The sequence below is a fragment of the Chryseomicrobium palamuruense genome, assembly GCF_042649045.1.
Classification (GTDB): Bacteria; Bacillota; Bacilli; order Bacillales_A; family Planococcaceae; genus Chryseomicrobium; species Chryseomicrobium palamuruense.
Window position 1 is genome coordinate 1 of the sequence record NZ_JBHSEF010000009.1, and the last position, 111471, is coordinate 111471.

Below are 111471 nucleotides of genomic sequence, written 5' to 3' on the forward strand. Positions count from 1 at the left end.
AGTGGACCTTCGTCTCTTGGATTTGGATTGTACATATCGGCTTGACCGGTGGTCGCTGGTTCCTAGACGAACCTTCTTTTGTTTCCAATTGGACGGGGACGATTGTTAGTGAGTCAGTTGGCAATTAAAATGCACCTCCCATTCGTGATACCACGATCATACCGGGAAGTGCATTCGAAAAATATGCGTTATTTGAATTCGGGCTTACGTTTGTTCAAAAGCATCGCAGACTTATAAGACCGGTGGTCTTGAAAGAGATCAAAAAATTTCAAGGGTGCGGAAAGGTTGTCAATGGATTCAAATTGTTTGTGTGTGAGGGATGCCATCATACTAAAAAGGTGGCCTACCGCTGCAAAGGTAGATTCTGTACGACATGTTCAGTAGGTGAGAGTGAAGAGTGGAGTCGCATCTTGGCGAACGAGGTGATACAGGTGAACCATCGCCATGTCATCTTTACAATCGACGAGGGGTTGCGGGATGTATTCCTTCAACATCGATATCTACTGAAAGACATGATGGATGAGGCCGCACGGATCATCAAAGAGTTCTTCTGGAAAAAGGCCAAGGTCGAACCAGGGATCATCTCAGGTCTCCATACATTTGGGTCGCAGGTGAACTTCAATCCTCATGTACACATGCTCGTCACGATGGGTGGGATCAATCAGAAGGGTGAATATGTGGACCATGACTTCATTCCATTTGCGATGTTGAGAAAGCAGTGGCAGACAGTCGTGTTAAAACTGATCCGTAAGAACCTGAATGCCGAAGAGAAGAGAAAGGTCCAACCGAGACTCCAGGCTGCCTTCAACAACAACAAGGACGGCTTCTATGTGCATGCCCCAAAACAGAAGGGGAAGATTCAGGAACAGTTGCGCTACATAGGCCGTTACATGCGACGACCTGCGATCGGTCTCAATCGGATCGTGGCATATGATGGCGAGATGGTGACATTCACCTACAAGGACAAGACCGACGGTCTCGAGAAAACGGAGACTGTGACGGTAGAAGAGTTCATCGCAAGATTGATCCGTCACATCCCTGACGAACAGTTCAAGACGATCCGCCATTACGGGATGTATGCAAGAAACAGAAAGGCAAAGGTGAAAGCACTGCTTACGAAATGGCAGAAAGAGGTCAAGAAATGGTTCGTAAAAGCAGGGGCAAAGCTCCGCAAGCGCAACTGGCGTGAAAAGTTCTTGATGAACAACCAGCCAGATCCATTGGTGTGCCCAAAATGCGAGAACCATCTCGTGTTCAAGGGAGAGGTCTGTCTAGATGATGGTGTGCTGACGATTCGCGTGGCCGTATGCAATAATACAAAGAAATACTTAGAGAGGGTGATCGACTATCTCACCAGTCAGCAAGACTCGAAAGAAAAAGAAAAAGGCCAGTTCGCCTAAGGCGAGACCAGCTAAGGTGAAGTACATCTGCCTACTCTGTGAGACGACGGAACTGATACCTTATGACGTCGTACGTGACATGGATCGGATGGACCAAGACGGGGACCAGAGCGTCCCGCCGATGTTTGAGTGCGACCAATGTGGTGCGGGGATGTATCCTGAATCGTACAAAGGTATATCCGGAGCCCACTATCAAATATCAGATGTGAAATAGTTCAAAAAGGTCCGGCCAGGGTTTTTGGCCGGATTTTCTTATGCGTTCTTTTGAGACAAGGACTGAACCACTGAAGTGGGGAAGGTCTTTTCTAGCAAGGGCTTGGGACATCCGATTTTGAGGGAAGATGGGTGCTCGCAAACAGGATTATAGAAGAGAAATAGTTTCCAATAAATCAGTCTGTCACGACAAATCGAATCTCTGTTAGGACAAATCCTCATTTGGTAACGAGAAAGTGGCATCTTGTAACGACAAATCCTTCGGCTGTACGGTGAACGTACGCTCAGCCCACGAAAATCCCTAAAGTGTTGAAGCCCTTCCTAGCAAGGGCTTAAGGCATCCGCTCTAAATCCTTATTTATAGATGAAATCATGATTAGTGATGATAAAAGATGAAAACCGCAAATGTATTCTCCAGTAACGTCGATGAAATCGCAATCAGAGTCGATGAACGACTACTCACCTCATCAAAATATCCCGATTACCTAAAAAAGCCCTGAAATCATTTGATTTCAGGGCTTTCGTTTCAATTAGCGACGATCTTTCGTGATATCTTCAAAGTTTTGTTGTACTTGGCCTGCTTTTTCTTGAACATTTCCTTTGAATTGTTCTTTTTTTCCTTCGTTCTCTAAGGATTTGTTATCTGTTGCATCCCCAATCGTCTCTTTTACTTTTCCAGAAACTTTTTCAAGCTTGCCTTCTACTTTGTTTGAGAATCCATCGTTCGCCATAATGCAATTCCTCCTCATAGTAACGAAATTTCTTACTTCCATCTAAATACCCTTTGCTCTTCATTTAAAACAATCTGCTTTCTTCTCAAATAATCTGTCTTCTGTGAAACGCTATTCCTGTCCAAACGTACTGTATAGTATACTAGCGCAAAAGGGGGAAAGTGTATGATGGAAGCATTTAACGAAATACCATGGGGACTCATAGCTCCGCTACTTGGTTTGCAGGCGATTTTAATTATTGTGGCAATTATTGATCTTATCCGTATCCCTGCAACTAATGGGCCGAAATGGGTATGGGTTCTCATTATTATTCTTGGGAATCTAATAGGGCCCATTCTTTACTTTATTTTGGGGAGGAAGAGTGAATGAGCGGGCATTTGCATGTAGAGAATTTAACGAAACACTATGGAAAAGAAGCTGCTGTTCAGAACGTCACATTTACGCTGGAGCCGAATACGGCAACAGCCCTTATTGGACCTAACGGAGCTGGAAAGACCACCACATTGTCGATGCTAACAGGACTCCTGAATCCGACAAGTGGCACGATTGTGGTCGATGGAAAGACAGGCGATGATTATCGTCATAAAATGGGATTCCTTTCTCAGTATCCACAATTTTACGGATGGATGTCTTCTCGCGAGTACATGGAGATGGCTGCTAGACTCAGTGGGGTTTCCGCACGTGATGCACGTGTCGAATCAGAAAAAGCGCTCGACTTCGTGGGACTGGGTGATGTCAAAGGGAAAAAGATTTCAGGCTTCTCTGGTGGGATGCGCCAACGGTTGGGTCTTGCTCAAGCCATTGTACATAAACCAGCATTTTTGTTCTTGGATGAGCCAGTGTCGGCACTTGATCCGATTGGGCGTCGCGAAATTTTAAACCTAGTAAAAGAGTTGCAGCAATCGACGACCATCTTGTATTCGACTCATATTTTAAATGATGCGCAAGAAATGACGGATCAGCTATTGTTTATGCGAAAAGGAAACCTGATTGAACAAGGATCGCTCACCAATATTCAGAAAAAGTATGAAGATGCGCACTATCAAATTCATTTCACCACGAGTGAAGAGGCGGCCTCTTTCATTGATGGCTCAACGTATGCGGCTTACCAAGAAAATCATATTGCCTTTATTCCAATCAAAGAGGAACGACCGAGGATGCAAGAAGTGTTAGCATCCCTTGTCGCATCACCTCATTTAACCGTAACAAAAGCAGAGCGTTCCACAGCGAGCCTCGAAGAGATCTTCTTAAAGGTGGTGAATGGGAAATGAATCAGTTCGGTGTGCTTTTTCAAAAAGAATGGCGAGAACATGCACGAAACTTTAAGTTGATTTGGATTCCTATCGTATTTATCTTACTCGGAATTACAGAACCCATTATCAATCATTTCCTACCACAAATCATTCAGTCTGCTGGAAATGTACCGGAAGGATCGGTCATTCAGTTTCCAGAGATGACACCGGAACAAATTCTTCTGTCGGCTCTCAATCAATATCAGTTCATCGGTATGCTTATCATCGCTTTTGCATTTGCAGGTCTTGTTGCGCGTGAAAGAAAAAATGGAACGGCAGCGTTCCTATATGTACGACCTCTCTCGTTTCCGTCGTACATTTTGAGTAAATGGACCATCAGCAATTTGATTTTGCTTGGGAGCCTTGTGCTTGGCATGATCGGCGCTGCGTATTACACTGATTATCTCTTTGGCAATTTCTCGATTCAACGATTTATTGCCATGCTTGGCGTCTATAGTGTCTGGATGATCTTTGCACTGAGTGTAACGCTTCTGTTCAGTACGCTTTTGCGTCCCGGAATTGCTGCAGCGCTCTCCGTCTTTTTCATCGCGTTCTTCCCGATGATCGATGGACTTGTCTTACGATACTGGCCTTATACACCATTTAAGTTATTTTCCTATGCAGGAATGGTGATGATGGGAGAGGTGGACATGAAAGACCTGTGGATCACTGTGGCTATCGCTGTACTTTTAATTCTTATTTGCGTTACAGTAAGCATACTTATGGCGAAGAAAAAAGCCGCTGACGTTAAAATTTGAGGTGAAGTCTAGATGACAGAAAATCAGCAGACAGAAGAGCGGAACTCCGATCGGTTTATATCGGCGTACAACCGAATTGATCAGGAAATGAAACATATTATTGGATCGACAGATCATCATTCCTTTTTCCGGCTGATTGATCTGACCAAAAAGAAGAGTGCGGTTATTCGCAGATATGAAGCCGATCTTCGCGAATTTGGAGATTTACGGAATGCGATTGTGCATCACCGCACATCTGTGGAGTACGTCATTGCAGAACCACATGATGATGTGGTCACGAAAATGGAAGAAATCGAACAAGCGCTGATGCATCCCCATTCGGTCGGAGAAACATTTAAGCGAGATGTACTCACTTTCCAGCTTGGGGATTCGTTAAGCTATGCCCTCAAGATAATTCGGGAACGTAAGTTTAATCAGTTTCCTGTCTTTCTAGGTTCTGAATTTAAAGGGCTTGTGACTCCTGTAGGAATCACGGCATTTTTAGCCAGTAATATTCATGAAGACACGATTTCTCTTCGGAAAACGACACTAGAAGATATTTTAATTCATGAAACCAAACGGGCGAATCATCGTTTTATATCAAGAGACACCTCTGCCTATGTGGCAGAAGAGATGTTCAAAACAGAACTTTCCCGCGGACATCGGTTAGAGGCATTGTTAATTACGGAAGATGGAGAGCCGTCTAATGAACTCTTCGGCATTATTACACCGTTTGACATATTAAAACTTAATTAGCTATTTCCCGGGAAATAATTCGACAAGGAAGAGATGATGAAAAAACTATTACTAGTCCTATTCGTGATAATGGCGGGAGCTGGGTGGCTATACTGGGGAAATATCACCCCGGTGGTGACCACTCATAATGTCCAACTAGATGACTTACCAAATGAGTTTTCCGGATTGAAGATTATTCAATTGAGTGATCTACATGATGCGGAATTTGGGGAAGGTCAAGCGAACTTGATTCAAGCAGTCACAGACCGTGCACCTGATCTGATTTTTCTTACAGGTGACATGATCGATAGCAATCGGTATGATTTGGAGCAGAGCCTTGCCCTCGTACGTGGTCTACAACAAGTTGCGCCTATGTATTACGTGACGGGCAACCATGAGATTGCTACGAAAGAGGTTGAATATATCAAGGCTGAGCTGAGCGGACTCGGTGTAACGGTTTTATCCAATGAATCTGCTCAGTTTACAAAAGGCAATGTGTCACTTGAAATCTTCGGGATAGAAGATCCGTTAGACGGTGTACCCGTGCATCATGCGCTTGAGCAACATCCACGCGAAGGTGCCGTACGTCTCACCCTTTCTCACCGTCCGGAAGTGTTTGAAGAATATGTGACGGCAGGAGAACAACTTGTTTTCACAGGGCATGCACACGGGGGACAGATCCGCTTATGGGGAATAGATGGAGTAATCGCGCCAGGGCAAGGGTTTTTCCCAGCCTATACTTCCGGAGTCTATGAAGAAGCGGGGACCCAAATGATTGTCAGCAGAGGCCTTGGAAACAGTGTATTTCCGCTCCGTGTAGGTAATCGTCCAGAGATTGTCGAAGTCATATTAGAATAAAAAGTGGCCGGTTCTATTTGAACCAGCCTTTTTCTTTGGCCTTCGTCAAGGCTTCGATGCGACTGCTTGCCTGAAGCTTCTCAAGGATGACCGAAATGTAGTTGCGCACAGTTCCAGGAGAAAGGAACAATTCCGCGGCAATCTCTTTGGAATTCTTGCCTTCTGCCATTTGTTCCATGACCTGCATTTCACGTTCAGTTAACGGGTTGGGCGCATCAAATGCCAGTTCCATCAGTTCAGGAGAATACATTTTGCGTCCTTTCATGATGGAGCGAATGGCATAGGCCAGTTCTTCGCTTGGACTGTCTTTGACTAAATAGCCATCTACTCCGGCCTGACGTGCTTTTTCAAAATACCCAGAACGGGCAAACGTCGTTAAAATCAATACTTTACATGGATGGTCTTGTAGCGCCCCTGCAAGCTCTATACCGGTCATTATCGGCATCTCGATATCAGTGATACAGATGTCTGGAGAAAGCTTCTGAACGAGATCCAGTGCTTCTTGGCCATTATTTGCTTGCCCGACGACTTCCATATCGTCTTCAAGCTCTAAAAGAGATCCAAGCGCTCCAAGTAACAAGCGCTGATCTTCTGCTAATACGATGCGAATCATTTAATTCGCCTCCTTTTGCTGTGGTGTCACATGAGGGACTGCAATAATCAGCTTGGTTCCTTGCGACTGTTCAACGGTCAGAGACCCATTGATAAATTCAATCCGCTCTCTCATACCCGAGAGTCCATTACCTTCGATGTAATTCCCGACACTTCCACCAATACCGTCATCGTCAATCTGCAGAACGGTCAACTGCTTCGAACTATTCAAATTGACCCGGCAGTAAGAAGCTTTGCTGTGTTTCACGACATTCGTAATAGCTTCTTTAAGTGACATGCTCAGAATCGATTCAACGAGAAGTGGCATCTCTCCATGTATTTTTCCGCCTTCTCGAATGAATTGTATATCTGCTGCCTGAAGCAATTGGGTAGCCGATTCAATTTCATCCTCAAAATGGACCGTTCGGATCGTGGACACGAGTTCCCGCACCTCTTTTAACGCAAGTCGTGCGGTCTGATGAACTTCTTTCAATTCCTGTTTGGCCCGTTCCGGATCTTTATCGATCAACTTGGATGCGAGTTCACTTTTCAGTCCAATCAAGGAAAGCTTTTGCCCCAACGTGTCATGAAGGTCTCGTGCAATCCGTTGACGCTCTTCGACAACGCTCATATGTGCAATCCGTTCATTCGCATATTCAAGCTCTCCTGTCAGATAATCTTGCCGTGCTTTACTGAACGTGGCAAACGGAAGAAGGACAATACCGATGAGAGCGACAATCAAGAAAGGCAAATGGGAAATGAATAGCTCAAATTGTGTAAAGAATCCAAAGACTACACTGAGTGTCACAGTTAGGACGTGCAGTCCGTACAGGACAAAGAAGCGTACTTTGTTTTCGGTAAATCCAATAAAGAAGGATAAAAAGATACTCAGATAGACATAGCCAAATAGGAGCGTCATGACGGACGTGACCGCCATCTCGAGAATTACTGCCATGTAAAAGAGTGTTCCGTTTAAAAAGAATGAAAAACGATACAACAAGAAAAATAGTCCAAGTAAACTAAGTCCGAGGACAATTTCCTGCCAGCCCGTCGAGCGGAATAAGAAAAAGAAAGGCAAAATACAAAAGACAATCCAGGCATAGAGACTCAGCCAGGGCGAACGTGGGAACAACTGATACCATTTCGGCATCGGTTCACCTCCTAAAAAAATAACCCGACCAAAGTGGCCGGGCGAGCAAACTTCTATTTCTAGTATACGCGAAACAAGGGAACGTCTGAAAGGGTCATCCATTCATTTGAGAAGGAGATGTGCGCATTTGGCGACGTTTCCAGTCTTTGAAGGAGATAAACGTTTTCGCGGTTTCGTCATAGAGACGGAACTTCAAGGACGTTAAACTTGTCTTTAAAGTGATCGTTGTTGCCTGGTGAAGCGGCGGTGTCTTTTCATGGGCTTCTTCTAGCAAGTAGTTCGGAACACGTGGGCTTAAGTGATGCACATGATGATAGCCGATATTTCCTGTTAACCATTGTAAAACTTTCGGCAGTTGGTAGTACGAGCTTCCATCAACAGCCGCTTTCACGTAATCCCACTCTGTTTCTTCCTCAAAATAGGAATCCTCAAACTGATGCTGTACATAGAACAACCAGATCCCGAGTACGCCTGCTACATAGACGGTCGTACCTTGGATAATGGCAAACTCTGTCCATCCAAGAAGGAAGCCAGCTAGTGTATAAAGGACAATCACGCTGATTGTAATCAAGTGTGTATTCCAACGCTCTTTCGGACGTGCGTCTTTGCGATTGATGCGGCTTGAAATTAAGAACAGATAAATAGGACCTAGACCAAACATCACCAGTGGATTACGGTAAAGACGATAAGCTAATTTTTGACCTGGAGATGCTTCTGTGTATTCTTCCACAGTCATTACCCACATGTCACCCGTGCCTCGCTTGTCGAGATTACTGCTCGTCGCATGGTGAATCGAGTGTTCACGTTTCCATTTTTCATAAGCAAAAAGAGTCAAGATTCCAGTGATGGTCCCCATGATATTGTTTGCTTTTTTATTTTTGAAGAAAGATCCGTGTGTGCAATCGTGGAAAATGATGAACGTACGTACCATAAACCCTGCCGCAATGACAGCAAAGCCGATGCTCAACAGAACGGAAATATCAAATGTTAGATAGGCAAGGGCCCATACCAAGAATAGAGGGACAATCGTATTGATAACTTGGATAATGCTTTTGTTTAATTGAGATTTTTCAAAGGGAGCCACTTGTTTACGTAGCTCTCGAATGCGTTGTTTATCCATGTGATGCCTCCTGGTCGTAATTGATTACTTTAAGCTTAATCAAGTTTACGACCAGATAGTAATAGCAGATGTAAGCAATGTCATATGACAAGTGTCATATAAAAAGGCCCTCACCGAAGTGAGAGCCAGACATCTTATTTATTTTCCTCGATTAAACGGTTCGTTTCATCAAATTCATGATCGATTTCCAGATTTGGTTTGTATGTCATCAAGCTGACAACGACAGTGACAATCAAGCTCAGGATGAAACCAGGAACGATTTCGTACATAGCGCTTTTAAGCACCTCAGTGTTCGCCCATATGACAACGACAACGGCTCCGACGATCATACCTGCTAGAGCCCCTTGAGAAGTCAGCTTTCTCCAGTAAAGAGAGAGAAGGATGACCGGACCGAAAGAAGCACCAAACCCTGCCCAAGCGAACTCAACCAAACCTAAAATCGTTTCATTTTGTTCCCAAGCAAGGAAACCAGCAAAGATGGATACCGCTAATACAGCAATACGTCCGTACAATACATATGTTTTATCTTCCGCATCCGATTTGATAACTTTTTTGTACAAATCTTCCACGAGTGCAGAAGAGGTGACAATCAATTGAGAAGAAATCGTACTCATGATTGCCGCTAAGATCGCAGCAAGCATTAAACCAGCGATGAACGGGTGGAACACAGCTTGGCCTAATACAATAAAGACCGTTTCTGCAGTTGTTTCATCCAGTGGTGTTTGGCCTGCCTGGTTGAAGTAAGCTACCCCAACTAAAGCTGTTGTAATGGCACCAAGTAAGCTGAAAATCATCCAGCTAATTCCGATGCGGCGAGCAGATTTTGCTTCACGGGCAGATTTGATCGCCATGAAACGAACAATGATGTGCGGTTGACCGAAATAGCCAAGTCCCCAAGCAGCAGTAGAGATAATGCCAAGAACTGTAGTTCCAGCAAACAAGCTGAAGTGATTTGGTTCCACTGCTTGAATCGCATTCACTGTTTCACCGAATCCACCAAGTGCCACGATTCCAATAGCAGGAACAAGAATAAGTGCAATCACCATCATTAACCCTTGTAAAAAGTCAGTATAACTTACTGCCAAGAAGCCTCCGAATAGTGTATAAGCTACAACGACAGCTGAAACAATGAGAAGTCCAGCGTGATAATTTAATCCGAATGAACTCTCAAAGAATTTTCCACCTGCTACCATTCCAGACGATACATAGAATGTAAAGAATAGTAAAATGATGATACCTGAAGCAATTCGAATTAAAGAAGATTTCCCTTTTAACCGGTTATCTAAATAACTTGGGATCGTAATGGAGTTGCTGGACACCTCTGTGTAGACGCGTAAGCGTGGTGCAACGAATACCCAGTTCAAGTAAGCCCCAATCGTAAGACCGATGGCAATCCAAGCACTTCCTAACCCAGAAAGGTAGATAGCACCAGGTAGACCCATGAGTAACCATGCTGACATATCGGCTGCTCCGGCACTCAAAGCGGTTACAGCGGGACCTAAATCGCGTCCTCCAAGCATATAGTCGTTCAGATTGGTTGTCTTGCGGTAAGCATAATATCCGATAACGAGCATCGTAACCATATAGATAATAATGGCAATAATCTGATAAATTTCTGCTGACATCATAATGACCTCCTTTTCAAATTCATAGTAACAAGTATATTGTATTCTGTATAGAGTCTTTTAAGTTTTATACTTCATATAGGAAAGAACACGGGAACCAATACCTGGCAGAAGGAGAAATCATATGAAAATTTTACATACCGCCGATTGGCACCTAGGAAAATGGTTGCAAGGAATTTCACTTCTTGATGACCAACGATATATGCTGGAACAACTACTCCTTGTTATTGACGAGCAACAACCGGATGTCATTGTGATGGCTGGCGATATTTATGACCGCGCCATTCCTCCTGTAGAAGCTATTCAATTGTTTGGAGAGTTCTTACATAAAATTGTGGACGTGCGAAGGATTCCTTTCCTGGCTGTGACGGGGAACCATGATAGTCCGGGACGCATGCAATTTGGTTCTACGTTTATGAAGCAAGCCGGTCTTCATCTGCACGGAGACTGGCAACCGGGGAACCACAAAGTCCGTCTGGAAGATATCCATGGCCCTGTCGACTTTCATCTGATCCCGTATATGGATCCGGCCCAGGTACGCTTCCGGCTGAACAAAGAAGAGAGCATGAATCACCAGGAAGCGATGGAGCAGGTTCTCGAGAGTTGCCTTCCGCTTGAAGAAGGGGTGCGTCACGTCTTTGTAGGTCATGCGTTTGTCACACCTTACGGGGAACCGGAAGAGAATACGAGTGAAGCCGAACGCCCACTTGCGATAGGCGGAGCGGAATACGTATCTGCACAACTCTTTCAACATTTTCACTACACAGCACTTGGCCATTTGCACAGAGCTCATCACTGCGGTATGGAACACGTGCGTTTTTCCGGAAGTCCGATGACGTATGCAATCTCGGAAGCCGGTACGGAAAAAGGGGTCTTGCTTGTCGAATTGGATGCGGCAGGAAAGACACATATTACCTTGCATCCATTACCACCACGCCGCGCCATGCGCCGTATCGAAGGTAAGCTACAGGATGTATTAAAGCACCCGCTGAGCGAAGACTATGTCATCGTCAAACTACTGGATGAAGGACCGATTCTGTCACCGATGGAACAGCTCCGTACCGTCTACCCGAATACACTTCACGTAGAGCGTCAGCTTGTCGTCTTAGGCTCAGAGGCACATGTGCCTTTAAAGGAACGCCAACAACTTAATGAACGCGCTTTATTTACAGCATTTTTAGAGGAAATCACCAATGAACAACCGAATGAAGAGATGACCGCGCTCTTTCTAGAAGCCTGGCATCACGCGCAACAAGAGGAGGAGAACTGATGCGACCCCTTTACTTGAAAATGACCGCATTTGGTCCATACCGTGAACAGGAAACCATTGATTTCTCTGAGCTTCATCCGCACACTCTGTTTGTCATTGCTGGACCGACTGGAGCAGGGAAGACGAGTATCTTTGACGCGTTGTCCTTTGCCCTTTTTGGCACCGGAAGTGGAGAGGATCGTCAAGATACCCGAATGCTACGCAGTGATTTTGCACCGGATGAGTTACATACAGCAGTTGAGCTGACATTTTCTGTGCGCGGACGGACGATTCGTATCTTCCGACAGATGGCGCACATCAAAACGGGAAACAAAACAGCAACAGGTGAAAAATATGAGCTTGTGGAAGTGACACCAGAAGGAGAGGTTCCTCTTGTCGAGCGGTACACTGTGCGGGAAATCAATGCGAAACTAATGGAACTAGTGGGCATGACAGCTGAACAGTTTCACCAGATTGTGATGTTGCCGCAAGGGGAGTTCCGGAAATTTTTGACGTCCTCTACCGATCAAAAAGAACTGATTTTGCGTAAACTATTCCGGACTGAACGTTTTCAGCGGATGAATGAATTTTTACGAGAGAAACGTCAACAACTTCTGAATTCCTCTCAGCAACACCGTGCCGTCCTCATGACGCTCGTGAGTCAAGCAGCAGGTCTCTATCCGGAAGTAGAGACATTCAAGCAGCATCAAATCAATCTCTATCAAATTGATGATGCATTCACACGTGGCATGGATGAATTGAAGAAACAACAACTGCAAGCGACAGAAATAGAACAACATGCGTGGACCCATTTCCAAGTCGAGCAGAAAAGACTGCAGCAAATGGAATGGATGCAAGCAAAGCGTGTGCGACTTGAAGAACTGGTGACGAAACATCAGACATTGATCAATCAACAACCTTTGATGGAGAAGGGGAAGGCGCGTCTAGAAGCGGCAGAACGCGCTCAATCTATTGCCCCGGTCTATCTGGTCTACAAACAGATGATGCAAAAAGCACAACTAAAACAAGAAGCCGTGCAGAATCTGAAACAAGAGGCTGAGCAGGTCACGATACAATTTACCGAAATCGAGAAGAAGTGGAAGACGCTTCAGGCGGAAGAAGAAAAGCGTCAAGACTTACGACGAGCAGTGGAGAAGCTAGAAGATCGCGTCAAGCAACTGGAACAACGAGATGTCCTTTTGACAAAAGAGCGGAGTCTTGCGAAAGAAAAAGAACTGCACGACACAGCTGTGCAACAGATGAAAGGCGAACTTCAACAAATGGACGACCGCCTTCAATTCTTGGTAGAGCAGTATCAAGCACTAACTGCAGAAGCGGACGGACTGACCGAACTGGAGAAAGCACGAAGCACACTCTCAGAACAGCTCAAGCAACTCACTCATTATGAACAAGTTCAAAGGCAGATTGACGAGTTCTCTCAAGAACTTCTTCAAACTGCACAAGCTGAGCAACAAGCAAAAGAGGAGTGGCAGCAGTTCCAAAAACGTCAGGCCAATCAGCTGGCCGTCCAACTTGTTGAACATCTACACGACGGGGCACCTTGTCCGGTTTGTGGTGCGACAGAACATCCCTCTCCTGCCGTTCGGGAAGAAGAAGTATCTGAACATCGTCAGGCGGAACTGCAACAAAAATTACAGCAAGTGACGACACGTCACATGCGTCTGACACTTGAATTCGAGCGACTCCAAAAAGAAGCCAAAGCGTTGGAAGAAACGTATCCGAATGCGCTTGAGCAGAAAGAGAACTATGAACAACAACTTACAGAGGTGACAGCAGGCATTAAAGGGTTAAATGAAAAAAAACAACAAGCATCGGCCTATATGTCAGAAGGAAAACCTCTTCGTCAGCAATCTCATCAATTGAAAGACCAGATGAGTGTACGCGAACAACAGCTCGCCCGAGTGACAGAGGAGTGGCAACGTCTTCAGGGGCAGCTTCAATCAATGGAAACCGCTGAAGAAGAGTCACTAGAGGATGTAAAGCAAGAGGCGCGTAAAATGGCTGCTTCATATAAACAAGCCGTCGATGAATGGCAACAGACCGACAAGACATATCATGGTGTCAAAGAACGTTTTCAGTCGGTAAGAGAGCGCCTGGAATGGGAACAAAATCAGCTGAAGCAGCTGCAAGAAGAAAAAGAGCAAGCCGTCGCAAGTTGGGAAGATGCGCTGCAGGCTCGAGGCTTTGAGAACGACAGTGCCTATACCCAGGCGTCTTTACCGGAAGCAGAGACAACTCGTTACAAAGAAGAGCTTCAGTCCTATGAGACGATGATTCAACAGGTGATGACAGAGAAAGGGCTTCTTGAAAAAGAACTGGAAGGGCATGAGGAGCGGGTGCCTGTTGCAGATCAGCGAGCATTCGTACAAGAAGCGAAAGCGACATGGGATACAGAAAAAGAAAAAGCACAAAAACTACAAGGGATTTACGAGGCGAGCGAACGACTCATGAATCAATTCGCAGGTCTTAAGAATAAAATGGGAGACACTGAGACGCAGCTGGCTACAACGACGTCCCTTTACGACGCACTGCGCGGGCAAAACAACAAGAAACTATCATTTGAACGCTATATGCTAATTGCCTATCTCGAACAGATTACAGAAGCAGCGAATCAGCGCCTTCAATCGTTGTCTGGTGGTCAGTTCCGCTTAGTCCGCAGTGACCGTCAGGAAAGTCACGGCAAACAAAGTGGTTTGCAACTAGATGTCTACGATGGATATACAGGACAGTTCCGAGATGTGAAGAGCTTGTCCGGTGGCGAAAAGTTCCATGCGTCGCTGAGCCTTGCGCTAGGGATGGCGGATGTCATGCAGGAGATGAACGGGGGCATTCAAATCGAGACGATGTTTATCGATGAGGGCTTTGGATCACTGGACGAGGAGTCACTACAAAAAGCAATAGACGCACTTGTGCAGCTTCAACGGACAGGACGACTCATTGGAGTCATCTCCCATGTGAAAGAATTACAGGCGGCCATTCCGGCACAGCTGCGGGTTCAGAAATCCGCTTCAGGAACGAGTAGTACCTCATTTCAAATCGGATAGGGGGAAGATGAGATGCAAATTATCGTAGATGCTGACGGGTGTCCGGTGGTAGCGGAAGTGATTACAGCGGCGAAACTTTTTGGTATCCCTGTGACATTGATCTGTGATACCGCCCATGTCATGGAGCGGGAAGGGGCAGAGACCATCACCGTTTCAAAAGGCGCGGATGCTGTCGATTTCGTCCTCGTCAACCGGATGAGAAAAGAGGACGTCATCGTGACTCAGGATTACGGCTTAGCTGCTATGGTACTCGCCCGTGGTGGGTACGTGATAGATCAGAATGGCCACGAATACACCAATGATAATATATTGGGGATGCTAGAACGCCGTCATACAGCAAAGAAAATCCGTCAGGCGGGTGGCCGATTAAAAGGTCCAAAAAAACGATCCAAAGAAGCCAATGCCGAATTTCAACAAAAGTTTGAACAGTTGCTGAGTCGCCTAAAAAATTGAACATTCATCTAGAATATTTGATGAATCTTTGCTATACTATTTTGATGAATAAAATTAAAGGTGGAACAAGCAATCATGAAAGAATATCGTGTATTACTTTACTATAAATATGTAGCGATTGAAGACCCGGAAACCTTCGCAGCCGAGCACTTGGCGGCATGCAAAGAAATTGGATTAAAAGGCCGTATCCTCGTTTCTCACGAAGGAATCAATGGTACATGTTCAGGTACCATCGAACAAACAGATGCGTACATGGACATGATGAACAACGACGAGCGCTTCAAGGACATCATGTGGAAAATGGACGATGCAGACGAGCATGCCTTCAAGAAAATGCATGTTCGTGCGAAAAATGAAATCGTTCACTTGGGTCTTGAAGACGATATCAACCCGAATGAGATAACAGGTACGTACTTGTCACCAAAAGAATTCTTTGAGCAGATGCAAGAAGAGGATACGGTTGTTCTCGATGCACGGAACGACTATGAATACGACCTCGGACACTTCCGCGGTTCAGTTCGTCCGGACATCCGCAATTTCCGTGAACTGCCACAATGGATCAAAGATAACAAAGAGAAATTAGAAGGCAAAAAGATCTTAACGTACTGCACAGGCGGGATTCGCTGTGAGAAATTCTCTGGTTGGTTGAAACGTGAAGGATTTGAAGACGTCGGTCAATTGCACGGTGGAATTCATACGTACGGAACAGACCCTGAAGTGCAAGGGCAACTTTGGGATGGTCAAATGTATGTGTTTGATAACCGTATTGCCGTACCTATCAACCGCGTCGAGCACGTGATTGTTGGGAAAGATCACTTTGACGGGACGCCATGTGAGCGCTACGTGAACTGTGCGAATCCTGAATGTAATGACAAAATCCTCTGCTCAGAAGAAAACGAGCATAAATACATGCGTTCTTGTTCAGATGAGTGTCGCACACATCCACGTAACCGATACGTGGTGGAGTACAACATGACACCAGAGCAAGTAGAAGAGCGTCTGGCTGTTCTTGAAACAGCGGAAGTGAAGTAAGAAGAAGAGCAGCGTCTCATGACATTTTTTCGTTATGAGGTGCTGCTTTTTCTTTGCGCCTCTCAACACACCACGCCGGTTCGTACAAATTTGTTTCCAATAATCCATTTGTGGCCAATGGATTGATGTGGATGGCGACTAACGCTGCATTCATGGCGAATAAATCAAGTTTCATGGTGAATACCTCCTCTTACATGGCTAATGTAACGGCTGCTCACTCCAAACCCTCTAAAGTGGGGTAGGTCTTTCTAAAAAGGGCTTGGGTAAACCGGCTTTTGAGGGAAGATGCGTGTTCAACGGATGGAGAGTGGGGTGGGGGCGAGGTGAAAGCACAAAATGGTTTCCATAAAACGAGTTTGTCACGACAAATCGATTCTCTGGTAGATGAAATTGGCGTTTTGTCACAACAAATTAAGGTTTTGTCACGAGAAACCTCTCGGCTGTACGATGAACGCTCGCTCGGGAGTCTGGGCACGCCCGATTTCCTCGGCATTTCTGAACGAGCCTGCTCCACTTTTCTGGAAAATTATCAGAAAAGTGGATTATTATACACAAGTGTTTAATAAATTGCAAATGCGGATATATATAATATAGAACCGGTTGAGGTCCACCGGAAAACAAATGGGCCGAATAGGAGTGGGAGCAATGGAAAAAGTAGCATTTTTTATTCAAAACTTCATTGAAGTGCTCATGGATCAAGCGGCGATTGTTGCACCAGATGGCACGATTCTTTATACAAATCCGCAGTGGGACCTATACCACTTGAATCAGGCGGAAATGGCCCCTCTTTTCACTGGAGAAAATGTATTTCAACTGAAGACCTCACCCACCACAGAACATTTATCACATGGCCTTACCGCATTACAACAGCGTCAGATAGACGAAGTGAAAATTCATTTGGATGCAGCACATCATTTGATTGCCCGTCGCTGCCTATTAGATACCGATCAAGAAGGTTTTGTCTTATTCAACCGCGAAGTATCTGCGATTTCATAAAGAATATGAGCATTTGTCCCCTAGGAGTGGACCAATGCTTTTTTGTTGGATTTTAAATCCACAGTGCCTTTCTTTAAGGTGTATAATGAAGACCAAAGGAGAGGAAGGTATGAGCCAGACACTCATTGACTCGTTGCAGGAAAATATCGCACTCATTACATCAGATGGCACGATTTATGCGACCAATCGTGCATGGCGGCAATTTGCCTGTGAAAATGGATCGGATCAAGGGTATTCCGATATAGGTCGGAATTATTTAGAAACTTTAAAGAATGCTGGTTCTATGGAGGACGTAGAAGGTATTAAAGCCGTTCTTTTCGAGAGAGCGCCATTCTATGAGTCTAAATATGCCTGTCCCAGCCCCCAAAATGAACGTTGGTATTTAATGCGTGCGACACCTCTCCAGCAAGACGGGAAGGTTTACGGTGCGTTGATTGCTCATCGCAACATTACTGAAGAGGAACTGCAGCGTAGAGAAGTGTATGATGTCCTTGAAAGTATGACAGATGCTTTTTATGCAATCGATTATGACTGGCGGATAATGTATTTAAATTACCAAGCGGCATGATTGTTACGACGAGAAAGACAGGACGTTTTAGGAAAAATAGTGTGGGAAGAATTTCCTGAAAGTGTGGATACCATGATCTATTCGACGTATAGAGCAGTGGTAGAAACGCAAAAATCACAAGTTATCGAAGAATACTACCCTCCACTTGAAACTTGGTTCGAGATTCATGTCTACCCTCGTTCAGGGGGTGGTGTTTCTGTTTATTTTAAAGATATAACGGATCAAAAACAGAAGGAAGCTAAGCTTTGGCAAACCGCACACTACGATCATCTGACGGGACTGCCTAATCGGTTGTACCTTTACGAAGAGGTAAAGCCTAAAATCAAAGAGGGTCAATCGACTGCACTCTTTTTTATCGATTTGAATGATTTCAAAATGATCAATGATGTATGTGGTCATGATACAGGAGATGAGTTGTTAAAAGATGTAGCGAACAGGTTACAATCTTTACTGCCGTCCACATTTTTTGTTAGTCGATTTGGCGGAGATGAATTCGTCATCCTCGTTCCTTATCTAGATGATGAACAATTAGAAATGGATGCAGAACGAATAGCTCATGTGTTTCACGATCCATTCTGGATTCAGGAGATTAACCGATTTACAGTAAACGTTGCCATAGGAATCAGTGTTTTTTCAAAAGATGGCCATGATGCAGATGAGCTGATTACAAAAAGTGATATGGCCATGTATGCGGCGAAGAAAATGAAGAATACCAACTGGGTCTATTATCAGGAAGCTATGTCCACTGAATGGAATCGACGATTGCGTCTTGAAAAAGATTTGCTGCAAGCGATGCAAAGAGACGAGTTGATGCCGTACTTTCAACCGGAAATAGACACCGTTATACAAGGCGTACTAAGCATGGAACTTTTAGCAAGGTGGGAGCACCCGGAACTCGGATTCATCTCGCCCCTAGAATTCATACCGATTGCGGAAGATTCAGGTCAATTAAAGGAACTGATGCAAGGACTGATTCGAAAAGCCGTTCAAGAGTTGGTTAGTTGGCAGGAGAAGGTCCAATATCAAGGGATGCTCTCTGTAAATGTAACGTCTCAATTGATTTCGGAAGATTCATTTTGTGAAAATCTCCTTCGTCTCAAAGAAGAATTCCATCTGGCGGATGGAATCTTAGAACTCGAATTAACGGAAAACATGCAATTGTTTGAGACGCCTCTCATTCAACAGAAACTACGTATCCTACAAGAGAATGGCATACGAATTGCGATTGACGATTTCGGCAGTGGCTACTCCAACTTTTCCTATATCAGTGATTTTCCGATTGATAAAATTAAAATTGATAAATCATTCACTGATTATATTGAAGTCTCTAAAAGAGGAGAGGCCGTACTGGACTCATTGATCTTATTAAGTTTACGTTTAGGAATTGATTTAGTAGCGGAAGGCGTAGAGACGGAAGCGCAAGTTTCCTATCTTCAAAAACGGGAATGTATGTTCATGCAAGGTTATTATTTCGCCCGTCCGATGCCCGCTCGAGAAGCAGGGGACTATTTAGAAAGTTTATTTAAGAACTAAATATACATAGAAAAACAGCACAAAGGCTTTCTTTGTGCTGTTTGTTTGTGTGGTTATTTTGTTACGAACGCTAGAAACCCCTTCACTAAGCTGTGACCTCCAGAAATGCAAAGGGCGCCTCCCTGTCCACGCTGTCATTTGACAGAATTTCAGGGCGAGCCTGCTACACATCTTGAAATAATCGAGTTGCGCCACCTAGAAACACACTCCAAAATCATTCGCATCCATTGAGGCAAAGAGCGCCTCATTGGCTCCGCCTGATTTTCTCGGAGTTTCTGGAGCAGGTGGCTTCACATCTAATTGTTAATTCTTACTTCTTTCATTTTGTCTCCGTTGGACATATTGCGAGCTACATCTAAGCCAGATGTTAATTTACCGAACACTGTGTGAACACCGTCTAAGTGTGGTTGAGAATCGTGAACGATGAAGAATTGGCTTGATCCTGTGTCACGGCCAGCATGTGCCATAGAAAGGCTGCCTGGCTCATGTTTGTGTGGGTTGCCATCAGTTTCACATTTGATAGTTTTGCCGCTTCCGCCCATACCTGTTCCTGTTGGGTCGCCACCTTGAGATACGAAACCTGGGATGACACGGTGGAAAATGACACCATCGTAAAATCCTGAGTTTGCAAGTTCTTCAAAGTTTGCTACCGTGTTGGGTGCTTCATTTGGATAAAGTTCGAATTCTAGCTTGTCGCCAGATTCCATTAAAAAGTAACCTGTTTTTGCCATTTAAAAGTCCTCCATTTCAAAATAACATCGGTACTAGTATATCACGGATGGAGAGGGTTACAAAAATACAGAGTTTGCTCGGTGTAATGAGAGGGTGAGAAATTATTCTGACTCCAACAAGTAATCCGGTAGCTGGAACGTATAGACGGTGCGCGGACGACCTTGTTGATACGTCATTTCCTCACCGGATCGTACGATTAACTGATGATCCACAAGCTTTTTAATCATGCGCTCCGTCGACCGGCGAGTCAAACCTAGGAACGTTTCTAAGTCACTTGCAGTGAATTGATTCGAAGGATGTAACCCATGAAAACGTATGACTTTGGACAAATTGGCCGGACTCATCGCCATCTTCTTTGCCAGTTCCACTTGGCGAGGCTGCGTCAATTGCAACACGAGTTTTTCTGAAGTGAAAGGCGTCGTTAAATTCTTCTGTGCATCCATGACAAAAATGGTTCCGCTATCTCCATACCCCAGAGCATCTTCCGCATGTCGAGTGGCTGTTAATGTATCGAGTCCGTACCCGACCCCGACTTGCACGTGATGACGTTCAATTAATTCCCGGAATTCGAAAAGGTGAAGGACATATTCAATATGCTTCCGGGTGGTCACAAACTGTAGCGTTGTTTTATCGTGAGAGAACCATGGGCTCTTGAGAAATTGTCGAAGTGCATCATTCAAGTCCTTGGATTCGGAAGGGTTCCGTACCAGAACGACGGCTGGTTCTGCTTTTTGACTTTTCACGAGTTTCGCTAGATGGGCCGTTTGAGAGATGGCACGTTGTAATGTTTCGGTCAACTCCCGCATATAAAGAGACTTGTATCCAGCTTCTTCTAGTGCTTGATGAACCGAATGAATACTGGTGATGGCTAGTTTCGTTTTCAGCGCATCTTGAGCGCGCATATGAAATTGCAGAACTGAATCCAGAGAGATTTCTGGATAAATCTGAAGGACAGGTCCGCTTTCTACTGTAGAGGACAACTCATTTAGAACTTCTGAAAACAAGGCAGGCACGGTAAGGTCAATAGAGATCTCGGTGGCAGATACTTGATACATCCAGCTGGCATGTAACAAGGTGGCAGTGATGATGGCTTCGTCTTGACGCATCACATAGCTAGGGATTTGTCGGCGCTCCACCACATCCTTTGCATAATGATAGGGAAACGTACCGGCGAAGAACAACGCATCGACTACGGGGAGTTGTTGAACAATCTCTCTTGCTTCTTTCGAATCACTATACGTATAATAATAAAAACGCAATTCGGGAAACTTGGTCTCTAGTTCTTGAATACGGGGAGTGAACAGTTCTGAACCGATTACAGCAATGGTGAGTGTCATCCTAACACACCTCTCTCACTTAAATAACGACTATTTAACGACAACTATAAACAAACATCATATTTTTGTAAAGGATGAACTAAAAATGAAAATTAAAAAGTTGGATATTTATGCAATTCGCCTTCCATTGACTACGCCATTTATCGTTAGCTACCACTCCTATGACGACATGCCTTCCATTATTGTGAAACTAACAACGGATGAGGGAATCGTCGGTTACGGGGAAGCCGTGGCGGATGATCATGTGACTGGTGAATCGTGGGAAAGTACCTATGCTCTCTTGAAGCACTCCCTCGCACCAGCTGTCCTTGGCATGAATCCGATGCATATGGAACGTCTACATGACAAAATGGATGCGACAGTCTATCAAGCCCCTGCAGCGAAAGCGGCAATTGATATTGCTTGTTACGATGCGGTAGGAAAAAAACTAGGAGTTCCTGTGTACAACTTACTAGGCGGTCGTTTTCATGAACGGTTCCCTATCACACACGTTCTGAGTATCGGCGAACCGGAAGGGATGGCTCAAGAAGCTATAGAGCGAATGGAACAAGGTTATACCTCTTTTAAAATGAAAGTAGGACGTGATGTTACGAGCGACGTTGCTCGTATTCGTGCAGTACGACAGGCAGTAGGAAAAGATGTGGCGATTCGAGTCGACGTCAATCAAGGGTGGATCAATGCAGCCTCCACCTTGCAAGCTCTGGAGCAAATGAAAGACCTCGGTATCGATTGGTTGGAACAACCCGTAAAAGCAGATGATATCGACGGAATGGTAGAAATTAAAGCAAAATCGTCGACGCCTCTGATGATCGATGAAGGATTGAAGTACAAGCGGGAAATGCGCGAAATCATCCAACGTTCTGCGGCACACAAAGCGAATATTAAATTGATGAAGTGTGGCGGAATTTATCCAGCAATGAAACTTGCCCATATGGCAGAAATGGCGGGCATCGATTGTCAGGTAGGTTCAATGGTTGAATCTTCCGTAGGTTCAGCAGCTGGATTCCATGTTGCGTTTGCTAAAAAGATTATTAGCAGTGTGGAGTTGACAGGACCGTTAAAGTTCTCCAAAGACATTGGAAATCTGCGCTATGATGTCCCATTCATCTCTTTAAATGACCAGGCAGGGCTTGGTGTAGATGTGGATGAAACGATTTTACAGGAATTGACGGTAGAACAGACGACAGTGGAAGGAGAGTAACAGATGCGTACCATTCAAGTCGGTCCCTATCCTCTCCAGGTCCGATTATTGAGTCACGATGATTTTCAGGGTATTCTCCAACTTCAAGAGAAAGTCTATAGGTCCCTTGCACAGCCGGAGCACTTGCAGCAGCTGACAGAAGAAGAAATCGATGTGATTCTTACTCAGCAGTTATTTGCCGGAGCTTTTAACGAGGAAAAGCTTGTTGCAGCTCGTGCTTTTTTACGGCCGGTGAATGACCCGGAACATCTTGCGAAAGATGTAGGGATTCCCGAAGACGAGTGGGAACACGTGATCTACTCAGAAATCACAGTAGTTGATCCAGATTTTCAAGGGTATGGTCTTCAAAAGAAGCTCGGGGAATGGTGGCTCGAGAGACTTGTAGAAAGTGATGTAAGTTACATCTGTACAACGGTAGCGCCTTTCAATATTGCGAGCATGAAGGACAAATTTCATCTCGGTATGAAAATCGCTGCACTAAAACATAAATACAATGGAAAGCTAAGATATGTATTTGTAAAAAACCTTCATCGGTCGTCGCAATGCCTTGAGGAAACACGCAAAGTTCCTATGATAGAAACCGCCAAGCAACAGCAGTTGCTCGCTGAAGGATTCCTCGGTACAGCCATCAAGGAAGAACAAGGGGTCTGGTGGGTCCACTACACACTAGTAGAATAATAATTCAATCTATTTATTTTTAGCTAAATCCGGTACACTGTAGCTAAAAGCAAAAGGCGGTGAACGACATATGAAAGATAGCCTCTCCATCCTCGGGATGGCGCTTCTTGTGTCGGTTACTGCCTTTTTTGTCGGTTTTCTTTTGCATGAGACCATTAGTTTGAACGTTTTCCTTTGGGGAGTAGGTGGGGCGCTCCTCGGAGGTGCTATCGGCTGGCTTCTTACGACACGTAAACATTTAAAAGAAGTAATCCATCATTACAAAGTAGAAATGAATAATGTTAAGCGGCAAATCAACTCTGCGAACCAGGAATTAACGGCTCTTTACAATAACACCAATGCGTGGATGTGGAGCATAGATATAGAAGCTGAAAGACTACACGTGTCAAAAGGGATTCTAGCCCTCTTTCAATATACACAAGAAGAAGTTGATGCAGATTATCAGATCTTCTATACACGTGCAGTCGAAAGTGACAAACATCTCGTCAAGAAGCATTATGAAAAATTGCTGAGCGGAGAAGCAACAAAAAAAGAGTGGCGTGTGTATAAAAAAGATGGGACGATTGTTCATTTGAGCTCCGCAGGGGAACCTATTTTTGGGGAAAATGGGCAAGTCATTCGTATCGTTGGGGTAGTCGTTGATTTATCAAAAGAAGTGGAACTTGCAGAAGCGGTGAATCGGATTGCTATGACGGATACATTGACGCAATTACCGAACCAAGTCCACTTTAATAAGAGATTAGAAGAAATGGTAGAAATGGGGATGGAGGAGAACCCACTAGCTATCTTCTATTTCAATGTCGATCGATTAAAATTTATTAACGATATGATGGGATTTGAAGTTGGAGATGAATTACTAATATTGATTGCTGAACGTCTGCCTATGTATTTTGGTCATGAAACGCTCATGGCACGGTACGGGGGAGATGAATTCCTTGTGGCCTACCCCTACCAAGATCAGGAGGCCATGCAACTTAAAGTGGATCAGTTTCTGCAGTCTTTCAGGTCGCCATTTTTAGTTGATGACGAAGAGCTGTTTCTCACGATTAGTGCAGGAGCGGCACTTTATCCGAAAGACGCCAAAACGATGAACAGCCTGCTATCAAAGGCGAATGCCTCATTGAAACGAGCAAAACTTAAAGGAAAGAACAATATTCAGTATTATATAAGGGAAAATGAAGAGCTTCAGAGACGACGTCTTCGTTTAGAGCATGATTTAAAACGGGCGTTAGAATACCAAGAATTTGAGCTTTACTATCAGCCGAAAGTTTCTTTGGTTACTCGAAAAGTGCAGGGTGTCGAAGCATTGATTCGATGGCAACATCCTATCCTAGGAGAGGTTTCCCCAGGAGAATTTATTCCCATTGCAGAAGATTCTGGACAGATTGTATCGATTGGAAACTGGGTGCTAACTGAAGCGGTACAGCAGATTCACAGGTGGCAAGTAGCGAACACACCTATGCGTATCGCTATCAATGTCTCGAGCGCGCAATTAGAATCTCCCGTATTTATGGAGAATCTGGAGCGCCTTATGGAAGAATACAAAATTTCTTCGAATCTGCTAGGTGTAGAGCTGACAGAAGGCATGGTTCAGAATCTTGATTCGGCGATTCCGGTTTTATTCAAATTGAGACAATTAGGGGTGACCATCTATATTGATGATTTTGGTACAGGCTACTCATCGCTTGCCATCTTGAACCAGTTGCCGATTGATTTCATAAAAATAGACAAATCCTTTGTGCGTGAAGTGCCTCATAACGCGGGACAGGCAACCCTTGTAAAAACCATCATAGAAATGGGACGCAATCTCGGGTTTCAATTGGTTGCGGAAGGCGTAGAACGTGAAGAGCAAGCAGAATTCTTACTGCAGAACGGCTGTACCAAAGCGCAAGGCTTCTATTTCTCACATCCATTGCCCATCCATGAATTCGAAAAACGTTACCTCGCCTGATTTCTCCAGATGGCGGGGTTTTTTGGTACAATGAAGTGAGATGAACAATCCAGAATGGAGGATTTCTGTGAAAGCCAATCCAGCAACTAAAGGTGCGATGCGTGTCCTGAAAGAAACGAGTCGCACGTTCTATATACCAATTACTTTTTTACAACGTGATTTAAAGAAAGCCGTAGCTTCTGCTTACCTATGTATGCGTGCTATTGATGAGATTGAAGACCACGAAGACATTCCAAAAGAGCAGAAAGCGAAAGTATTGCAAAAAACCGCGGCACTTCTCGAAGCGAAATTTGATGATGTAGCGTACCAACAAATGCTCCAACCGATTCGTCATTTGCTTCCTGAAGTGACACTGAGGTTAGCTGAATGGGTGGAATTTTGCCCAGAAGGTGCCAGACGGCGTATGCAACTGGCGACAGCTGAGATGGCAGAAGGGATGGCGAAGTGGGCCTTGAAAGACTGGGTCGTTACCACTAAAGAAGATTTGGATGATTATACGTACTACGTAGCAGGTTTAGTAGGCGTCATGTTGTCCGATTTATGGGAGTGGGACGCGGGCATTCGCACAGATCGTAATCTGGCCATTGGCTATGGTCGCGGACTACAAGCCGTCAATATATTGCGGAACCAAGAAGAAGACTCAGAGCGTGGGGTCGGTTATTTTCCGGACGATTGGTCGCGGGCTGATATGTTCGCTTATGCGGAAGAGAATTTAGCAAAGGCCGATGCCTATATGGAAGACATCAACAAACGCAGCATTCGTTTGTTTTGTCAGTTACCTTTGACGTTTGCCCATAAGACACTCGATGCGATGAAACAAGGGAAAGAAAAAATGACGCGCGCGGAAGTAGAACGAACTGTACAAGAAGTGGCAGGGGACGATTGGGAGGAACGCACATGAAAAAAATAAAATGGCTCGTTCCGATTATGGTCGTATCCGCCGTCTTATCGGTGCTGGTCTTACGTGATCATCCCGATGTCACCTTTCAAAATAAAGTGCTGATCACCATTGGTGCATCTCTCTTATCTGCGCTCATTGGCTTCATTTTACTGAAAGAAGACATTGATAAAGTCGACCCAAAGCCTAAAGAGGAGCGTAACTCATGACAAAAAAATTATGGTTCCAAGTGGGCGTTGCCATTTTGCTCGCCCTTGTGATTATTCGAATGATAGTCGAGGTTCAGGCTATCTTTAACCCGTTTTTTGTAATCTTACGCACGATTTTCATCCCACTGCTACTAGGTGGGGTATTATTCTATCTGGCTCGCCCTCTTGTGAAATGGATCGAGAAGAAAGGAATGCCAAGATGGGGATCGATTAGTCTTGTTTTGCTCTTATTACTTGCCTTATTAAGTGGATTCTCTTCTCTTGTAGGTCCGATGTTAACGAAGCAAATCAATGACCTGGTGGATAATGGTCCAGAGCTAGTAGAAGACATAGAGAATATGACGGATTACCTTTTGCAACAGCGTGATCGCCTACCTGACTCTATGCAACAATCAATCCAAGATGCAATTGGTCGTGCCAATGAATTTGCAGTTTCTGGAGGTACCATATTAATCACTTTCTTCCAAGGCTTGTTCCAAGGGATATTCATGTTGGTCTTAGTACCATTTTTCTTGATCTATCTGTTAAAAGACCATGAAAAGTTTGCCCCATTTGTCGCAAAGTTCTTTAAAGGCGATAAGAAAACATGGATCCGAAAAACACTTGCCGATATTGATGAAACGTTACGTACGTATATTCAAGGACAACTCCTTGTCAGTTTCTTAGTCGGAATCATGCTGTTAATTGGCTATTTAATTATCGGTTTAAGATATTCTTTACTTCTTGCGTTATTTGGTATGTTAACGAATGTTATTCCGTTTCTTGGACCTTATTTAGCTGTCATACCAGCGATGATTATCGCGTTTACCCAAGAGCCCATTATGGCACTTTGGGTAGCCATCATTATGTTGGTTGCCCAACAGATTGAGAGTAACTTAATCACACCGAATGTGATGGGGAAATCACTCGACATCCATCCGTTAACCGTCATTACGATTATTTTATCTGCCGGAAGTTTAGCAGGTCTCTGGGGAATAATCCTTGCGATTCCTGTATATGCCGTGATCAAAACTATTTTAAGTAACATTTACGCACATCGAGGGGAAATCAAAGACACAGCAAATAAAGATGTCTAATTCAAAGAAGTCACCTCTTTAAGGGGTGACTTTTTTCAATGTATGGGAACCTTTTCCAACGATTTGTGGTTAACTAAAGGAAGAGAAAGTAAAGGGGATGTGGGAATGAAAACGGCATTGAATATGTTTTACTATTTGCTTGTGGTAGGATCATTAGGGTTTATTGGACTCGTCAGTGCATTTGTGTTGACGTTGTCGGGTGAGGGGGAGTGGCTCATTCCACTGGTGATTGGACTCGTATTTCTATTTGTATTATTTGTTCACGCATATCACAGAGATTCTCGGCAAAAAACAGTACGCACGGTAAAGATTTTTGCGGTGTTGATGACGGCAGGGTTGATCCACCCCCTGTATGAACTTTATCAAGATTCGATTCCAACGGTTTCCGCCGAAGTGAATGTGTTTGAGTATCAGCCTTTTACAGACAATAAATTAAAGCCGTTAGATGAAACGCCTGACATCACATTCACTAAAGATATTCCGCGTCTAGACGGGGCAACGGCCCTTTATCCGCTCTATGCCGCTGCCGCCGAGATGATGTATCCAGCAGATGAATATGATCCGTACGCAAGCAAAGTCTTAGTCAGTCAAACGCCGGAAGCCTATACCAATCTGATTGAAGGACGCGTCGATGCCATCTTTGTAGCAGGACCTTCCCAGGGACAGCTTCAGACAGCCGAACAAAAAGGTGTAGAGCTTCAAATGACACCAATTGGTCGGGAAGCGTTTGTATTTTTTACACATGCGAACAATCCAGTAGAAGATGTGACATTAGAGGAGATTCAAGGCATTTATAGTGGCCAAATCACAAACTGGTCAGAGCTTGGTGGGAAAGATGATAAGATTCGCGCCTTCCAAAGACCGGTCGATAGCGGAAGCCAAACAACTCTATTAAAAATCATGGGGGACGTGCCCGTTATGGAGGCACCCGCTGAAGACATCCAAACAGGGATGGGAGGGATTATCCATGAAGTGTCAGAGTACAAGAATCATAAAAATGCAATTGGGTACACTTTCCGCTTTTACGGTCAAGAAATGGTGGGGAACGATCAAATCAAATACTTGGCAATCAACGGGGTGAAGCCGACGAAAGAAACGATTGGGGACGGAAGTTACCCATTTGGCGCAGAGTTCTATATCATTACGACGCAAAACAGTCACCCGGAAGCACGCAAGTTAGTAGATTGGTTCACATCTAAACAAGGGCAACGCCTTCTGGAGCATGCTGGGTATGTGCCACTCGCAAAAAATTAATTCAATCAAAAGCCGCTACATGGAAATCAATTCAAGTAGCGGCTTCGTTTAATTCGTTAGCGGGCAAAATCCACATGTGACTTGCCCGGGAATATCTTTCGCTAGGCAGCAAGTCGTGCGGACAACCCCGTTTAGCATCTCGCCTGGTGAACGTCCCTTTGTAAAGGCAGCGAAAAGGTTTTCTCCTTGGAAAGCTTCGGGACTTTGCATGACTTCCCAGTCCGCCAAAGCTTTTGCTTGTATATCCGGCTGTTGCAGGAACACATGGTAATGCCAAATCAAATAGCCAAAGACATTTTCCCAGTGAATCCGCTGGATAGCGGGGGATGCGCTTAAGGATTCAATCGTATCAGTGACCAGTTGCCAGATGCTTTGAATGACACGCAGACGCTCATCCGGAGAAACTATAAACTGAGATTCATCAATATATGCGCTGACATTCAACCGTCCAAATTCCTGAACTGCAATCCAATGAATTTCAGATGCTGTTCCACTCCAGTATTCATCGTACAACGTATAATTCCAAAACTGTGTTGATGTAAAAAGACCAAGACGTCTTGTGAAATATGCAGCAGTGGCCGTTTTATGTGGCGCCTGCGTGATTTCTTGAAGAACTCCAAGATGCTCTCTCACTTCTCCTGTATGAAAGAGAACAGGACCTGCGGGCTGCAGATAGACACTGTATTGAAGAAGGTGTTGGCGTTGGTAAGAAGTAATCATGCTTACAGTATAAAAGATTTTTTCAGAACTCGCTTGACTATTTAATTGAAAATGATTATCATTACCATAAGGTCAATAGCTATCGTGGCTTTTCTCCAAAAGGACACGGATCTCTCACCCCCCTCAATTGTGAGAGAATAGAAAAAGCGTCAACCACACGGGTTGGCGCTTTTGTTATACTTTTTTCGTTTCTCTACGCACATCGCGGAAGAAAAATTCATAAATCACTGGCACTATAATCAGAACCAACTCTACGTAATCTTCGCATCAAACAACTTATCCTTGCCAAATGTCTCAAGGGCTCTCTAAATGTCCCCCCTTTGAAAAATGCCAAATTTAAAAAGCACACCTCAGGACGAAATGTGCTTTTGTTGAAGACGTATACTTTTTTTCTGTTCCCAAATCGTGTGTAAACTATGAGCAAGCATGCCTAAGACGATGACAGCCATTCCGAAAAGAGCCACAGGAGTGGGGAGTGGGAGTCCAAGAAGCAGCATCTCACCAGCTACGACAAATAAAATTTCTGTCGACTGGGTCGCTTCCACACTTGCCAAGCGACTTTGGTTGTGACGAGCTAGATCTGTTGCCATAAAGAACAGGACGGTAGCGACCACTCCGGAACTTACACCGACTAAGAACGATTGAAACACTTGCCCGGATGAGGGAAGCCCAACCGTCATGGTTGCATAGATGGCAAGTAGGAGCCAGATAGGCAAGGAGGCGAGTGTCATGCCTAGTACCCTCTGATACGGGTCAAGTCGACCATTCGTGTGGGCCATCATCTTCCGGTTTCCGAGTGGATAGGCAAAAGCTGCTACCATGACCGGAAGAGCGCCTATCATAAGAGTAGAAAGAGAAACGGTTTCTGCTTGCGGCAAATGAAGCAAAACAATGCCTATTAAAATGATGGCGGAGATGACAAGGGCCGCTCGTGGAATTTTTTCTCGCCCACCGGATACGTTAAGAAATAGGGGGGCCAGAAAAATACCTGCGATAATCGTGAATTGCCACATGCCTGCGACAAGCCAACCAGGTCCGAACGCAGCTGCATAGGTAAGCGGTGCATAAAACAATACAAATCCTACAAAGCTCCAAATAAGCCAAGTTTTTGGCGATTTTCGCATATCTTCCCTAAGAGCAGGCAATCCTTTTCTCCACAGCACAATGACAAGTAAAAAAGGGACCATGAAAAAGTACCGCAACGAGGCGCTCCACATCCAGTTTCCACCGGACAATTCCATTGCATGATTCAAAATGAATGTCACTGCAAAAAAGAGAGAAGCTACTATACCGAGCCCAAGTGCTTTCATGGCCATTCCCCCAATCTTACTTCCCTACGCGTTTGATGATCTCTTTCACGACTTCCGTTGCTTTTTCCATATTGTTGATTGAAATGTACTCGAATTTCCCATGGTAGTTCTCGCCACCCGTAAAGATGTTTGGAGTCGGCATGCCCATATAAGAAAGCTGAGAACCGTCTGTACCCCCACGGATTGGGATAATGAGGGGCTCAATAGATAGATCTTCCATGATTGTTTTCACCTGATTCACAATTTCCATCACCGGTGTGATTTTCTCACCCATGTTGTAATATTGATCATTTAACTTAACCTCAATGGCGTGATCGCCATAAGCCGAGCGAATCGCTTGTGCTGCGTCATGGAACCGTTGTTTCTTTTCTTCAAATTTTGATTTATCAAAGTCACGAATGATATAGTCCATCACCGTTTTTTCCACTTTTCCATGGATGTCCATCAGATGTACAAAACCTTCATAGCCTTCTGTTTTTTCAGGTACTTCATTCACTGGCATATGAGACTGGAATTTCATTGCCATCGTAATCGCATTGACCATTTTATCTTTTGCAGAACCTGGATGTACACTGACGCCGTGTGTCGTTACGCGCGCACCTGCTGCATTAAAGCTTTCATACTGTAGCTCTCCAAGTGGTCCGCCGTCCATTGTATACGCATAATCTGCTCCAAATGCTTGGACATCAAATTTGTGTGGTCCACGACCGATCTCCTCATCCGGTGTAAATCCGATGCGAATCTTGCCGTGAGGAACTTCCGGATTGGCTAAGAAATAATCCATCGCTGTTAAGATAATGGCAATACCGGCTTTATTGTCAGCGCCAAGCAGGGTCGTACCATCCGTTGTCATCAGGGTATGTCCTGTGTATTTTGAAAGCTCTGGGAAGTCCGAAACATGCATCGTCACGGACTCGCTCAGCTGTATATCCTTCCCGTCATAGGATTCAATCACTTGAGGGTTTACATCTTTACCTGTGTAGTCCGTTGCTGTATCGACGTGAGCAAGGAAGCCGATGGTAGGAACATCTGCATCTGTTGTTGCCGGGAGTGTTGCAAATAAATAGCCATTTTCATCTAACGAAATTTCGGTCAAACCCATTGTATGAAGTTCTTTTTCTAATAGGTGCAATAGGTCCCATTGCCCTTCTGTCGAAGGGCAGCTTGGGCTCTCTGCATTTGATTGTGTATCTATTTTGGCATAAGTAGTTAAACGGTCAATTAGCGTTTGTTTCATGGAAAGTATTTCTCCTCTCGAATTAAAAATCACTTCTTCAGTGTAGCAGATATCTGACGATTCCGAAACTTGTTCAGACACAAATAAATGCTCCTCCGAAGAGAAGCAAATGGGTTTTATTTTTCTGTGAAAATACGCTCAAAAGCGCGTTCAATCGTCGAAATGGTATGGATGTCATTGAAGTTGATGCCGAGTTGAACAGCGGTTTGCGCAATCTCAGGTCGAATGCCTGATAAGATAAATTTCACGCCAAGGAGTCGCAGCGCTTCTATCAATTGAAAGATCTGTTGAGCGACCATTGTGTCAATGATAGCAACCCCGGAAATGTCGACGAGAAGCGTATCGATACGCTTTTGTGTGCACTGAGTTAAGGCATTTTCAAAGATGTATTTTGCTCGGTTCGTATCAATATCACCGACTAGCGGTAAGATAGCGATCCCTTTACTTAAGGAAATGACAGGGGAGCTGAGCTCGTTAATCATTTCTTGTTGTGCCCTTAATTTAGTTACAGAGTAGTTGTGATGTTCCTCTGTAAACCACGTGACAATCTTTGAGAATGTATGTGTGATATCCATGATCCATTGCTGCACTACTTCATGTGAAAGGTCCTCTTGCTCTCGCTCGTATTGACAAATAAGCTCCACATATTGTTGTTGCGTATTAAAGAATTCCTGCAATATATGGTGCAGTGGTGTGTTCAAGTGTTCTGGGTCGCGTGCAATTTCAATGACCCATTCTTCAAAGTCTTTTAAAAACGTTTCTTCATCTTCAATAAATAATTTACAGAACCGTTCGTGAAAACCGTGATTCTGTTTTTTTACAGTTTCTATAACGGTCGGGTCTTGTGAAGCGTAGACACCGCCTGTATGACTCTTGTCTAAGTTGGCATACCACTGTTCTGTGAGATCCCATGTCTTGTTCAACAGATATGAATACAGCTCCTTTGATTCCTTCATTATCCGATCTCTCCTTAGTTCAACACTTAGTTTCTAGTGTAGAACAGTCGACGGAAAAAATACAGTGAAAAAGAGACGGCCGCAGTGGCCGCCCCTTTCTTCCAGATTAAAGTTCTTCGTCGTTGACGCTATCAAGATACGCTTCAATTTCTTTGACAACCGCTTCAATTCCGCCTTCTTCAAATGGGGATTTGAGACCTGCTGCAGAAACGAGTTTCGTGAATGGTAGAGAACCACCCAGCGTACAAAGGTACAGATAATCCTTCCATGCGCCGTCGAAATCTTCACGTGAACGTTTCCAGAACTGGAACGCACAGATTTGCGCAAGCGTGTAATCAATGTAGTAGAACGGGGACCCATAAATATGTCCTTGACGTTGCCAGAACGCGCCTTCTTCTAAGTACGGGTTGCCATCATAATCACGGTGAGGCAAGTACGTCTGTTCAATCTTTTTCCATGCCGCTTTGCGCTCTGCAGGCGTCATTTCCGGATTCTCATAAATGACGTGTTGGAACTCATCGACCGCGACGCCATATGGCAAGAACAGCAGTCCACTCATTAAGTGAGAGTATTTGTATTTCTCGGTCTGATCTTTGAAGAAGTTTTCCATCCAAGGCCATGTGAAGAATTCCATACTCATCGAATGGATCTCTGCGGACTCAAATGTTGGCCAGATGTACTCAGGTATTCCGATATTGCGGCTTGAATACACTTGGAATGCGTGACCTGCTTCGTGCGTTAACACGTCGATGTCACCAGACGTGCCGTTAAAGTTTGAGAAGATGAACGGCGCATCGTAGTTTTCGATAAACGTACAGTAGCCACCCGCTTCTTTCCCTTTTTTTGCAACCAGGTCCATCAGGTTGCGATCAAGCATGAACTGGAAGAACTCGTTTGTTTCAGGTGACAGTTCCTCATACATTTTCTTTCCGCCTTCAATAATCCATTCAGGAGATCCTTGTGGCGTAGCGTTTCCTGTTAAGAACGTTAGCGGCTCATCGTAATGCTTCAACTTGTCAACACCGATGCGCTTTGCTTGTTTCTCATAAAGCTTTGTTGCGACAGGTACGATGTAGTCACGGACTTGGTCGCGGAACGTTTTCACCATTTCCGCCGAATAGTCGATACGGTTCATACGGATATAGCCAAGCTCAACGAAGTTATTGTATCCGAGTGTTTTAGCGATTTCTGTACGTACTTTTACCAGTTGATCGTAAATCTCGTCAAATTTGTCAGCATGCTCTGCGAAGAAGCCAAATGATGCCTCTTTCGCTTTTTTACGTGTCTCACGATCTGTGGACTCTGCATAAGGACCGAGTTGAGCAAGCGTTAGCGTTTCTCCGTTGAATTCAACTTGTGCAGATGCGACAAGCTTCGAGTAGTCCGATGCCAATTTGTTTTCTTTTTGGAGAAGTGGCATGATTTCAGGTGAGAATGATTTGATTTGGAATTCGGCAAGGTCAAACAATTGTTGCCCCCAACGTGCTTCTAAATCACTACGGAATGGTGATTCGATCAACGCTTTGTAGTAGTCTGTCACGATTTCTTCCATCTCTGGAGAGATCTCATCGAAGTAATCGCGCTCCGATTGGTAGAAGTCATCATTCGTATCAATCGATGCACGAATATATACAAGGTTAGCCATCGTTGAGAAATCAGCACGCAGCTTATTTAACGTCTTAATTGCTTCATTTTGTTCATCAAACGACTTCGCGCCTTTAAAGGCTTCTAGTGCGGTTTTTGCTTGTTCTTTTAGAGAAGACATATCTGGACGTTCATATGTATACTCTTCAAATTTCGTTGTCATACAGTATTCCTCCTTCATTTCTTCAGTTACCGAAGGTCTCAACGTCTATTGTTTCTTACTTTCCATGCTTTGGCAAGCGTTTTCGGCAGAAAAAACAGAAAATTAAAAATCGTAGTAATCGTTGAAATGACTGGATTGGGCACACTTTCATGTAGTTGAGATGTGCAGTTAGTATGAAATTGGGAGTTGACAAACAAAATAAAGGTATCCTATACTACGATTCAACAGACAGACGTATATTATACTCTTATCCAGAGTGGCGGAGGGACTAGGCCCTGCGAAGCCCGGCAACCAACAAGCATTTGCTTGGAAAGGTGCTAATTCCTACAGATTCAATTGTGATCTGGAAGATAAGAGGAGGACAAGCGTAGGCCCCTCTTCTTAACTGAAGAGGGGCTTTTGCATTGTCACTTCCTCTCTGGATGTCTGATCTGACACATTAAAGGAGGAAGAACAATGACCAATTTACGCCCAGAAACGATTTTACTTCACGGAGGACAACAGCCAGATCCAGTGACCGGTTCACGTGCAGTGCCGATCCACAAGACGACATCCTTTGTGTTCCAAAATACGGAGCATGCCCAAAACCTATTTGGCTTAAAAGAAGCGGGGAACATCTATACGCGCATTGGTAATCCGACAGTAGACGTATTTGAGCAGCGTGTCGCTCAACTAGAAGAAGGAACAGCAGCAGTTGCCTTATCTTCCGGCATGTCGGCGATTGCTTTTTCCATTCTGAACATTGCGGGGGCAGGAGACGAAATTGTAGCGGCTTCTAATCTTTACGGCGGAACGTATAATCTATTCGCTCATACGCTTCCTCGCTACGGGATTACAGTGAAGTTTGTCGATGTGACGAACCCGGAAAACTTCCGTGCAGCAGTGACACCAAATACGAAAGCCTTCTTTGCCGAGACGATTGGAAACCCAAGTCTACATGTCCTCGATATCGAAGCAGTAGCGTCTGTTGCTAATGAAATTGGCGTACCTCTTCTCATAGATAATACGTTCGCAACACCGTACGGAACACAACCGATCAAGCATGGCGCCCACGTCGTGATTCATTCGGCAACGAAATGGATTGGTGGTCACGGGACGACCATTGGTGGTGTGGTTGTAGACGGAGGCAACTTTGACTGGAACAGTGATAAGTTTCCTGGTTTCACAGAACCAGACGTGACCTATAATGGCCTTCGTTACGGCATCGATGTGGCTCAAGTTGCATTTGCTATCAAGTTGCGCGTCCAGCTTCTTCGTGATTTTGGTCCAGCCCTTAGTCCGGAAGCGGCGTTCTCATTTCTACAAGGACTCGAGACGCTACACCTACGTGTACCAAAACATAATGAGAATGCGCAAGCTGTTGCCGAATACCTGAAGCAGCATGAAGATGTGGAATGGGTCAACTACCCAGGACTTGAAGACCACCCGTCGCATGAACTAGCACAAAAGTATTTATCACAGGGAGCAGGATCGATCTTAACGTTTGGAGTCAGAGGAGGCAAAGAAGCAGGTCGTCTCTTGATTGACTCGATTCCACTGTTCTCTCACGTGGCGAATGTAGGGGATGCGAAATCATTGATCATCCATCCAGCTTCAACCACACACCAACAGTTAGGAGAGGGAGAAGAACTGTTACGCTCAGGCGTTACTCCGGAACTGGTACGCTTATCGATTGGACTGGAGCATATCGATGATATTACAGAGGCACTCGACGCAGGTTTACAAGCCATTCGAAAAGCAGCACTTCCTGTCTAAATGTGTTTTTAAGAAAAACATTTGTCCTCTATAGAAAGATTTTTCTTGTTTTCTGGGTCACAATCCTCTAGAATAGGAAAAATAACAGACATCGAGATTATCTTGAGTTGGAGGAATGGACATGGCAAAACTACGAGCAGCAATTTTAGGATATGGAACAGTCGGGCAGGGGATTCATCGCATCCTGCAAGATAAGCGGGAAGAACTTCATCAGTCTCTTGGGCTGGATATTGAAGTCGGCGCGATTCTTGTAAGTGATTTGGAGAAGGAACGACCTGCTGCACCAGGCGTCCGCTTCACCGATAACTTTGATGAGGTCTTGTCTATTCCAGGATTGCAAGTCGTGTTTGAAGCCATCGTCGGAGAAGAGCCAGCTTATGGGTACCTGTGCCGCGCTATTGACAAGGGCTGTCACGTCATCACTGCGAACAAAGTGATGTTCTCACGGTATCATATCGATTTACATGAACGTGCAAAAGCAAAAAATGTCTATATTGGTTACGAGGCGACGACTGCTGGCGGCGTCCCGGTCATTAAGACACTGAAAAATCTTTTGCAGGTCAACTCTGTCCACCGGATTCAAGGCATCTTGAACGGAACATCGAACTATATATTGACGTCGATGCGCACGGATAATAGCTCATTTGAAGATGCGCTCCGCGATGCACAGGCACTTGGGTATGCGGAAGCGGACCCGTACAATGACGTATCGGGAATGGATGCGTATCATAAACTGATGATTTTAAGTGCCCTCGCGTTCAGCGAACAACCGGATCGACAGGCAGTGGATGTGAAGGGAATCGATGCAATTACTTTGGAAGACGTGAAACGAGCGCAAGAAGAAGGACTCCGTTACCGTCATGTAGCGGAAATCATCCAGCACTCGAATGGGCGACTGGAAGCCTCCGTCGGTCCACAGCTTGTCGGTCCGGATCATCCACTCTACGCTATCGAAGGCGTCAACAATGCCGTTGCTGTCGACACGAACTACATTGGAACTCTGACACTTGTCGGCCCAGGCGCGGGTATGTATCCAACCGCCAGCGTCATGGTCGAGGATTATGCGGAGATTATAGGGAAACGGGCGGGGTTTATGATTTCTATTTAACATTAGATGTGGAGAACGCTCGTTCAGAAACCGTGAGCTAAGACGGGGGCTCCAAAAATGCGCCCTTTGCATTTCTGGAGGTCACGGATTAGTGAAGGGGTTTCTAGCGTTCGCAACTCGATAATGCCAGATGTGAAGCGACCTGCTCCAGAAACTCCGAGAAAATCAGGCTTCTGAACACCTACAGATGCTATGTATAGAGATGAACAAATAGGGCTGTCCCATGCTAGAAATAATGCATGGGCAGCCCTATTCTTGTGATTCCATCTGTAAAGCTTTACCTTGCGTCTTTTCAAATTTTTTTGGGAAAGAAACACTAGACAATACGAGCGATTTGTCCGCTAATAAATGATGTTTTTCCTACAATACGCGCATCTTTTCCTACAATAAAATAACAACCCCACAAAAAACAAGATTCTTCCGACAATCCAAGAGATTTCCCCTACAATTCTATGGTTTCTTCCGACAATCCTTTAGCTTGCCTCTAACTTTTCTCAAAATCAGAATACCCAAGTTCTTGCTCGCAAGATCTCCCTCATATCGCTCTAGGTGGAATCGTCTATGGACTTTTTCAAAGAAAAGTCCATTGCTAAAAAAGAAAAATCCCCACTTTCTTTAAAGAAAGCAGGGACGTGGTTTAATTCAGGCCTTCAATGATCTGTTCAGCAAAGCGTAATGCCTCATCTATCGTTTGATTTTGAGCCAAGTGATACTTTACAAGATAACCGGCGCCTTCTTTATCAAAGCCGATGTAGGCAGTGTCGCGGGCGTGTCCAGGAATCACTGCAAAGTCCACTTCTTCACCTGCAATTTCACGAACTTCCGCTCGGTCCATTGAACCGTAGGTTTCCGGGAAAATGGTTAATTCCGCTAGTGGAGCATCTTTAAACAAGTCTCCTTGAATCAGTTGCAAATTATTTTGCTCTGCCCAGTTCTCTACAGTAAAGCCTTCCATTGGCTTTGTTGTTGTCTGGTAGATCAATTGAGCTGTTTGAATTTCTTCTGTTTCCGGGTCTTGCTCAAAGTAAGCCAGACCGATTTCGTGGTTTTGTAAAGATGGAATCGCCACGTCAGTACCGAATGCATCTTCTATTTGTTGTTCCACTTCATTCACTGGTTCGTTTGCTTCTTCGTCTTGGCATGCTGCGAGGAAAAGTGTGGCAGCACTGAGTATAAGCCATTTTTTCATGATGTTCGCTTCCCCCTCTATGCGCTACTTTATCACTGATTGAAAAATCTGAAAAGGGGAAGGGAGACCTAAATTGCCGATTTTTCTAGTTTTGTGAGAAATTCGTGCATCAAAAAACCGACTCCCTAGAAAGAGAGTCGGATTGATGATTTATTCAGGCATATAAATTCCAGAACCTGGTCCTAAGTCGATGCCAAATGCCATCCATACGAATAGCATGATCGTCCACACGACGAAGAAGGCTATCGAATATGGAAGCATTGTCGCAATCAACGTCCCAATGCCCACTTTTTTATCATACTTCTGAGCAAACGCAATTACGATTGCGAAGTATGGCATCAGTGGAGAAATGATGTTTGTTGATGAATCGGCAATACGATACACAACCTGTGTTAGTTCTGGTGTGTAGCCAAGTTGCATCATGATAGGAACAAAGACCGGAGCCATGATTGCCCATTTAGCAGAGGCACTCCCGATAAACAGGTTGATGAATCCTGTAATCAATAAGAAAGCGATGATAAGTGGGTAGCCTGTGAAACCAGTATTCTCTAATAATTCTGCACCGTTTACAGCTAACACCAATCCAAGATTTGATGTCGTAAAGTATGCAACGAATTGTGCGGCTACGAACGCAAGCACGATGTAGGATCCCATTGTTTCCATCGTTTCAGATAGTTGGTTTGCTACATCTTTGTCATTGCGAATCGCTTTCGTGATGACACCATACACAAATCCAGGAACAATGAACAGAATCAAGATGACTGGTACAAGCACTTGGAAAAATGGAGCTGTGACAATATCTTCTACGCCAGCGCGAAGAGGTCCCCAAGAAGGAACAACAAGTAATGCTAAGCCGATTGCTACAACAATAATGGAAGCAAGCGCAGCCCACAGTCCTTTTTTCTCAAGAGCAGATAACGTATTTACTGTTTCTTTTACATCTCCTTTATAGGTACCAAGCCGAGGCTCAACGATCTTTTCTGTCACAAGGGTACCTACGATTGTAATCATAAATACAGATGCAAACATAAAGTAGTAGTTCATCGCATAGTTGATGCCTTCAGCATATTCCGGGTTTATAATAGCAGCTGCATCTTGCGTAAGTCCACCAAGAAGTGGGTCAAGTGATGTCAGTAACAAGTTAGCACTGAATCCACCAGATACCCCAGCGAAAGCCGCTGCAAGACCTGCAAGTGGATGGCGTCCTAAACCAGCAAACAGTACTGCACCAAGTGGTGTTAATACAACATATCCTGCATCCGCAGCCATAGAAGACATAACTCCACCAAATACTAATGCAGCTGTTAATAGTTGTTTTGGAACAGATGTCACTAGTCCGCGAAGAGCCGCACTGATAAGACCGGAACGCTCAGCAAGACCAATTCCTAGCATCGTCACAAGTACGGTACCAAGTGGGGCGAATCCAGTGAAGTTTGTTACCATACTTTGAAACAGGTACAGGATTCCTTCAGAGTTTAATAAGTTTTTAACCGTTAACGTTTCTCCCGGGTTCATCGGGTCTTCCACACTCACGCCAAGCGTTGAGAAAATCGCGGAAAGAACGAGGATGATCACAGAGAAAATTGCGAATAAGGTTACGGGATGCGGCAATTTATTCCCTGCGCGCTCGATACCATCAAGGGAGCGAAGGATGAAGCCACGTTTTTTCGCAGTTTCCATTGTAAAACCTCCAAATCATATCACAATTCTGACAATTACCTGTAAAGGCATTTGTTTATTATAAGAAGAATTGCTTGGAATAGATAGTCATCTGCTAATATCCGGAATTGCAAAAGGATTGCGAATAGGGCAACAATAAAAATCCCAGCCATCAATTGGCTGGGTCAGTCTTCGTCTTTGATGTCAGGGTCTTCGGGAATCGGCGTGTTTCGCCATTCTTCAATCCAGGCTTTTACTTGCTCGAGCTGTTCAAAATGACGCGTGAATTGGTCACTGTTGATCAGAAATTGCTCGCCATCATGAATGGCTTTGATTCGCCGTTCGAGGATGTAGCGACGCACTTGTTCTTCAGGCATTTGAAGATGCGCGGCTGTTTCTTCAATCGTTCTATACATTTCGCCGGACCTCCTTGTATACTGAGTAGGATAAATTCAATTTGAGAGTGGCAAGGAGAGATTTCATTGTCTAGTTTACCATATTTACTCGTCTTACTTGGAGCCATTCTCTGGGGAACAACAGGGACGGCACAGACGTTTTTACCGGATGACGCCCATCCATTTGTGGTGGCAGCTGCTCGCTCAGCTGTAGGTGGCTTTACCCTACTCATTCCGCTTCTTATTATGAAGAAAATCAATTTCCGTACATGGACGTGGAGGGAAACGATTCTCGCCGCAGTATGTATTGGTCTTTTCCAGATGCTGTTCTTCAGTAGCGTTAAGCTGACGGGAGTAGCCATTGCGAGTGTTGTAGCCATTGGCAGCGCACCGGTCTTCTCTGGTCTAGTTGAATGGTCGCTATTTAAACAACGTCCTACACGGATCTGGATGATTTCCACTGGGTTTGCATTACTTGGCTGTGTGTTCTTGTTCTTGAATTCCGGCGCGGTAACAGTCAATCCCGTCGGTGTCATGTTATCGCTGGGAGCCGGAATCGTCTTTGCCATCTATACAATGTCGAGTAAGTCTTTGGTGGCCAAACAAGATGCAGTAGCAGCTGTAGCCATGACATTCAGTGTAGCGGCCGTTCTGCTATCGCCATTCTATGTGATTAACGGTGCTGAGTGGACGATCGAACCTATGAATGCACTCGTTTTACTTTATCTCGGTATTGGCACAACAACATTTGCTTACATATTCTACACATCGGGCTTGCGGAAGATTCCATCGAGCTCTGCCCTGACTCTGTCTCTTGCTGAACCCACGACTGCAGCCATTCTTGGCGTTTTTATAGTAGGCGAAGTGTTCACATGGAATTCGTGGGTCGGTATTATCTTGCTTCTAGGAAGTATTGTCGTTCTTACCATCGGCGCGAAGTATACAACTAAACATTAGCTTACACAACACCTCAACTGATTTCATACCGGTTGAGGTGTTCTTTTGTGAGAATCCTGCATGCACTGTAACTCTTTGATGTAAGTTTAATGAAATTCAACATAGACCTGTACAAATCACCTGTCATTTTGAGATGATAGAAAAGTGTGAAAATTAAAATGAGGGGTCATAAAAATGTTTCGCATGTTAAAAACACTATTTATTGTTGAGCGCACAGATAAAAAGACGCTCTTTGCATTGCTCGCCATTGCGATTTTTTCATTGGCAATCAGTATCTATTGCTATCAGACAGAGTTAGGAAATCCGATTGAACAGAAATCGAATGAGTCTTTATCCGTAAAGGTCGCACTGAATAAATTCCAAGTGGTGGATGCGACAGAGAATGGTCCGGGGAGTCCGCTTTATAAAAATGTCGTCCAGCAAGACCATGCTTATACGAGACAAGGGATGTCGCTGAAAGTCAATCGTCCGGAACTGTATTTAGAATCTGCGCTACGTTTAACGCAACTTCGTAAAGATGCGTTCACGATGGACGAATACGACAAAGTAGCAGACATCATGCCACAGATGATCGAGAACGAACTAGATTATTACTACTATAGCTATCTATCGCAGCTTGAAGCACCACCGCCATTTGCGGCGTATACATATACTCAGTTTTTAATGTATCTACTTGGATTTGTCGGAGCCTTTTGGTTTTTAGTCGTCGCCGTCTATTCTTCGAACATTATGATCGAAGATTTCCGCCATACGACACTCATTAAAGGCTACCCAATTGCATTTGATCGCTACGTATTGGCGAAAGTGCTCGTGACGTGGAGCGTTACCTGTCTCTTTCTCTTTACGCTGCTGTTATTTAGCTTACCGTACGGCTTCTTAGGGGAATGGGGAAGTCTCTCGAGCGTGATTGCGGTCTGGAACGGCGAAGTGGAGATCCATACGGTGCTTTCGTATAGTGGTTTCGCCATTGGATATATGCTCGTTTTATCTCTTGTCGCTATCGTCAGCTCAGTGATTTTGAACGTGCTCGTCCGGAATGTCTACATCACCGTCTTTATCCAGCTCGGTTTAGTCGCTCTACCGATTATGTTTCCACGACTGGCGACACTCGTACCTTGGTATCCATATCACTATGTCAATTTTCCGTCTCTGTTGCGCGGAGAAAGTTTGATGGGTGCGTATCCTGCAGAGCTTTCTGCCTGGACGGGACTTGTCGTCTTGACCATCTACTTGGTGCTCTTACTAGCCCTCGTCAAATGGTTCTTATCCAGCGGAAAATTACAACGGGTCTAAGGAGGGGACAGCTATGTGGAATTTTATCAAATGGGAAGCGCTACAATTCATGAACAACAAAAAGAATCAAGCCGTCTATATTATCCTTCTTCTTCTTAGTCTGTATTATGCGTTCGCTGTTGCACCGAACTACGAGCCGATTGAAAAGGTGGACCGGGATGAGATGCAGGCGGCGTACGACACGCGGGAGGCATTTTTAGAAAGTGTTGAGGGGAGAGAAAATCTTCATCCCGAGGTTCTCTTTGCAGCCTCTGTTTTCGTGCCATGGAACGAAGTGGAGAAGAGACGGATTGATGCCCTTGATGAAGGGGACTTCGTCACCTATGCTTCGGCGACTGCAGAATGGTACAATTCGATGAATGATTTAATCATTCAGTACGGAGAAAATTTTTATTACAACCCGCTTTACTATTCATATGGCAACCGATTTGCTAAAGACGATGGCTTTTACGGCTACGGCTACGCAACGAGTCGTTACCAGGAATTTGCAGAAGGAAATCACGCACTTTCTATCGAGTTGTTTGAAGAGCGCACAGCATTACAAACGCTTCAACGGCTGTTAACGGATTTCTTGCCATTTGTAATCCTGATCAGCTGTATTTTGTTGACAGCAGATATTGTCTTAAAAGACCGCCGCAATCCAAGTCTCGTCAAAGGGTTCCCGATTGCGGACTGGAAGCGCATGTTTGGGAAGGGCGTCGTCGCATTTATCGGTAGTCTAGTCGCCATTTTCCCATTAAGTGCAGGACTCTTCATCATTGGCCTGCGGGAAGGGTTTGGCGATTTCACGCTCGGTGTGCCCATTTACAATACAGACGTCACGATATTCAATTTTACACCCAACATCTTTTCTCTGATGCCGATGTGGGAATTCCTGTTGAAGAACCTGGCCTTCTTATCGCTCTGGTTCGTTGCCTTGATTGCTGTGATGATTCTGCTCAGCATCACCGTGCGGCTTGAGTTCATCAACATTGCTGTCGGGCTTGGCATTCTTTTCGTCGAGTTTCTCTATTTTGAACGAGCGGTCAGTCCGTTTACTGATGCCTATTGGTATCCGACCTCGTACGTACAGGTAGGGCAGGTCATTTCCGGCACCCGGGACTTCTTATACGCGTCCGAACTCTTTACTGTGGACCGCGGTGTGATGCTCGTTTCCGGAAGTGCAGCCATTTGTATCTTACTTATTCTACTGATCACGACCAATAAACGCTTTTCCTATACAAAGTAAGGAGGGACCGAAATGCTTGAGTTGAAACAGATAGGCATGCAGTTTCAAGAGAAGCGCGTGCTCGATGACATTTCCATCACATTTGCACCGGGCCAAATCATTGGCCTAGTCGCACCGAATGGCACAGGGAAATCCACACTGATGAACGTCATCATGAACTACCTGTCGCCGAAACAGGGACAAGTGGTTGTAGGCGAGGGCTTGAAGTACACAAGTAAACCAAATGAAGTGAAGATTCACCAAGTGATGTCCATGATGCCGGACCAAAATGATTTGTATAATCACGTATCCGGAAAGAACCATATGAAGATTTACCAAACGATGTGGAACAGTCGCCCGGAATTGATTGAAGACACGATTGAAAAGCTCGGGATGGCGTCTTACGTGAAGAAAAAAACCGGCACCTATTCTCTTGGCATGCGCCAGCGACTGTGCTTTGCGATGCAGATTGTCTCCGATACCCAAATCATGCTGATGGACGAAGTGATGAACGGGCTGGATCCCACACACGTCGAGATGATCTCCCAGATTCTTGTGGAGAAGAAGCAGGAAGGGAAGACCATCATCATTGCTTCGCATTTACTGGAGAACCTGGAGCAATATGCGGATAAGATCTACTTCTTTAAAGAAGGCAAGCTGCATCTAGTAGATGATTTAGCTCCCGGGTTTTCAGCAGATACGGTGACGACGATTCGTCTTCCGAAAGTGACTGCGGAAGAGACGGCACGAATTGGGGCTAAGTTTCCGAACCTTGAGATGCAGAAGTTGCCGAACGAGACGATCTTGATTGATATTCAGGATAAACCAGACGAAGAAATCACGACGCTCGTCACATTCCTCGTCGCGTCACACATTACCGATTTCCATTTCGGAAAAGTCTCGCTTCACGACTTATATTCGATGGAATATCAATAAAACATGCGAAAGCCCTCCGACTTGGAGGGCTTTTTGTGTGGGATTCGGATGGGGAGGGAGATGATTGTGACATTAAATTGTGTGATTAGGACAATAAATGTCTTGATTGTGACATTAATTTGTTTGATTGCGACATTAAAATTTCTCATTAATACATTACTCGTATTATGGAAACTAAACTCCACCAAACAAACGTCCCAACCCCTTTCTAAAAACCCCTCTAAATGCCAAACACGCCCTTCACCTGTGCCATAAAGGACTGGCCCACCGGCAACTCACTGCCATCTTCAAGTACAACCACCAAATTCGACATCATATCCCGTGTGATTCTATCCACAGCAGACAAGTTCACAATATACGACCGGTGGATCCGCAAGAAGTCATCCGATAGTTTTTGCTGCAACTCCTTCAGCGGAAGCGTGACTGAATAGGCTTCTCCGTCCGCGTATACCCACGTCTTTTTATGTAAACTTTCCATATGAGTGATCGCCGTTAACCGAAGCGGCTTCCAGTCGTCTTCTTGCCGTACCGTTAAAAATCGTGGGGCTCTCTGTTGCATCATTTTCGTCTGTTGCATCGTGTTCCTCCTCCAATTTCTGTGTTTGTCATCGAAAAAAGCATGTTCGTCTGAAAAAATTGATGGTTTGTCAAAATGCCGTGTCAAAATTCAATCTCTGTTATATATTAGATTACAAGATAAATAACTGTTATGCAACAGTAAATCACAGAAGGGTGCGATGACACATGATGACACGTCAAGAACAGATTGAACAATTACGTAGAGAATGGAAAGAAAATGAACGTTGGCAAGGAATTGAACGACCATATACACCGGAAGAGGTCGTCAAGTTACGCGGATCGGTTGTAGTAGAACAGACGCTGGCTCGACGTGGGTCAGAACGTCTATGGAATTCTCTTCACACAGAAGATTTTATTAATGCGCTGGGTGCACTCACTGGAAACCAAGCCGTTCAGCAAGTTAAAGCAGGGTTACAGGCGATCTACTTAAGTGGCTGGCAAGTGGCAGCAGACGCCAATCTTTCCGGGCAGATGTATCCGGATCAGAGCTTGTACCCGGCGAACTCGGTTCCAGCAGTGGTGAAGCGGATCAACCAAGCATTACAGCGCGCAGATCAAATTGATCACGCAGAAGGTCGCAACGATGGATTTGACTGGTTTGCACCGATCGTGGCAGACGCAGAAGCTGGATTCGGTGGACCATTGAACGTCTTTGAACTCATCAAAGGCATGATTGAAGCCGGAGCAGCAGGTATCCACTTAGAAGATCAACTTGCTTCTGAGAAGAAATGCGGACATTTAGGAGGAAAAGTTCTTCTTCCAACTCAAAACGCCATTCGCAATCTAGTTGCGGCTCGCCTCGCAGCAGATGTTCTCGACGTCCCGACATTAATCGTTGCTCGTACCGACGCCGACGCGGCAGATATGGTAACGAGTGATATCGATGAGCGCGACCATGCATTTATTACAGGAGAACGGACTCCGGAAGGATTCTTTAAAACAAATCCTGGCATCGAACAAGCGATTGCTCGCGGTCTAGCGTACGCACCGTATGCGGACCTTGTGTGGTGTGAGACATCCCATCCGAGCTTAGAAGAAGCGAAACAGTTTGCGGATGCGATCCATGCACAGTTCCCTGGCAAGATGCTTGCTTACAATTGTTCGCCTTCCTTCAACTGGGAGGCAAACCTCGATCAAGAGACGATTGCAAAATACCAAGTTGAGCTTGGCAAGATGGGGTACAAATTCCAGTTCGTCACACTGGCTGGCTTCCACAGCCTGAACCACGGCATGTTCGAACTTGCGCATGCTTATAAAACAGAAGGCATGGCTGCTTACTCGCGTTTGCAACAAGCCGAATTCGATTCCGAAGCTAAAGGCTACACGGCAACGAAGCACCAACGTGAAGTCGGCACAGGCTATTTTGACGACGTTTCTCAAATCGTCTCAGGTGGCATGTCATCAACGACAGCGATGAAGGGATCAACGGAAGTCGCGCAGTTCGCGTGATATCCGGGAAGGAGTGGAACAGATGACCCAATTGACAACGTCTATTGAAATCAAAGGACCGCAGGACGAGGCCACGAAACGCGTGCTGACTCCTGAAGCTCTGCAGTTCCTGGAAGGACTCCACCGGACATTCGATGCGCGTAGAAAAGAACTGCTTGAGGCACGAGAAGAGCGTCAACGTGAACTCGATGCAGGTGGCAAGCTCGACTTTCTAGAAGAAACGAAATCGATTCGGGAGGGCGACTGGACGGTCGCTGAGCTTCCGAAGGATTTGCAAGATCGTCGTGTGGAAATTACGGGACCTGTCGACCGGAAAATGGTCATCAATGCCTTGAATTCTGGTGCGAAGCTCTTTATGGCATGTTTCGAAGACGCGACGGCACCGACGTGGCATAACATGATCCACGGGCAGATCAATATGTACGACGCGATTCGCAAGTCCATTTCCTATACGCAGACGAATACAGGTAAGACGTATTCACTGAACGACGAGGTGGCGGTGCTGCAAATTCGCCCTCGCGGTTGGCATCTACTAGAGAAGCATGTAGAAGTCGACGGAGAACCTATAGCAGGCGGCTTGTTCGACTTCGGACTGTACTTTTTCCATAATGCCAAGGAGTTGTTATCCCGCAGGAGTGGCCCGTATTTCTACTTACCAAAACTTGAGCATTATTTAGAAGCGCGCCTATGGAATGATGTGTTCCGATATGCACAAGATACACTTGGCATTCCACAAGGGTCAATTCGAGCAACCGTTTTGATTGAAACCATTCCGGCCGCGTTCCAAATGGATGAGATTCTTTACGAACTGCGGGAGCACTCCGCGGGTCTCAACTGCGGTCGCTGGGATTATATTTTCAGTTACATCAAACGCCTGCGGAACCAAGAGGATGTCATTTTGCCGGACCGCAGCCAAGTGACGATGATCTCGCCTTTCATGCGAGCGTACACCTTACTGGCTATTCAGACCTGTCACAAGCGAAATGCACCGGCTATGGGAGGCATGGCAGCCCAAATTCCGATCAAAGGGGACGAAGAGGCAAATGCAGCAGCCTTTGACAAAGTTCGGGAAGACAAGCGCCGTGAAGTGACAGATGGACACGACGGCACTTGGGTCGCGCACCCTGCCCTTGTTACAGTGGCACTTGACGAGTTCAATGAGTATATGCCGGAAGCGAACCAGATCGGGCGAAAACGGGAAGATGTAAAGGTCACAGCGGATGACTTGTTGGAAGTACCAATAGGAACAATTACTGAAAATGGTTTACGTGTGAACTGTTCAGTAGGTGTTCAGTACATTGCCTCCTGGTTACGTGGAAACGGTGCAGCGCCAATCAATCATTTAATGGAAGATGCGGCGACTGCCGAAATATCTCGCACACAAGTGTGGCAATGGATTCGTCATCCGGAAGGAAAGCTTGAGGACGGGCACAAGATCACCGGTGAGTTCGTCAATCAAGTACTCGAGGAAGAATTGACGACATTAAAAGAGCAATTTGGTGAGCAGGTGTATACAGATGGCCGTTTTGAAGAGGCAGCTAGACTCTTTAGGCAATTAGTTTTAAACGATGAATTTATCGAGTTTTTAACACTACCTGGCTACGACCAGCTGGAGGAGGTGACTGACCATGAATCAACCAAATCGTGAAGCAAACCCAAAAGTATGTCGCGAGTGTGGCACCATCATTCGTGAGCAAGTCGAGTCTCAACTATTTGAATGTGAGCGCTGCCTAAACAAGCAGCCGGAATAACTTAAAGTGCCCTATCTGCAAGCAGGCAGATGGGGTTTTCTACGTTTAACGTCTAATCTTCATCTCTCACGTCCATACTACGCGTAAGAGGTGATTTTATGTGGACCGAGGACATTAACGCGCTTGAAATGATCCTGCGCACGATCGTAACATTTACCGTGCTGCTATTATTGACACGCTTTCTTGGAAAAGAGCAGCTGAGTCAACTTACAATGTTCAACTATATTACGGGAATTACTATCGGTTCCATTGCAGCCGATATAGCAGGGCAGGAAGAAACGCCATTTATTGACGGCATGATTTCATTGATTATGTGGACACTCCTGACGCTTCTCGTCAGCTGGATTTCATTAAAATCCATGCGTGCGAAAACGTTGATTGATGATGAGCCATCTGTGGTCATCCGGAAAGGAAAAATCCTGCAACGGGAACTTAAATCAAGTCGGCTACCGGTGGAAGATTTGAAGATGTTGCTTCGCTTACAAGGGATTTTCTCCATTACTGAAGTGGAGCATGCCATTTTAGAGACGAATGGGGAGCTGAGTGTCTATAAAAAAGCAGCCAATCAACCAGCAACAAAAAAAGATATGCAAGTATCCGCAAAGCCACCTCACTATATCCCGACACAAATCATAACCGATGGTGTCATTATCGAACGCAACTTGAAAGAACTGGGGCTCACAAGTGAATGGTTGCAAACCGAACTAAAGAAAGCCGGCTACCGCGACGCTTCCCAAATTTTTTACGCCGAACTACAGGAAAACGGAAAATTATATATTGATAGTGGAAATGACGACTGATCTCTTCGCACTGTGCGAAGGGATTTTTTCGTTCTTAAGAATTTCTTCAGAAATCCCCCCCTTACTTGTTAAGAATTGGAGGGTACAATAGAAACAGATGGAAGGAGGCGGTCGAAGATGACAACACTCACAGTACTCGTCACAGATGATGACCAAGAAATTCGAGATGGTATTGAGATCTATTTAAAAAATGAAGGGTACCGGGTGCTGAAGGCCGCTAACGGAATTGAAGCACTTGCTCTTTTAGGGAAAGAAGAAATTCATTTAATCATTATGGATATCATGATGCCACAAATGGACGGCATCCAAGCAACCTTTAAAGCACGCGAAACGAAAAATATTCCTATCATCATGCTTTCCGCAAAATCCGAAGACACCGATAAAATTCACGGACTCTCCGTGGGAGCAGATGATTATGTAACAAAGCCGTTTCATCCGATGGAACTCGTAGCTCGTGTGAAATCCCAATTACGTCGGTACACCAAACTCGGCACATACGAAGGCATACAATCGGTTCTTGAAAAAGATGGTTTAGTGTTGAACCAAGAATCGAAAGAAGTGACACTTGACGGAGAACCGTTAAAACTCACACCTACCGAATTTAAAATTACAGAACTGTTCATGCGCAACCAAGGGCGTGTGTTCTCTATTCCGGAGATTTATGAACGTGTGTGGCAAGAGCCTGCCTACAATGCCGAAAATATTGTCGCCGTGCACATCCGGAAGATTCGAGAAAAGATGGAAGCAGACCCGAAAAATCCGCGGTACATAAAGGTGGTGTGGGGCGTTGGCTACAAAATGGACAAGTAAATGGGAAGCGACGGTCTCTGTCATTGTCATGGTAATCGGCATTGCGACGATTGGTTACTGCACCTATTGCTTTACACAAGCGGTAGAAACATCGGAATGGCTCGCGCAGTTCAAGCGCTTTGTCGATAGAGGAGGATTAGGATGAACACGAATAAACAATGGGGAAAGTGGATTATACTCGGTGTGTTGACGCTTCTTATATTACTTACCATACATGCATGGGCAGGCTTCTCGAGAGAACTGATCGGTCAAGAATTTAGAGAAACGGACCAATTTGATCATACGGTCTATTATGAAATCATTGAAGCCCTTCCATCCATGCTAGTTGAACCGATAACAAAAGAAGAATTGATGGAAGGATACCAAGTCACAGAAAGCCAGATTGAAGAGTATCGTCATCGATATGGTGATTTACAATCACAACTGGATTCGATTCGTAGCAAATACCAACCAGTTGCAGGGGAAGAGTTGAGTGAAGAACTACAAGCAGAGCGTGACCGGAAGCTCGCTGACATACGTCGCAACTTTGAAGATGATGAATATGTCGAAGAAAAGCTCCGAACAGAATGGGAGAGAAAAGTAGATAGCTACATTGTCAATCTACAGCGGAATCAGAATCGCTTTAGTGTACAATATCCGGGAATCGGATACTCTCTTACCAATAGTGCGACCGGAGAGACCTTCGATAAAAACGAAGGGGCATCAAACACATACGCAGTCACCTATGGCGAAGATGGTCGTTGGTTACAAGCTACTCGTCTAGATGAATACAATGACTTAAACTATGAGATCGCAGACCAAGTAGGTTCGTTCAATGTCAGTTACAGTGGTACTGTCTATATCCCCAACTCGTATATCGGTCCTGCAATTCACGAATACAAAACGCGTCAGTTGGTTTTCTGGATCATCACCGTAGTTGGAATCGCAGCAGCTGTTTTAGGATTCTTCCTATGGAGACGTTGGAAAACCGCATTATTAGAGAGTGACTTATTCGTGCCGATCAACAGACAGGCACACGAAATCCGGCTGGTCGTTGCGGGAGCTTTGCTATTCGTCTCATATTTCTTAACATCCGAAATTGCCCGCGGCATTTTCTATTACTATGGGTTTGATGACTTTACCTTCTTTTCAGCCATTCTGACGATTGGTTTGCTAACAGCGTTTCTTCTCTATTTAGTGAGTATCGTAACTACGATTCATACGTATTCATACAAAACATCTCTTCTGAAAAGAGGTCTAGAAGGGTTGAGAGGTTTATTTCTAAACCGTAGTCTAGCATGGCAAGCTATCATTATACTTGTCATCGTCTTCTTCTGGGGATTCGGAACGTTGTTAACGGGAATGCTCGGGGGACTGATTCTCGTTTGGATTCCATGTACATTGTTCATCGGAATTCCAGCCCTTTACTTCCTATTTAGTCGTATTGCGTACTTGAACCGAACGATGGCACGTACCTCGCTACTGACAGAGGGTGTGACAAGTGAACCATTCGAAATTCGTGGTCGTTCTCGTTTAGCGGATCACGCAAAAGAACTGAACGTCATTCGAGATCAGCTCGTGATGTCCCAATCTTCACAAGTGAAAAGCGAACGTCTGAAATCCGAACTGATCACCAATGTCAGTCACGATTTACGCACGCCGCTCACGTCCATCATTACGTACACGGACCTATTGAAAAATCCAGATTTGACGGAAGAGCAACGTGCGCAGTACGTCGATGTGTTAGAGCGCAAGTCCGCTCGCTTGAAAACATTGATTGAAGACTTGTTTGATGTATCCAAGATGGCATCTGGCAACATCGAGCTTCAAAAAGCTAAAGTAGATATTGCTTCCTTACTTCAACAAGCTATTGCCGAACAACAAGAAGCTCTTGAAAAACAAAACTTAGATGTTCGTGTCGCCATTGGGTCTCAACCGATTCACGCGCTCGTGGACGGACAAAAGATTTGGCGGGTCATGGACAATTTGCTCATCAATATCAGTAAGTACGCGATGCCAGGAACACGCGTCTATGTATCCCTTCAAGATGCGGGGACCGAGGCTGTATTGACCTTTAAAAATGTCTCACAGTATGAATTAGGAGACGACACAGCAGAACTCACAGAACGTTTCAAACGTGGCGATCAGTCACGTCACACGGACGGTTCCGGACTTGGTCTAGCCATTGCCCAGTCCATTGTAGGACTTCACGGAGGTCAGTTTGACGTCAGTTTAGATGGTGACTTGTTCAAAGTCACACTACGATTACCGAAAGGAGCGCTTTAAATGAAGCGACTCGGACTGCTTATCATGACGTTGTTACTTGCGGGATGCACCCCATGGATTGAGCAAGAGAAAGAAGTGCCGCCGAGTTTGTTTGACTACGAAGGATCCTATGTAGGCTCTCCAATGTCGACGAAAAACATTCTGGCGTTGCTTCCGGATTACGGGCTGAAGTGGAAAAACATGCGGCTCGAGACCGATAAAGAACCGTACGGGATCCACCTCTATTACGAGAAAGCGGAACCAGCCATAGCAAGAGAAGCAGCGCGCACGTACAGTCTGTATCTTTTAAGACTCATTACCAATGCGGACATTGTAACGCTCCACTCGGACACCACTCAGTACCGCTACACACGGGAACAGTGGGAGAACTGGTTAGGACTTCCGCTGGAGAAGTATACTACTGAAGAACAGCTCGAACAAGCTATGCAAATGAAGCTAGAAGAAGATCCAGACAGAGAAGGTCTCGCAGAATCCTCGTAATGTGGTACGATGGGAGAAAAGGAGGCGGTTCGGATGAAGAAAGAATTACATGAACTGACACGTCTACCAGCAGATACGCGGTATGAGGTATTTTTAGACATCGTGGCAAATACGAAACAAGTATGGGGTCTGTTTCAAGAGGGCTGGGCGACAGCGGAAGATGCAAAAGGCGCACAACGCATCTTCTTCTGGCCAACAGAAGAATTTGCTAAGCATCAAGCATCGAAAGAATGGCCTGGATTCACACCTAAATCAATTGCGTTAGATGAATTTGTTGAGACATGGCTTCCGGGGCTAGAAAAAGATGAAATTCAAATCTCCGTGTTTTCGACGGCCAAGGACGAAATTTTAGTTGAGGCAGAGACGCTCCTTGAAGACTTAGAAGATCTAGAAGGCGAGGCGTAGCCGATGCTAGGTGATAACGAAGCCCTCCACGCCTTTTTTCTTGCGCTACCTGGAACGACGCATGACTATAAAGAAGAATGGTCTGCTGATCGCTATATGATCGGGGATAAGATGTATGCGATGCTCGGTGGCGATAAAGAAGGCAAAGCCATACTTACTGTGAAAGCAGAACCCTCTTACACGGAAGAGCTTCGCCAGGAGTATGATGCCATTGTTCCAGGGTACTATATGAACAAGACGCACTGGAACTCGATTTACCGCGACGCGGACTTGCCGGACGAGTTGATTTCTAAACTCATTCGACATTCGTATGAACAAGTTTTAGAAAAGTTACCTAAACGCGTGCAGCGCGACATTTTAGGCGACTACTAATGTACATCCTCTTTCTCTTTCTGAGAAAGGGGATTATTTATATGCATAAATTGTTGCATTTGCAACAAAAAGAGTTTAAAGTAAAATCACAGACGAACGAATTAGAGGTGAGCAAGTGACAGAGATTTTAAGAGAAATCGGTATGATTGCACGGGCACTCGATTCCATCAGCAATATCGAATTTAAAGAATTCGATTTGGCAAAAGGACATTACTTATACTTGGTGCGAATCTGTGAGCAACCTGGCATCATTCAAGAAAAAGTAGCAGAACAAATCAAAGTGGATCGAACGACTGCGGCGAGAGCCATTCAAAAGTTGGAACAAAACGGCCTGATTGAAAAACGATTGGAAAAGGACAATCGAAAAAATAAGTATCTGTACCCGACTTCAAAAGGTTTGGAAATATATCCGCACATTCTCAAAGAGCATACGTATTCTGAAGACGTTGCATTGACAGGGCTGAATGTAAAAGAAGCGACTCTATTAGAGGAACTATTAATTAGAGTACGAAAAAACATTGAAAAAGACTGGGAAGCAGTAAAAAAAGGACAGAAAAGAATTTATTGAGAAGGATGGATACAAGATGACATTCACAATCCGGAAATGCACCGTAGAAGATAGCAAATTGATTCAACAACTGGGTCGCCAAACCTATTTCGAAACGTTCGAAGCATACAATACGGAAGCAAATATGAGGGACTATCTTGATGCTGCGTTTGCAGAGGGGAAGATTCAGTCGGAACTTGAACATCCCCAGTCGGAATTTTATGTGGCTGAAAGTGAAGGTGTACCTGCGGCCTATCTGAAAATCAATCAGTATGATGCACAGACCGAACCGATGGAAGATACAGACCTTGAAATCGAACGCATCTATGTATTGCAAGCCTTTCAAAAACACGGGTTAGGGAAACAACTCTATTTAAAAGCACTGGAAAGAGCGGAAGTTCATGAGAAGGGACGCATCTGGCTAGGTGTTTGGGAAAACAACCACAACGCACTCGCATTCTATCAGAAGATGGGATTTAAAAGAATTGGGCAGCATTCTTTCTTTATGGGAGACGACGAGCAAATTGATTATATAATGGTGAAAACGCTGAAAGTGGAGGTGCTCTGATGTATATCCCTAAACGATTTAACGTAGAGGACACACAAGAAATTTGGTCGTTCTTGAAAACGCATAGCTTTGCGACATTAGTGATAACGAAAGATGGCCGTCCTGTCGCGACTCACATTCCGGTTATTGTTAGAAAACAGGGAGAGAATTTATCGGTTAGTGGCCATATTGCTTATGGAAACCCACAGTGGCGAAGCTGGGAGGAGACGGAAGAAGCTCTTGTCATCTTCCAAGGACCGCATGCCTATATTTCTTCTTCTTGGTACGAAGAGGAACAAGTGCCAACGTGGAACTATCAAGCCGTGCATGTGTACGGGGCGATTCGCCAACTGTCGGAAGCCGAGTTACGTGAGGATTTAAAACAGTTGATGTCTACATATGAACAACACAGAAAGCATCCGGTGTTATGGGAGACAGTGACCCCAGCACTTCTCGAGCGTGAAATCAAAGGCATCGTGGGCTTTGTTATAGAAGCCACTGAAGTGCAGGCTGCTTACAAGATGAGCCAGAACCGAAAAGAGCATGACTATGCGAATATTATTGAGCAGTTGAAGAAAGAACCGGATGCAGGAGCCGAGCAAGTGGCTCAAGAGATGAAGCGGTTACGAAAATAAGGTTCCATAAAACGAGTAGGGGCATAAACCTCCTTCTAAACTCGCAATGAAACCTCGAATCCATTAACGGACTCGGGGTTTTCTCACGTCACGCCCTCACACGAAATTGAAACGCATAAAATGTCACACCGTTAATGTCACCTTCGTACGTAGCTTTTACAACATAGACGTATAGCCCTTCTTCTGCAGGCGCTTGTATGGGGATCTCCCAATTTTCCGTATCTTTGATTTCTTCACCAAGAGGTAGGAAAGCATCGTCTTTGTACGAATACATTTGCATAGATGTAGGGAATGGTAAAGGAGAGTTGATGCCGTTAGACGAGTGCATGTTATAGAAAAAACGCTCAGAAGGTTTGACAGAGGCATTTCTAACACCGAAAATAGCAAGAAATTCCTTAGGGTCTTGATTCAATTCTTGTGGACATTCCCCAGAACCTTCGCTCCAACAGTACTTCACAATGGGCGAAAGAATAGTTGTGTTCACTGATTGTAGATGCAGTTCGCGAGGTTTTGCATTCGATACATACAGCGGGCGTGTATTTTCTGAGGATTCCCGAGTTTCCTCTGTTTCTTCAGGTTCATCGACTTCATTCGTCACTTGTGAACTAATGGGTTCATAAGGCTCCAGTTCAAAATCCACAGGTTGGCACCCTGCTAACAGTATGAATAGCACCAGCACAGCAATCCCTTTTCTATACATGGTTCCTCCCCCTTTTGCTCAGTATAACAAAGGTACTTTTTCGTGGAAATAAGAACCTTATAAAACGGAATTTGTAAAATTATATCGGGTGGAATGTATAAGCCTCTGAATACCAAGTAAAGCCAACAGCCAAAAAAACCCTGAATCCACTAAAGGATTCGGGGTCATATACGTAATCAAGCTTAAAAATCAATTTCGTCTGGATCTGGACCAAGTCGTACATCTGTTGCAATGGCATCGATAGAAGCCATATCGTCAGAAGATAGCTCAAAGTCGAATACGTCTAAGTTTTCTTGGATGCGAGCAGGTGTCACCGATTTTGGTAAAGCGATGTGACCATGTTGCAAGTGCCAACGAAGAACCACTTGGGAAGCAGCTTTTCCATGTTTCTCAGCAAGCTCTTCAAACAGTGGGAACTCTAAAAACTTTCCTTGCATCAATGGGCTCCATGCTTCTACATGAATGCCTTCTTGTTGAAGTGACGTCACAAAATCACGTTGTGGGTTTTGTGGGTGCAACTCAATCTGGTTGACCATTGGTTTCATTAGACCCGCTTCTGTTAACTCATCTAAATGGTGTTGTTTATAGTTCGATACACCGATGGCTTTGATTTTACCTTCTTCATACAACTCAACAAGAGCTGTCCATGCCTCTACACTGCCATCTACTGGCCAGTGTAATAAGCAAAGGTCCATATAGTCGGTCTGAAGACGCTCTAAAGACTCCGCGAATGCTTCTTTCGTCCGGCGTGCACGAATATCGTCGTTCCAAATTTTACTCGTTAAGAAGATGTCTTCACGGGCAATGCCAGAAGCAGCGATTCCCTTTGCAACGCCTTCTTCATTTTTATACACAGCGGCTGTATCAATATGGCGGTAACCCGCGCGCAGGGCTGCCTCTACAGCTCCTGGTGCCTCCGTATCGTTATCGACACGCCAGACGCCAAAGCCGATCTGTGGAATCTTCGTTCCATTGTGTAGCGTAACAAAATCCATGAAAATCTCTCCTTTCGATTCGGCTTTCATTTTACCACTTATATTTCGCTAGGCAAACTATTAGAGTGTCAAATCTCGACGCTTAAAGGAGAACAAAGAAAGCAAGACGGTCCAGCGCACTCCTTCGTTCATCTAGCAAATATACCTGAATTTTTATTGAACTTTTTTGAAAGGTGGTGGAGCTCGATCATGGGAATCATTCCTGTTTTAGAATCTCTCTACTCTAGTAGTTCTCTACAAACGAAAAAAATCATCTAGATAGCTCTAGAGGAAGTTTAAAATTGACTGCGTTTAAATCGGCGATATTTCTTCTTGATGGTCGAGCCAAGCGTTGTAAGGATGAGTAGGAAAGACAAACCAATGCCTGTTAGGGCAATAATTAGCGCTACCCATTCGAAAAAGGAGTATCCAGGGGCTTTCCCCCAATCCGTGAACCCTTTCCAGTCTTCAATCACGAGGTTCATACCGTAGATGCCCGATATCACTGTAAACGTCGTTAACATGAAGAGTAAGTAGTTTTGTTGCTTATCCGCTTTGTTTTCTTGCGTACGATACAACTCCTGAAGCGTATCGCGGACTTCTTGAAAGGTATCATCCAGGTGAAAGATATCGACGAAGGTTTTGGCATTTTCTTTTCCAGTTGTCCGAACAGCCACTTCTCCAAAATAATAACGCGCTGAAAATTTGGAAATCATTTCAATCAGTTCCTCGACATAGGCCTCGTCTTTTTTCCAGCTCACATTACTATGTTCAAATGATAGACGCAATAGCATGATGCGGTAAAAATAGTGAAGCAATAGATTGTAATAGTGTGTGCTCATGAATTGTCTTAGTTCTTCTTGCATATCCTCTGGGCTACACACTGTTACCGTAGAATGCGTGTATTCCGAAGTGACCGTATACGTGTAAGGAGCCGCCCGGTCATTAACATGACGCTTCAAGAACCGGTCGACATAGTCTGGCGACGTACTGGAGATGAACGGTTCTCCTTTTAAATTGATTCCATCCAATTGACCTAAACGATAGATTTGATCATTTGTCAGCTCTTGTCCAGGAGACGCAAACAAAAATGCAGATGAATACATTCGTTCGTCTTCAAAATAAGGCAGCGTTCCGAAATACCCTGGGAGTCGGTGCTCACGTAAAATAAAAGGTTGCAAGCATGGAATCATATGCTCGAAGAGGTACTCATTGGTGGAATTGAATGTACGGTCTACTGTACGAATGATGGCACCTTTTTCTTCTTCTAACTTCGCTTCAACCACCCGGAAATGATGAATGAAGTTCAGTATATGATGCAGTTTCGTAGATGTGTCTACTTCTAAACGAATGGTAAGAATCCCTATTCCAAAGGGGCATAAGGTAATATCTAAACTATGTAGGTGAAAAGGAGTAGTGGTTCCATCGACTAAAAGTTCACCATGCTCTTCGAAGGGGCGGGAGAACCGACTAAACACATTGTTATGCGGCTCGGTTGGGAACAGTTTATCTTCAATAAACGGAAAAAAGAATTGTTCAAGTTCAGCGTGGTGCACTTTAATTTCCTGTCCATAAAAAGCATCTTCCATTTCCGTTTTGTCTAAACAGAAAAAGGTATAGCCTTCTCGTTTCAATTCGTCCACAAGGTTCTGCCGGTTCTTTTCATGAAACGCAAAAGGGAAAAGGAAGTTGACATACCCACGATCGACATCAAGAGATGTTAATTCCATTGGCTTCATAGACAGTCACTCCTTTCATTCTATCCTCACTGTTCCACTCTTCTACACTCCGTAAACGTTAGCTGCGTGAAATGAGGTGATGTTCATAGGCATAAATAACAGCTTGTGTCCGGTCATGGACATCCAGCTTGGAAAGAATATTACTGACATGCGTTTTCGCCGTCTTGAGTGTGATGAACGCGTGATCTGCAATTTCTTGATTGCTTAAGCCTTTTGCCATGAGGAGCAGAATCTCCATCTCTCTTTCTGTTAACGTATCGTGCAGGGTCTGCTGCGGAGAACGCATGCGTGCCATCATCTTCGTAGTTACTTCCGGTTCTAGAACAGCTTGTCCACTATACGTTTTACGAATGGCTTCAGCGATATGAGACGCTTTTGATGTCTTGAGCAAATAACTCACGGCTCCAGCTTCAAGGGCTGCGTACACTTTATCATCATCGATGAAACTTGTGACCATCATGATACGTGCATCCGGCCACTGACGGACAATATCTGCTGTCGCTTCCGCTCCCGTTTTAATCGGCATGACCATATCCATCAAGATTACATCCGGTTTATGGGCGAGAGCTAGTTGAACGGCTTCTTCTCCGTTCGAGGCTTCCGCAATAACTTCCATATCGGGTTGTGCTTGCAAATAGGCAGCTACCCCAATACGGACCATTTCATGGTCATCGGCAAGTAAAACGCGTATCATATTTCTTCCTCCTGACGTTTCGGAACTTGGACTTCAACAAATGTCCCTTGGTATGGGACGGATACGACTTTTGCAATCGCTCCCATTTCAACAGCTCGTTCATAGACATTGCCTAGGCCATAGGCACCGGGCTTCAGTTGTGTGGAATCAAATCCCACGCCATTGTCTTGCACCCGGAAAATGACGAGTTGAGGTTGATCCATTAAGCGTACTTCCATCTCGGTTGCCTGCGCATGGCGCAGGGTGTTGGAGAGGGTTTCTTGAGCAATGCGGAAGAGGTGGTCTTCCGAGGCTTTTGACAGGTGTACTGGGTCGAGATGCCACTTCAGTTGCAGCTGTACTTTTTGTTGCAGTTCGTGAAGCAGTTCATCGAGACCTTCTGCAAGAGTTCGGTCATGTAAGCCAGCTGGTCGTAAATGTAGGAGGAGTGCCCGCATCTCGAGCTGTGCCTGGTGAATCGCGCGTTCCAGTTGTTCCATGCTGCGGGAGGTCGTCCCTTGTTGCGCCTCGATTTCCATCATGCTGGATGCAAGCATCGATGCTCCAAAAAGCTGTTGGGATACAGAGTCGTGCAGTTCTCGTGCCAGACGCTGACGTTCCTCGACCACACGTTCTTGAATGAGTTTTGCTTGCGATTCGGCTTTCTCATCAGAAATACGGGTCAATGTTTTACGCTGCGTGTCTAGTAATTGTGATGTCCGTTGAAAGGCGATAGTAAGCTGCTTAGGAAATTGAGTTTTTAATGGAGCCGGTAGTCCATCTCCTTCATATAAAGCTGTGAGTCCGGACTGGACAGAGCGTTCTAAACCACGAATGGATAGTCTGGCTGTGAGATACGAAAGAAAGGTGACAAGGAAGATAGTAAAACTTAGCCAAAATCCGAGTGGCAAGTCGGCAAACGTCACGTCAAAAAGAGGAGACCAGGTGTCAAATCTTGGCCATCCCCATAATACGTAAAATAAACTAAAGAGCAAGCCGTGCCACAAAACTGTAAAGCTTATGAAGAGAAGCGTGAATTGTTTCATTTACGAAGCACCTCCACATCTCCAATCCAGCTGGAAAGGCTGATGATCAGTTCGGGAGTATCCTGGTCTGTTCCTGGCTGGTCAGCGAGTTGATAGGTCTGATTCCATAATCGAACAGGCGGAGCATCAAAAAAGCAAGCTTCTCCTACAAATGTGGAGTAATGAATGCGTACATTCACACCGTAAGGAACCAGAATGACGGTCTTGCCTAGTACTTTACGTATAGAAATAAACGATGTGCCTTTTGGGAGAATCGTATTGGTGAGGTCCAATCCGTACTCTCCGAAAATTGAATGGACATGCACATCTTGCCAAGCATAAGGTTCCGTTGGTGTTGATTGGGAAGAAAACATTCGCTGCTGGATAATGCGTGAACCATTTGAACTCTCTGGAAACTGAATTCGATCCCATGTCGGGAGAGGTTCTTGTTTCCATAATTTATACACAATATATAACACAATGCCAAAGAGCAACAGACGGATGGTCAGCATAGAGAAGACGGAAATAAAGAGGAGAATAAGGCCGATCCAGAAGAGGATGCGGTTATTGCGGCGCATGCCAAAATAGAGAAGGGCGATGCCGGCAAGGACGATAACGATCGAAGCGTTCTCAAATAGCAACGTTTCTACAAATAGGAGCCCTAGAAAAGCGATTAAAATCAGTGCGTAGCGATTGGTCTGGTTGTTTGTGGACATGTGATTTCCCCCTATCGTTGGAAAAAACAGAGGGAAGGCCCTCTGTCTCTTATTCTACACGTGATTCAGGTTTTGTCTCTTCCTTTTTTGACAGTTGCTCAAGTCGTTCTTCTAATGAAGTAGCTAGATCTTCTGAGACGTCCTGTGTCACGCTTGGTTGGTCAAAGTAGCGTTCCATTTCTTCATGGGAAGCGAGTGGGCGAGCATGCAATGACTCATCGATGACTTGATCCATATCACGGTGTGCTTTAACAACATTTTCTTTGCTCATCAATTGAAGCTGACGTACTTTCATATCTTTCACTTTATGCTTCATCTCTTCATGTTTGCGTTCGAGAACAATTAATTCTTCCGCCGCACGTTGAATGCTGGCATCTACTACATGCAGACGATTTTCATACGTATCGATTTCCATCTTGGCATAATCGATTAAATCCTGTTCATTAGTAAGGAGTGCCAGTTCAAATTGTTCTTTTCGCTTCACAAGCATCTTCTGCGCTTCTTGGTGTTCTTTTTCAAGCTTTGCTTTTAGTTCAGCTTGACGGTCTACCCAGCGTTTGGTGTGCTCGGTGCGTTGTTCGGCTTCGCGGATATACTGATTCAATGCTTTGATGGGATGTGATTCCGTCCGATTAGATGATGACGCTTGTGTAGATGGGCGGTTGAATAGTTGACGCACATCGTGTTCGAATGTTTCGGCTAGTCGTTGAAATACGTTTGTCATGAGTGGTTCCTCCTTAGTTTTTGTTCAGTGTGTTCCATTCGCGTTCGAAGTTTTCGAATGGATCGTTTGATGGTGATTTAAGTGTGACTGGTTCGTTGTTCCATTTGCGAATCGCGTACCAGATCAATGCGATGGCCGCGAGTCCGATAAATGCAGGAATGTTGGAGATGGCTGTCAGTAACCCGATGATTCCAACGGTTGCCCAAAAGACTTTACCAAACGTCTTAGTGCTTTGAAGGAAGTAGTGAAGTCCTCCGATAACCAGTAATGCGGAAAAGGCAAGCCCTAGAATCGACCCTAGGTTAGCAAGAACGACGCTGGCGCCGGTAATGCCGAGTAAAACGTACAGAAATTTTTTCATCATGTTTCCCTCCTTGTTTGTATACTTTGAGTATAGAGAGGTTTTTGTTTTCGCCACACGGGCGGAAAGCCGATTTTCAAATCGGTCTTAAGATGTAGAGGTAATACATCTTGCCTTCTGCTATACTATTTCCTGGAACCTTTATATATAAGAAACGTTTCAGATAAAGTGAATTCGGGAAAGTATTCGAATGGCGAATTTAAAAAGTAAGGGCGGCTACCTATGGAGCAATGGATTACCGACTGGCTCAGCGACTTTGGTTACTGGGGCGTTTTTTTATTAATTATGATTGAGAATGTGTTCCCTCCGATTCCTTCCGAGATTATTTTGACGCTGGGTGGTTTTATGACGACGACCACGTCGATGACGATTGTGGGAGTAATCACGGTAGCAACACTTGGTTCTGTCGCAGGGGCAGTGATTTTATACTTCATCGGTCTGCAATTAGATGTGGAACGCTTGGAGAAAATCGTAGAGAAGCATGGTCGTTGGTTACGTGTGACGAAACAGGACATTCGTCGCGCAGATGCGTGGTTTGACCGCATTGGCCCGTGGGCAGTGTTTTTTGGCAGACTGGTGCCTCTGGTACGAAGTCTTATTTCGATTCCCGCAGGGATGTCGAATATGCGATTTAGCCTGTTTTTATTACTGACGACACTTGGTACGGTCATCTGGAATACGATTCTGGTTTCCGCTGGAGCAGCTCTCGGTGAAAATTGGCATAGTCTTGTTGGCTATTTTGATATCTATTCCAATATTATTTATGTGCTGATTGTAGTAGTAGCTGTTGGATGGTTCATCTGGTTTACTAATAAGAAAAAGAAACAGAAACGGGTATAAGGAGAACATATGGAAATTATAGAATTATTAAAAGCACTGTTACTTGGATTTGTGGAAGGGATGACGGAGTTTGCGCCTGTCTCCTCTACAGGACACATGATCATTGTGGATGACTTATGGCTTCAAACGAAAGACTTTTTAGGCCAGGGGTCGGCGAATACATTTAAAGTAGTCATTCAACTGGGCTCGATTCTAGCCGTCGTCTTCATTTTCTGGAAGCGCCTGTTAAGTCTTGTAGGCCTTCATAAGATGGAAGGTACAGCACCTGGACGTCGGTTTAATCTAGCACACGTGTTTATCGGGATTTTACCAGCAGGAGTATTGGGGCTGTTGTTTGAAGATGTAATTGATACGTATCTCTTCACGATTGAATGGGTCATCGTCAGTTTGTTCGTCGGTGCCATCTTCATGATCATCGCGGATAAATTTGGACCGAAAAAACCAAGCGTCACTACGTTGGATGAGATGACGTACGGAAAAGCGCTCAAAGTCGGATTGATTCAGTGTCTTTCTTTATGGCCAGGATTTTCACGCTCCGGTGCTACGATTTCTGGGGGTGTTCTCCTCGGTCTTGACCATAAGACTGCGGCAGACTTTACATTCATCATGGCTGTGCCGATCATGTTCGGTGCCAGTGCTGTGTCATTGATTTCCAACATGGAAGAAATCAATATGAGCCATTTAGGTTTCTACGTCGTCGGATTTGTCAGTGCTTTTGTCTTCGCATTGATTTCGATCAAGTTCTTCTTGAAGCTGATTGCGCGCATAAAGCTGACGCCGTTCGCGATTTACCGTATGGTGCTTGCAGCTGTGCTGGCGTTTATTGTGTTTCTATAAAATCTCGTTCGCCCGCTCCTTTTACAGGGAGCGGGTTTTACTATCAAGATGGAAGAGGGAAGACACATGTCTGTAGTTATCGTATCATTACGCATTCTAGTTCTTATCGTATCGATTTTTATCGTTTGGGGAAATATACGAGTCTATAAAATTTTTGAAAAAGAAGTGCTTACAGAAAAAGAATACAACGGCGTACGGAAGTTACTAAAGGTTTTAATAGTAGCCCTCTGGGTGAATTTAGTAGTAGGCGTCTTCTTGATTTTCATCACTTAGAATCGTTTGGATGACAGTGAGTAGAGAGCAAACGCCGGTGAACAGGAGCTAGTTCCATAATTTTTAACTGGTTATCTGCTAGAACGGTTCTCAATCTTTCTACTTCGTTCCAAGCTAGAGTGTATTGACTTTTTGATATCACACCTGTTGTAAAGGCCTCTTCTAACTCGTCTTCATCTTGTAAGAGAATCTCTCCAGAAGGGAAGACAATTAGGTCGAGGTATAAGTCTTCCCACCATGGACCGTTCTCATCTACGCCGTTTTGGAGGCAAATATCGATATAGGTTTGAATCACATCGTGGTTTTCATTGAACATTGTTGTTACGGCATGGTGACCATCCGCCGGGAAGTGCTGCAACCAAGAGTACCCGTTGTCCACAATCCGGAGGATTTGATTCGGATACGGAATATCTAAAGGATGGATCACTTCCTGCATTTCAATAAGACATACGTGCCCCTTAAAATCCATTGTCTCCATGTTCTGCTCTATATAATTTCTTTTCTTAATTCGTTTCCAGTCCGCACGGTTCCCATATCTTCGAACAACCATTTCCATCCTTCCTCTCGCATTCGTTTCTCTAATGAGTATATCAATCTGAAGATGCACACGGAGAATTTAGTTTCCCATAATCGCTTAGTGGCACAATAACTTACCCGTGAAGTCACACAACCCAAAATCTTTCTAGCTACCTAATCCCTTGCTAGCAAGAACTTCCCCACTCACGCCCTCCATCGTCAAAAGTCAATACTTCCTTTCTCACACGATCTATGGTTTAATAAATTCAAGTACACAACATTTAGTGATTTAGCGAGTTACAGGTACCATATCTATGGTTTAATAGGGAATCCAGTGAAAAGCTGGAGCTGTCCCCGCAACTGTAAGTGCGGACGACTGCCGACAACAAGCCACTGCGTGAGAACGTGGGAAGGCCCGGCAGAAGGAAGATGCACAAGCCAGTAGACCTGCCTGTTCTCGCACGAGCTTCACCTTCTTCGGGGATTGAGAAGGGAACGCGAGAGGGCCCTTGGGTCATACGCGTTTTTTCGTCGTTTCAAGCGGCGGTTTCCCTGAAGAGGGGGAGCCGTCGCTTTTTTGTGTCTCAAAAGGAGGAATCTTGATGGCGACTCACACACTCTTCCGCAGTGAAGAACGATTACACACACAGTTTACACCTGAACAATTAGACGATTTCTGGCGATTGTCGAAGCGATGGAAAGCTCGTCACCCACAAGGCGCGGAGGACGCCTGGCAACACGCAATGATTTTAGAGGCCTTGAGTCTACTCGATGAAGCGAATCCGCATTACACGTTTGTAGCAGCTGCCCTCTATGAGGATCAGTTGTATCAGCAAATAGCTAAACAACGTGGCGTTCCGGTGGAAAGCGTCCATGACGTGTTCGGAAGAGAAGCCAACAAGCTCGCTGCAAAAGGTCTATATCAACCAGATGTGGTGTCGAGCTACAGTCAACAAGAGCTCACCGAAATGAGCGGGTGGCTTGACCGTTCACGGAACCAACTATTCACATACATTGGATTAAAGACATTAGTGGACCGCTACGTGACACGTGATTTTAACCGCGACATCGTGGAACTTCCGCAAGAACGATGGTTGATGATTGCCATGACGCTACACCGACAGGAGAAAGACAATCGCCTTCACAAGGTAAAAGAAGCCTACTGGGCACTCAGTAACCTTTACATGACGGTGGCCACACCAACACTTGCGAACGCTGGAAAACCGAACGGGCAACTCTCTAGTTGTTTTATCGATACGGTAGATGATAGCTTGCAAGGCATCTATGACAGCAACACCGATGTAGCGACACTCTCTAAATACGGTGGAGGTATAGGTGTATACATGGGAAAGGTCCGAAGTCGTGGGTCGAGTATTCGTGGATTTAAAAATGCGTCAAGTGGGGTCGTCCCGTGGATCAAACAACTGAACAACACAGCCGTCAGCGTGGACCAACTCGGACAACGTCAAGGAGCTATCGCCGTTTATCTCGATGCGTGGCATAAAGACATCTTAGCTTTCCTCGACTTGCGTTTGAACAATGGAGACGAGCGACTTCGTGCGCACGATATCTTCACGGGTATTTGCCTTCCGGATCTGTTCATGGAAAAAGTAGAAGCCAGAGAAGATTGGTATCTCTTTGATCCACACGAAGTTCGCACCGTGATGGGGTTCTCCCTAGAAGATAGCTATGATGAGCAAGTAGGGAAAGGGACCTTCCGTGACCGCTACCAGGCGTGTGTCGAACACCCGACGCTTTCTCGCGAGGTCATTCCGGCGATTGAAATCATGAAACGTGTGATGAAGAGTCAATTGGAGACAGGGGTTCCGTTTCATTTCTACCGAGACGAAGTGAACCGTCAAAATCCTAATGCGCATGCGGGAATGATTTACTCCAGCAATCTATGCACGGAAATCATGCAGAATATGTCCGCTACGACGTTTGAATCTACACAGATAGAAGACGATGTCATTATCACCAAGCGCCGTCCGGGAGATTTTGTTGTCTGCAATCTATCTTCCATTCATCTAGCGAGGGCCGTTGCAGATGATGTTCTCGAGCGATTGGTTCCAATCCAAGTCCGTATGCTCGATAACGTGATCGAACTCAATGACCTGCCGATTCCACAAGCGAAACGGACGAATTTCCGTTACCGTGGCATTGGACTTGGCACGTTCGGTTGGCACCACTTGTTGGCGAAGAAAGGTATTCGCTGGGAATCGAAAGAGGCCGTTCAGTTGGCGGACACGCTTTATGAGCAAATTGCATTCCTGACGATTCAGGCTTCTGCTGAGTTAGCTAGTGAACGTGGGAGCTACCCTCTTTTTGAAGGGTCTGACTGGCAGAGTGGAACGTATTTTGAGAAGCGTGGGTATATGGATGAACGCTGGCAGAAGCTACAGAAGCAAGTTGCAGAGACTGGCATTCGCAATGGATACTTGATGGCCGTCGCGCCGAATTCATCGACAGCGATTATTGCGGGTACGACAGCAAGCATCGATCCCATCTTCCAAAAACGCTATTCCGAAGAGAAGAAGGATTACAAGATTCCTGTCACGGCACCGGAATTGAATGAAGAGACGACATGGTACTACAAGTCGGCTTACTACATTGATCAACACTGGACCATCGAACAGAATGCGGCTCGTCAAAAACACATCGACCAGAGTATATCTCTAAACTTTTATGTGCAGAACACCATTCAAGCGAAAGAGCTTCTTGCGCTTCATATAGACGCATGGAAAAACAAAATGAAATCAACCTACTATGTCCGGTCGACATCGATTGAACTGATCGACTGCGATTCGTGTTCAAGTTAAGGAGGAACCTGTATGACCGTAAAGAAGCGTGCGTTACTTGATGAACAAGCTCCGAACCGTTCCACAGGAATCGTGAACGGGGAGTCATCCAACATTTTAAACTGGGATGATGTCCGGTTCCGCTGGGCATACCCGAAATACAAGAAGATGCTCGGCAACTTTTGGACGCCTTTTGAAATCAATATGAGTCAAGACATTCGCCAGTTTCCGGAACTGACAACAGCAGAGCGGGAGTCGTTTTTAAAAATCATTGGACTTCTTGCGCTGCTCGATAGTGTGCAAACCGATTTTGCGGGGAAGGTCGCTGATTACCTGACCGATTCGAGTCTTTCCGCCTTGATGATTATTCTTGCGCAGCAGGAAGTGATTCACAATCACTCGTATTCCTATGTATTGTCGAGCCTGGTTACCGAATCCGAGCAGAAGCGCGTCTTCGACTACTGGAGGACAGAAGAGAGCTTAAAAGCACGGAACCGTTTTGTGGTGGCAGGCTATGACTCGTTTGCAGAGGAACCGACGGTCGAGGGCTTGGCCGATGCCATTGTCTATGACGTGATATTAGAAGGGTTATTCTTCTATTCCGGATTTGCATACTTTTATCACTTGGCACGTCATCAAAAAATGGTCGCCACCAGCACAATGATCAATTACATCAACCGAGATGAGCAATTGCATGTCGACCTGTTCGTGAAAATCTATCAAGCCTTACTGGATGAACACCCACATTTAGATACAGACGACAGACGACAGCAAGTGACGAAAACATTCCGAGAAGCGGCAGAACTTGAAATCGATTGGGCCTATGAAGTGATCGGATCGAAAATCGAAGGCTTAGATGTAGATGATGTAGAAGAGTATATTCGGTTTATGGCAAATGTGCGATGCACTCAACTAGGGGCCGAAAAACCCTATCCACAGGTCCGTCAAAATCCACTTCGATGGATTAAGGCCTATGAAGAGGTCGACCAAGGCAAGACCGATTTCTTCGAACAAAAATCGCGCCAATATGTGAAAGTCAACGTGGCGGATAACGGTTTTGATGATTTGTAATACAAAAAGACACATTCCACTTCATTAGGGAATGTGTCTTTATTTGGTCTCGCGTAAATCAACATTATCGATGTAGAGCACGAATGTATGACCTTCATCCGTTATCCGCTCAAGATCAATCGTTTCTTGTTGACCTTCTAGTTCGATAGCCATTTCTTTTGTCTCAGGGTATTCATCCAAGTCCGGACGTGAAACGACTTCTTGTTCCGTCGCAGGCTTACTTGGATTGATTTCTTCGTCGGAAACGAGTTCGCCTCGCTTCTGTGTCATAAAGTCGGAAGAGAGAAAGTAGATGAGGCCAATCATCAGAGCTGTTAAGAAAAGGACGTAAGCAATGGTTTTTCGCACAGTTGGCAACCACCTTTCTACTTTCTTCCTTCCCGCATTTCCTAGCACTAACACTTACTGAAGAACTTCAAGGGTCTTGAGCATGGCATGGAAGCGAGCTCCGTGACCTTCTTGAGCTTCTAAGAACACGGTTTGTGTAACAACTATAGAGGATTCATTATGTTGTTGATCAAGTACATAGATGGTCGTGACTTCACTCGAAGGGGCGTCACCTTCCCGCACATGCAATTTGTATCCAATAACAGGTTCGGTCACTGGTTCGGATTCAATCGTCGCACCCGGGTACTTTTCTTCAAGCCAAGCCGCTTTTTCTGAAGCAAGTTCTGTCGGTTTTTTTCCTGGAATCGTATCGATTTGAAGGCCGACCTCCGGGTAATCGCCACTCAATTGATTATGAGCTTTCAAAAATACCGTTGATTCATCGGTTACATTTGAATCGAACGAAATATCATAACGTTCATCATCTACATAGAGAAGATAGGCTAAGTTTCCAGGCGTGACGCGAACCATGGGAATCATCTCTTCCGTTCCCTCGATTTGAAGTGGGACTTCTTTTTCATCTGGATAGCGCTCTCTCAATTTGTTCAGCTCTTGCTCGAAATATCCAGGTTCGCCTCTAGTTAGTTCATCATCTCCATCAGTAGACGTTGTGGAGTCTTGATTAGAAGAACTGGGAGATTCAGAAGGCCCTGAATCTGTCGCGACTTCTGGTGCTTGGGCATTCATTGAAAAATAGAAGATGGCCCCAATCACTATAAACATGGCGGCTACTCCGGCAATCCACGTGCGTTGCATCATCAATCGTCTCCTTTCCTTTCGTTTGTCTCGTTGCATCTCTTGATCAATCCGTGACCATACGTCTTCTATGTCGTGTTGTTCCGTCGGTAGTTTCTTCAATTCGTTCTCCCAATTTTCCATTTAGACGCCCTCCCCATAAGCGATGCGCATCAGCTCTCTCGCTTTTGCGAGTCGCGATTTTAGCGTGTTGATATTGAGTGATAAGATATCTGCAATCTCGTGTTCTTTCCATCCATCCATATATTTTAGGAGGAGGGGGACGCGATACGACTCTGGTAGTTTGGATACGGCATCCATCACATCACTGTAGGGTTCACGTGAAGGGGTGGCCTGTTCGAGTTTGGTACTATCGGTTGGATAGCTTCGTGCTTCTTGTTTCTGCAGTCGCCTGCATTCATTGATGAGGATACGATAGAGCCATGGCTTGATTGGTTGGTTCGAATCATACGTATCCGAAAAGCGGTAGACACGTAGAAACGTTTCCTGCAGCGCATCTTTTGCAAGCTCACGGCGTCCCGTGATGGCAATTGCCATACGTAACATATCAGGCGCATGGGTTTGATAAAGTTCATGTAGTTGTGACCGGTCCATTTGGAAGCCCCCTTGCTCTTACACATATAGTACCTTGCAAACAACAAAAAAGTTGATGGGATATCGAAAAAGATTTAGGGAACAAAAAAACCGCCATCCCAGGCGGTTTTGTTACAACTATTTATTGACCACGTAGATGCCAAATGCGACAAACGCAAAGGCAAAGCCGACCATTACTCATTTCTTCGATAGATTCATATGTTCCCGCCTTTTTTTACTGCATTGTAGCCACGTAGGAAAGGGGAATCAATGAGTTGAGCCTAACCACAGGCACCCACCGAAAACAACAAGAAGAAACAGGGTAAGGTAAATATCTAAACGACGAAATGGTACTTGATGAAAATAAGTCCGCTCCCGTGTACCTGTGAATCCACGGGCTTCCATAGCAAAAGCCGTGCGTTCGGCTTTTCGTACCGCGCCGGCGAGAAGAGGAATGGCAACCGTCCGCAAAGAAAGTAAGCGACTAATCGCACTTTGATGGGTGCCCCCTTGACGCATACGTTGCACTTGGCGAATCTGAATAAATTCCTCTTTTAGAACCGGTAAAAACTGATAGCCGACGAGTAAACTATAAGCAAGCTTCGGAGACAGCCTTAGGTGCTGCATCAAACTCATGATAAAGAGCATCGGTGATGTGGTTAAGACAAACAACAGAGATAGGGAAGAGAACGCCAGCACCCGGAAACTTAGAGAAAAGGCTGTCGCTAGACGGTCCTCACTTGTCCCAAAGGCATACGTCGTCCAGAAATAGCCAATAGCCCCGATAGCAAACGGCAGCATGAGCAAGAACCACCGCTTCCAAGAGATGCGTGCGAATAGAAGTTGCAAAATCAGCACAGCAATAAATACATAAAGCGGTGTCCACGGGTCAAAGTAGAAAGCGAGTGCAAAAATGACGACAAATGTGACGAGCATTTTAACGGACGGATTCATACGATGTAGCCAGGTTTGCATCTGTGTCACTTCCTTTCGGAGCCAGTAATCGGTAGGCTTCAAGTATGTCAGGAGATGAAAATACCTTGTCCGGACAAAACGGTCCTTGAACTTCACCGTTCTTCATCAACAACAGATGGTTCGCAATACGACTAGCAAATGCCATATCATGTGTGACGACGAGGAGTGCATTTCCTTCAGCGGCCACCACTTTGAGGGCATATTCCAATTGAGAGAGCGCAAAGGAGTCTTGCCCGGCTGTCGGTTCATCCAGAAGAAGAACCGGGTGACCATCATTGAGCATAGCGGCAACGGCTGTCCGGCGTTTCTGTCCCTGGCTAACGGCGAAAGGGTTCGCATCCGCTACCGACTCAAGTTGCAACAGCGCAAGAAGAGAGTCGGTGTTCTTTCCCCCGCCAAACTGTACTTCTCCACGAACCGAAGGGGTAAGGAATAAGAATTCAGGCGATTGCGGTACATAGCCGATGGCATCCATCGAACGGCTACCGCTAGATCGAATAATTCCGGCGAGTGCTTTTAGCAAGGTCGATTTCCCGCTGCCGTTAGGACCAGCAAGTACAGTGATTTCCCCACCCACTAAGTGAATTTCTGCTTCTTTTACAATCGGGAGAGCCGCTAATCTAGCTGTATATTCAAAACGAGTTGTTATAGGTTTAGGTCTATACGATTCTCTACTCTTTTCTGACGAATGGATACTCGACAGTTCATACACCACATCAAAAAAGTCTCCCCAAACGTCTGCTTGATGATCAATCACAAGAACGGTCCAGCCGTTTCGCTTTTGAAGATCCCCAAACCATTCTACATAGTCTCTCGCCGTGACGGGGTCTAAATGCGCGAGTGGTTCATCAAGCAAGAAAATGGAAGGTTTCATCAGAAGAGCACAGGCTGTCGCGACCCGTTGTTTTTCTCCACCAGATAGAGTTTGAATGACACGGTTCCGAAAGGCAGTAAGTCCTGTTTCTTCTAGTACTCGTGTAATTTCTCCATCCATCTCGTCTCGTGGCACACTTCGGTTCTCGAGTGTGAACGCGAGTTCTTCTTCTACAGTCGGCATACAAAACTGGCTGTCCGGATCTTGAAAAACCGTGGCAATTTGCTGACTGACTTGTCCTGGAAGAAACGATGCGTATGGTTCACCAAACAGCGTGCGTTCTCCGGAAACAATACCATCACAAACATCTGGGTACAGCCCGTTGACTAAATAAAACAACGTCGACTTGCCGCAACCACTTGGCCCTTTAATCAGCCACTTCTCCCCAGCATGGATGGTGAAAGAGATCTGGTCGAGAATTTGTTTCTCTTCCTCTTCCGGATACGCAAAGGTAACGTTCTGAAAAACAATGGCTTCACGCACGCGCATCACGTTTCTGACGCGCAATCGCATAGCCGCGTAATGAACCTGTTGCGTATAGTCCGTTGACAATTAAGTGGCCTCCGTAGCCGGCGATGACAGCTCCGCTTAAGATACGTATGCCAAGCATCAACAGGACGTACCAAGGGGATAAGGCTGCAAATCCACCGAGTAAGTAACCATAAACAAAACTGAAAATCGCAGCAAGGACCCCTGCCAAGATATAAACAGGTAAGTCAAACCGGCGATAGCGTGTGGCAGCAAATGCTGCTTCCGCCCCGAGGCCTTGCACAAGACCTACCAGAATCAAACGAGGACCAAGAGCGTTCCCAATCAATACTTCAATGGTAGCCGCCATTACTTCCGAAATCAACGCAGCACCAGGTTTACGTATGATAGCCATGGCAACAATGGAGACGAGGAACCATACCCCGAAAATCCATTCATACGCAATCGGACCAATGAGACTGGACCAGATATTGCCGATGTGTACGAAAACAAGGTAGATGATTCCGAAAACGACAGCAAGTAAGGACATCAAGACGACTTCTTTCAATTTCCATTTAGCGAGCATGTTCAGCACCTCCGTGAGAAGGGCTGTGAATGCTCATATTGATAGTCATTACAACATGAGGATGCTCCCCAATCTGTGCTTCTGCAAACGTTTCTTCGTAAAAAGAGAATACGTCTTTGAGAGACCCATGGATTCCGGTCGCATAGTGCATCGATTCGTTATAGACACCGCGCTCTTTCGCACGGTTGATCTCGCGATAAATGGTTTCCATGTAGTCGCTCTGGTTCAGGGGATAGAGAGAGAACTGGCTCGAAACGTAAGGTCCTTCTGGAATTTCGTTCTTCACAGCATCTTCAATTCCCATATAGGAATCCCCTGCCGTATCACCCGGACAGCCGACCGAAAACGTCGCATTCATCGCCATGTGTTTGCCGTGGGATGCCGCTTTTTCTGTAAGAGCGGTTAAGGCATTAAAGACATGCGGGCCTTCTCCTCGAATGACGGTCGAGACGTCATCGGTGTGGCGCCAGACTGTGGAAAGATCCACTTCCGCCAGAGCACCTTGAATAATTGAGATAAATTCTGAATCCATCGGATGAAGCGAGAAACGACAACCGATGATTTTACTTGTTCCACATTGCATGGGAACGCCTCCTTTGAGAAAAATGGGAAAAAGAAAAGCTACATCCGCGAAAGATGTAGCCACTGCTTCCCATAAAACAAAGAAAGAGTCACTACACTTCCTCACGCAGGTATTATCCTGATCGAGTCATAAGGGATCGGAGCTCACGCTCGCATCTCAGCCAATTTGGGCACCCCTAGTGCAGGTTTCGGTATGTAGTTCTTTTTCGCCCTCATCATAGCAGACTAAAAAATGTTTCGCAAGTAGGGAAGGAAAAAGAAGGAATGGTTCGTTTGTAAACCGAAGTAGGTAATAGGAAAGTGAGGAATGTGAAATGGAACAATGGATTGATGAAATGTTTACAACTGAACGACTTGAAAAGGCGGCTCATTTATTTGGGGCAGATGCCACGGATGCCATTAAACGAGGCGACTTTGAGAATTACGTATACGAGGTGAAAAAAGACGGAAAACCATACATGTTGCGATTAACGCACACGTCACACCGTTCAAAGGACCAAGTGATTGCAGAACTCGAATGGGTCAATGATTTACATGCACGTGGGCTCCATGTTTCTATGAATCATTTAAGTCTAAACGGGGAGCTTGTAGAAGAGTTAGTACTTGAAGACGGTAGTTTTTTAGCGTGTCTCTTTGATAAAGCACCTGGCGTATCTGCATATGAAATGAAGGACTCGTTTACAAATGAACATATACGTGAGTGGGGACGGGTAACAGCTCAGTTTCATGAAGCGGCAAGTTCGTATCAAGTGAAGAAAGGTTCTCGTCCGCATTGGTATGAAGACGATTTGATTAGTATCGAGGACTGGATCGATTCAGCAAAAGATGCAGAAATCATTCAACTGAATAAGAAAATTGTGGAAGAGATTCGCAACTTACCTACAACCCCCGACGTCTATGGAATCATCCACTCCGATATACATCAGGGCAATTTCTTTATTGACGAGAAGACCCTTCATGTCTTTGATTTTGATGACACGATGTTTTTCCACTACATCCATGATGTGAGTATTCCTTTATACTACACCGTGTGGGCGCGTCACCGTAATGAATCCCTTATGGTACGTTCTGAAAAAGCAATGGAATTTTTCATTCCTTTTGTGGAAGGGTACACGGAAATTCGACCATTAGAGCACGAATGGCTTAAGCAGTTACCACTATACTTAACGTTACGCGACTTGACTTTATATGCCGTGTTTCATAAAAAAGTAGATTTGGAAGCAGAACCGAACTTAAAACCAGTTGTTGAAGAGTTAGGTCGACGTTTACGTATAAACGAACCGATTGCTGAATTAGATCTGACGAAACTGATAAATGATGTATTGAAGTAAAGAAACAAGGGTATAGAAGCAGTGCAGACTAAGAGAAAGAAGGTGACCCATGGAGACAGCGATCATCATCCCTTCCTACAAACCCGACGAAAAATGTCGTGCGATCATCGATGAGCTCATTGCTTCAAAGTTTCCCCATATTATTGTTGTGGACGACGGTGGAGAAGAAGAATTTGCTTCGTTCTTTGAAGACATCAAAGCGTTTCCGGAAGTGACGGTTCTTCATCATGCGAAGAATCAAGGGAAAGGCCGTGCTTTAAAAACTGCATTTCATTACATACTGAACGAAAACGTTCCGGTGGATGGTGTCATCACGATCGATGCAGATGGTCAGCATTTGTTATCGGACATGCTGAAAATTGCAGAGCGTATGAAACAGAAGCCGGATGCTGTGATATTAGGGGCACGTGACTTTTCCCACAAGGCCGTCCCGTTCCGGAGTCGATTTGGAAACAGGTTTACACGCGTATTGTTTCGACTTTCAACGGGGACCGTTTTAACGGATACCCAAACAGGGTTACGAGGGTTTCCTGTACAACATTTGCCGCTTTTCTTATCCATCAAAGGCGAACGTTTTGAATATGAGATGAATGTACTTGGTAGTTTAAAAGCAAACAACATCCCAATCGAAGAAGTCGAAATTGAGACGGTGTATTTAAATGAAAACAAATCTTCTCATTTTCACCCGCTACGTGATTCGTTCCACATTTATAAAATCTTTTTACTTTACGGACTTTCTGGAGGCGCTTCTTTTGCACTCGATATCGGCCTTTATTCTCTTTTCATCTATTTCTGGAAAGAAGATGCTCCCGAAATGTTTATCATCTTCGCCACGATTGCAGCACGGGTATTGTCGAGTCTCTTTAATTATTTTGTGAACCGACATAAAGTATTCGGGCAAGGATCTAGTAAGTCGTTGATCCGGTACTATGTATTAGCTGCTTTTATTATGGCGGTTTCTGCTGGCTCAGTTCATCTGCTTTACAATGAGTGGCTGGGTCGAGGAGAAGTTGTATTGAAGGTGCTGGTTGATACGATTTTGTTTATCTTTGGCTTTGTCGTTCAACGAGCTTGGGTGTTCAGAAAAGAAGAGTAAAGAAGCGCATGAGCCTTGAGCTCATGCGCTTTTATAATGTCAGTATATAGGAATGGGACGGTTGCGAAGTGATGGGTTGTTCAAGTCTATACCAACTAACTCGCTTCATTCGTTCACTGACATTCATCTGAATGTGGCGTTCGCATGTATTGACGATTTCTACAATTGTTGCACCCGGGATATTAAACTTCTGTGCGGCAGCCTCATAAGGTTCACGACTAAGAAGGAGTACTTTAAACTCCTCTTCGGTCGTCGCACGATCTGCGAGGGACTCTTCGTAGTTGACTACGAATGTATAGATTTCCCGTTGTCTCTCAGGAAGCTTACGAATTTCACTTTGAGCAGCAAAGTGAAGGGCAATCTCATTCATGTTATCACCTACCAGCTGGCTTTTTTGATGCCAGGAATTTGACCTTTGTGGGCCAGTCCACGAAAAGCAATGCGCGACAGTTTGAACTTACGTAAAACGCCTCGCGGACGTCCCGTGAGTTCACAGCGATTTTTTAAACGACTAGGAGATGAATCCCGCGGCAATTTGGCTAATGCAGCATAGTCACCTTTTTCCTTTAACTCTCTTCGTTTCTCTGCGTAACGAGCGACGAGCTCCCGCTGTTTTTTGTCTCGAGCGACTTTCGATTTCTTTGCCATTCTTTTTCCTCCTTCAGTATATCAAAGAATCTAGATACATAATTAATAAAACGTAACGATTACGATTTATGTATGTTGATACTTTATCATGAAGAGAATACAGAGTGCAAGCCTAACTTTCAGTGAGAGTATTTGTACGCAAAGCCATTAAAAAAAGCCGCCAATAGACGGCTTTTCTCACGATTCTTTTAATGCTTGGATCACATCGATTTGTGTCGCTTTTCGTGCAGGACGCCAACCGGAGAGGACGGCAACTCCGATACTGATGACTGCTGCAATCAAGACGAGCTGCCAAGGGATATACGATACGATAATACTCATATCCGTTGGTGCATCTTCATCAATGGAACTGAACACAATTATTGGCACGATCCAATTGACGAGAATACTGATGCCATAGGAAACTGTGACGGCAATCACGGTCCCGATGAGGCCGATCATCGTGCTCTCCATCAAAAACAGACGCTGAATCAAGCGTGGTGGGGCACCGATTGCTTTCATGATGCCGATTTCCCGTGTACGCTCCGTAACCGCCATAGTCATGGTGTTGAAAATACCGATGGATGCAATCAATACCGCTACTGTTCCCACGATTACAAGACCAATTTGAATGGCTCTAAACAACATGTTCATTTGACCCAGCTCTTCAGTGACGGAATAGACGTAGAAGCCGTCCTCTTTCAAACTTTCAGTCAAGTCACTCACGTATTGGAAATCGCTTGCATGTACCGTCACATTTTTATCTGGCTGTTCTATATCAAAGGCAGCTAAGACAGGGGGAGCCATGTCGTTAGATGTATAAATATTTTGGTCATACGCCCAGTCTTTCGTAGGCGGTTTCGCGATACCTGTAATGATATAGGTCTGAGAGGCATTCACTTCATTTGTTTCATGATCCAAGATATCGATGGAAATTTCTTTACCAATCAATGTGTCACGAATGGTGCCGGCAAGTTTGGTTTCTTCTTCATAGTAGTTTTCAGCAGATTCCAATTGCTTTTGCTGTTCCTCTGTTAGGTAACTGTTGGCAAATTGATATCCGACGACAACTTCGTTGTTAGTACGTGGCATCGTTCCCGAAGCGAGAGCCAAATTCGCTTGCTGTTCCGCTTCTAAATCAGTATAGACAAGGTTGCCATACCCTTCTTGCCCATCGAGTTTCACGTTTGCATAGCCAGGAACAGAAATACGTTCCACGACCGTCTTGACATTGTCTTTGTTTCGGATGGAGTCAATTTCTTCATCCGTTATCACACCACCGTCTTGTTTTCCGTGAAGTTCAATTTCTGTCACGATACGGTTGGAAAGCACTTCATCTTGAATCGTCTTATGTAATCCAAACCCGACAGATGCAATGATGATTAAAAATGCACATCCCATCGCGGCGGCTAAGATGGTCATAAACACACGTAATTTGTTGCGTTTCATATGTTGAGATATAAACTCTCGTTGATCCTTAGCTAACATAGTGCGCCTCCTCGGTAATCGCACCGTCATGCATGCGGTACTGGCGATGTGCTGTTCGCGCCACTTCTTCGTCATGTGTGATGATAACAAAGGTGATGCCAAATCGTTCATTTAAAAGCTGAATAAGCTGGAGGATTTCTTGTTCCGTCTCCGAATCCAAACTTCCCGTAGGTTCGTCAGCTAAGAGTATAGAGGGTTTCCCTATCAAAGCCCGGCCAATACTGACACGTTGTTGCTGACCGCCTGACAATTCATTCGGATAATGGTCTTCTACTTCGAGCAAGCCGACTTGTGTGAGCATTTCTTTCACACGTGCTTGTCGTTCGACTTTCTTTACACCTTGTAATTTAAGTGGCAGTTCTACATTTTCAAATGCCGTCAATCCGGGCATCAACTGAAAACTTTGAAAGATAAAGCCATAATTCTGCAATCGGAAATTCGATTTTTCCGTCTCATTCTTAGAAGTGATTTCCTGTCGGTTCACTTGAATCGTGCCGGAATCTGGACTCATAAAGCCAGCCACTAGATTAAGTAGTGTGGATTTCCCCGAGCCACTCTTCCCGAGGATAGCCACGATCTCTCCTTCAGCGACATCTAAACTGACGTTCCGAAGCACCGGAACTTTTTTCTCGTTTCCTTTTTTACCAATGGCAAATGTGTGATTCAGTTGGTGAATCGCAATCATTGGAACACTTCCTTTCTTGTATAATCTAAGTATAGAACGTAAATCTTACCAAAAAGGTACCGACATTCTGAAGAAATTCTTAAGAACACAAAAGGGGATATACTCATGTTTGAAATGATTACAAAACCAGGGGAATATACGCTAGCCGATCAAAAGAAAGAGCCAAGTATTTCCGTAGAAGAATATAGAGAAGGACTGAATAAGTTAATAATAGAGTGGCAGCAAGGAGATACACCCTATCTGTCTCTATTAATGGATCCAGTTTTTGAAGAAGAGTTGAAGAATCAAGGATTTCGAGTCGTGTCAACGATTGTAGAACATGAGCGAGGATTAATAGAAGAATTGCCACAGATACTCCAGTCATGGCGAACTCTCTACGCGAGTGAGCGAACCGATAATCAGTTTGCAGATATTTATGAAGCGTGTAAAAGTGGGTCCGTTAATAAGAATCAATTGTTTACCATGGATCAAATCATGGAATCCCTCCGTTTGGAACTCGGGGAAGGATGGAGAGAGCTTGCGATGTTGTTTTATGAGCAAGACGAAGTGATAGGAATGGCCATACCTCATATCGAACCCAACACGACTTCGGAGGGACGACTCTTCTATTTCGGGATGATGCCGAAGTGGCGGGGAAAGGGAAAAGCTACAGTTTGCCACGCAACTGCCCTTCACCGTCTGAAAGAACTGGGGGCTTCTCATTATGTGGGCAGTACGGATACGTCCAACATAGGTATGATTCGTATTATGGTAGCAAATGGTGCAGCAGAAAGAGACCGCAAAGGCATTTATCGTATCGATCGAAACTGACTCTGTTGAAATCTCCAGAGTATTACCCATCGCTTCCTATGCATGTAAAAAAAGAGAATTGATTGCATGAATTCTGAGTATACTGACGATTTGAAGGCGACAGTGTTTCACTTTTCATTCCAGCAAACATATGGTATAAATAATCTTAGTATTCTACTAGGATTAATAATATGAGGGATAGAGGAGCAACGAGAGTGGGAAAAGAATTTTTACACATCTTTGATGAGTGGGCTGAACAATATGATGCGAGTGTCAGTGGGCAAGACCCGCAATATGCGGATGTGTTTGAACGATATGAAGAGATTCTTGATGCGGTGGCGGCACGAGTGCAGGGAACTGTTATTGAATTTGGGCCTGGAACAGGGAATCTTACAAAAAGGGTTTTAGAAAAAGGTGTCGAAGTAGTACCAGTAGAACCTCATGATAAGATGAGGGAGCTGTTTCAAGAACGCTTTACAGATCTACAGGTGCAAGAAGGTGATTTACTCGAGTTTGCCGTTCCAGAGCAACCTATCCACGGGTTCATCAGTAGCTACGTCTTTCATCATTTAACAGATGAAGAAAAAGGCATCGCCTTAAAGAAATATGCGTCGATTTTACCTGTGAATGGAAAAGTCGTATTTGCCGATACTGTCTTCATCACGGAAGAAGCGAAGCAGAATCAGATCGATAAAGAAAAAGAACGCGGATTTGCAGCTGTCGCAGAAGACTTGGAACGTGAATACTATACAACGATTCCAGTGCTTGAGAATCTGTTCCAAGAGGCTGGATTTACCGTCACTTTTACACAAATGAACGACTATGTCTGGCTCATGGACGCCACTTTAGGAGGAGATTCGAAATGAAACAAATGAATGTAGAAAGCTTTAACCTCGATCACACGGAAGTTGCCGCACCGTATGTTCGTCTTGCAGGAACGAAATCAGGTCAAGCAGGTGACATGGTATTAAAGTATGACATCCGTTTCAAACAGCCGAATGAAGAGTTTATGGAAATGAAAGGCCTCCACTCATTGGAGCATTTAATGGCCGAGAACATTCGTAACCACACCGACAAAGTGGTCGACTTAAGTCCGATGGGATGCCAGACAGGTTTCTATCTATCTTTCATCAACCATGACAACTTTGATGAGGTCTTAACGATTCTCGAAAAAACATTAGAAGACGTATTAGAAGCAACAGAAGTACCGGCTTGTAACGTCGTGCAGTGCGGCTGGGCAGCGAACCACTCATTAGAAGGTGCTCAAGAGATTGCACGCGACATGCTTGCGAAAAAAGATGAGTGGCATATCGTCTTCAAGGAAGGCGAAGAGGCATGATCTACACACACGTGCATCAATTGATTGGGCAGACACCGCTCTTTGAAATCTCACAAATGGAGATTCCCAATCAGTGCCGCATCGTGGCAAAACTGGAATATCTAAATCCGGGAGGCAGTGTCAAGGACCGTCTTGGCATTGCCTTATTGCGTGATGCGGAAGAACGTGGCAAGTTACAACCTGGTGGCACCGTCATTGAACCGACAGCAGGCAACACCGGAATCGGACTGGCGCTCGCAGCAGTTGGCCGAGGCTACCGAGTCATTTGTGTCGTACCGGAAAAATTCAGTGTCGAAAAACAGAAATTGATGAAGGCGCTCGGTGCAGAGCTCGTCAATACTCCGACTTCAGAAGGCATGAAAGGCGCGATTGCCAAAGCACATTCCCTTGCGAAAGAAATGCCGGGTAGCTTTGTGCCGGGACAGTTTGAAAACCCGGCAAATCCTGGTGCATATGTAGATACATTAGGTCCGGAAATCTATGAAGCACTTGGTGGTAGACTTGATGTGTTTATAGCCGGAGGGGGCTCCGGTGGCACGTTCCAAGGAGTTGCTACCTACTTGAAACAACAAGACTCGTCCATTCGCACCGTCATTGTCGAGCCTGAAGGTTCCATTCTAAACGGTGGGGAAAGCGGGCCACATGACACTGAAGGCATTGGCATGGAATTCATTCCGACATTTATGAACTCAGACCTGATGGAAGGTATTCATACCATTACAGATCGCGAGGCATTTTACTGGATGCGCGAACTTGCGAAAAAGGAAGGATTACTTGTCGGTTCTTCCGCGGGAGCAGCGTTTGCAGCAGCTCTAAATGAAGCAGAGACGCTTCCGGAAGGCAGTGTCATTGCCACGGTATTTGCAGACTCGAGTGAACGTTATTTAAGTAAAGATGTATACGAATTATGGAAAGAGGAGGATTCACATGCGTGAAAAAACGAAGTTAATCCATGCAGGAATTGTGGGAGACGCAACGACGGGAGCAGTCTCCACACCGATTTATCAAGTGAGCACGTATAAGCAAGAAGCCGTCGGAAAGTTTAACGGCTATGAGTATTCTCGTACAGGCAACCCGACACGCCATGCACTGGAAGAGTTAATCAAAGATTTAGAGAGCGGGCACGCCGGTTTTGCATTTGGTTCCGGAATGGCTGCTATCACATCTGTGATGATGCTGTTCTCATCAGGGGACCACATCGTCGCAACCGATGATGTCTATGGCGGATCATACCGCGTCCTGACAAAAGTCTTGAATCGCTTTGGTTTAGATGTAACCTTTGTAGATACCTCGTCTTTAGAAGCAGTGGAGGCGGCGATCAAGCCGAACACAAAAGCTTTATTTATTGAGACACCAACCAACCCACTATTGAAAGTTTCCGACGTGCGTGCACTGACAGAACTGGCAAAGTCGAAAAATATTGTCACCATCGTCGACAACACATTCATGACCCCATACTTGCAGAAACCACTGGAGCTCGGGGCAGATATCGTGCTTCATAGTGCAACAAAGTACCTTGGCGGGCACAGCGATGTTGTAGCTGGCCTCGTTGTGGTGAATTCTGAACAGTTGGCGACAGATATGCATTTCGTGCAAAACTCTGTAGGAGCTATTTTAGGGCCACAAGATTCATGGTTGTTGATCCGTGGGATTAAGACATTAGGACTTCGCATGGAAGAACACATTACAAGTGCACAAAAGATAGCGGAATACTTAGACGGACACGAGAAAGTCGGCAAGGTCTATTACCCGGGACTCGCTGCTCATCCAGGCCGTGACGTGATGGCAGGGCAATCTCGCGGATTTGGTGGAATGATTTCCTTTGATGTCGGTTCTGCCGAAAAAGCTGACGAGTTACTATCTAAACTTCGTTACTTTACATTAGCGGAAAGCTTAGGTGCCGTCGAGAGCTTAATCTCTGTACCAGCACGTATGACACACGCATCGATTCCGGCTGAGCGCCGTGCAGAACTGGGCATTGTCGATGGACTCGTACGTATCAGCGTAGGTATTGAAGATGTCGAGGACCTGTTAGAGGATTTAGAGCAGGCGTTGTAGTAAAATAAACCCCCTTCATTCACTACTTAAGTGAGTAAGGGGGTTTAAAATTTAAAAAGGAAGTCGGACTCATCCGACTTCCTTAAGTGCAGGCCAAAGCGTTGCACCGCTATTAGTAATATATATCATAACAAACAACTATATACTTGTAAATAAATTGATTTTACAAATAGTGCTCAAGAGTTCTTACTTTATTTCTTGCATCCGTTCCTAGGACGGAAGGATAATCTGAAAATGGTATAGATTCTTTCAAGCTTTCAGAGTATGATTTAAAATCACGAGAATCACACTTTCAGCAGATAACACAGGCTCTTTCGAAGACGACACCACAATGCTACACTTAGGGAAACAAAAAGAATTTTATGATAGGACAACCACTCAACTACAAGGAGCATGCATCTATGACAAACTTACTGAAAATCGGCATCGTCGGAACAGGGGTAATGGCTGAGCGGATGATGAACAGCTTTGCGAACCATCCCCGTTTACAAATAAACGGCATCTGTGACGTAAACGAAGAACGTGTGAAGGAACTTGCAACTAAGTTCGATACAGTGGCCTACACGAATTATCAAGATTTATTAGATAAGCAAGACCTCGATATCGTCTACGTGGCTGTTCCGCCGAAGTGGCACCATGAAGTAGCAAAGGCAGTTCTTACAAAAGACATTCATATCTTATGTGAGAAACCACTCGCAAATTCTGTTGAAGAAGCAGCGGAACTACTCGCATTATCAAAAGAAAAAGGTGTAGTGACAGCGATGAACTTCCCTCTCAATTATGAAGAGGGGACGCGTGCATTTGAGCGATTGATTCAAGACAATTATGTAGGTAAGTTACGCCGCGTAGAGTTGCGCATGGAATTTCCGAAATGGCCACGTCCACGACAACAGAACAGCTGGATCAGCACACGTGAACAAGGCGGCTTTGTATTTGAAGTAGCAGGACACCTCGTTCAACAGATCCTCCGTACCTTTGGCCCGATCGGTGATGTGAAGGCGGACCTTGAACTTGCTGAGGATCCAGCTCTCTCGGAAACGGGTATTATGGCAACGATGCAACTCAAATCAGGTGCTCCCGTATACTTTAACGGCATTGCTGGAACAGCAGGGACGCATAGCCAAGATATCGAACTGACAGCGTATGGCTCAGAAGGAACCGTTAAACTTTCTAATTATGCACACCTCACAGCCGGAAAAATAGGCGAAGAGTTGGTGCACATCCCACTTGAAGACAAAGTGCGCACCGAAGAATTGATAGACGCTTTTGTAGCGGCGGTGGAGGGTCAAGACGCGGAACTATATGACTTCCAAGTCGGATACGATGTCCAAGTGGTACTCGAGAAATTACGTCAGGTAGAGTAATAAACGAATGATGGACACCCGCATGCTGATTTTAAGTGTGCGGGTATTTTTATGGGTGTCCCGTGTACTGTTTCCGTGGATGACCATTTACACGTAAAAAGCCCAGTATGCATGCACGTTTTAAATGCTTGAACCAAATGGGTCCTTGAACCGACCCAAACACAATCTCGAATGATGCCAAACGAGGCCTTCAATGGACCTAAGTTGCTCGCCTCTACCTCACAAGGACCTTCCATGAACCAAGTAAGTGTTCCAACCGAACCAATTACGCTCTTCAATGAACCCAACTCTTCTTAAAACGCATAATCCCCCACCAAATCCACTCAAAGCCACCACCCCATCAAGAAACCATTTTGCAAGAATTCCGGCACTTATCCATGATTTCAAACAATGATTTTCTTCCTATATTTATTTCTGAAATTCAGGGCTTGAAAATATACAGAAATAGGAGCACTATATAGTGGAATCCTAACAAAAATAAATAACAATTGACTTATATAACTAAGAGATTATATAATCACATCGGATGGAGGTCCTTTGTATGCAAACCACTCATCATCAATTATCGATTGACCATATGTCCCACTTATTAAAACTCATCAGTGATCCGACGCGTCTGACCATGCTGAAAGTAATGCAGTCGAATGAGTGCTGTGTCTGTGAATTTGTCGAAATGTTTGAAATTAGCCAGCCAGCAATTAGCCAACATCTTAAGAAACTGAAAGATGGAGGACTTGTTCATGAAAAAAGGAATGGGCACTGGATTTTTTACTCACTTAATCCCGCCTATCCTCATTCAGAGATGCTTGAAACGGTCTTAGATGCTGTGACAAGTCAAGACGGACGCATTGAAGAACTGACTAAAAAAGGATTACGTGTGAGCTGTAACTAGAGAGGAGCACTACTTTGTTTTCAGTCATTGCTGCAGCCGTCATATTTATTGTGACGCTGATTTTTGTCATATGGCAGCCAAAAGGGTTGTCGATTGGATGGTCTGCTACGGCAGGGGCTGTTCTTGCATTACTCGTAGGAGTCGTTGATTTTGGCGATGTCGCCGATGTGACATCGATTGTTTGGAATGCGACACTTACTTTTGTTGCCCTTATTTTAATTTCCCTGATTCTCGATGAAATTGGATTTTTTGAATGGGCTGCTTTACATATGGCACGCATCGCAGGAGGCAATGGGCTCCGGATGTTCATTTATGTGATTTTACTCGGTGCTATTGTTGCGGCGCTCTTTGCAAACGATGGAGCAGCTCTTATCTTGACGCCTATCGTTCTCGCCATGGTCCGAAACTTGAAGTTTGAAGAGAAAATGATCTTCCCGTTTATTATTGCCAGCGGATTTATTGCGGATACGACCTCACTTCCGTTCGTCATCAGTAACTTAGTGAACATCGTTTCTGCCGACTTTTTCGGAATCGGCTTTATCGAGTATGCGAGCCGGATGATTGTGCCGAACTTCTTCTCACTGGGAGCAAGTATTCTTGTCCTCTATCTATTCTTCCGGAAAAGTCTTCCGAAGAACTATGATGTCGCTGACTTAAAGCTTCCTGTTGAAGCAATTAGAGATAACCGTATGTTCCGGATCTCTTGGATTGTCCTTGCCGTTCTCTTAGTCGGCTACTTTGCAAGTGAGCCACTTCATATTCCGGTTTCCTTTATTGCGGGAATCGTGGCGATTGTATTTTTGGCACTGGCTCGTCGCAGCCCAGCCGTCCACACAAGAGCAGTTGTGAAAGGGGCACCGTGGGCCATTGTATTCTTCTCGATTGGCATGTATGTCGTGGTTTACGGTCTCCGGAATGCAGGACTGACATCCGTTCTAACAGATGTGATTCAGTGGACTGCTGATCAGGGCTTGTTCGCAGCGACCATCGGAATGGGCTTTATCGCAGCGATTCTGTCATCTGTTATGAACAATATGCCAACGGTTATGATTGATGCACTTGCCATTGCGGATACGAATACCACAGGAATCGTTCGCGAAGCCCTCATTTACGCTAATGTGATCGGATCCGACCTTGGACCAAAAATTACGCCAATCGGGTCTCTCGCGACGTTGCTATGGCTCCATGTTCTCAGCTTAAAAGGTGTGAAGATATCATGGGGTACGTACTTTAAGACCGGAATCATCTTAACGATTCCTACATTGTTCATTACGCTTGTTGGCCTTTACATTTGGTTGCTTATTATTTATTAAGAGGAGTGCTTAACGATGGAAAAGAAAATCATTTATTTTTTATGTACCGGAAACTCATGTCGTAGCCAGATGGCCGACGGATGGGCAAAAAAACTTCTCGATTCAAGCGAGTGGGAGGTATACAGTGCAGGAATTGAAGCACACGGTGTGAATCCGAAGGCTGTGAAAGCGATGAACGAAGTCAGGATTGATATTTCGGAAAACACATCGGATATCATCGATCCGGATTTATTAAACCGCGCAACGATTGCTGTGACTCTATGTGGGGATGCAGCAGACAAATGTCCGATTACTCCCCCATCTGTACGCCGTGAACATTGGGGATTCCCTGATCCAGCAAAAGCAACAGGTACAGACGAAGAAGTATGGGCAGTCTTTCAAGATGTGCGTGATGCCATCGGGAAACGTATTGAAGAGTTTGCGAAAACTGGAAACTAAATAGATATACAAAAGAGAGGCCTCGGCCTCTCTTTTTTTAATAATCCTCATTCAAATACCGATACAAGGTCGATTTGCTGATATTGGTCATCTCTTTGATTTGCTTTAATGTATAGTCCCCACTCAAATAGAGCGCAATGGCACGGTTCACATTATCGTCTTTCTTCCGAGGACGGCCCGTCGCTACCCCGCGTTCCTTTGCTTCTTCCATAGCGGCTTTCGTCATTAGGCTCGTCGCTTCGGCTTGAAAGGTAGCCAGCACATGAACAAGGTCTGAAAAAGAATGCGTGAGTGCTTCATCCATTCGAATGCCTTCCTCAATAAAATAAACCGCCGCTTTTTTCTTTGTAAACGTTTCGAGAAGGGCCTGTAGCTGATTCAATGACTGGGCAAAACATGTGAGGGACGTAGTATAAACGACGTCGCCTTGTTGCAGGCCATCAATCATCTCGGCCAGCTGATCATTTGAGCGATACTGCTCTTCATGCACAAACTGATCAATAGGATAAGCCGACAAAGCCTCTCTTTGCTTGTTACCCGATTCATCTTGTGTTGAATTTCGTATATATCCATACTTCATTTGATTCTTCCTTCCCAGAAGCACACCTACTGATTGGTTCCAAAAGGGTTCCTTTTTGGAACTTTACGTGATAAACTAATTCAATCAGAAAAACGTAAGAGGTGTACATGTTGATAACTAAACTTAAAAACGAATGGTTTGGAAACATTCGTGCAGATATATTGGCAGGAATCGTTGTGGCGCTTGCCTTGATTCCGGAAGCCATTGCCTTTTCCATTATTGCAGGAGTAGACCCTATGGTAGGGCTCTATGCATCTTTTAGTATAGCAGTGATTATTGCATTTGTCGGTGGGCGTCCGGGAATGATTTCTGCGGCCACAGGAGCGATGGCGCTTCTGATGGTTCCTCTTGTTCGTGATTATGGTCTCGACTATTTACTAGCTGCCACCATCCTAACTGGAATCATTCAGATTATTTTTGGCGTATTGAAGGTCGCAAAACTCATGCGTTTCATACCGCGTGCCGTCATGATTGGCTTCGTTAATGCACTTGCCATCTTGATCTTTATGGCACAAGTGCCTCACTTTTTAGGCATTAGCACAATGACCTATGTCTTTGTTGCGGTGACACTTGCGATCGTTTACATCTTACCGCGGTTTTTTACAGCCATTCCGGCACCATTGATTGCCATCGTCTCGTTGACTGCGCTCGTGCTGTTTTCAGGAATTGAACTGCGATCGGTCGGGGATCTTGGCAACATTTCTCAGACATTGCCAAGCTTCTTTATTCCGGATGTGCCGTTTACATTTGAAACACTACAAATCATTTTCCCGTATGCACTTGCGTTGTCAATTGTTGGACTTCTAGAGTCTCTGTTAACTTCTCAGATTGTCGATGACATGACAGATACCGACAGTGATAAGAACAAAGAGTCACGCGGGCAAGGGATCGCCAACTTTGTAACAGGTTTCTTCGGAGGGATGGCAGGTTGTGCAATGATTGGCCAGTCCGTCATCAATGTAAAGAGTGGCGGACGTGGACGGCTTTCTACATTCGTTGCCGGCGTACTTTTGATGTTCCTGATTATTGTGCTCGGAGACCTCGTCGTGCAGATTCCGATGCCGGTTCTTGTTGGGATTATGATCATGGTGTCGATTGGAACGTTTGATTGGGGTTCATTTACGTATCTTAAGAAAGCACCTCGCACAGATGCCATTGTGATGATTGCTACCGTCAGTATTGTTGTGATTACACATGACCTATCGAAAGGCGTTCTTGCCGGAGTCCTTCTCAGTGCTGTGTTCTTCGTTGCGAAAATTTCTAAACTCAAAGTGGAGAGAGCGATCGATAGCGGAATCACACGGTATACGATTCAAGGTCAATTGTTCTTTGCTTCCGTCGAGGATTTTGTAGCAGGAATTGACCTCACTGAACGCGAAAGTACTATTCATATTGATTTTACAGACTCCCATGTATGGGACGACTCAGCAGTCGGGGCCATTGATAAAGTTGTGATGAAGCTTCGGCAAAATCAAAATGACGTTGTCCTCACAGGGCTCAATGCATCTAGCCGAAAAATCGTCGAGAAGCTCGCAATCTACAATCGCGAAGACGCAAAACTTTCAGCGCATTAAACAAAGGGGGACGGGGAGATGTATCAACACATCGTACTTGCAGCAGATGGTTCAGAAAACGCATTGCGCGCAGCAAAACATGCAGTGGAACTCGCAAAGCTTGGGAACGCAAAGATAGAAATCATTTTAGTGGCAGATTTTAAAAAAGCGAAATACGAAGTATTACACGCGGAGAGTAACGAGGCGCTAGATTATGAACGCCGGCAAAAAGTGCGTCCTGTAGAAGAGCTATTACTTGCCGAACATGTTCCGTATGAAGTGAAAATTCTTCATGGCGAACCTGGACCAACGATTGTCGAATACGTCAATAACCAGAAGGCCGACCTCGTCGTCATCGGAAGTAGAGGTTTAAACTCTCTGCAAGAGATGGTGCTTGGTAGTGTCAGTCACAAAGTTGTGAAGCGTGTGAAAGTACCTGTCCTCGTTGTGAAATAACAAAAGGAGTCCTTAGGGGCTCTTTTTTTGGTTTCCCAAAAAATAGGTTGTTTTATATGTCGTGTCGTGATATAGTCGAGTTACGACATAGTGAAAGTAGGCTCATTTATGGATAAACGGATCAAGCGCTATCTTCCCATGACCGAATCCGCCTTTTACATCTTACTTGCCTTGACGGAACCAAGACACGGGTACGGAATTATCAAGCAAGTGGGTGAGATGACAGAGGGGCGTCTCAAGCTTGGGTCAGGCACGATTTATGGCACGCTGACGAAGATGCAAGAAGACGAGATGATCACCGTCTATGCGGATGAAAAACGAAAGACCATCTATGAAATCACCGATGTAGGTAAACTCATCTTGCGTTTAGAGTTTGAGCGCTTGGATGAACTGCATCGTAACAAAGAGCGGTACAAGGGGGGATTTGAATGAACGTATTTCGACCACTGTGGAGCTACCGAATTGAACAGACAGAGAACTGGTTAACCGAACAGGCGTCGAGTGGAAAACGTCTCGTATCGATAAATCGGTGGACACGTGTGTGTACATTTGAACAACAAAGGGCTTCGCTGCAACGTACCGATTAACGCGAAACAAAAAGACGAATCTAGGTCTCGCGCGTCTGGAGAAAAAAGGATTGGGGGCGGATGGGCACTTCATTCGTGGACTATTGTAAAGAACTATTTCATTCAAAAACAGAACATGTTAGAACAGTAAATACGAGGGGGATTCAAATGATTACGTATCCACAGTTAAAAGAACGTGCAACGATTGGTGTAACGGCACCATCATCCGGAGTTGAAGAAGGACTGCATCACTTACTGACATCTGCACAAAAACGATTCGAGTCGGAAGGGCATACGTTGAAGTTCGGTCAAACCGCCTGGACCCAAGACAAAGCCAAATCTGCGCCAGCACAGGTGAGAGCGCTAGAGTTTTTGGAAATGATGAACGATCCGGAAGTGGATGCGATCATTCCACCGTGGGGTGGCGAGCTTCTTATTGAAATTCTTGAGCACCTAAATTTCGATGAACTGCCAGCAAAGTGGGTGCTCGGGTATTCCGATACAAGCCTTCTATTGTTTGCGATGACACTTAAAACAGGCATCGCGACAGCGCATGGCGTGAACTTGGTCGATTTACGTGGAGAGTATTCGGATGCGGTGACGGCGAAGTGGAGAGAGGTGCTTGCAACAGAAGCGGGCGGGGAAATCGAACAGGTCTCTTCTGAACAGTATCAACTCGAATGGAACCATGCCGAACCCACACCATGTGTTTACAACTTGACTGAACCAACGGATTGGAAGACAGTATCGGGTAAGCCGGTTCTTATGAATGGGCGTTTACTCGGCGGCTGTATCGACATTATTCGCAACGTCGTGGGCACCCCATACGGAGATGTGAAGGCTTTTCAGGAAGAACGAATTTCCGATGAACCACTTATTTGGTATTTTGAGAATTGTGATATGGAAACGACTGATCTTAAGCGCGCTCTCGTCCAGATGAAACTTGCCGGTTGGTTTGCCAACTGTTCAGGTATTCTATTCGGTAGAAGTCCGGCGAATGGACCAGTGGATAATTACACGATTGAAGATGTATACAAAGAAATCGTAGAAGACCTGCAAGTCCCGGTTGCCTATGACATCGACTGCGGGCATGTGCCTCCTCAAGTCACGCTGATTAACGGGGCATACGCAGAAGTAGAAGTGGCAAATGGTAAGGGGAGAATTTTGCAGAGGTTTATTTAGATACAACTAGACCAGAGTTTCAAATACCAAAAAGGACTAAGCCTATTTTAGCGTTGATAGGCTTGGTCCTTTTAGATGATTTGAAAATTCACCCCCCGGCATTTCTTGTAATTCAAATTTTAATGTCAAATTTCATCACTTCCTAAAAGGTATTAAACATATATACAAGGTATCACGCGCGATGCCGTATCAGTTCATATACAAAGTATAATGTATGTAATTAGGCAAACTTACTAACTTTAGCGTAATTAAATACTATATAATTTGGAAGGCTGCCATTTATAGCACTCTATTTTATTACCTTATTTGAAATTTTTAAATGAAATTAGGAAACCTATACAAATAACCTGAAAATAAGGAGCGTATAGATGACAAACATTGTTCAGATATATACCTGTCTTCCGGACGAAAAAGAAATCGTAAAGTTAGTGTCGCTTCATGAGAGCATCTTCGGTAACGGGGAAGAGATGAAACGGAAATTAGATAGTAAGAAAGACATCTTGATTCAAACTATATCCTTTGAAGACCGTGTGATTGCTTATAAAATCGGCTACGAACTAAACGCACAAACCTTTTATAGTTGGCTCGGTGGAGTGGACCCCAAGCACCGCAAACAAGGACTTGCCCAACAATTGATGACTCAACAGCATGAATGGGTCAAACAAAAAGGGTATTCTTCCATTCGGACCAAAACCATGAATCGTTGGCGCGGGATGCTCTTACTGAATATAAAGAATGGATTTGATGTGCAGAGTACATATGTAGATGAACGAGGAAATCATAAAATTGTGTTAGAAAAATGTCTACAGGAAAATCACAATTGATTACTATTAGTACTCTCATTTTACCTCTCCCCAAATATCAGGGTATACTTATACCAAAGACGCATGAGTGGAGGGTGACAGATGGAGAAACACACACCTGAACAACCAAACAATGAGAATCAACCGACAACTTCTGGCACGGTGGGAAGAGTCGCGGGGATAGTCGCGATTGTGATCATCTTTGTGTTATTGAGTCTGGCGATGTTCAATTCCCATTTTAACTAAATAGAGTTATGTTCATCTCTCCGGCCGATTGTGGGTTGGAGAGTTTTTTTAGGAAATCGACCATTCTTTTATTCTAAATGGTAAGCACCTTACGAAAAAATAGTTTCCAATAAAACAGTTTGTCACGACAAATGGCTTCTCTGGTAGATGAAATCGTGAGTTTGTTACGACAAAATCGAATTCTGTTACGACAAATAGCATCTCTGTCACCTGAACGTACGCTCAGCGCCAGAAATCCCGAAAACTACGCCAAACGAATCTACCTTGATCGCGCAAAAATTTGAAACCATTACTCTGTACCTTACGTAAATTAATAAATTGAAGAGAGATGGGGGAAAGAACATGACCAAAAAATCACCCGATACAGAACGTACGCAACTTCAGAATGAAGAGCATGAGAAACATCCGGTCGGAAATGCAAAGGATGCGTTTGATCGAGCTCAAGCAGGTGTCCCGGACACGGCAGGCATGAAAGCGAAAGAGCTAGGCGGCGCGATTTTGTTGATTGTCTTACTTCTCATCGGATTCGGTATCTATCAGTACTTTTTCTAATTCGGCAAAAGCAAAAAAAGAGGAGGGATGCCCGCCAAGCAGAGCGTGCCTCCTCCTATTTTCTAATTTAAATATATTTTTTCAGATTCTTACTCACCTTTAAACGAATATACTTTGTCTCTTATAAGAATGACTTCAGATACTTCTTTACCTTTCACCGAATATATTTTGCTTCCTTTCGATAAGAAAGTAGCTTCTCCATCCTTAAGTTGATAGGTAGAATTATCTTCTTCTTTGCTGCCTAGAACTTGAAAAGTCACTTCGCCAATCTCTTTTCCTACTAAATCTTCATTGTAAGTTTGAGTAGCTTCTTCATCCAAATAATAGTGATTTCCATTCCACTGAATGACGTCTGCCCATTCGATAGCCATCTGAGGGGGAGAAGGTTGTTCTAGCATTGCACATCCGCCGAGCCATAAAAATGTAAGGCTTAACGCTAGCCAGCCTATTTTTTTCATAGTCTTCCCTCGCTCCTTCAACTTATCCAAATCATCTCCACGTCTTTGGCTTTCCATATTCCCTTATCATAAGTAACTATGCCTTCCATACCAATGGCCCCATCGCCTGCGCTGTACTTTGAACCTTTGAAGTACACGTCACCATTACGCTTGAAATCGACTTCTTCCAGTTGAAGTACTACCCCATCTAAAACTTTCGTATTCGGATCAAAACGGCCGGCGTCCTCCAACTCTTCTCGAGTGGCCTCTAAAATCTCTACATCATAAGCAGATTCCAAGTCCATGAAAATCATTTCTTTTTGTTGTGAGGTGAGTTCATCATGTGAACTGAAATCAATTGCAATAAATTCCATACCGGAATTCAATGCGGTGTCTTCCGCCATTAATACATCAAATGCGACTAGGTAAATCTCTTCTAGATGTTCTGGCGATTCGACCTCTGCTTCTGAACAGGCAGTGAGAAATAGAGACAACCAGATGACCCAAAGAATCGATCCATACTTCACGACAAACCACTCCCTTCACACAATAGACTGAAATTAAGAGAAATAAGTTACAGTGAATTGGGTTTTATCTGGAAAAATCAATATCTCTCGGCAGTAAATCACAGTTCACCGGAACTCTGCCGATCTCACGAGCCCACACCGACATCTGTCCGATATGGTGCACTTCATGTGTCGCAATGTGCATCATAACTTTTACATGAGAAAAGCTACGACCGCGTAAATTGAGCACGGCTTCCTGTAATTCGTCTTGTCGTGTGAACCATTCCTCCGTCAACTTCCTCGTAGCTTCTGCAAATGCCTGAACTTCTTCCAGTGTCGTGACTTCCTCCATTGGCTGCACGTGGATCTCTCGACCAAGCAATTGACTGACCCAAATGTGCTCACAGTAGACGACATGATACATGGTATGTAGAAACGATTTCATTCCGCCATACCGCTGCTTCGCCAATTCCTCGTGCGTGAGTTCTGCACACCAGTCAAACCACTCTTTGCGGACCTGTCAATTGTAATCAAAGAGTGGTCGTATCACGCGTAGGTTCCTCACTTTCGTCCGGCGCATATTCTAAAATATCCCCTGGCTGGCAATTAAGTGCTTTGCAGATGGCTTCAAGCGTTGAGAAGCGGACAGCTTTGGCTTTCCCGTTCTTTAAAACGGACAGGTTCGCCATGGTGATGCCGACGCGTTCCGACAACTCGGTCACACTCATCTTACGTTTCGCTAACATGACATCGATATTTATAATGATGGGCATCCTCTCACCTCAAATCGTCAATTCGTTTTCTGTTTTATACGTAATTGCTTCTTGTAATAGAGCCTCGAGCACAGCGGCAAACACACCTACGACAATCGAGGCCCCTACAATCACCATGCCAATCAGGACAAGGCCGGGTGCATCGTCCCACTGGGCAACCATAAAGATAAAGGGTAGGCCTATAGTGAAGAGTAGGCTGACCAAGAAAGCGGACTTCTTAATTTTCTTAAGTGCCAACACGGAAGCGCCTGAAAAAGCCTCTTTCTTTTCTATCAGCTTCAATAAAGTATACGACTGATAAAGTGCGTTGTAGTAAGGGAATGCAGACAAAATTGCTACAGCAACGATTCCGAGCATGATGAACGGCAACACATTTTCCCCGTTCATATGGTCAAAGGCTTCAACTGCTAGCAGGGGCATCGCATAGAGACAGATGATCGCAACCGGAATCGCAATCACGAGTAATGCGAGTTTCAATAACAATGTCGTTCCTTTTTTCATAAACACCTCTCCTAAATGTGGTAAATGACATCTTTTCTTAACGATAGAATACCACCTAATTTATCGTTTATCAATAAATATATATTATTTTTCGGAAACGAAAAGAACCAATCAGATAGATTGGCTCTTGAGTAATTATCTATGTTGATCCACCAAAATCGGGTTGCCGTCCGGGTCCGTAATGACGAAATGCGCTGGTCCGGAAGAGGACTCGTCCGCTTCATTTACAAATTCCATTCTTTTGGTCTTCCATTCCTTTTGAAGGTCACGTATATCTGTAAACGACTCGGTTTCTGTGGCATCTTGATTCCATCCAGGATTAAACGTCAGCATATTTTTCTCGAACATACCTTCAAATAGCCCGATGACCGTATCGCCGTTCTTTAAGATGATTCATTTGTCATCTGCATTGTTCCCAAGAGATTAGAATCCTAGTTTTTCGTAAAACTCTTGTGAAACATGGATATCTTTCACATTTAAACTGATTGAAAATGCCCCTAAATGCATTTCTCACACTCCCTTTCTTAGTATTTATTCGACATGAAGGGGTGGGGAATCCCTTTTTTATACGTTATACTTATAAGTAATGAGCTGACTACCGTAGCCCCACCCCTGTCCCTAAGTATCTTGGATTTGTTCTTCATGACCAATAGATAAAGTACTAGATATACGCTGTAAAGGAGCTTTTCAATGACTGAATCAAAAAACGACCTGTACCAATTTAAAGTCCTTTTTAAGGAACATGAAGATCAAAAGGGCCGTTATAAAATCAATGTCTACTTCCAAGGAGACCACGACTTCTACCACCAAATGATTGCGACTGCTCAAGAGGAGAAGGCCTTGTTAACATGTAAACCGATGTCTTTTGTGATGAAACTTCTCTGGCGCGAAAAGTACCTGTTCTACTTCGAACAAGGCAAGGGAAAACCATCGAAGCATACGCAGTGGGAACTTGAAAAATTGTTACGAAATGAAATCGAGCATGTACGAATTGATCATCCAGAAGATATTCCAGGTATGGAACGGGGCATTACCGATCAATTGAGCTTTTTTGCGAGGGAAGAAGCGAAAAAATAGGAAGGAGAAACTCTCTTTCCAATGGTTTTTACCCGAACTGTTTTTTAACGGCTCGGGTCTTTTTCTGCCCAGATTACTCGACCTGTTTATAAACAAACTCTCGTTGCTTCTTAAAACCACATTTTTCGTAAAAAGCAGCCGCACCTTCATTGTTAACCCAGTAATCGAGTTCAATCACTGGCAAATTTCTCTCTCGTGCACTATCTTCAAGTTGTTTCATTATTCGTTTTCCGTGCCCTTTGCCTTGCTCAGCAGGCTCCAAGCTTAACTGATGAATGTAAAGAGAACGGGATGCCTGTTTGAAAAGAGTTTCCGGTTGACTCTTAAACTCTACCCACACATACCCGACAACCCGTTTTTCTACCATGGCTAGGTAAAAGACATAGTGTTCTTTATCCATTAATTGTTGAAAAAACTGGGCCGTAGCGTGTTCATCATAGGGCTTGAAAATGTCCGGATATAAGTCAACGTGGAGCTGATGAACCGTCCGGTTTAGTCTCGCGACTTGACCAAAGTCATATGTACGTTCAAGTTGCATCAGTCGCTTCCCCCGAAAGTCTGCAAGATTTCATGCACATTGCCAAATGGATCGACAAAGGCAGCGTACTTTTGTGGGGTCGGACGCGAATGTAAAAATTTCACTCCGCGTGCGGATAATTCGTGAAAGGCTTTATCTACATCGTCTACATGGAACACCAACACCGTCCGTGCTTCCTCGGAATAGGCACCCGGAGAGGTCGGGCGTAATGTTTCAAACAACACCAATTCGTGTCCTCCCATATCGTATACCAAACGTTTGTCATCCTCCGATAGTAACACTAGTCCCAGCACTTCCCCATAAAACGTTCGCGCTTTTTCTTTGTCTGTGATGAATACCATGACATGGCTAAACTTCAATTCAATTCCCCATTTCTGCGACTCGTTCTTTCTGTTCAGTATAGCAAATCTGGAAGACGTCGATGGATCACTACGTTAAAATGAAACATAAAGAAAAATGTTTTTCACTAAAGGAGCAGTCATCGATGAGTTCAAAAGTAGACTATAAGTTTTGGACATTATGTCTCATTCAGAAAGAGGATCATGTGTTATTGCTCGACCGTACACATGATGAGTTTAAAGGGTTTATTCCGCCTGGAGGAAAGGTGGACTTTCCGGAGAGCTTTACAGATGCGGCCATCCGAGAAGTGAAAGAAGAGACAGGTTTAGATGTGCATCACGTAACCTATAAAGGACTTTATGAATATGTAAACCCGACTAAAAACGAACGGTACATCATTATGAACTATTCAACAGATCAATTTAGTGGCACACTGTTGACTGATTCGCTCGAGGGCAAGCCCACGTGGATCCACATAGATCAGCTCATGGATATTCCTATGCAACATTCCATTCGAAGACGTTTACCTTATATGCTCGAAGAGGGAACCTTTGAAATTCATGTAGAGTGGGATGACGAAAAGGACGAAGAAAAGCATGTACATATTAAGAAAACTTAATCTGGCAACCAAGGAGCTGTAAATGAAGATGAATCCACTCCCATCAATAGATTACACACCCGTCATTCATCACGTGAAAAGAACAGCGGAGCAACTAGGTGGATCTGGTTCAGCTCTATACATCCTTCACAAGAATGAAGTGGTTGTCGAGCAGTACTGGGGAACCCATTCACAAGAAATAGGAGCAAAGCCAATTGAAGCAAGTTCTCAGTTTCACATCGCATCTGTGCGAAAAAATTACATAGGGTGGGTCGCAGCGTACGCCATCTCGACCGGTCGTATTCGTTCACTCGATGATGAAGTCACTACCTACTATCAACCTACCCATCCGGAATTCTTTAGTGGTGTGACGATTCGACATTTGCTGACTCATACACATGGTCTACGGATGAGCGAAAATGACATCATTCGAGAATTTCCACCAGGATGTGGTTGGGCCTACCGAGGAATTGGTGTGGATACATTAGTGAAGGTGCTAGAAGCTGTCCTGGGTCAGACCATTGCGGAAATTCTAAATGACTATGCGTTTCAACCGCTTGGTTTGAACGAGACGGGTTGGTACGCAGATGAAACCGAGAACTTAGTTACGGTTATTCGAGACGAAGAGGATGCAAACTGGCACCATGGCACAAGTGTGTCAGGAGATGAGAGAAATATGTATGTGTCTGCACGCGATTTAGCAAAATGGGGGAACTTTCATTTACACAGGGGTAAGTTTAAAGGTGAACAAGTTGTCTCATCTGACATCATTGAGCTGGTCACATCGGTGCAGAGTCCGAAAATGCTTGATCCAGATCATCCTCAAAACGGCTTCTTCTGGTTCGTCAAAGACGAAGCGTCGAAACGAACAGAAATTGGTGACCACGTTCCAAAAGGTGCGTACCAGTTGCTTGGCTATACAAGTGTCACATTGCTCGTGATTCCAGAGTATGACGCAGTGGTCGTTCGGGCGTTTAACCGATTTGGCTCACCAGAGGGATATGACTATTTAGAAGATGTGCGGTCTTTTGGAGATACAGTGGCGGGATGTTTTCAAATTCAATGAATCCTCTAAAAATGAGTAAGAAAAAAGACTGTAGTGTTTTAGAGAAAGAGTCGTAGAGGAAAGTTCCTCCACGACTCTGTTTTTTATGTAGTTAAATTAAATGACTGAGTATATAAAAGGCCATTACCCATATAACAACAGCCGAAACCTTATTGATTCGACGTAACCACTGACCGCTTGTGTCCATCTTCCCAAGCTTTCTGCCAGCAAGTGCTAGAGAAAAGAACCAGATCCACGACACGATGATGACGGATAGGGAGAACAGCCATTTCTCGGTCCCCGCATAGATCAATGCACTGGTTCCGATGACCCCGATCGTGTCTAGTATCGCGTGTGGATTCAATAGAGAGACGGACGCAGCAAATGCAATCTGTCGTTTAGCCGTGAAGTGGGAAAGAGGTTGCTGGGCATGCATTGCGGGTTTAGCTTTCCACATGACCCATCCCATATACAGTAAAAACAAAAAGCCAATCAGAAACAAACTCGTCCGCAGCCATTCAAATGTCAGCACGATCACCGATACGCCGGTAATCGCCAATGTAATGAGTAGAGTGTCGCATATAGACGCCGTCACAATCGCCGGAAGCGCAGAAGAGAACTTCTTTTGAGTGGCACCTTGAGTAAAGATAAACACATTCTGAACACCTAGAGGCAAAATCAAGCCGAATGCCAATGCGACACCGTGTAAGATCGGTTCCATGAAAATCTCCTTTAGCTATTGATCCTTAGAACCAATTCTTCGTAAAGTGGAGCATTTCGTCCACTTCCATCCCCAATTCTCTATAAAGGCGTTGTGCGTTGTGATTGTCTTGAGCGGTTTGGAGGCGGATATGCGCAGCATCCTGTGACACGCTGAATGCATAAGCCTCTTCAATCAATGCTCTTCCGACACCTTGTTTTCGAAATGCTTGATGGACAAATAAATCATTCAAAATGTACGCGCGCTTTAATGAAATCGATGAAAATGTAGGATAGAGCTGAACAAATCCGGCAGGCTCGCCGTCCTGGGTTGCCAAGAAAATAATCGACTGATCATTTTGGACACGCTCTTCTAAAAACTGGTGGGCGTCTTCTACGTTACTTGATTGCTTATAGAATTGTCTATAGGCATCAAAGAGAGGGGCGACTTGTGAAATGTGAGAAGTGGTGACGCGTTGAATATTCATATATATTCCTACTTTCGTATAAGTTGGTCTCGCTGTACACTAGTTTACAGAGAGTTCTGTCCTTCCAAAAGATACAATTTTAGAAAAAACGACATGTCAGATAGGGGATGCCTATGAAAGATTTTCTTTTTGCATTTCAAAAGGACGCGCCGAAATATAAGCAAATCTATACACAGGTTCGTACATTGATCCAAACGGGGCGAGTCACCGAGCATGAACCCCTTCCATCCATACGTACGTTGGCTGCTAGCCTCCATGTCAGCAGGAATACAGTCCTTACGGCTTATGAGCAGTTGGTTGCTGAAGGGTACATACGGAGTGAAAACAAGAAGGGTTATTTTGTTAATTCATACGAACCGATGGGGAAGGAAATTAAATCGGACGAGAAAGACATACGCATCTCACGTACGGTGTCTCCACATATCGATTTTCGAGCAGGCGCTGTAGATGCGTCGTCCTTCCCACTTACTACATGGCGAAGATATGCAAATCAGGTGTTGCGATCTCCTCAGATTTATAATTACGGGGAGCGACAAGGGGAACCGCAATTACGGGCTCAACTTGCGAAGTACCTTCTACAAGCAAGAGGGATGAAAGTGTCAGCAGAGCAGATTGTGATAGGAAGCGGCACCCAGCATCTTCTAATCCAACTTTCTCACCTCTTGAAAGAACAATTTGATTCTATTTACTTAGAAGAACCCGGCTACAACGGCGCGCGGGCTGTCTTTACGTTGCAAGGCTTTACCGTGCATACACTTCCGGTTACGCTACAAGGTTTTCAGTTGACGAAGTTGAAGAAGAAGGCACGACTTGCGTATGTCACTCCGTCTCACCACTTTCCTTATGGTGTTTCGATGCCCATCCAGGAAAGAGTCGGTTTATTAAAATGGGCAGGAGAGGATGGCTACATTATCGAGGATGATTATGACGGAGAATTCCGCTATACGCAAAAGCCCTTTCCGGCGCTCGCCTCATTGAACGAGGAGCGGGTGATTTACTTGGGTACGTTCTCAAAGTCATTACTTCCCTCTCTGCGCATCAGTTATATGGTCTTGCCGAGGCACTTGATAGAAGCCTATCAACAGAAATTTTTACTTTTCGAACAGGCCGCCTCCACGGTCCATCAATTAACTTTGTCCCTCTTTATGGAAGAAGGGGAATGGGACAAGCATATCCGGCGGATGCGCCAAGTATACAAACGAAAGATGACCTGTTTGATCACGCAATTACGCCAGCAGTTTGGAGACCGCCTCACGATCATTGGGGAACAATCGGGCCTCTATATCGTCATCCGCCTGGACACGACCTCTACCGAAACGCAGTTGATCGAAGCCGCCAAAATAGCAGGGGTCAACGTCTATCCGACGAGCCCGTATTTTTATACGCCGCCGGATACGGCGCAGCTGCAACTCGGATTTAGCAATGTATCTTTCGAAGAAATCGAGGAAGGTGTCGAAATCTTACGAGAGGTATGGAGGCAGATGGTGTGAGTGGGCCTTTAGGAAAATCGAGGAATTAAAAAATGTAAAAAGTATTTGACATTATGATTCTCCCTGCTATAATCAAAAATGTAAAAGGTATTTGACATTTTACAAAGGGGGAATAAGAAATGGATACAGTCACACTTGTCTATGCAGCAATTGTATTGGTAGCTGGAATCGTCATTTTTGCAGCTTCTTTTTTACAAAAGAAGGATGAGCGAAAGAAATTTATCAATGGAAAGGCGCAGTCCTATGCTTTTATTGTGATAGTCGGGATGCTACTAATCGAAGTAGGGCAGGCAATCTTTTTTACTGTACAGGGAAACTCGACATCGATAGGCGATGGAATTTCGCCACTGATGTTTTTAACAGTCATCTCCATCATCTATCTACTTACCATACTCGTCTACCGGAACAAGTACGGTGGCTAAATGAAAAATAACATTCGTGACCTCCGGAAATCAGCCAAACTGTCCCAAGACGAATTAGCCAAGCGCTGTAAGGTCTCCAGACAGACCATCAATGCTATTGAAAATGATAAGTATGATCCAACCTTGCAACTGGCATTTGATATGGCGAAGGTGCTAGAGACGACTGTGGATAACCTATTTATCAGTGGTGATAATAGTTAAATAGTATATGAACATTCTTTATGGATTAATTGAAAAACCCTACAATTTGTGGTATATTAAACGAAGAAAGAATGGGATGATTGTATATCCATTCGGGACGCAGTTACCGAATTCTCCGCGTCGGAGACACTAAATATGAGACGAAATCAAAACTGCGGTTTAATTTAGATTGAATAATCATAAAATAGTATTAGGACTTTATAGTCGTTCGGGTTGTAGCTCTCGGACTCTCTGCGTCGGAGACACTAAATATGAGACGAAAAATAAAGCTACAAGATAAAGCCGCGATTTTTAAAATCGCGGCTTTTCTTGTACAAAAAATGAGGAATAATCATGGTTTTAACCTGTGCCGAACTGTATAAATGTAATCGTAATCCACGTATAAATGAAATTAGTATAAAACTCTTAAGTGATTATTATGAAGAATACCTTATGCCGTACCAATTTGTTTTCGAAATACAGCAAACCGGAGTTGTTTGAATCCCGCTCTGGAGGCATCATGAAAAAGGAATTCCCCATCTTCTGTCGAATAGAACTAGAGACCCAAACGAAAGGTGGAAGATGTATGAATACACTTACCTCACCCATTGCATGTAAAATAAATAATGTTTTTATTCATGTAAGCAACCTCAAGGAATCCGTTCACTGGTACTGTGACTTGCTCGGAATTGAGGTAAACCAAGACGAGGTCGTCTCACCTGTCTACAATATCCCAGTGACTTCAGAAACTGGCCTGACTCTAGATGATCACACGTTTGATCCTGGGTTTGAATTACGCCCCTCACATCATGTTCTTTTCAACTTCTACGTGAAAGACATTGATGAAGCTTACGAGTTTGTGAAAGCTAAAGGGATTACCATCGTAAAAGAAATTGAACGTATCGGGAGTTTTGCGTATTTTAATTTTCATGATCCGGACGGGAATGTACTGATGATTTGTAATAACTAAGAAGGGAAGCCATGGTTATGGAGCCATGGCTTTTTTGCTACTCTGCCATTCTCACTATCTTTTCAATCACATCATCGACTTCATTCTCATTCGTCACGCGAAATAAAACGTCGGCTTCTTCATTAGTTGGCACCTCGGCGTTACGTTGTTTTTTAGTACATCTGAAAAATCCGACATGCTACCACGCATGATAGATGTGCTCCTATTGGCATGCTAAATTCGCTCGACCAGTACATTTTCAGGATTATCAAAATAAACATGAATACGGGGGATTAACGAACTGTTAGGTTGACACCACATAGGGGTCTGTCTTTACATATAAAAGTCACTTTGTTATAGTAAGCCTGTAAAACAAAATACCGTAATCACTAGGGGAGCCTTTTAGGCTGAGACGGACATTGGTCCGGACCCTTTGAACCTGATCTGGATCATACCAGCGTAGGGAAGTGTGCGAACTGAACCGAATCATATTCTATCTACATTGGTTCTTCGCCGCCCCCTACATTCAGGGGGCGGTTTTTTTGTACTCAAGAAAGGGGAATGTTCATGGGTATTAGTAAAGAGATGCGGAAAGAGAACGAGAAATTATGGGAGAGCAGTTTTCATCACCCGTTCGTCAAGGGACTGGCTGATGGGACGTTGCCAAAAGAGGTTTTCAAGTTTTATGTACTGCAGGACGCGTATTACCTCTCGCACTTTGCGAAGGTACAGGCAATTGCTGCATCTAAAGCGACCGATTTGAAGATGACACAAGCTTTCGCCCATCATGCGGAGCAGACGTGCGTGGCTGAGTTGCAGTTACATCAGACGTTCGTTCAAGAACTTGGGATTACTGAACAGGAAGTAAAGGATTTTAAACCGTCACCTTCAGCTTATGGCTATATCACCCATTTATATTATGCCGCACAGGGAGATATTGCGGATATACTCGCCGCTCTCCTCCCTTGTTATTGGCTGTACTATGAGATCGGCACACGTTTCAGTGAGGCAAAGCCTGAAGACCCGATCTATCAGAAGTGGCTAGAAACCTATAACTCTGAGTGGTTCGCTGCACTCGTCAACGAACAGATTGACCGCATGGATGAACTGGCTGATGGAAAAACCGAAGAACAGAAAAATAGACTGAAGGAACTGTTTCGAATCAGCAGTTACTACGAGTGGACTTTTTGGCAACAGGCATGGGATCAGCAGACGTGGGATGTGGAAGGTGGGGTCTTAGATGCAAGTGTCCCTTCGTGAAAAATCTCCGGTCGTCCATTGTATCACCAATCAGGTTGTGGCTAACTTCCAAGCCAATGGTTTATTAGCAATCGGAGCTTCTCCAATCATGGGAGACGAAGAGGAGGAAGTGTCTGAACTGGTCTCTATCTCAGACGTTCTTTCTTTGAACATCGGCACCTTGAATAATCGAACGCTAGAAAGCATGTTAGTTGCCGGAAAGGCAGCGAACCAAAAAGGAATTCCAGTAGTGCTCGATCCTGTAGGAGTAGGTGCTACTCGTTATCGCCTTGATGCCATTAAAAAGCTATTAGACGTCGTCAAGGTCGACCTGATTCGTTGCAATACAGGAGAACTGGCAACACTTATGCAAAAAGATTGGCACGCTAAGGGCGTAGATGCCGGTGAAGGTGAGATGGACCGAAAAGAAGTAGCCATGGCCCTAGCCAAGCAGAGGAAGACATTGGTGGTAGTGACAGGAGAAGTAGATATTGTAACTGATGGTAATGATCTCAAGACAGTTACGAATGGACACATTTCAATGACCCATGTGACCGGCACGGGGTGCCTGTTGAGTAGCGTCTTAGGAGCACATCTAACTTTGTTGCAAAAGGATCAGGTGCGACTCTTGGCTGAGGCACTTTCTGAATATGGAAGCGCCGGAGAAGAGGCTGCGAAAGTGTCTGAATCAGCCGGTGCATTCGCGAGAGCGTTTCTCGACCAACTGAGTGAAAGAAGGTGGCAGTATGACTTCTAAGGTGTTGCCCTGTGTCTTGACGATCGCTGGTTCTGACTCAGGTGGAGGAGCTGGCATTCAAGCAGACATCAAGTCCTTTCAAGAACGAGATGTGTTTGGCACAAGTGTTATTACAGCTGTGACGGCCCAGAATACTACCGGTGTGCAAGGCGTTTTTCCTTTAGAGACTAAGGCCATCGAGCAACAACTCGATTCAATCGGGGAAGACTTTAAGATTTCCGCATTGAAGACAGGGATGCTCTTTGATGTAAGCACGATCGCTCTTGTCGTAGATGCAATTAAAAAGTTCAGTTGGGAAAATCTAGTGGTGGATCCTGTCATGGTCTCTACGACTGGACACATCTTGTTAGAGCACGAGGCAATCGAAACCATAAAGTCACAACTACTTCCCCTCGCTCGAATTGTGACACCGAACATTCCAGAGGCCGAACACTTGACGGAATTAAAAATCGACAAGGATACAGATATCATACGAGCATCTGAAAAAATATTGTCGATGGGTTCTCATTCGGTGCTCATCAAAGGGGGGCATGGTAGAAGTGAGATAGCAGAAGATATCTATATGGATCAGACAGGCTCCCTCATACGTTTACGTTCACGTCGACTCGAGACGACGAATACACATGGCACAGGCTGTACGTACAGTGCTGTGCTCGCAGCGGAACTAGCTAAAGGAAGAGAAATGGAAGAGGCGTTGATGACTGCCAAACGGTTTATCCAAGCTGCAATTGAACATGCGATTCCCCTTGGTCATGGGCATGGTCCCACTTATCATGCGGCATACAGACATCATGGGATAAAGGAGGATGTCCGTTGTGATCACGAGACCGTCGATTTATTTTATCATGGGAACAAATGATGTAGAGAATGAAGAACCTCTTGATGTTTTAGAAGAGGCGTTGCAATCCGGCATTACCCATTTCCAGTTGCGAGAAAAAGGGAAGCGAGCTTTGCAAGGAAGTGAATTAGTGGCTTTTGCTCAATCTTGCCAGAGACTTTGCAAATGCTATGACGTCCCGTTTTTCATCAATGATGATCTCGACCTAGCTCGAACGGTTCAACCAGATGGCGTTCATCTTGGACAAGAAGATTGGAATGATAGGATGAAAGACGAGATAAGAGAGAGTGGGTTCCTTCTCGGTCGCTCCGTCCAATCTTTGCAAGAAGCCGAAGAGGCTATTCTAAAGGGTGCAGATTATCTCGGGATAGGATCCATCTTTCCGACCCGATCAAAACCTGATGCTGGCCAGGCAATTGGCACATCACTTCTTCAAGAGGTGCATCAACGATTCCCTGACATCCCCATTATAGGAATTGGTGGAATTGATTCAGAAAATGCGCAGTTAGTCTGGCAAGCTGGTGCGGCAGGGGTTGCCGTCATCTCATGTATTAGCAGATCGAGTGACCGTCGAAAAGTAGTCTCTGAACTCAGACCGCGAGAAGTACAAACGGGGTGGATGCGATGAGCACACGCAAACTTGTGGCTATGGCGATGCTCGTCTCTATCGGTGTGATGGGTTCGGCATTCATCTGGTTCCCTGCAGGAGTGGCAAAGGCCTATCCGGTCCAGCACGCTATAAATGTTGTAGCCGCTGTCTATTTTGGACCTGTCGGCGCTGTAGGTGTAGCGTTGATGACAGCAGTCATACGTATTGTCACAGGCACGGGGTCACTATTGGCCATCCCGGGAAGCGTCATCGGTGCGTTACTCGCGGGGCTTCTTTATAAGATGACAAACAAAATAGGAATGGCAGTCGGTGGTGAGGTTATCGGAACAGGTCTGTTGGCATCGTTAGCTGCTGTTCCTTTTGCAAAGGTCTTTATGGGGACAGAGTTTGGTGCGTTGTTCTTTGTGCCAGCCTTTTTCGTATCTAGTCTAAGTGGAGCGCTAATCGCCTGGGTCATTGTCAAAAGGATAGAAAGAAATTCTGTGTGGATAGTAGATCAATCATTAAAATAAAGTGACCGGTAACATCCTCTGGGAATCCTGAAAATGAGTGTTTTATCTGATTCTGGCTTTTACAAAAGGATGATTTGATTCTAAATCTCCCGTTATATTCGATTTCATAAGTTCACAAAAGTCTACTTTTGCGAACGTTTCCATGTCAAAAGTTCGAAGAAGTGACAGAGTGCGGAGGGGCACAATCCAACTAAAAGTATAGGAGTGGTGACATGAAAAGAACCGTTTTGGTGACAGGAAGTAGCAGAGGTCTTGGTGCTACAATAGCAAAAGCTTTAGTTGAAAAAGGGTTTAATGTAGTGATTAACTATTACAAAAGTAAAGAGAAGGCAGAAGGACTTGCTTCGGAGCTCGGTGAACAAAATGCTATAGCTCTATACGCTGATGTGACAAATCGCCAAGAAGTGGATGAGATGGTGAAAGTGGCGACCGACTATTTTGGTCAAATTGATGTGGTAGTCAATAATGCATTGGTAGATTTCAAATTCGATCCGATACAGCAAAAGTCTTTTATAGATCTTTCATGGAAAGATTATCAAAAACAGCTGGACGGAACATTAAAAGGGGCCTTCAATGTGACTCAGAGTGTCTTACCACAATTTATGGAGAGACAAAACGGAAGTATCATCAGTATTGGTACGAATCTCTATCAAAATCCAGTCGTCCCCTACCACGAGTACACAACCGCAAAAGCAGGACTTATAGGTTTTACACGCAATATAGCTTCTGAACTGGGGCAATACGGAATTAAAGCAAATGTCGTATCAGGTGGTTTGTTGAAAGTGACTGATGCCAGTTCAGTAACGACTCAAGAGGTCTTTGAACTGATTGCTAATTCTACCCCTATGAGAAAAGTGACAACTCCGGAACAGGTGGCCCATTTGGTCGTTTTTCTGTCATCAAAAGAGGCAGAAGGTGTCACAGGGCAAAATTTCACCGTAGATGGTGGACTAACGATGAACTAAATGTATTATTGCCTCCATATGTAAAGTAGGAAGGCATAATATATTGGTCTAGTCTTAGGGGGCGAAGAGTAATGAGGGTTATCCAAAAGAACCAACTTAATATAGGGGTTTTGATTTATGGGTGTGGACATCATCAGGCTGCGTGGTTGATGCCGAACTCAAGTGTCAACCGGGTAGGGGAGATAGAATATTATCAATCCTTGGCGCAGTTAGCTGAAAAAGGATGCTTTGACGCTGTCTTCTTCGCAGACAGCCAATCCTTCCTGGCACAAGAACCAAATGAAATACCGGCATTTTGGTTCGACCCATTAATCAATTTGACAGCTATTTCTCAGGTGACAAAATATGTCGGGCTCGTCTCAACCATCTCAAGTACTTTTTCAAATCCTTTTACAGCCTCAAGACAGTTGTTGAGCCTAGAACATATTACAAATGGAAGAGTGGGTTGGAACCTAGTGACGTCCATGAGAGATGAAGAAGCATGGAATCATAGTATGGAGAGTCTTCCATCCCATGAAGAGAGGTATAAGAAGGCAGATGAATTCGCAGAATTGATGCATAAACTCTTCTTGTCTTGGGATAGAGAAGAGATTCTCGCTGACCGAGCGCGACGTCAGGTAATCAACCCTGATAAAATTTGTCCTATCAATCACAAAGGAGAATTTTTTAATGTGAGGGGTCCATCAACTACACCAAAGAGCCCTCAAGGAAAACCGGTGGCCATGCAAGCAGGGGCCTCAAAGCAAGGTATTCAACTAGCAGCCAAACATGCGGAGGCAGTCTATTCAGTATCTTGGAATATAAGTCAGGCTATGAAATATCGTCAAAAGTTAGATGAGGCCATCAAGCAAAATGGAGAGTGCAATCGGCAAATTAAAGTTTTTCCAGGGCTTGTTACATATGTAGGAAAGACCCGTGAAGAAGCCCTGGCTAAAAAGCAAGCATTAGATGAAATGTTGCCTCTAGAGACAGCGTTAAAACAACTGAGTTATTTTCTCCAGATGGATTGTACGGATTGGGAAATCGATTTAAAAGTGCCTCCATTACCACCTTTAGAGCAATTTAATGGTCCTGTAGGTCGGTATGAGACAATACTTGAAATTATTCATGATACTAATCCTACGGTGAAGGAATTATTAGGATTTCTTAGTGCAGGTGGAGGGCACTTCACCTTAATCGGAACACCTGAAGAGATTGTTGATCAGATGGAGATGTGGCTAGACAAAGGCGTGGCAGATGGATTTAATCTCATGCCTCCTACTCTACCTGAAAGCTTAGAGGACTTCATTGAATTAGTTGTTCCCGAAATGCAGAAAAGAGAGATTTTCAGAAAACAGTACGAGGGTAAAACACTAAGGGGACATCTTGGGTTAAAATAGGTAGACTGATTATACATCAACTAAATAGTGAATTAGTTTTATTGCACCCTAGAGCTATATATTCTAGAATTTCTTTGAATAGATAGACCTGGTAGGAGGAGTGAGCAGTCCTTTCATGAATCAATAAATAACTGTTTTTAGGGATCTATTCTATATCATATTGATTTCAGTGAAGGGACGGCAGAGACGGCAAACTAAGAGCGTCACTATTCAGACATGCTCATCAATAGAGACCTACTTCGCTTCTACTATTCAGGAAGAATAGAGGCACATGTATAGTATGTCAAAATAATTAAAATTAAAAGCAATCCATAATGGACTGCTTTTAATTTGATTGGATAAATCCATCTTTCATCGTAATTATGTTATCAACATAATCGAGCATTTCTCTATCATGTGTGACTATCAAGGTCGTTATATTAAATGATGTTGTGAGTTCACGTATAAGTTTCATTACATCTTTAGACTTTAATGAATCTAGGCTGGCGGTCGGTTCATCGGCAAACAAAATTTTGGGACGATGGACGATTGCTCGGGCGATAGCGACTCGTTGTCTTTCTCCTCCGGATAGTGAGGAAGGATACGCATTCTTTCGATGTTCCATACCTACTCTCTGCAGAAGTTCACGAACTTCTTTTTGAAGCTCTACCTTAGATAAATGTTTCCCGGCCACCTCAAGCATAAGATATAATTGCTCTTCGACCGTTAAAAAAGGGACAAGATGAGAGGATTGAAATACGAACCCGAAGTCTTTTGCGCGAATTTTTCTTATTTCTTCAGAATTCATTTGTGTAAGGTCTTGCCCATTAAAAACAATAGATCCTTCAGAAGAGGGCTGGAGTCCCGCAGCAATTGTCAGTAGAGTGCTTTTTCCTGACCCGGATGCCCCAACTAGTGCGGTGATTTCTCTCGGCTGAAGTTCCAGGTTTATACCTTTTAAAATTTCTTCCTCAACCTCACCATTAGTAAATCGTTTCTTTAATTCATTGATTGCAATCACTGACATCTTTATACCTCCCCTTGTTGAATAGCCTGTAAAGGCTGTATTTTTCTAATCTGAAGTCCGGATAAAGTAGCTCCGATGAATCCGATTAACAAGAAAGTGATAGAAAGCTGAATAGTTGACCACAACGGCAAATCGAATGGCATTGTATCAGGAGTGACTAGCCCAAATACTTGACTGAGTGTCATAGATAATACTAGAGCGGTCATCGTGATAAAGAGCATTTGCACCCACATCATCTTGAAGAGGGTGCCAGTCTTTACACCAATTGCTTTCAAAATACCATAGAGACCGATTTTTTGAACATTCATCATGTAGAAGAAAATAGCAAAGAGCATCCCACTAATTACAAGTAAAAACCAAACGATCATATTAAGAGAAAGCTGTTCGGCACTGTAACTTGGAATAGTTTTTAAAAATTCTTCTTTTGTGAAAGACTGAAGGCCATCAATAGTGGGAGCTTTATC

At 44.6% G+C, this 111471-nt stretch carries 127 protein-coding genes, 1 pseudogene and 4 riboswitches (1 of these 132 only partly in view); of the genes and pseudogenes, 78 read left to right on the forward strand and 50 right to left on the reverse strand.

The window, feature by feature from the left end; translation table 11 throughout:
- Positions 1–155: 155 nt before the first annotated feature.
- Positions 156–1400, forward strand: a complete 1245-nt coding sequence (locus ACFO0S_RS01360) for an IS91 family transposase (RefSeq protein WP_465251267.1) — start codon at positions 156–158, stop codon at positions 1398–1400.
- A gap of 743 nt (positions 1401–2143) precedes the next feature.
- Here ACFO0S_RS01360 and ACFO0S_RS01365 read toward each other — a convergent pair.
- Positions 2144–2344 (reverse strand): CsbD family protein, encoded by a 201-nt coding sequence (locus ACFO0S_RS01365; RefSeq protein ID WP_378139381.1) that lies wholly within the window; start codon positions 2342–2344, stop codon positions 2144–2146.
- A gap of 165 nt (positions 2345–2509) precedes the next feature.
- On the opposite strand from ACFO0S_RS01365, the gene ACFO0S_RS01370 reads away from it, so the two are divergent.
- Genes ACFO0S_RS01370 through ACFO0S_RS01390 form a run of 5 tightly spaced genes read left to right on the forward strand, consistent with a single transcriptional unit; the run spans position 2510 to position 5966 of the window.
- On the forward strand, positions 2510–2713 hold the full coding sequence (locus tag ACFO0S_RS01370) for a PLD nuclease N-terminal domain-containing protein (protein ID WP_378139383.1): 204 nt from the start codon (positions 2510–2512) through the stop codon (positions 2711–2713).
- Entirely contained in the window at positions 2710–3615 is a 906-nt protein-coding gene (locus tag ACFO0S_RS01375; protein WP_378139385.1) for an ABC transporter ATP-binding protein, read from the forward strand. Before ACFO0S_RS01370 ends, ACFO0S_RS01375 begins: the two co-directional genes overlap by 4 nt.
- Positions 3612–4394 carry an ABC transporter permease gene (locus ACFO0S_RS01380; RefSeq protein ID WP_378139387.1) on the forward strand — a complete coding sequence of 261 codons (783 nt, stop codon included), beginning with the start codon at positions 3612–3614 and terminating at the stop codon, positions 4392–4394. Before ACFO0S_RS01375 ends, ACFO0S_RS01380 begins: the two co-directional genes overlap by 4 nt.
- A gap of 12 nt (positions 4395–4406) precedes the next feature.
- Positions 4407–5129 carry a CBS domain-containing protein gene (locus tag ACFO0S_RS01385; RefSeq protein ID WP_378139389.1) on the forward strand — a complete coding sequence of 241 codons (723 nt, stop codon included), beginning with the start codon at positions 4407–4409 and terminating at the stop codon, positions 5127–5129.
- A 36-nt stretch (positions 5130–5165) separates the two neighbouring features.
- Positions 5166–5966 carry a metallophosphoesterase gene (locus tag ACFO0S_RS01390; RefSeq protein WP_378139391.1) on the forward strand — a complete coding sequence of 267 codons (801 nt, stop codon included), beginning with the start codon at positions 5166–5168 and terminating at the stop codon, positions 5964–5966.
- A 13-nt stretch (positions 5967–5979) separates the two neighbouring features.
- On the opposite strand, the gene ACFO0S_RS01395 is transcribed toward ACFO0S_RS01390, so the two are convergent.
- The 4 genes from ACFO0S_RS01395 to putP all read right to left on the reverse strand — a co-directional run bounded on the left by ACFO0S_RS01395 (position 5980) and on the right by putP (position 10452).
- Entirely contained in the window at positions 5980–6579 is a 600-nt protein-coding gene (locus ACFO0S_RS01395) for a response regulator (RefSeq protein WP_378139393.1), read from the reverse strand.
- The gene (locus ACFO0S_RS01400) at positions 6580–7707 is read right to left on the reverse strand and encodes a sensor histidine kinase (RefSeq protein WP_378139395.1); all 1128 of its coding nucleotides are present in this window, start codon (positions 7705–7707) and stop codon (positions 6580–6582) included. It lies immediately after the preceding gene.
- Positions 7708–7801: 94 nt separating this feature from the next.
- Positions 7802–8827: a Delta(5) desaturase DesA gene (gene desA / locus ACFO0S_RS01405; protein ID WP_378139398.1), complete on the reverse strand. Its 1026-nt coding sequence runs from the start codon at positions 8825–8827 to the stop codon at positions 7802–7804.
- A 134-nt stretch (positions 8828–8961) separates the two neighbouring features.
- A complete protein-coding gene (putP, locus tag ACFO0S_RS01410) occupies positions 8962–10452 on the reverse strand; it encodes a sodium/proline symporter PutP (RefSeq protein WP_378139400.1) in 1491 nt (496 codons plus the stop codon).
- Between the two features lie 124 nt (positions 10453–10576).
- On the opposite strand from putP, the gene ACFO0S_RS01415 reads away from it, so the two are divergent.
- The 4 genes from ACFO0S_RS01415 (at position 10577) to trhO (ending at position 16251) form a co-directional block, all read left to right on the forward strand.
- Complete coding sequence (locus ACFO0S_RS01415) at positions 10577–11722, forward strand: exonuclease SbcCD subunit D (protein ID WP_378139402.1); 1146 nt, start codon at positions 10577–10579, stop codon at positions 11720–11722.
- Positions 11722–14766, forward strand: coding sequence for an AAA family ATPase (locus ACFO0S_RS01420; protein WP_378139404.1), 3045 nt, complete (start codon positions 11722–11724; stop codon positions 14764–14766). The genes ACFO0S_RS01415 and ACFO0S_RS01420 overlap by 1 nt, the downstream gene beginning before the upstream one ends.
- A 12-nt stretch (positions 14767–14778) precedes the next feature.
- Positions 14779–15219 (forward strand): YaiI/YqxD family protein, encoded by a 441-nt coding sequence (locus ACFO0S_RS01425; protein ID WP_378139406.1) that lies wholly within the window; start codon positions 14779–14781, stop codon positions 15217–15219.
- Between the two features lie 75 nt (positions 15220–15294).
- On the forward strand, positions 15295–16251 hold the full coding sequence (gene trhO, locus ACFO0S_RS01430; protein WP_378139408.1) for an oxygen-dependent tRNA uridine(34) hydroxylase TrhO: 957 nt from the start codon (positions 15295–15297) through the stop codon (positions 16249–16251).
- A gap of 16 nt (positions 16252–16267) precedes the next feature.
- Here the strand turns inward: trhO and ACFO0S_RS01435 are convergent, their stop codons facing one another.
- On the reverse strand, positions 16268–16426 hold the full coding sequence (locus ACFO0S_RS01435) for a hypothetical protein (protein ID WP_378139410.1): 159 nt from the start codon (positions 16424–16426) through the stop codon (positions 16268–16270).
- Between the two features lie 148 nt (positions 16427–16574).
- Here ACFO0S_RS01435 and ACFO0S_RS01440 point away from each other — a divergent pair, with 148 nt between their 5' ends.
- The 4 genes from ACFO0S_RS01440 (at position 16575) to ACFO0S_RS01455 (ending at position 19348) form a co-directional block, all read left to right on the forward strand.
- Positions 16575–16814 carry a hypothetical protein gene (locus ACFO0S_RS01440; RefSeq protein WP_378139412.1) on the forward strand — a complete coding sequence of 80 codons (240 nt, stop codon included), beginning with the start codon at positions 16575–16577 and terminating at the stop codon, positions 16812–16814.
- An 82-nt stretch (positions 16815–16896) separates the two neighbouring features.
- Complete coding sequence (locus ACFO0S_RS01445; protein ID WP_378139414.1) at positions 16897–17247, forward strand: hypothetical protein; 351 nt, start codon at positions 16897–16899, stop codon at positions 17245–17247.
- A gap of 109 nt (positions 17248–17356) precedes the next feature.
- On the forward strand, positions 17357–17815 hold the full coding sequence (locus ACFO0S_RS01450) for a PAS domain-containing protein (protein ID WP_378139416.1): 459 nt from the start codon (positions 17357–17359) through the stop codon (positions 17813–17815).
- A 72-nt stretch (positions 17816–17887) separates the two neighbouring features.
- Positions 17888–19348: a putative bifunctional diguanylate cyclase/phosphodiesterase gene (locus tag ACFO0S_RS01455; RefSeq protein ID WP_378139418.1), complete on the forward strand. Its 1461-nt coding sequence runs from the start codon at positions 17888–17890 to the stop codon at positions 19346–19348.
- A 296-nt stretch (positions 19349–19644) separates the two neighbouring features.
- On the opposite strand, the gene ACFO0S_RS01460 is transcribed toward ACFO0S_RS01455, so the two are convergent.
- Together ACFO0S_RS01460 and ACFO0S_RS01465 are read right to left on the reverse strand one after the other, a co-directional pair.
- On the reverse strand, positions 19645–20079 hold the full coding sequence (locus ACFO0S_RS01460) for a peptidylprolyl isomerase (RefSeq protein WP_378139420.1): 435 nt from the start codon (positions 20077–20079) through the stop codon (positions 19645–19647).
- Positions 20080–20181: 102 nt separating this feature from the next.
- Entirely contained in the window at positions 20182–21417 is a 1236-nt protein-coding gene (locus tag ACFO0S_RS01465) for a hypothetical protein (RefSeq protein ID WP_378139422.1), read from the reverse strand.
- 85 nt (positions 21418–21502) lie between these two features.
- Here ACFO0S_RS01465 and ACFO0S_RS01470 point away from each other — a divergent pair, with 85 nt between their 5' ends.
- The 7 genes from ACFO0S_RS01470 to ACFO0S_RS01500 all read left to right on the forward strand — a co-directional run bounded on the left by ACFO0S_RS01470 (position 21503) and on the right by ACFO0S_RS01500 (position 28684).
- Entirely contained in the window at positions 21503–22618 is a 1116-nt protein-coding gene (locus tag ACFO0S_RS01470; RefSeq protein WP_378139424.1) for a mandelate racemase/muconate lactonizing enzyme family protein, read from the forward strand.
- Between the two features lie 3 nt (positions 22619–22621).
- Complete coding sequence (locus ACFO0S_RS01475) at positions 22622–23296, forward strand: hypothetical protein (protein WP_378139426.1); 675 nt, start codon at positions 22622–22624, stop codon at positions 23294–23296.
- A gap of 70 nt (positions 23297–23366) precedes the next feature.
- Positions 23367–25247, forward strand: a complete 1881-nt coding sequence (locus tag ACFO0S_RS01480) for a bifunctional diguanylate cyclase/phosphodiesterase (protein WP_378139428.1) — start codon at positions 23367–23369, stop codon at positions 25245–25247.
- Positions 25248–25287: 40 nt separating this feature from the next.
- Entirely contained in the window at positions 25288–26148 is an 861-nt protein-coding gene (locus ACFO0S_RS01485) for a squalene/phytoene synthase family protein (protein ID WP_378139430.1), read from the forward strand.
- Positions 26145–26354, forward strand: a complete 210-nt coding sequence (locus ACFO0S_RS01490) for a hypothetical protein (RefSeq protein WP_378139432.1) — start codon at positions 26145–26147, stop codon at positions 26352–26354. The genes ACFO0S_RS01485 and ACFO0S_RS01490 overlap by 4 nt, the downstream gene beginning before the upstream one ends.
- The gene (locus ACFO0S_RS01495; protein WP_378139434.1) at positions 26351–27430 is read left to right on the forward strand and encodes an AI-2E family transporter; all 1080 of its coding nucleotides are present in this window, start codon (positions 26351–26353) and stop codon (positions 27428–27430) included. The genes ACFO0S_RS01490 and ACFO0S_RS01495 overlap by 4 nt, the downstream gene beginning before the upstream one ends.
- 105 nt (positions 27431–27535) lie before the next feature.
- Positions 27536–28684 (forward strand): PstS family phosphate ABC transporter substrate-binding protein, encoded by a 1149-nt coding sequence (locus ACFO0S_RS01500; RefSeq protein WP_378139436.1) that lies wholly within the window; start codon positions 27536–27538, stop codon positions 28682–28684.
- Between the two features lie 48 nt (positions 28685–28732).
- Here ACFO0S_RS01500 and ACFO0S_RS01505 read toward each other — a convergent pair whose 3' ends face one another.
- From ACFO0S_RS01505 to ACFO0S_RS01525, 5 genes are all read right to left on the reverse strand, one after another.
- Complete coding sequence (locus tag ACFO0S_RS01505; protein ID WP_378139438.1) at positions 28733–29317, reverse strand: hypothetical protein; 585 nt, start codon at positions 29315–29317, stop codon at positions 28733–28735.
- Between the two features lie 437 nt (positions 29318–29754).
- On the reverse strand, positions 29755–30714 hold the full coding sequence (locus ACFO0S_RS01510; RefSeq protein ID WP_378139440.1) for a DMT family transporter: 960 nt from the start codon (positions 30712–30714) through the stop codon (positions 29755–29757).
- A 16-nt stretch (positions 30715–30730) separates the two neighbouring features.
- Complete coding sequence (pepT, locus tag ACFO0S_RS01515) at positions 30731–31951, reverse strand: peptidase T (RefSeq protein ID WP_378139442.1); 1221 nt, start codon at positions 31949–31951, stop codon at positions 30731–30733.
- Positions 31952–32067: 116 nt separating this feature from the next.
- Positions 32068–32907 (reverse strand): STAS domain-containing protein, encoded by an 840-nt coding sequence (locus ACFO0S_RS01520; RefSeq protein WP_378139444.1) that lies wholly within the window; start codon positions 32905–32907, stop codon positions 32068–32070.
- Between the two features lie 106 nt (positions 32908–33013).
- The gene (locus ACFO0S_RS01525; RefSeq protein ID WP_378139446.1) at positions 33014–34714 is read right to left on the reverse strand and encodes a M3 family oligoendopeptidase; all 1701 of its coding nucleotides are present in this window, start codon (positions 34712–34714) and stop codon (positions 33014–33016) included.
- A gap of 244 nt (positions 34715–34958) precedes the next feature.
- Positions 34959–35071, forward strand: a riboswitch (SAM riboswitch).
- Positions 35072–35170: 99 nt separating this feature from the next.
- On the opposite strand from ACFO0S_RS01525, the gene ACFO0S_RS01530 reads away from it, so the two are divergent.
- The gene (locus ACFO0S_RS01530; RefSeq protein ID WP_378139448.1) at positions 35171–36469 is read left to right on the forward strand and encodes an O-acetylhomoserine aminocarboxypropyltransferase/cysteine synthase family protein; all 1299 of its coding nucleotides are present in this window, start codon (positions 35171–35173) and stop codon (positions 36467–36469) included.
- 121 nt (positions 36470–36590) lie between these two features.
- Positions 36591–37577, forward strand: coding sequence for a homoserine dehydrogenase (locus ACFO0S_RS01535; protein WP_378139450.1), 987 nt, complete (start codon positions 36591–36593; stop codon positions 37575–37577).
- Positions 37578–38214: 637 nt separating this feature from the next.
- On the opposite strand, the gene ACFO0S_RS01540 is transcribed toward ACFO0S_RS01535, so the two are convergent.
- The 3 genes from ACFO0S_RS01540 to ACFO0S_RS01550 form a co-directional block, all read right to left on the reverse strand.
- Entirely contained in the window at positions 38215–38766 is a 552-nt protein-coding gene (locus ACFO0S_RS01540) for a YajG family lipoprotein (RefSeq protein ID WP_378139452.1), read from the reverse strand.
- Between the two features lie 150 nt (positions 38767–38916).
- Positions 38917–40446, reverse strand: coding sequence for an AbgT family transporter (locus tag ACFO0S_RS01545; RefSeq protein WP_378139454.1), 1530 nt, complete (start codon positions 40444–40446; stop codon positions 38917–38919).
- Between the two features lie 164 nt (positions 40447–40610).
- Complete coding sequence (locus tag ACFO0S_RS01550; protein WP_378139456.1) at positions 40611–40841, reverse strand: MerR family transcriptional regulator; 231 nt, start codon at positions 40839–40841, stop codon at positions 40611–40613.
- Positions 40842–40907: 66 nt separating this feature from the next.
- On the opposite strand from ACFO0S_RS01550, the gene ACFO0S_RS01555 reads away from it, so the two are divergent.
- The 4 genes from ACFO0S_RS01555 to ACFO0S_RS01570 all read left to right on the forward strand — a co-directional run bounded on the left by ACFO0S_RS01555 (position 40908) and on the right by ACFO0S_RS01570 (position 45213).
- On the forward strand, positions 40908–41777 hold the full coding sequence (locus ACFO0S_RS01555; protein WP_378139458.1) for a DMT family transporter: 870 nt from the start codon (positions 40908–40910) through the stop codon (positions 41775–41777).
- Positions 41778–41951: 174 nt separating this feature from the next.
- On the forward strand, positions 41952–43070 hold the full coding sequence (locus tag ACFO0S_RS01560; protein WP_378139460.1) for a hypothetical protein: 1119 nt from the start codon (positions 41952–41954) through the stop codon (positions 43068–43070).
- A gap of 13 nt (positions 43071–43083) precedes the next feature.
- Positions 43084–44298: an ABC transporter permease gene (locus ACFO0S_RS01565; protein ID WP_378139462.1), complete on the forward strand. Its 1215-nt coding sequence runs from the start codon at positions 43084–43086 to the stop codon at positions 44296–44298.
- A gap of 12 nt (positions 44299–44310) precedes the next feature.
- Complete coding sequence (locus ACFO0S_RS01570; RefSeq protein WP_378139464.1) at positions 44311–45213, forward strand: ATP-binding cassette domain-containing protein; 903 nt, start codon at positions 44311–44313, stop codon at positions 45211–45213.
- Between the two features lie 220 nt (positions 45214–45433).
- On the opposite strand, the gene ACFO0S_RS01575 is transcribed toward ACFO0S_RS01570, so the two are convergent.
- Complete coding sequence (locus tag ACFO0S_RS01575; RefSeq protein ID WP_378139466.1) at positions 45434–45790, reverse strand: LytR/AlgR family response regulator transcription factor; 357 nt, start codon at positions 45788–45790, stop codon at positions 45434–45436.
- 167 nt (positions 45791–45957) lie between these two features.
- Between ACFO0S_RS01575 and aceA the strand changes: the two genes are divergently transcribed.
- From aceA to ACFO0S_RS01640, 13 genes are all read left to right on the forward strand, one after another.
- On the forward strand, positions 45958–47241 hold the full coding sequence (aceA, locus tag ACFO0S_RS01580) for an isocitrate lyase (protein ID WP_378139468.1): 1284 nt from the start codon (positions 45958–45960) through the stop codon (positions 47239–47241).
- 22 nt (positions 47242–47263) lie between these two features.
- The gene (gene aceB / locus ACFO0S_RS01585) at positions 47264–48889 is read left to right on the forward strand and encodes a malate synthase A (protein WP_378139470.1); all 1626 of its coding nucleotides are present in this window, start codon (positions 47264–47266) and stop codon (positions 48887–48889) included.
- Positions 48870–48992 (forward strand): protein YhfH, encoded by a 123-nt coding sequence (gene yhfH / locus ACFO0S_RS01590; RefSeq protein WP_378139472.1) that lies wholly within the window; start codon positions 48870–48872, stop codon positions 48990–48992. The genes aceB and yhfH overlap by 20 nt, the downstream gene beginning before the upstream one ends.
- 98 nt (positions 48993–49090) lie before the next feature.
- Positions 49091–49792 (forward strand): YetF domain-containing protein, encoded by a 702-nt coding sequence (locus tag ACFO0S_RS01595; RefSeq protein WP_378139474.1) that lies wholly within the window; start codon positions 49091–49093, stop codon positions 49790–49792.
- A 117-nt stretch (positions 49793–49909) separates the two neighbouring features.
- Complete coding sequence (locus ACFO0S_RS01600; protein ID WP_378139476.1) at positions 49910–50602, forward strand: response regulator transcription factor; 693 nt, start codon at positions 49910–49912, stop codon at positions 50600–50602.
- On the forward strand, positions 50580–50747 hold the full coding sequence (locus ACFO0S_RS01605) for a hypothetical protein (protein WP_378139478.1): 168 nt from the start codon (positions 50580–50582) through the stop codon (positions 50745–50747). Before ACFO0S_RS01600 ends, ACFO0S_RS01605 begins: the two co-directional genes overlap by 23 nt.
- Complete coding sequence (locus ACFO0S_RS01610) at positions 50744–52867, forward strand: histidine kinase dimerization/phospho-acceptor domain-containing protein (protein WP_378139480.1); 2124 nt, start codon at positions 50744–50746, stop codon at positions 52865–52867. The genes ACFO0S_RS01605 and ACFO0S_RS01610 overlap by 4 nt, the downstream gene beginning before the upstream one ends.
- The gene (locus ACFO0S_RS01615; protein ID WP_378139482.1) at positions 52868–53347 is read left to right on the forward strand and encodes a DUF4825 domain-containing protein; all 480 of its coding nucleotides are present in this window, start codon (positions 52868–52870) and stop codon (positions 53345–53347) included.
- Positions 53348–53380: 33 nt separating this feature from the next.
- Positions 53381–53752: a DUF2750 domain-containing protein gene (locus ACFO0S_RS01620; RefSeq protein ID WP_378139484.1), complete on the forward strand. Its 372-nt coding sequence runs from the start codon at positions 53381–53383 to the stop codon at positions 53750–53752.
- Between the two features lie 3 nt (positions 53753–53755).
- On the forward strand, positions 53756–54124 hold the full coding sequence (locus tag ACFO0S_RS01625) for an MmcQ/YjbR family DNA-binding protein (RefSeq protein ID WP_378139486.1): 369 nt from the start codon (positions 53756–53758) through the stop codon (positions 54122–54124).
- A 115-nt stretch (positions 54125–54239) separates the two neighbouring features.
- Complete coding sequence (locus ACFO0S_RS01630; RefSeq protein ID WP_378139488.1) at positions 54240–54692, forward strand: MarR family winged helix-turn-helix transcriptional regulator; 453 nt, start codon at positions 54240–54242, stop codon at positions 54690–54692.
- Between the two features lie 16 nt (positions 54693–54708).
- Entirely contained in the window at positions 54709–55239 is a 531-nt protein-coding gene (locus tag ACFO0S_RS01635) for a GNAT family N-acetyltransferase (protein ID WP_378139490.1), read from the forward strand.
- The gene (locus ACFO0S_RS01640; protein ID WP_378139492.1) at positions 55239–55853 is read left to right on the forward strand and encodes an FMN-binding negative transcriptional regulator; all 615 of its coding nucleotides are present in this window, start codon (positions 55239–55241) and stop codon (positions 55851–55853) included. The genes ACFO0S_RS01635 and ACFO0S_RS01640 overlap by 1 nt, the downstream gene beginning before the upstream one ends.
- 88 nt (positions 55854–55941) lie before the next feature.
- Here ACFO0S_RS01640 and ACFO0S_RS01645 read toward each other — a convergent pair whose 3' ends face one another.
- The 8 genes from ACFO0S_RS01645 to ACFO0S_RS01680 form a co-directional block, all read right to left on the reverse strand.
- The gene (locus tag ACFO0S_RS01645) at positions 55942–56553 is read right to left on the reverse strand and encodes a hypothetical protein (RefSeq protein WP_378139494.1); all 612 of its coding nucleotides are present in this window, start codon (positions 56551–56553) and stop codon (positions 55942–55944) included.
- A gap of 182 nt (positions 56554–56735) precedes the next feature.
- Positions 56736–57548 carry an aldo/keto reductase gene (locus tag ACFO0S_RS01650; protein ID WP_378139496.1) on the reverse strand — a complete coding sequence of 271 codons (813 nt, stop codon included), beginning with the start codon at positions 57546–57548 and terminating at the stop codon, positions 56736–56738.
- A gap of 275 nt (positions 57549–57823) precedes the next feature.
- Positions 57824–59266, reverse strand: a complete 1443-nt coding sequence (locus ACFO0S_RS01655; RefSeq protein ID WP_378139498.1) for a magnesium transporter CorA family protein — start codon at positions 59264–59266, stop codon at positions 57824–57826.
- A 58-nt stretch (positions 59267–59324) separates the two neighbouring features.
- Entirely contained in the window at positions 59325–59960 is a 636-nt protein-coding gene (locus ACFO0S_RS01660; protein WP_378139500.1) for a response regulator, read from the reverse strand.
- On the reverse strand, positions 59957–60985 hold the full coding sequence (locus tag ACFO0S_RS01665; RefSeq protein ID WP_378139502.1) for a sensor histidine kinase: 1029 nt from the start codon (positions 60983–60985) through the stop codon (positions 59957–59959). The genes ACFO0S_RS01660 and ACFO0S_RS01665 overlap by 4 nt, the downstream gene beginning before the upstream one ends.
- Positions 60982–61680 carry a cell wall-active antibiotics response protein LiaF gene (liaF, locus tag ACFO0S_RS01670; RefSeq protein ID WP_378139504.1) on the reverse strand — a complete coding sequence of 233 codons (699 nt, stop codon included), beginning with the start codon at positions 61678–61680 and terminating at the stop codon, positions 60982–60984. Before liaF ends, ACFO0S_RS01665 begins: the two co-directional genes overlap by 4 nt.
- Positions 61681–61729: 49 nt before the next feature.
- Positions 61730–62404 carry a PspA/IM30 family protein gene (locus ACFO0S_RS01675; RefSeq protein ID WP_378139506.1) on the reverse strand — a complete coding sequence of 225 codons (675 nt, stop codon included), beginning with the start codon at positions 62402–62404 and terminating at the stop codon, positions 61730–61732.
- A gap of 13 nt (positions 62405–62417) precedes the next feature.
- Positions 62418–62768 carry a lmo0954 family membrane protein gene (locus ACFO0S_RS01680; RefSeq protein ID WP_378139508.1) on the reverse strand — a complete coding sequence of 117 codons (351 nt, stop codon included), beginning with the start codon at positions 62766–62768 and terminating at the stop codon, positions 62418–62420.
- Positions 62769–62987: 219 nt separating this feature from the next.
- On the opposite strand from ACFO0S_RS01680, the gene ACFO0S_RS01685 reads away from it, so the two are divergent.
- The 3 genes from ACFO0S_RS01685 to ACFO0S_RS01695 all read left to right on the forward strand — a co-directional run bounded on the left by ACFO0S_RS01685 (position 62988) and on the right by ACFO0S_RS01695 (position 64715).
- Positions 62988–63605 (forward strand): DedA family protein, encoded by a 618-nt coding sequence (locus ACFO0S_RS01685; protein WP_378139510.1) that lies wholly within the window; start codon positions 62988–62990, stop codon positions 63603–63605.
- A 9-nt stretch (positions 63606–63614) separates the two neighbouring features.
- Entirely contained in the window at positions 63615–64442 is an 828-nt protein-coding gene (locus ACFO0S_RS01690) for an undecaprenyl-diphosphate phosphatase (protein WP_378139512.1), read from the forward strand.
- 66 nt (positions 64443–64508) lie between these two features.
- Positions 64509–64715, forward strand: a complete 207-nt coding sequence (locus ACFO0S_RS01695) for a hypothetical protein (protein WP_378139514.1) — start codon at positions 64509–64511, stop codon at positions 64713–64715.
- Here the strand turns inward: ACFO0S_RS01695 and ACFO0S_RS01700 are convergent.
- Positions 64708–65265, reverse strand: coding sequence for a ribonuclease FAU-1 family protein (locus ACFO0S_RS01700; RefSeq protein ID WP_378139516.1), 558 nt, complete (start codon positions 65263–65265; stop codon positions 64708–64710). The genes ACFO0S_RS01695 and ACFO0S_RS01700 overlap by 8 nt on opposite strands.
- A gap of 250 nt (positions 65266–65515) precedes the next feature.
- Positions 65516–65699: riboswitch (cobalamin riboswitch) on the forward strand.
- A gap of 134 nt (positions 65700–65833) precedes the next feature.
- Between ACFO0S_RS01700 and ACFO0S_RS01705 the strand changes: the two genes are divergently transcribed.
- Together ACFO0S_RS01705 and ACFO0S_RS01710 are read left to right on the forward strand one after the other, a co-directional pair.
- Positions 65834–68050: a ribonucleoside-diphosphate reductase subunit alpha gene (locus ACFO0S_RS01705; RefSeq protein WP_378139518.1), complete on the forward strand. Its 2217-nt coding sequence runs from the start codon at positions 65834–65836 to the stop codon at positions 68048–68050.
- Between the two features lie 12 nt (positions 68051–68062).
- A complete protein-coding gene (locus ACFO0S_RS01710) occupies positions 68063–69100 on the forward strand; it encodes a ribonucleotide-diphosphate reductase subunit beta (protein WP_378139520.1) in 1038 nt (345 codons plus the stop codon).
- Between the two features lie 39 nt (positions 69101–69139).
- On the opposite strand, the gene ACFO0S_RS01715 is transcribed toward ACFO0S_RS01710, so the two are convergent.
- The 7 genes from ACFO0S_RS01715 to ACFO0S_RS01745 form a co-directional block, all read right to left on the reverse strand.
- Entirely contained in the window at positions 69140–69448 is a 309-nt protein-coding gene (locus ACFO0S_RS01715; protein WP_378139522.1) for a hypothetical protein, read from the reverse strand.
- A gap of 54 nt (positions 69449–69502) precedes the next feature.
- A complete protein-coding gene (locus ACFO0S_RS01720) occupies positions 69503–70366 on the reverse strand; it encodes a hypothetical protein (protein WP_378139524.1) in 864 nt (287 codons plus the stop codon).
- Positions 70367–70837 carry an RNA polymerase sigma factor gene (locus tag ACFO0S_RS01725; RefSeq protein WP_378139526.1) on the reverse strand — a complete coding sequence of 157 codons (471 nt, stop codon included), beginning with the start codon at positions 70835–70837 and terminating at the stop codon, positions 70367–70369.
- Positions 70838–71083: 246 nt separating this feature from the next.
- On the reverse strand, positions 71084–71791 hold the full coding sequence (locus ACFO0S_RS01730) for an energy-coupling factor transporter transmembrane component T family protein (RefSeq protein ID WP_378139528.1): 708 nt from the start codon (positions 71789–71791) through the stop codon (positions 71084–71086).
- Complete coding sequence (locus ACFO0S_RS01735; RefSeq protein ID WP_378139530.1) at positions 71754–73217, reverse strand: ABC transporter ATP-binding protein; 1464 nt, start codon at positions 73215–73217, stop codon at positions 71754–71756. The genes ACFO0S_RS01730 and ACFO0S_RS01735 overlap by 38 nt, the downstream gene beginning before the upstream one ends.
- Positions 73141–73719: an ECF transporter S component gene (locus ACFO0S_RS01740; protein WP_378139532.1), complete on the reverse strand. Its 579-nt coding sequence runs from the start codon at positions 73717–73719 to the stop codon at positions 73141–73143. Before ACFO0S_RS01740 ends, ACFO0S_RS01735 begins: the two co-directional genes overlap by 77 nt.
- Positions 73709–74302 (reverse strand): YkoF family thiamine/hydroxymethylpyrimidine-binding protein, encoded by a 594-nt coding sequence (locus tag ACFO0S_RS01745; RefSeq protein WP_378139534.1) that lies wholly within the window; start codon positions 74300–74302, stop codon positions 73709–73711. Before ACFO0S_RS01745 ends, ACFO0S_RS01740 begins: the two co-directional genes overlap by 11 nt.
- Positions 74303–74383: 81 nt before the next feature.
- Positions 74384–74489: riboswitch (TPP riboswitch) on the reverse strand.
- A gap of 126 nt (positions 74490–74615) precedes the next feature.
- Between ACFO0S_RS01745 and ACFO0S_RS01750 the strand changes: the two genes are divergently transcribed.
- On the forward strand, positions 74616–75632 hold the full coding sequence (locus tag ACFO0S_RS01750; RefSeq protein ID WP_378139536.1) for a phosphotransferase enzyme family protein: 1017 nt from the start codon (positions 74616–74618) through the stop codon (positions 75630–75632).
- A 49-nt stretch (positions 75633–75681) separates the two neighbouring features.
- Positions 75682–76728: a glycosyltransferase gene (locus ACFO0S_RS01755; RefSeq protein WP_378139538.1), complete on the forward strand. Its 1047-nt coding sequence runs from the start codon at positions 75682–75684 to the stop codon at positions 76726–76728.
- A 31-nt stretch (positions 76729–76759) separates the two neighbouring features.
- On the opposite strand, the gene ACFO0S_RS01760 is transcribed toward ACFO0S_RS01755, so the two are convergent.
- The 4 genes from ACFO0S_RS01760 to ACFO0S_RS01775 all read right to left on the reverse strand — a co-directional run bounded on the left by ACFO0S_RS01760 (position 76760) and on the right by ACFO0S_RS01775 (position 79528).
- Positions 76760–77098, reverse strand: coding sequence for a hypothetical protein (locus ACFO0S_RS01760; protein WP_378139540.1), 339 nt, complete (start codon positions 77096–77098; stop codon positions 76760–76762).
- Between the two features lie 8 nt (positions 77099–77106).
- Complete coding sequence (gene rpsN / locus ACFO0S_RS01765) at positions 77107–77376, reverse strand: 30S ribosomal protein S14 (protein WP_378139541.1); 270 nt, start codon at positions 77374–77376, stop codon at positions 77107–77109.
- 177 nt (positions 77377–77553) lie between these two features.
- A complete protein-coding gene (locus ACFO0S_RS01770) occupies positions 77554–78843 on the reverse strand; it encodes an ABC transporter permease (RefSeq protein ID WP_378139544.1) in 1290 nt (429 codons plus the stop codon).
- Entirely contained in the window at positions 78833–79528 is a 696-nt protein-coding gene (locus tag ACFO0S_RS01775; RefSeq protein ID WP_378139546.1) for an ABC transporter ATP-binding protein, read from the reverse strand. Before ACFO0S_RS01775 ends, ACFO0S_RS01770 begins: the two co-directional genes overlap by 11 nt.
- A 105-nt stretch (positions 79529–79633) precedes the next feature.
- Between ACFO0S_RS01775 and ACFO0S_RS01780 the strand changes: the two genes are divergently transcribed.
- The 9 genes from ACFO0S_RS01780 to arsC all read left to right on the forward strand — a co-directional run bounded on the left by ACFO0S_RS01780 (position 79634) and on the right by arsC (position 87721).
- The gene (locus tag ACFO0S_RS01780) at positions 79634–80338 is read left to right on the forward strand and encodes a GNAT family N-acetyltransferase (RefSeq protein ID WP_378139548.1); all 705 of its coding nucleotides are present in this window, start codon (positions 79634–79636) and stop codon (positions 80336–80338) included.
- Between the two features lie 194 nt (positions 80339–80532).
- Entirely contained in the window at positions 80533–81183 is a 651-nt protein-coding gene (locus tag ACFO0S_RS01785; RefSeq protein WP_378139550.1) for a class I SAM-dependent methyltransferase, read from the forward strand.
- Entirely contained in the window at positions 81180–81656 is a 477-nt protein-coding gene (locus tag ACFO0S_RS01790) for an S-ribosylhomocysteine lyase (RefSeq protein WP_378139552.1), read from the forward strand. The genes ACFO0S_RS01785 and ACFO0S_RS01790 overlap by 4 nt, the downstream gene beginning before the upstream one ends.
- Positions 81653–82591 carry a PLP-dependent cysteine synthase family protein gene (locus ACFO0S_RS01795; RefSeq protein ID WP_378139554.1) on the forward strand — a complete coding sequence of 313 codons (939 nt, stop codon included), beginning with the start codon at positions 81653–81655 and terminating at the stop codon, positions 82589–82591. The genes ACFO0S_RS01790 and ACFO0S_RS01795 overlap by 4 nt, the downstream gene beginning before the upstream one ends.
- Positions 82584–83714, forward strand: coding sequence for a bifunctional cystathionine gamma-lyase/homocysteine desulfhydrase (locus tag ACFO0S_RS01800; RefSeq protein ID WP_378139556.1), 1131 nt, complete (start codon positions 82584–82586; stop codon positions 83712–83714). The genes ACFO0S_RS01795 and ACFO0S_RS01800 overlap by 8 nt, the downstream gene beginning before the upstream one ends.
- 401 nt (positions 83715–84115) lie before the next feature.
- The gene (locus ACFO0S_RS01805) at positions 84116–85078 is read left to right on the forward strand and encodes a Gfo/Idh/MocA family protein (protein ID WP_378139558.1); all 963 of its coding nucleotides are present in this window, start codon (positions 84116–84118) and stop codon (positions 85076–85078) included.
- A 541-nt stretch (positions 85079–85619) separates the two neighbouring features.
- Entirely contained in the window at positions 85620–85970 is a 351-nt protein-coding gene (locus ACFO0S_RS01810; RefSeq protein WP_378139560.1) for an ArsR/SmtB family transcription factor, read from the forward strand.
- Between the two features lie 14 nt (positions 85971–85984).
- Positions 85985–87283 carry an arsenic transporter gene (locus ACFO0S_RS01815; protein WP_378139562.1) on the forward strand — a complete coding sequence of 433 codons (1299 nt, stop codon included), beginning with the start codon at positions 85985–85987 and terminating at the stop codon, positions 87281–87283.
- A 15-nt stretch (positions 87284–87298) separates the two neighbouring features.
- Positions 87299–87721, forward strand: coding sequence for an arsenate reductase (thioredoxin) (gene arsC, locus ACFO0S_RS01820; RefSeq protein ID WP_378139564.1), 423 nt, complete (start codon positions 87299–87301; stop codon positions 87719–87721).
- Between the two features lie 37 nt (positions 87722–87758).
- Here arsC and ACFO0S_RS01825 read toward each other — a convergent pair whose 3' ends face one another.
- Positions 87759–88301, reverse strand: coding sequence for a recombinase family protein (locus tag ACFO0S_RS01825; RefSeq protein WP_378139566.1), 543 nt, complete (start codon positions 88299–88301; stop codon positions 87759–87761).
- A gap of 110 nt (positions 88302–88411) precedes the next feature.
- On the opposite strand from ACFO0S_RS01825, the gene ACFO0S_RS01830 reads away from it, so the two are divergent.
- From ACFO0S_RS01830 to ACFO0S_RS01865, 8 genes are all read left to right on the forward strand, one after another.
- On the forward strand, positions 88412–89875 hold the full coding sequence (locus tag ACFO0S_RS01830; RefSeq protein WP_378140389.1) for a SulP family inorganic anion transporter: 1464 nt from the start codon (positions 88412–88414) through the stop codon (positions 89873–89875).
- 18 nt (positions 89876–89893) lie between these two features.
- A complete protein-coding gene (locus ACFO0S_RS01835; protein ID WP_378139568.1) occupies positions 89894–90310 on the forward strand; it encodes a universal stress protein in 417 nt (138 codons plus the stop codon).
- A gap of 108 nt (positions 90311–90418) precedes the next feature.
- Complete coding sequence (locus ACFO0S_RS01840; RefSeq protein WP_378139570.1) at positions 90419–90742, forward strand: PadR family transcriptional regulator; 324 nt, start codon at positions 90419–90421, stop codon at positions 90740–90742.
- Positions 90739–90897, forward strand: coding sequence for a hypothetical protein (locus tag ACFO0S_RS01845; RefSeq protein ID WP_378139572.1), 159 nt, complete (start codon positions 90739–90741; stop codon positions 90895–90897). Before ACFO0S_RS01840 ends, ACFO0S_RS01845 begins: the two co-directional genes overlap by 4 nt.
- Before the next feature lie 147 nt (positions 90898–91044).
- Entirely contained in the window at positions 91045–92058 is a 1014-nt protein-coding gene (locus ACFO0S_RS01850; RefSeq protein ID WP_378139574.1) for a S66 family peptidase, read from the forward strand.
- 368 nt (positions 92059–92426) lie between these two features.
- Entirely contained in the window at positions 92427–92882 is a 456-nt protein-coding gene (locus ACFO0S_RS01855) for a GNAT family N-acetyltransferase (RefSeq protein WP_378139576.1), read from the forward strand.
- An 81-nt stretch (positions 92883–92963) separates the two neighbouring features.
- Positions 92964–93107, forward strand: coding sequence for a hypothetical protein (locus tag ACFO0S_RS01860; RefSeq protein ID WP_378139578.1), 144 nt, complete (start codon positions 92964–92966; stop codon positions 93105–93107).
- A 342-nt stretch (positions 93108–93449) separates the two neighbouring features.
- On the forward strand, positions 93450–93659 hold the full coding sequence (locus tag ACFO0S_RS01865) for a DUF6366 family protein (protein WP_378139580.1): 210 nt from the start codon (positions 93450–93452) through the stop codon (positions 93657–93659).
- Between the two features lie 89 nt (positions 93660–93748).
- Here ACFO0S_RS01865 and ACFO0S_RS01870 read toward each other — a convergent pair whose 3' ends face one another.
- From ACFO0S_RS01870 to ACFO0S_RS01895, 6 genes and pseudogenes are all read right to left on the reverse strand, one after another.
- Positions 93749–94117 (reverse strand): hypothetical protein, encoded by a 369-nt coding sequence (locus ACFO0S_RS01870; RefSeq protein WP_378139582.1) that lies wholly within the window; start codon positions 94115–94117, stop codon positions 93749–93751.
- 17 nt (positions 94118–94134) lie between these two features.
- Positions 94135–94623 carry a peptide ABC transporter substrate-binding protein gene (locus ACFO0S_RS01875; protein ID WP_378139584.1) on the reverse strand — a complete coding sequence of 163 codons (489 nt, stop codon included), beginning with the start codon at positions 94621–94623 and terminating at the stop codon, positions 94135–94137.
- Positions 94624–94687: 64 nt separating this feature from the next.
- Positions 94688–95107, reverse strand: a pseudogene (locus tag ACFO0S_RS01880) (DinB family protein); the annotation flags it as partial.
- Between the two features lie 25 nt (positions 95108–95132).
- Positions 95133–95375 (reverse strand): helix-turn-helix domain-containing protein, encoded by a 243-nt coding sequence (locus tag ACFO0S_RS01885; RefSeq protein WP_378139586.1) that lies wholly within the window; start codon positions 95373–95375, stop codon positions 95133–95135.
- A gap of 9 nt (positions 95376–95384) precedes the next feature.
- Positions 95385–95876, reverse strand: coding sequence for a DUF2975 domain-containing protein (locus ACFO0S_RS01890; RefSeq protein WP_378139588.1), 492 nt, complete (start codon positions 95874–95876; stop codon positions 95385–95387).
- Between the two features lie 135 nt (positions 95877–96011).
- Positions 96012–96224, reverse strand: a complete 213-nt coding sequence (locus ACFO0S_RS01895) for a glyoxalase/bleomycin resistance/dioxygenase family protein (protein ID WP_378139590.1) — start codon at positions 96222–96224, stop codon at positions 96012–96014.
- Positions 96225–96566: 342 nt separating this feature from the next.
- On the opposite strand from ACFO0S_RS01895, the gene ACFO0S_RS01900 reads away from it, so the two are divergent.
- Positions 96567–96953 (forward strand): hypothetical protein, encoded by a 387-nt coding sequence (locus ACFO0S_RS01900; protein ID WP_378139592.1) that lies wholly within the window; start codon positions 96567–96569, stop codon positions 96951–96953.
- A 73-nt stretch (positions 96954–97026) separates the two neighbouring features.
- Here ACFO0S_RS01900 and ACFO0S_RS01905 read toward each other — a convergent pair whose 3' ends face one another.
- On the reverse strand, positions 97027–97491 hold the full coding sequence (locus tag ACFO0S_RS01905) for a GNAT family N-acetyltransferase (protein WP_378139594.1): 465 nt from the start codon (positions 97489–97491) through the stop codon (positions 97027–97029).
- Positions 97491–97850, reverse strand: coding sequence for a VOC family protein (locus ACFO0S_RS01910; RefSeq protein ID WP_378139596.1), 360 nt, complete (start codon positions 97848–97850; stop codon positions 97491–97493). The genes ACFO0S_RS01905 and ACFO0S_RS01910 overlap by 1 nt, the downstream gene beginning before the upstream one ends.
- A 125-nt stretch (positions 97851–97975) precedes the next feature.
- Between ACFO0S_RS01910 and ACFO0S_RS01915 the strand changes: the two genes are divergently transcribed.
- Entirely contained in the window at positions 97976–98449 is a 474-nt protein-coding gene (locus ACFO0S_RS01915) for an 8-oxo-dGTP diphosphatase (RefSeq protein ID WP_378139598.1), read from the forward strand.
- A 22-nt stretch (positions 98450–98471) separates the two neighbouring features.
- On the forward strand, positions 98472–99494 hold the full coding sequence (locus tag ACFO0S_RS01920) for a serine hydrolase domain-containing protein (protein WP_378139600.1): 1023 nt from the start codon (positions 98472–98474) through the stop codon (positions 99492–99494).
- A 91-nt stretch (positions 99495–99585) separates the two neighbouring features.
- Here ACFO0S_RS01920 and ACFO0S_RS01925 read toward each other — a convergent pair whose 3' ends face one another.
- Positions 99586–100194, reverse strand: a complete 609-nt coding sequence (locus ACFO0S_RS01925) for a LysE/ArgO family amino acid transporter (RefSeq protein WP_378139602.1) — start codon at positions 100192–100194, stop codon at positions 99586–99588.
- Positions 100195–100219: 25 nt separating this feature from the next.
- Positions 100220–100660 carry a GNAT family N-acetyltransferase gene (locus ACFO0S_RS01930; protein ID WP_378139604.1) on the reverse strand — a complete coding sequence of 147 codons (441 nt, stop codon included), beginning with the start codon at positions 100658–100660 and terminating at the stop codon, positions 100220–100222.
- Between the two features lie 113 nt (positions 100661–100773).
- Here ACFO0S_RS01930 and pdxR point away from each other — a divergent pair, with 113 nt between their 5' ends.
- The 11 genes from pdxR (at position 100774) to ACFO0S_RS01985 (ending at position 110001) form a co-directional block, all read left to right on the forward strand.
- Positions 100774–102150, forward strand: coding sequence for a MocR-like pyridoxine biosynthesis transcription factor PdxR (pdxR, locus tag ACFO0S_RS01935; protein ID WP_378139606.1), 1377 nt, complete (start codon positions 100774–100776; stop codon positions 102148–102150).
- Positions 102151–102269: 119 nt separating this feature from the next.
- A complete protein-coding gene (locus ACFO0S_RS01940; RefSeq protein ID WP_378139608.1) occupies positions 102270–102572 on the forward strand; it encodes a hypothetical protein in 303 nt (100 codons plus the stop codon).
- Complete coding sequence (locus tag ACFO0S_RS01945; protein ID WP_378139610.1) at positions 102573–102773, forward strand: helix-turn-helix transcriptional regulator; 201 nt, start codon at positions 102573–102575, stop codon at positions 102771–102773.
- 565 nt (positions 102774–103338) lie between these two features.
- On the forward strand, positions 103339–103722 hold the full coding sequence (locus tag ACFO0S_RS01950) for a VOC family protein (RefSeq protein WP_378139612.1): 384 nt from the start codon (positions 103339–103341) through the stop codon (positions 103720–103722).
- A 360-nt stretch (positions 103723–104082) separates the two neighbouring features.
- A riboswitch (TPP riboswitch) is annotated at positions 104083–104184 on the forward strand.
- An 84-nt stretch (positions 104185–104268) separates the two neighbouring features.
- Positions 104269–104961, forward strand: a complete 693-nt coding sequence (gene tenA / locus ACFO0S_RS01955) for a thiaminase II (RefSeq protein ID WP_378139614.1) — start codon at positions 104269–104271, stop codon at positions 104959–104961.
- On the forward strand, positions 104942–105697 hold the full coding sequence (gene thiM / locus ACFO0S_RS01960) for a hydroxyethylthiazole kinase (RefSeq protein ID WP_378139616.1): 756 nt from the start codon (positions 104942–104944) through the stop codon (positions 105695–105697). The genes tenA and thiM overlap by 20 nt, the downstream gene beginning before the upstream one ends.
- Positions 105687–106556 (forward strand): bifunctional hydroxymethylpyrimidine kinase/phosphomethylpyrimidine kinase, encoded by an 870-nt coding sequence (thiD, locus tag ACFO0S_RS01965; protein ID WP_378139618.1) that lies wholly within the window; start codon positions 105687–105689, stop codon positions 106554–106556. Before thiM ends, thiD begins: the two co-directional genes overlap by 11 nt.
- Positions 106513–107163 (forward strand): thiamine phosphate synthase, encoded by a 651-nt coding sequence (gene thiE / locus ACFO0S_RS01970; protein ID WP_378139620.1) that lies wholly within the window; start codon positions 106513–106515, stop codon positions 107161–107163. The genes thiD and thiE overlap by 44 nt, the downstream gene beginning before the upstream one ends.
- Positions 107160–107657 carry an energy coupling factor transporter S component ThiW gene (gene thiW / locus ACFO0S_RS01975; RefSeq protein ID WP_378139622.1) on the forward strand — a complete coding sequence of 166 codons (498 nt, stop codon included), beginning with the start codon at positions 107160–107162 and terminating at the stop codon, positions 107655–107657. Before thiE ends, thiW begins: the two co-directional genes overlap by 4 nt.
- 212 nt (positions 107658–107869) lie before the next feature.
- Positions 107870–108622 (forward strand): 3-oxoacyl-ACP reductase, encoded by a 753-nt coding sequence (locus ACFO0S_RS01980; protein WP_378139624.1) that lies wholly within the window; start codon positions 107870–107872, stop codon positions 108620–108622.
- 71 nt (positions 108623–108693) lie between these two features.
- Entirely contained in the window at positions 108694–110001 is a 1308-nt protein-coding gene (locus ACFO0S_RS01985; protein ID WP_378139626.1) for an LLM class flavin-dependent oxidoreductase, read from the forward strand.
- 325 nt (positions 110002–110326) lie between these two features.
- Here the strand turns inward: ACFO0S_RS01985 and ACFO0S_RS01990 are convergent, their stop codons facing one another.
- A complete protein-coding gene (locus ACFO0S_RS01990; RefSeq protein WP_378139628.1) occupies positions 110327–111007 on the reverse strand; it encodes an ABC transporter ATP-binding protein in 681 nt (226 codons plus the stop codon).
- Between the two features lie 2 nt (positions 111008–111009).
- Positions 111010–111471: the 3' portion of an ABC transporter permease gene (locus ACFO0S_RS01995; RefSeq protein ID WP_378139630.1), read on the reverse strand. It continues 570 nt past the right edge of the window; the window shows 462 of its 1032 coding nt (coding positions 571–1032); its start codon lies off the right edge, out of view; its stop codon occupies positions 111010–111012.

Excerpts from the sequence above, each read along its gene's own strand:
- ACFO0S_RS01395 (WP_378139393.1), bottom strand. The coding sequence starts at position 6,579 with ATGATTCGCATCGTATTAGCAGAAGATCAGCGCTTGTTACTTGGAGCG.
- ACFO0S_RS01495 (WP_378139434.1), top strand. The coding sequence starts at position 26,351 with ATGACAAAAAAATTATGGTTCCAAGTGGGCGTTGCCATTTTGCTCGCC.
- ACFO0S_RS01930 (WP_378139604.1), bottom strand. The coding sequence starts at position 100,660 with ATGAATATTCAACGCGTCACCACTTCTCACATTTCACAAGTCGCCCCT.
- ACFO0S_RS01620 (WP_378139484.1), top strand. The coding sequence starts at position 53,381 with ATGAAGAAAGAATTACATGAACTGACACGTCTACCAGCAGATACGCGG.
- ACFO0S_RS01365 (WP_378139381.1), bottom strand. The coding sequence starts at position 2,344 with ATGGCGAACGATGGATTCTCAAACAAAGTAGAAGGCAAGCTTGAAAAA.
- arsC (WP_378139564.1), top strand. The coding sequence starts at position 87,299 with ATGGAAAAGAAAATCATTTATTTTTTATGTACCGGAAACTCATGTCGT.
- ACFO0S_RS01915 (WP_378139598.1), top strand. The coding sequence starts at position 97,976 with ATGAGTTCAAAAGTAGACTATAAGTTTTGGACATTATGTCTCATTCAG.
- ACFO0S_RS01860 (WP_378139578.1), top strand. The coding sequence starts at position 92,964 with ATGGAGAAACACACACCTGAACAACCAAACAATGAGAATCAACCGACA.
- ACFO0S_RS01740 (WP_378139532.1), bottom strand. The coding sequence starts at position 73,719 with ATGCTCGCTAAATGGAAATTGAAAGAAGTCGTCTTGATGTCCTTACTT.
- ACFO0S_RS01985 (WP_378139626.1), top strand. The coding sequence starts at position 108,694 with ATGAGGGTTATCCAAAAGAACCAACTTAATATAGGGGTTTTGATTTAT.
- ACFO0S_RS01535 (WP_378139450.1), top strand. The coding sequence starts at position 36,591 with ATGGCAAAACTACGAGCAGCAATTTTAGGATATGGAACAGTCGGGCAG.
- thiM (WP_378139616.1), top strand. The coding sequence starts at position 104,942 with ATGCAAGTGTCCCTTCGTGAAAAATCTCCGGTCGTCCATTGTATCACC.
- ACFO0S_RS01675 (WP_378139506.1), bottom strand. The coding sequence starts at position 62,404 with ATGACAAACGTATTTCAACGACTAGCCGAAACATTCGAACACGATGTG.
- ACFO0S_RS01705 (WP_378139518.1), top strand. The coding sequence starts at position 65,834 with ATGGCGACTCACACACTCTTCCGCAGTGAAGAACGATTACACACACAG.
- ACFO0S_RS01900 (WP_378139592.1), top strand. The coding sequence starts at position 96,567 with ATGACTGAATCAAAAAACGACCTGTACCAATTTAAAGTCCTTTTTAAG.
- ACFO0S_RS01470 (WP_378139424.1), top strand. The coding sequence starts at position 21,503 with ATGAAAATTAAAAAGTTGGATATTTATGCAATTCGCCTTCCATTGACT.
- yhfH (WP_378139472.1), top strand. The coding sequence starts at position 48,870 with ATGAATCAACCAAATCGTGAAGCAAACCCAAAAGTATGTCGCGAGTGT.
- ACFO0S_RS01945 (WP_378139610.1), top strand. The coding sequence starts at position 102,573 with ATGAAAAATAACATTCGTGACCTCCGGAAATCAGCCAAACTGTCCCAA.
- ACFO0S_RS01650 (WP_378139496.1), bottom strand. The coding sequence starts at position 57,548 with ATGGATTTTGTTACGCTACACAATGGAACGAAGATTCCACAGATCGGC.
- liaF (WP_378139504.1), bottom strand. The coding sequence starts at position 61,680 with ATGTCCACAAACAACCAGACCAATCGCTACGCACTGATTTTAATCGCT.
- ACFO0S_RS01450 (WP_378139416.1), top strand. The coding sequence starts at position 17,357 with ATGAGCCAGACACTCATTGACTCGTTGCAGGAAAATATCGCACTCATT.
- aceA (WP_378139468.1), top strand. The coding sequence starts at position 45,958 with ATGATGACACGTCAAGAACAGATTGAACAATTACGTAGAGAATGGAAA.
- ACFO0S_RS01890 (WP_378139588.1), bottom strand. The coding sequence starts at position 95,876 with ATGAAAAAAGGAACGACATTGTTATTGAAACTCGCATTACTCGTGATT.
- ACFO0S_RS01680 (WP_378139508.1), bottom strand. The coding sequence starts at position 62,768 with ATGATGAAAAAATTTCTGTACGTTTTACTCGGCATTACCGGCGCCAGC.
- ACFO0S_RS01980 (WP_378139624.1), top strand. The coding sequence starts at position 107,870 with ATGAAAAGAACCGTTTTGGTGACAGGAAGTAGCAGAGGTCTTGGTGCT.
- ACFO0S_RS01655 (WP_378139498.1), bottom strand. The coding sequence starts at position 59,266 with ATGAAGCCAATGGAATTAACATCTCTTGATGTCGATCGTGGGTATGTC.
- ACFO0S_RS01415 (WP_378139402.1), top strand. The coding sequence starts at position 10,577 with ATGAAAATTTTACATACCGCCGATTGGCACCTAGGAAAATGGTTGCAA.
- ACFO0S_RS01425 (WP_378139406.1), top strand. The coding sequence starts at position 14,779 with ATGCAAATTATCGTAGATGCTGACGGGTGTCCGGTGGTAGCGGAAGTG.
- ACFO0S_RS01855 (WP_378139576.1), top strand. The coding sequence starts at position 92,427 with ATGACAAACATTGTTCAGATATATACCTGTCTTCCGGACGAAAAAGAA.
- ACFO0S_RS01840 (WP_378139570.1), top strand. The coding sequence starts at position 90,419 with ATGGATAAACGGATCAAGCGCTATCTTCCCATGACCGAATCCGCCTTT.
- ACFO0S_RS01490 (WP_378139432.1), top strand. The coding sequence starts at position 26,145 with ATGAAAAAAATAAAATGGCTCGTTCCGATTATGGTCGTATCCGCCGTC.
- ACFO0S_RS01510 (WP_378139440.1), bottom strand. The coding sequence starts at position 30,714 with ATGAAAGCACTTGGGCTCGGTATAGTAGCTTCTCTCTTTTTTGCAGTG.
- ACFO0S_RS01460 (WP_378139420.1), bottom strand. The coding sequence starts at position 20,079 with ATGGCAAAAACAGGTTACTTTTTAATGGAATCTGGCGACAAGCTAGAA.
- trhO (WP_378139408.1), top strand. The coding sequence starts at position 15,295 with ATGAAAGAATATCGTGTATTACTTTACTATAAATATGTAGCGATTGAA.
- ACFO0S_RS01610 (WP_378139480.1), top strand. The coding sequence starts at position 50,744 with ATGAACACGAATAAACAATGGGGAAAGTGGATTATACTCGGTGTGTTG.
- ACFO0S_RS01595 (WP_378139474.1), top strand. The coding sequence starts at position 49,091 with ATGTGGACCGAGGACATTAACGCGCTTGAAATGATCCTGCGCACGATC.
- ACFO0S_RS01825 (WP_378139566.1), bottom strand. The coding sequence starts at position 88,301 with ATGAAGTATGGATATATACGAAATTCAACACAAGATGAATCGGGTAAC.
- ACFO0S_RS01660 (WP_378139500.1), bottom strand. The coding sequence starts at position 59,960 with ATGATACGCGTTTTACTTGCCGATGACCATGAAATGGTCCGTATTGGG.
- putP (WP_378139400.1), bottom strand. The coding sequence starts at position 10,452 with ATGTCAGCAGAAATTTATCAGATTATTGCCATTATTATCTATATGGTT.
- ACFO0S_RS01710 (WP_378139520.1), top strand. The coding sequence starts at position 68,063 with ATGACCGTAAAGAAGCGTGCGTTACTTGATGAACAAGCTCCGAACCGT.
- ACFO0S_RS01665 (WP_378139502.1), bottom strand. The coding sequence starts at position 60,985 with ATGAAACAATTCACGCTTCTCTTCATAAGCTTTACAGTTTTGTGGCAC.
- ACFO0S_RS01835 (WP_378139568.1), top strand. The coding sequence starts at position 89,894 with ATGTATCAACACATCGTACTTGCAGCAGATGGTTCAGAAAACGCATTG.
- ACFO0S_RS01685 (WP_378139510.1), top strand. The coding sequence starts at position 62,988 with ATGGAGCAATGGATTACCGACTGGCTCAGCGACTTTGGTTACTGGGGC.
- ACFO0S_RS01370 (WP_378139383.1), top strand. The coding sequence starts at position 2,510 with ATGATGGAAGCATTTAACGAAATACCATGGGGACTCATAGCTCCGCTA.
- desA (WP_378139398.1), bottom strand. The coding sequence starts at position 8,827 with ATGGATAAACAACGCATTCGAGAGCTACGTAAACAAGTGGCTCCCTTT.
- ACFO0S_RS01760 (WP_378139540.1), bottom strand. The coding sequence starts at position 77,098 with ATGAATGAGATTGCCCTTCACTTTGCTGCTCAAAGTGAAATTCGTAAG.
- ACFO0S_RS01560 (WP_378139460.1), top strand. The coding sequence starts at position 41,952 with ATGTTTCGCATGTTAAAAACACTATTTATTGTTGAGCGCACAGATAAA.
- ACFO0S_RS01950 (WP_378139612.1), top strand. The coding sequence starts at position 103,339 with ATGAATACACTTACCTCACCCATTGCATGTAAAATAAATAATGTTTTT.
- ACFO0S_RS01720 (WP_378139524.1), bottom strand. The coding sequence starts at position 70,366 with ATGGAAAATTGGGAGAACGAATTGAAGAAACTACCGACGGAACAACAC.
- ACFO0S_RS01750 (WP_378139536.1), top strand. The coding sequence starts at position 74,616 with ATGGAACAATGGATTGATGAAATGTTTACAACTGAACGACTTGAAAAG.
- ACFO0S_RS01565 (WP_378139462.1), top strand. The coding sequence starts at position 43,084 with ATGTGGAATTTTATCAAATGGGAAGCGCTACAATTCATGAACAACAAA.
- ACFO0S_RS01775 (WP_378139546.1), bottom strand. The coding sequence starts at position 79,528 with ATGATTGCGATTCACCAACTGAATCACACATTTGCCATTGGTAAAAAA.
- ACFO0S_RS01520 (WP_378139444.1), bottom strand. The coding sequence starts at position 32,907 with ATGAAGGAATCAAAGGAGCTGTATTCATATCTGTTGAACAAGACATGG.
- ACFO0S_RS01455 (WP_378139418.1), top strand. The coding sequence starts at position 17,888 with ATGATCTATTCGACGTATAGAGCAGTGGTAGAAACGCAAAAATCACAA.
- ACFO0S_RS01465 (WP_378139422.1), bottom strand. The coding sequence starts at position 21,417 with ATGACACTCACCATTGCTGTAATCGGTTCAGAACTGTTCACTCCCCGT.
- ACFO0S_RS01895 (WP_378139590.1), bottom strand. The coding sequence starts at position 96,224 with ATGTTCGAGAAAAATATGCTGACGTTTAATCCTGGATGGAATCAAGAT.
- ACFO0S_RS01475 (WP_378139426.1), top strand. The coding sequence starts at position 22,622 with ATGCGTACCATTCAAGTCGGTCCCTATCCTCTCCAGGTCCGATTATTG.
- ACFO0S_RS01550 (WP_378139456.1), bottom strand. The coding sequence starts at position 40,841 with ATGTATAGAACGATTGAAGAAACAGCCGCGCATCTTCAAATGCCTGAA.
- ACFO0S_RS01575 (WP_378139466.1), bottom strand. The coding sequence starts at position 45,790 with ATGCAACAGACGAAAATGATGCAACAGAGAGCCCCACGATTTTTAACG.
- ACFO0S_RS01725 (WP_378139526.1), bottom strand. The coding sequence starts at position 70,837 with ATGGACCGGTCACAACTACATGAACTTTATCAAACCCATGCGCCTGAT.
- ACFO0S_RS01780 (WP_378139548.1), top strand. The coding sequence starts at position 79,634 with ATGTTTGAAATGATTACAAAACCAGGGGAATATACGCTAGCCGATCAA.
- ACFO0S_RS01920 (WP_378139600.1), top strand. The coding sequence starts at position 98,472 with ATGAAGATGAATCCACTCCCATCAATAGATTACACACCCGTCATTCAT.
- ACFO0S_RS01810 (WP_378139560.1), top strand. The coding sequence starts at position 85,620 with ATGCAAACCACTCATCATCAATTATCGATTGACCATATGTCCCACTTA.
- ACFO0S_RS01730 (WP_378139528.1), bottom strand. The coding sequence starts at position 71,791 with ATGCAAACCTGGCTACATCGTATGAATCCGTCCGTTAAAATGCTCGTC.
- ACFO0S_RS01805 (WP_378139558.1), top strand. The coding sequence starts at position 84,116 with ATGACAAACTTACTGAAAATCGGCATCGTCGGAACAGGGGTAATGGCT.
- thiD (WP_378139618.1), top strand. The coding sequence starts at position 105,687 with ATGACTTCTAAGGTGTTGCCCTGTGTCTTGACGATCGCTGGTTCTGAC.
- ACFO0S_RS01600 (WP_378139476.1), top strand. The coding sequence starts at position 49,910 with ATGACAACACTCACAGTACTCGTCACAGATGATGACCAAGAAATTCGA.
- ACFO0S_RS01375 (WP_378139385.1), top strand. The coding sequence starts at position 2,710 with ATGAGCGGGCATTTGCATGTAGAGAATTTAACGAAACACTATGGAAAA.
- ACFO0S_RS01905 (WP_378139594.1), bottom strand. The coding sequence starts at position 97,491 with ATGCAACTTGAACGTACATATGACTTTGGTCAAGTCGCGAGACTAAAC.
- ACFO0S_RS01615 (WP_378139482.1), top strand. The coding sequence starts at position 52,868 with ATGAAGCGACTCGGACTGCTTATCATGACGTTGTTACTTGCGGGATGC.
- ACFO0S_RS01790 (WP_378139552.1), top strand. The coding sequence starts at position 81,180 with ATGAAACAAATGAATGTAGAAAGCTTTAACCTCGATCACACGGAAGTT.
- ACFO0S_RS01380 (WP_378139387.1), top strand. The coding sequence starts at position 3,612 with ATGAATCAGTTCGGTGTGCTTTTTCAAAAAGAATGGCGAGAACATGCA.
- ACFO0S_RS01990 (WP_378139628.1), bottom strand. The coding sequence starts at position 111,007 with ATGTCAGTGATTGCAATCAATGAATTAAAGAAACGATTTACTAATGGT.
- ACFO0S_RS01635 (WP_378139490.1), top strand. The coding sequence starts at position 54,709 with ATGACATTCACAATCCGGAAATGCACCGTAGAAGATAGCAAATTGATT.
- ACFO0S_RS01640 (WP_378139492.1), top strand. The coding sequence starts at position 55,239 with ATGTATATCCCTAAACGATTTAACGTAGAGGACACACAAGAAATTTGG.
- ACFO0S_RS01700 (WP_378139516.1), bottom strand. The coding sequence starts at position 65,265 with ATGGTTGTTCGAAGATATGGGAACCGTGCGGACTGGAAACGAATTAAG.
- ACFO0S_RS01390 (WP_378139391.1), top strand. The coding sequence starts at position 5,166 with ATGAAAAAACTATTACTAGTCCTATTCGTGATAATGGCGGGAGCTGGG.
- ACFO0S_RS01885 (WP_378139586.1), bottom strand. The coding sequence starts at position 95,375 with ATGCCCATCATTATAAATATCGATGTCATGTTAGCGAAACGTAAGATG.
- ACFO0S_RS01525 (WP_378139446.1), bottom strand. The coding sequence starts at position 34,714 with ATGACAACGAAATTTGAAGAGTATACATATGAACGTCCAGATATGTCT.
- ACFO0S_RS01500 (WP_378139436.1), top strand. The coding sequence starts at position 27,536 with ATGAAAACGGCATTGAATATGTTTTACTATTTGCTTGTGGTAGGATCA.
- ACFO0S_RS01770 (WP_378139544.1), bottom strand. The coding sequence starts at position 78,843 with ATGTTAGCTAAGGATCAACGAGAGTTTATATCTCAACATATGAAACGC.
- ACFO0S_RS01755 (WP_378139538.1), top strand. The coding sequence starts at position 75,682 with ATGGAGACAGCGATCATCATCCCTTCCTACAAACCCGACGAAAAATGT.
- ACFO0S_RS01695 (WP_378139514.1), top strand. The coding sequence starts at position 64,509 with ATGTCTGTAGTTATCGTATCATTACGCATTCTAGTTCTTATCGTATCG.
- ACFO0S_RS01480 (WP_378139428.1), top strand. The coding sequence starts at position 23,367 with ATGAAAGATAGCCTCTCCATCCTCGGGATGGCGCTTCTTGTGTCGGTT.
- ACFO0S_RS01745 (WP_378139534.1), bottom strand. The coding sequence starts at position 74,302 with ATGCAATGTGGAACAAGTAAAATCATCGGTTGTCGTTTCTCGCTTCAT.
- ACFO0S_RS01690 (WP_378139512.1), top strand. The coding sequence starts at position 63,615 with ATGGAAATTATAGAATTATTAAAAGCACTGTTACTTGGATTTGTGGAA.
- ACFO0S_RS01800 (WP_378139556.1), top strand. The coding sequence starts at position 82,584 with ATGCGTGAAAAAACGAAGTTAATCCATGCAGGAATTGTGGGAGACGCA.
- thiW (WP_378139622.1), top strand. The coding sequence starts at position 107,160 with ATGAGCACACGCAAACTTGTGGCTATGGCGATGCTCGTCTCTATCGGT.
- ACFO0S_RS01625 (WP_378139486.1), top strand. The coding sequence starts at position 53,756 with ATGCTAGGTGATAACGAAGCCCTCCACGCCTTTTTTCTTGCGCTACCT.
- ACFO0S_RS01545 (WP_378139454.1), bottom strand. The coding sequence starts at position 40,446 with ATGGAAACTGCGAAAAAACGTGGCTTCATCCTTCGCTCCCTTGATGGT.
- aceB (WP_378139470.1), top strand. The coding sequence starts at position 47,264 with ATGACCCAATTGACAACGTCTATTGAAATCAAAGGACCGCAGGACGAG.
- ACFO0S_RS01540 (WP_378139452.1), bottom strand. The coding sequence starts at position 38,766 with ATGAAAAAATGGCTTATACTCAGTGCTGCCACACTTTTCCTCGCAGCA.
- tenA (WP_378139614.1), top strand. The coding sequence starts at position 104,269 with ATGGGTATTAGTAAAGAGATGCGGAAAGAGAACGAGAAATTATGGGAG.
- ACFO0S_RS01645 (WP_378139494.1), bottom strand. The coding sequence starts at position 56,553 with ATGTATAGAAAAGGGATTGCTGTGCTGGTGCTATTCATACTGTTAGCA.
- ACFO0S_RS01865 (WP_378139580.1), top strand. The coding sequence starts at position 93,450 with ATGACCAAAAAATCACCCGATACAGAACGTACGCAACTTCAGAATGAA.
- pdxR (WP_378139606.1), top strand. The coding sequence starts at position 100,774 with ATGAAAGATTTTCTTTTTGCATTTCAAAAGGACGCGCCGAAATATAAG.
- ACFO0S_RS01870 (WP_378139582.1), bottom strand. The coding sequence starts at position 94,117 with ATGAAAAAAATAGGCTGGCTAGCGTTAAGCCTTACATTTTTATGGCTC.
- rpsN (WP_378139541.1), bottom strand. The coding sequence starts at position 77,376 with ATGGCAAAGAAATCGAAAGTCGCTCGAGACAAAAAACAGCGGGAGCTC.
- ACFO0S_RS01940 (WP_378139608.1), top strand. The coding sequence starts at position 102,270 with ATGGATACAGTCACACTTGTCTATGCAGCAATTGTATTGGTAGCTGGA.
- ACFO0S_RS01530 (WP_378139448.1), top strand. The coding sequence starts at position 35,171 with ATGACCAATTTACGCCCAGAAACGATTTTACTTCACGGAGGACAACAG.
- ACFO0S_RS01435 (WP_378139410.1), bottom strand. The coding sequence starts at position 16,426 with ATGAAACTTGATTTATTCGCCATGAATGCAGCGTTAGTCGCCATCCAC.
- ACFO0S_RS01795 (WP_378139554.1), top strand. The coding sequence starts at position 81,653 with ATGATCTACACACACGTGCATCAATTGATTGGGCAGACACCGCTCTTT.
- ACFO0S_RS01845 (WP_378139572.1), top strand. The coding sequence starts at position 90,739 with ATGAACGTATTTCGACCACTGTGGAGCTACCGAATTGAACAGACAGAG.
- ACFO0S_RS01400 (WP_378139395.1), bottom strand. The coding sequence starts at position 7,707 with ATGCCGAAATGGTATCAGTTGTTCCCACGTTCGCCCTGGCTGAGTCTC.
- ACFO0S_RS01485 (WP_378139430.1), top strand. The coding sequence starts at position 25,288 with ATGAACAATCCAGAATGGAGGATTTCTGTGAAAGCCAATCCAGCAACT.
- ACFO0S_RS01925 (WP_378139602.1), bottom strand. The coding sequence starts at position 100,194 with ATGGAACCGATCTTACACGGTGTCGCATTGGCATTCGGCTTGATTTTG.
- ACFO0S_RS01445 (WP_378139414.1), top strand. The coding sequence starts at position 16,897 with ATGGAAAAAGTAGCATTTTTTATTCAAAACTTCATTGAAGTGCTCATG.
- ACFO0S_RS01570 (WP_378139464.1), top strand. The coding sequence starts at position 44,311 with ATGCTTGAGTTGAAACAGATAGGCATGCAGTTTCAAGAGAAGCGCGTG.
- ACFO0S_RS01850 (WP_378139574.1), top strand. The coding sequence starts at position 91,045 with ATGATTACGTATCCACAGTTAAAAGAACGTGCAACGATTGGTGTAACG.
- ACFO0S_RS01385 (WP_378139389.1), top strand. The coding sequence starts at position 4,407 with ATGACAGAAAATCAGCAGACAGAAGAGCGGAACTCCGATCGGTTTATA.
- pepT (WP_378139442.1), bottom strand. The coding sequence starts at position 31,951 with ATGAAACAAACGCTAATTGACCGTTTAACTACTTATGCCAAAATAGAT.
- ACFO0S_RS01420 (WP_378139404.1), top strand. The coding sequence starts at position 11,722 with ATGCGACCCCTTTACTTGAAAATGACCGCATTTGGTCCATACCGTGAA.